The 115,343-nt window shown below is 60.0% G+C and carries 85 protein-coding genes and 1 other RNA gene (2 of these 86 only partly in view); 16 read left to right on the top strand and 70 right to left on the bottom strand.

The genetic code is table 11. The features are described from left to right. A protein-coding gene (locus AAA138_RS01170) for a glutamine synthetase III (RefSeq protein WP_349089246.1) crosses the window boundary here: on the bottom strand, positions 1–1,369 show its 5' portion. 719 nt of this gene lie to the left of the window's left edge; the window shows 1,369 of its 2,088 coding nt (coding positions 1–1,369); the start codon lies at positions 1,367–1,369; its stop codon lies off the left edge, out of view. A 425-nt stretch (positions 1,370–1,794) separates the two neighbouring features. Here AAA138_RS01170 and AAA138_RS01165 point away from each other — a divergent pair, with 425 nt between their 5' ends. The 6 genes from AAA138_RS01165 (at position 1,795) to AAA138_RS01140 (ending at position 9,179) form a co-directional block, all read left to right on the top strand. Then, positions 1,795–2,667, top strand: coding sequence for a methylenetetrahydrofolate reductase (locus AAA138_RS01165; RefSeq protein ID WP_349089245.1), 873 nt, complete (start codon positions 1,795–1,797; stop codon positions 2,665–2,667). Then, positions 2,667–3,455: a hypothetical protein gene (locus AAA138_RS01160; RefSeq protein WP_349089244.1), complete on the top strand. Its 789-nt coding sequence runs from the start codon at positions 2,667–2,669 to the stop codon at positions 3,453–3,455. Before AAA138_RS01165 ends, AAA138_RS01160 begins: the two co-directional genes overlap by 1 nt. Before the next feature lie 9 nt (positions 3,456–3,464). Next, the gene (locus tag AAA138_RS01155; RefSeq protein ID WP_349089243.1) at positions 3,465–6,020 is read left to right on the top strand and encodes a homocysteine S-methyltransferase family protein; all 2,556 of its coding nucleotides are present in this window, start codon (positions 3,465–3,467) and stop codon (positions 6,018–6,020) included. Positions 6,021–6,128: 108 nt separating this feature from the next. Then, entirely contained in the window at positions 6,129–7,493 is a 1,365-nt protein-coding gene (locus AAA138_RS01150) for a PFL family protein (RefSeq protein ID WP_035136908.1), read from the top strand. A gap of 256 nt (positions 7,494–7,749) precedes the next feature. Continuing rightward, a complete protein-coding gene (locus AAA138_RS01145) occupies positions 7,750–8,697 on the top strand; it encodes a methyltransferase domain-containing protein (RefSeq protein ID WP_349089242.1) in 948 nt (315 codons plus the stop codon). Positions 8,698–8,879: 182 nt separating this feature from the next. After that, positions 8,880–9,179 (top strand): YhbY family RNA-binding protein, encoded by a 300-nt coding sequence (locus AAA138_RS01140; protein WP_117583334.1) that lies wholly within the window; start codon positions 8,880–8,882, stop codon positions 9,177–9,179. Between the two features lie 68 nt (positions 9,180–9,247). Here the strand turns inward: AAA138_RS01140 and AAA138_RS01135 are convergent, their stop codons facing one another. The 8 genes from AAA138_RS01135 to ssrA form a co-directional block, all read right to left on the bottom strand. Next, complete coding sequence (locus AAA138_RS01135) at positions 9,248–12,247, bottom strand: BTAD domain-containing putative transcriptional regulator (protein ID WP_349089241.1); 3,000 nt, start codon at positions 12,245–12,247, stop codon at positions 9,248–9,250. 444 nt (positions 12,248–12,691) lie between these two features. Continuing rightward, positions 12,692–13,420: a glucosamine-6-phosphate deaminase gene (gene nagB / locus AAA138_RS01130; RefSeq protein ID WP_349089240.1), complete on the bottom strand. Its 729-nt coding sequence runs from the start codon at positions 13,418–13,420 to the stop codon at positions 12,692–12,694. Between the two features lie 271 nt (positions 13,421–13,691). Next, entirely contained in the window at positions 13,692–14,189 is a 498-nt protein-coding gene (locus tag AAA138_RS01125; protein WP_022094632.1) for a PTS glucose transporter subunit IIA, read from the bottom strand. A 71-nt stretch (positions 14,190–14,260) separates the two neighbouring features. Continuing rightward, positions 14,261–15,598 (bottom strand): phosphoglucosamine mutase, encoded by a 1,338-nt coding sequence (glmM, locus tag AAA138_RS01120; protein WP_006234694.1) that lies wholly within the window; start codon positions 15,596–15,598, stop codon positions 14,261–14,263. Between the two features lie 123 nt (positions 15,599–15,721). After that, positions 15,722–16,117 (bottom strand): 30S ribosomal protein S9, encoded by a 396-nt coding sequence (rpsI, locus tag AAA138_RS01115; RefSeq protein WP_022094634.1) that lies wholly within the window; start codon positions 16,115–16,117, stop codon positions 15,722–15,724. A gap of 2 nt (positions 16,118–16,119) precedes the next feature. Continuing rightward, a complete protein-coding gene (gene rplM / locus AAA138_RS01110; protein ID WP_022094635.1) occupies positions 16,120–16,563 on the bottom strand; it encodes a 50S ribosomal protein L13 in 444 nt (147 codons plus the stop codon). Between the two features lie 193 nt (positions 16,564–16,756). Then, positions 16,757–17,635 (bottom strand): patatin family protein, encoded by an 879-nt coding sequence (locus AAA138_RS01105; protein ID WP_148346525.1) that lies wholly within the window; start codon positions 17,633–17,635, stop codon positions 16,757–16,759. A 357-nt stretch (positions 17,636–17,992) separates the two neighbouring features. Continuing rightward, positions 17,993–18,356: a transfer-messenger RNA gene (ssrA, locus tag AAA138_RS01100) on the bottom strand. 237 nt (positions 18,357–18,593) lie between these two features. Between ssrA and AAA138_RS01095 the strand changes: the two genes are divergently transcribed. Further along, positions 18,594–19,028, top strand: coding sequence for a hypothetical protein (locus tag AAA138_RS01095; RefSeq protein ID WP_349089239.1), 435 nt, complete (start codon positions 18,594–18,596; stop codon positions 19,026–19,028). 58 nt (positions 19,029–19,086) lie between these two features. On the opposite strand, the gene AAA138_RS01090 is transcribed toward AAA138_RS01095, so the two are convergent. The 6 genes from AAA138_RS01090 to AAA138_RS01065 all read right to left on the bottom strand — a co-directional run bounded on the left by AAA138_RS01090 (position 19,087) and on the right by AAA138_RS01065 (position 26,203). Next, entirely contained in the window at positions 19,087–19,602 is a 516-nt protein-coding gene (locus AAA138_RS01090; protein ID WP_349089238.1) for a PIN domain-containing protein, read from the bottom strand. Then, positions 19,599–19,952, bottom strand: coding sequence for a hypothetical protein (locus AAA138_RS01085; protein ID WP_349089237.1), 354 nt, complete (start codon positions 19,950–19,952; stop codon positions 19,599–19,601). Before AAA138_RS01085 ends, AAA138_RS01090 begins: the two co-directional genes overlap by 4 nt. 139 nt (positions 19,953–20,091) lie before the next feature. Continuing rightward, a complete protein-coding gene (locus AAA138_RS01080; RefSeq protein ID WP_349089236.1) occupies positions 20,092–22,107 on the bottom strand; it encodes a heavy metal translocating P-type ATPase in 2,016 nt (671 codons plus the stop codon). Positions 22,108–22,185: 78 nt separating this feature from the next. Continuing rightward, on the bottom strand, positions 22,186–22,431 hold the full coding sequence (locus tag AAA138_RS01075) for a DUF6110 family protein (protein ID WP_055250999.1): 246 nt from the start codon (positions 22,429–22,431) through the stop codon (positions 22,186–22,188). Positions 22,432–22,618: 187 nt separating this feature from the next. Next, positions 22,619–24,376, bottom strand: a complete 1,758-nt coding sequence (locus AAA138_RS01070; protein ID WP_349089235.1) for an ABC transporter ATP-binding protein — start codon at positions 24,374–24,376, stop codon at positions 22,619–22,621. Next, entirely contained in the window at positions 24,377–26,203 is a 1,827-nt protein-coding gene (locus AAA138_RS01065; protein WP_349089234.1) for an ABC transporter ATP-binding protein, read from the bottom strand. It abuts the gene before it with no gap. 113 nt (positions 26,204–26,316) lie between these two features. Between AAA138_RS01065 and AAA138_RS01060 the strand changes: the two genes are divergently transcribed. Further along, on the top strand, positions 26,317–27,321 hold the full coding sequence (locus tag AAA138_RS01060) for a helix-turn-helix transcriptional regulator (protein ID WP_349089233.1): 1,005 nt from the start codon (positions 26,317–26,319) through the stop codon (positions 27,319–27,321). Positions 27,322–27,385: 64 nt separating this feature from the next. Here the strand turns inward: AAA138_RS01060 and AAA138_RS01055 are convergent, their stop codons facing one another. The 13 genes from AAA138_RS01055 to AAA138_RS00995 all read right to left on the bottom strand — a co-directional run bounded on the left by AAA138_RS01055 (position 27,386) and on the right by AAA138_RS00995 (position 48,175). Further along, positions 27,386–28,750, bottom strand: coding sequence for an ATP-binding protein (locus AAA138_RS01055; RefSeq protein WP_195233721.1), 1,365 nt, complete (start codon positions 28,748–28,750; stop codon positions 27,386–27,388). 351 nt (positions 28,751–29,101) lie between these two features. Continuing rightward, positions 29,102–30,778, bottom strand: a complete 1,677-nt coding sequence (gene gatB, locus AAA138_RS01050) for an Asp-tRNA(Asn)/Glu-tRNA(Gln) amidotransferase subunit GatB (protein ID WP_349089232.1) — start codon at positions 30,776–30,778, stop codon at positions 29,102–29,104. Beyond that, the gene (gene gatA, locus AAA138_RS01045; RefSeq protein WP_349089231.1) at positions 30,778–32,292 is read right to left on the bottom strand and encodes an Asp-tRNA(Asn)/Glu-tRNA(Gln) amidotransferase subunit GatA; all 1,515 of its coding nucleotides are present in this window, start codon (positions 32,290–32,292) and stop codon (positions 30,778–30,780) included. The genes gatB and gatA overlap by 1 nt, the downstream gene beginning before the upstream one ends. Next, entirely contained in the window at positions 32,292–32,603 is a 312-nt protein-coding gene (gatC, locus tag AAA138_RS01040) for an Asp-tRNA(Asn)/Glu-tRNA(Gln) amidotransferase subunit GatC (protein WP_117805972.1), read from the bottom strand. The genes gatA and gatC overlap by 1 nt, the downstream gene beginning before the upstream one ends. 325 nt (positions 32,604–32,928) lie before the next feature. Next, on the bottom strand, positions 32,929–33,846 hold the full coding sequence (locus AAA138_RS01035; protein WP_349089230.1) for a class C sortase: 918 nt from the start codon (positions 33,844–33,846) through the stop codon (positions 32,929–32,931). Positions 33,847–34,587: 741 nt separating this feature from the next. Next, on the bottom strand, positions 34,588–36,375 hold the full coding sequence (locus AAA138_RS01030) for an isopeptide-forming domain-containing fimbrial protein (protein WP_349089229.1): 1,788 nt from the start codon (positions 36,373–36,375) through the stop codon (positions 34,588–34,590). Positions 36,376–36,408: 33 nt separating this feature from the next. Next, complete coding sequence (locus AAA138_RS01025) at positions 36,409–38,079, bottom strand: isopeptide-forming domain-containing fimbrial protein (protein WP_349089228.1); 1,671 nt, start codon at positions 38,077–38,079, stop codon at positions 36,409–36,411. Further along, positions 38,072–41,437: an FctA domain-containing protein gene (locus tag AAA138_RS01020; RefSeq protein ID WP_349089227.1), complete on the bottom strand. Its 3,366-nt coding sequence runs from the start codon at positions 41,435–41,437 to the stop codon at positions 38,072–38,074. The genes AAA138_RS01025 and AAA138_RS01020 overlap by 8 nt, the downstream gene beginning before the upstream one ends. A 506-nt stretch (positions 41,438–41,943) precedes the next feature. Further along, positions 41,944–42,765 (bottom strand): HAD family hydrolase, encoded by an 822-nt coding sequence (locus AAA138_RS01015; protein WP_349089226.1) that lies wholly within the window; start codon positions 42,763–42,765, stop codon positions 41,944–41,946. Between the two features lie 225 nt (positions 42,766–42,990). Further along, positions 42,991–44,277 (bottom strand): MFS transporter, encoded by a 1,287-nt coding sequence (locus tag AAA138_RS01010; RefSeq protein WP_349089225.1) that lies wholly within the window; start codon positions 44,275–44,277, stop codon positions 42,991–42,993. Between the two features lie 265 nt (positions 44,278–44,542). Continuing rightward, positions 44,543–45,844 carry a cyclic pyranopterin monophosphate synthase MoaC gene (gene moaC, locus AAA138_RS01005; protein ID WP_349089224.1) on the bottom strand — a complete coding sequence of 434 codons (1,302 nt, stop codon included), beginning with the start codon at positions 45,842–45,844 and terminating at the stop codon, positions 44,543–44,545. Positions 45,845–45,848: 4 nt separating this feature from the next. Continuing rightward, complete coding sequence (gene moaA, locus AAA138_RS01000) at positions 45,849–46,892, bottom strand: GTP 3',8-cyclase MoaA (RefSeq protein ID WP_349089223.1); 1,044 nt, start codon at positions 46,890–46,892, stop codon at positions 45,849–45,851. A 245-nt stretch (positions 46,893–47,137) separates the two neighbouring features. Continuing rightward, positions 47,138–48,175: a hypothetical protein gene (locus tag AAA138_RS00995; RefSeq protein ID WP_349089222.1), complete on the bottom strand. Its 1,038-nt coding sequence runs from the start codon at positions 48,173–48,175 to the stop codon at positions 47,138–47,140. A 317-nt stretch (positions 48,176–48,492) separates the two neighbouring features. On the opposite strand from AAA138_RS00995, the gene AAA138_RS00990 reads away from it, so the two are divergent. Then, positions 48,493–49,839: an MATE family efflux transporter gene (locus tag AAA138_RS00990; protein ID WP_349089221.1), complete on the top strand. Its 1,347-nt coding sequence runs from the start codon at positions 48,493–48,495 to the stop codon at positions 49,837–49,839. A gap of 156 nt (positions 49,840–49,995) precedes the next feature. Here the strand turns inward: AAA138_RS00990 and ligA are convergent, their stop codons facing one another. From ligA to kdpA, 11 genes are all read right to left on the bottom strand, one after another. Next, positions 49,996–52,224 (bottom strand): NAD-dependent DNA ligase LigA, encoded by a 2,229-nt coding sequence (gene ligA, locus AAA138_RS00985; protein WP_349089220.1) that lies wholly within the window; start codon positions 52,222–52,224, stop codon positions 49,996–49,998. 249 nt (positions 52,225–52,473) lie between these two features. Continuing rightward, the gene (locus AAA138_RS00980) at positions 52,474–53,934 is read right to left on the bottom strand and encodes a trypsin-like peptidase domain-containing protein (protein ID WP_349089219.1); all 1,461 of its coding nucleotides are present in this window, start codon (positions 53,932–53,934) and stop codon (positions 52,474–52,476) included. 208 nt (positions 53,935–54,142) lie between these two features. Then, positions 54,143–54,805, bottom strand: a complete 663-nt coding sequence (locus tag AAA138_RS00975; RefSeq protein WP_006234733.1) for a response regulator transcription factor — start codon at positions 54,803–54,805, stop codon at positions 54,143–54,145. A gap of 50 nt (positions 54,806–54,855) precedes the next feature. Next, positions 54,856–56,193: a glutamine synthetase family protein gene (locus tag AAA138_RS00970; RefSeq protein WP_238022676.1), complete on the bottom strand. Its 1,338-nt coding sequence runs from the start codon at positions 56,191–56,193 to the stop codon at positions 54,856–54,858. A 155-nt stretch (positions 56,194–56,348) separates the two neighbouring features. Continuing rightward, positions 56,349–57,371: a LacI family DNA-binding transcriptional regulator gene (locus tag AAA138_RS00965; protein WP_329738569.1), complete on the bottom strand. Its 1,023-nt coding sequence runs from the start codon at positions 57,369–57,371 to the stop codon at positions 56,349–56,351. Between the two features lie 123 nt (positions 57,372–57,494). Beyond that, complete coding sequence (locus AAA138_RS00960) at positions 57,495–58,226, bottom strand: GntR family transcriptional regulator (RefSeq protein WP_349089218.1); 732 nt, start codon at positions 58,224–58,226, stop codon at positions 57,495–57,497. 487 nt (positions 58,227–58,713) lie between these two features. Next, a complete protein-coding gene (locus AAA138_RS00955) occupies positions 58,714–59,967 on the bottom strand; it encodes an ATP-binding protein (protein ID WP_118080882.1) in 1,254 nt (417 codons plus the stop codon). 383 nt (positions 59,968–60,350) lie between these two features. After that, positions 60,351–62,300, bottom strand: a complete 1,950-nt coding sequence (locus AAA138_RS00950; protein WP_349089217.1) for an NAD(P)/FAD-dependent oxidoreductase — start codon at positions 62,298–62,300, stop codon at positions 60,351–60,353. A 247-nt stretch (positions 62,301–62,547) separates the two neighbouring features. Next, complete coding sequence (kdpC, locus tag AAA138_RS00945) at positions 62,548–63,138, bottom strand: potassium-transporting ATPase subunit KdpC (protein WP_161145092.1); 591 nt, start codon at positions 63,136–63,138, stop codon at positions 62,548–62,550. 12 nt (positions 63,139–63,150) lie between these two features. Further along, complete coding sequence (kdpB, locus tag AAA138_RS00940; protein ID WP_349089216.1) at positions 63,151–65,205, bottom strand: potassium-transporting ATPase subunit KdpB; 2,055 nt, start codon at positions 65,203–65,205, stop codon at positions 63,151–63,153. 16 nt (positions 65,206–65,221) lie between these two features. Continuing rightward, on the bottom strand, positions 65,222–67,045 hold the full coding sequence (gene kdpA / locus AAA138_RS00935) for a potassium-transporting ATPase subunit KdpA (RefSeq protein ID WP_195246057.1): 1,824 nt from the start codon (positions 67,043–67,045) through the stop codon (positions 65,222–65,224). 334 nt (positions 67,046–67,379) lie between these two features. On the opposite strand from kdpA, the gene AAA138_RS00930 reads away from it, so the two are divergent. Both AAA138_RS00930 and AAA138_RS00925 read left to right on the top strand, forming a co-directional pair. Next, positions 67,380–70,115: a sensor histidine kinase KdpD gene (locus AAA138_RS00930; protein WP_349089215.1), complete on the top strand. Its 2,736-nt coding sequence runs from the start codon at positions 67,380–67,382 to the stop codon at positions 70,113–70,115. Beyond that, positions 70,108–70,812, top strand: a complete 705-nt coding sequence (locus AAA138_RS00925) for a response regulator transcription factor (RefSeq protein WP_117583373.1) — start codon at positions 70,108–70,110, stop codon at positions 70,810–70,812. Before AAA138_RS00930 ends, AAA138_RS00925 begins: the two co-directional genes overlap by 8 nt. A 66-nt stretch (positions 70,813–70,878) precedes the next feature. Here AAA138_RS00925 and AAA138_RS00920 read toward each other — a convergent pair whose 3' ends face one another. From AAA138_RS00920 to AAA138_RS00885, 8 genes are all read right to left on the bottom strand, one after another. Further along, on the bottom strand, positions 70,879–71,079 hold the full coding sequence (locus tag AAA138_RS00920) for a hypothetical protein (RefSeq protein ID WP_349089214.1): 201 nt from the start codon (positions 71,077–71,079) through the stop codon (positions 70,879–70,881). Positions 71,080–71,254: 175 nt separating this feature from the next. After that, complete coding sequence (locus AAA138_RS00915; protein ID WP_349089213.1) at positions 71,255–73,582, bottom strand: ferrous iron transporter B; 2,328 nt, start codon at positions 73,580–73,582, stop codon at positions 71,255–71,257. Positions 73,583–73,704: 122 nt separating this feature from the next. Further along, positions 73,705–73,926: a FeoA family protein gene (locus AAA138_RS00910; RefSeq protein ID WP_006234774.1), complete on the bottom strand. Its 222-nt coding sequence runs from the start codon at positions 73,924–73,926 to the stop codon at positions 73,705–73,707. Between the two features lie 39 nt (positions 73,927–73,965). After that, complete coding sequence (locus tag AAA138_RS00905) at positions 73,966–74,208, bottom strand: FeoA family protein (protein WP_230308372.1); 243 nt, start codon at positions 74,206–74,208, stop codon at positions 73,966–73,968. 188 nt (positions 74,209–74,396) lie between these two features. Beyond that, on the bottom strand, positions 74,397–74,645 hold the full coding sequence (locus AAA138_RS00900; RefSeq protein WP_158558725.1) for an HPr family phosphocarrier protein: 249 nt from the start codon (positions 74,643–74,645) through the stop codon (positions 74,397–74,399). Between the two features lie 421 nt (positions 74,646–75,066). After that, complete coding sequence (locus AAA138_RS00895; protein WP_238022490.1) at positions 75,067–76,530, bottom strand: amino acid permease; 1,464 nt, start codon at positions 76,528–76,530, stop codon at positions 75,067–75,069. 153 nt (positions 76,531–76,683) lie between these two features. After that, positions 76,684–77,139 carry a hypothetical protein gene (locus tag AAA138_RS00890; RefSeq protein WP_349089212.1) on the bottom strand — a complete coding sequence of 152 codons (456 nt, stop codon included), beginning with the start codon at positions 77,137–77,139 and terminating at the stop codon, positions 76,684–76,686. Positions 77,140–77,142: 3 nt separating this feature from the next. Next, a complete protein-coding gene (locus AAA138_RS00885) occupies positions 77,143–80,151 on the bottom strand; it encodes a glycoside hydrolase family 2 TIM barrel-domain containing protein (RefSeq protein ID WP_349089211.1) in 3,009 nt (1,002 codons plus the stop codon). Positions 80,152–80,527: 376 nt separating this feature from the next. Between AAA138_RS00885 and AAA138_RS00880 the strand changes: the two genes are divergently transcribed. Then, on the top strand, positions 80,528–81,544 hold the full coding sequence (locus AAA138_RS00880) for a LacI family DNA-binding transcriptional regulator (RefSeq protein ID WP_349089210.1): 1,017 nt from the start codon (positions 80,528–80,530) through the stop codon (positions 81,542–81,544). 241 nt (positions 81,545–81,785) lie between these two features. On the opposite strand, the gene aspS is transcribed toward AAA138_RS00880, so the two are convergent. Next, on the bottom strand, positions 81,786–83,573 hold the full coding sequence (gene aspS / locus AAA138_RS00875; RefSeq protein ID WP_349089209.1) for an aspartate--tRNA ligase: 1,788 nt from the start codon (positions 83,571–83,573) through the stop codon (positions 81,786–81,788). Between the two features lie 256 nt (positions 83,574–83,829). Here aspS and serB point away from each other — a divergent pair, with 256 nt between their 5' ends. The 4 genes from serB to AAA138_RS00855 all read left to right on the top strand — a co-directional run bounded on the left by serB (position 83,830) and on the right by AAA138_RS00855 (position 86,832). Beyond that, the gene (serB, locus tag AAA138_RS00870) at positions 83,830–84,465 is read left to right on the top strand and encodes a phosphoserine phosphatase SerB (protein WP_349089208.1); all 636 of its coding nucleotides are present in this window, start codon (positions 83,830–83,832) and stop codon (positions 84,463–84,465) included. Positions 84,466–84,579: 114 nt separating this feature from the next. Then, positions 84,580–85,362 (top strand): nickel pincer cofactor biosynthesis protein LarB, encoded by a 783-nt coding sequence (gene larB, locus AAA138_RS00865; protein ID WP_349089207.1) that lies wholly within the window; start codon positions 84,580–84,582, stop codon positions 85,360–85,362. 10 nt (positions 85,363–85,372) lie between these two features. Further along, positions 85,373–86,290, top strand: coding sequence for a LarC family nickel insertion protein (locus AAA138_RS00860; RefSeq protein ID WP_349089206.1), 918 nt, complete (start codon positions 85,373–85,375; stop codon positions 86,288–86,290). Positions 86,291–86,292: 2 nt separating this feature from the next. Further along, on the top strand, positions 86,293–86,832 hold the full coding sequence (locus AAA138_RS00855; RefSeq protein WP_349089205.1) for a TetR/AcrR family transcriptional regulator: 540 nt from the start codon (positions 86,293–86,295) through the stop codon (positions 86,830–86,832). A gap of 302 nt (positions 86,833–87,134) precedes the next feature. Here the strand turns inward: AAA138_RS00855 and larD are convergent, their stop codons facing one another. The 22 genes from larD to pstB all read right to left on the bottom strand — a co-directional run. Further along, a complete protein-coding gene (larD, locus tag AAA138_RS00850) occupies positions 87,135–87,866 on the bottom strand; it encodes a D/L-lactic acid transporter LarD (protein ID WP_349089204.1) in 732 nt (243 codons plus the stop codon). 49 nt (positions 87,867–87,915) lie between these two features. Then, positions 87,916–89,193 carry a nickel-dependent lactate racemase gene (gene larA / locus AAA138_RS00845; RefSeq protein ID WP_349089203.1) on the bottom strand — a complete coding sequence of 426 codons (1,278 nt, stop codon included), beginning with the start codon at positions 89,191–89,193 and terminating at the stop codon, positions 87,916–87,918. Between the two features lie 556 nt (positions 89,194–89,749). Then, complete coding sequence (locus AAA138_RS00840) at positions 89,750–90,130, bottom strand: hypothetical protein (RefSeq protein ID WP_346964890.1); 381 nt, start codon at positions 90,128–90,130, stop codon at positions 89,750–89,752. A 104-nt stretch (positions 90,131–90,234) separates the two neighbouring features. Further along, complete coding sequence (locus AAA138_RS00835; RefSeq protein WP_349089202.1) at positions 90,235–92,118, bottom strand: ABC transporter permease; 1,884 nt, start codon at positions 92,116–92,118, stop codon at positions 90,235–90,237. Beyond that, complete coding sequence (locus AAA138_RS00830) at positions 92,105–92,860, bottom strand: ABC transporter ATP-binding protein (protein ID WP_349089201.1); 756 nt, start codon at positions 92,858–92,860, stop codon at positions 92,105–92,107. Before AAA138_RS00830 ends, AAA138_RS00835 begins: the two co-directional genes overlap by 14 nt. Before the next feature lie 96 nt (positions 92,861–92,956). Beyond that, positions 92,957–93,985, bottom strand: coding sequence for a HAMP domain-containing sensor histidine kinase (locus AAA138_RS00825; RefSeq protein WP_349089200.1), 1,029 nt, complete (start codon positions 93,983–93,985; stop codon positions 92,957–92,959). Next, entirely contained in the window at positions 93,982–94,707 is a 726-nt protein-coding gene (locus AAA138_RS00820) for a response regulator transcription factor (protein WP_349089199.1), read from the bottom strand. Before AAA138_RS00820 ends, AAA138_RS00825 begins: the two co-directional genes overlap by 4 nt. Before the next feature lie 372 nt (positions 94,708–95,079). Further along, positions 95,080–97,812 (bottom strand): phosphoenolpyruvate carboxylase, encoded by a 2,733-nt coding sequence (locus AAA138_RS00815; protein WP_349089367.1) that lies wholly within the window; start codon positions 97,810–97,812, stop codon positions 95,080–95,082. Between the two features lie 339 nt (positions 97,813–98,151). After that, on the bottom strand, positions 98,152–99,465 hold the full coding sequence (gene hisS, locus AAA138_RS00810; protein ID WP_148332450.1) for a histidine--tRNA ligase: 1,314 nt from the start codon (positions 99,463–99,465) through the stop codon (positions 98,152–98,154). A gap of 304 nt (positions 99,466–99,769) precedes the next feature. Then, complete coding sequence (locus AAA138_RS00805) at positions 99,770–99,952, bottom strand: hypothetical protein (protein WP_349089198.1); 183 nt, start codon at positions 99,950–99,952, stop codon at positions 99,770–99,772. Between the two features lie 51 nt (positions 99,953–100,003). Continuing rightward, on the bottom strand, positions 100,004–101,299 hold the full coding sequence (locus AAA138_RS00800; RefSeq protein WP_349089197.1) for a M20 family metallopeptidase: 1,296 nt from the start codon (positions 101,297–101,299) through the stop codon (positions 100,004–100,006). A 116-nt stretch (positions 101,300–101,415) separates the two neighbouring features. Continuing rightward, the gene (locus AAA138_RS00795; protein WP_349089196.1) at positions 101,416–102,399 is read right to left on the bottom strand and encodes a DMT family transporter; all 984 of its coding nucleotides are present in this window, start codon (positions 102,397–102,399) and stop codon (positions 101,416–101,418) included. A gap of 333 nt (positions 102,400–102,732) precedes the next feature. Then, a complete protein-coding gene (locus AAA138_RS00790) occupies positions 102,733–104,922 on the bottom strand; it encodes a YhgE/Pip domain-containing protein (RefSeq protein ID WP_349089195.1) in 2,190 nt (729 codons plus the stop codon). After that, complete coding sequence (locus tag AAA138_RS00785; RefSeq protein ID WP_349089194.1) at positions 104,923–107,697, bottom strand: YhgE/Pip domain-containing protein; 2,775 nt, start codon at positions 107,695–107,697, stop codon at positions 104,923–104,925. Positions 107,698–108,084: 387 nt separating this feature from the next. Beyond that, a complete protein-coding gene (gene htpG / locus AAA138_RS00780) occupies positions 108,085–110,109 on the bottom strand; it encodes a molecular chaperone HtpG (protein WP_349089193.1) in 2,025 nt (674 codons plus the stop codon). A 200-nt stretch (positions 110,110–110,309) separates the two neighbouring features. After that, on the bottom strand, positions 110,310–110,810 hold the full coding sequence (locus AAA138_RS00775) for a GNAT family N-acetyltransferase (RefSeq protein WP_271759179.1): 501 nt from the start codon (positions 110,808–110,810) through the stop codon (positions 110,310–110,312). Positions 110,811–110,849: 39 nt separating this feature from the next. Continuing rightward, the gene (locus AAA138_RS00770; RefSeq protein ID WP_349089192.1) at positions 110,850–111,497 is read right to left on the bottom strand and encodes a CpsB/CapC family capsule biosynthesis tyrosine phosphatase; all 648 of its coding nucleotides are present in this window, start codon (positions 111,495–111,497) and stop codon (positions 110,850–110,852) included. 24 nt (positions 111,498–111,521) lie between these two features. After that, a complete protein-coding gene (locus AAA138_RS00765) occupies positions 111,522–112,277 on the bottom strand; it encodes a CpsD/CapB family tyrosine-protein kinase (RefSeq protein WP_349089191.1) in 756 nt (251 codons plus the stop codon). 3 nt (positions 112,278–112,280) lie between these two features. Further along, the gene (locus AAA138_RS00760; RefSeq protein ID WP_349089190.1) at positions 112,281–112,937 is read right to left on the bottom strand and encodes a Wzz/FepE/Etk N-terminal domain-containing protein; all 657 of its coding nucleotides are present in this window, start codon (positions 112,935–112,937) and stop codon (positions 112,281–112,283) included. Positions 112,938–113,113: 176 nt separating this feature from the next. Next, positions 113,114–114,538 (bottom strand): ATP-binding protein, encoded by a 1,425-nt coding sequence (locus tag AAA138_RS00755; RefSeq protein ID WP_349089189.1) that lies wholly within the window; start codon positions 114,536–114,538, stop codon positions 113,114–113,116. A gap of 12 nt (positions 114,539–114,550) precedes the next feature. Further along, the gene (locus AAA138_RS00750; RefSeq protein ID WP_349089188.1) at positions 114,551–115,270 is read right to left on the bottom strand and encodes a response regulator transcription factor; all 720 of its coding nucleotides are present in this window, start codon (positions 115,268–115,270) and stop codon (positions 114,551–114,553) included. Positions 115,271–115,334: 64 nt separating this feature from the next. Then, a protein-coding gene (gene pstB, locus AAA138_RS00745; protein ID WP_349089187.1) for a phosphate ABC transporter ATP-binding protein PstB crosses the window boundary here: on the bottom strand, positions 115,335–115,343 show its 3' portion. 867 nt of this gene lie beyond the right edge of the window; 9 of the gene's 876 nt are visible here — the last part of the coding sequence; the start codon falls outside the window, past its right edge — the gene reads right to left on this strand; it ends in the stop codon at positions 115,335–115,337.

Below are 115,343 nucleotides of genomic sequence, written 5' to 3'. Positions count from 1 at the left end.
CGGAGACGTTCTGCTCGGAGCCGCAGGCACGGAACTCGAACTTGTTGCCGGTGAAGGCGAACGGGGAGGTGCGGTTGCGGTCGGTGTTGTCCTGCATCAGCTTGGGCAGGGTATCGGCGCCCAGGTCGAGCACGCCGCGCGTGGCATGGACGGAAGCCTTGCCATCGATGATCTTCTCGACGACCTCGGTAAGCTGGTCGCCCAGGAAGATGGACATAATCGCCGGAGGAGCCTCGTTGGCGCCCAGACGATGGTCGTTGCCGGCCGAGGCAACGGAGGCACGCAGGAGCTCCTGATAGTTATCGACGGCCTCGATCACCGCGGTGAGGAAGACGATGAACTGCAGGTTGTCGAGCGGAGTGTCGCCCGGATCGAGCAGATTCTCGGACTCGGTGCCAAGCGACCAGTTGTTGTGCTTGCCCGAACCGTTGATGCCCTCGAAGGGCTTCTCGTGCAGCAGGCAGACCAAGTCGTGGCGGGAGGCGATGAGCTTCATCTTCTCCATCATGACCAGATTCTGGTCGATGGCCTCGTTGACCTCGCCATAGACAGGGGCGAGCTCATGCTGGCAAGGAGCGACCTCGTTGTGCTTGGTCTTGGCGGGAATGCCAAGCGCCCACAGCTCATTGTCCAGATCCTTCATATAGGACGAGACGGTAGGGCGGATAGCGCCAAAGTAGTGCTCCTCAAGCTCCTGGCCCTTGCAGGGGGCAGCACCAAAGAGGGTGCGGCCGGTGATGACCAGGTCCTTGCGCTTGCGGTAAGCGTCCTTCTTGATCAGGAAGTACTCCTGCTCGTCGCCCACGGAAGGAACGACCTTCTTGGGGGTCTTGCCAAACAGCGCCAAAACGCGCTTGGACTCACGCGAGAGCGCGGTCATGGAGCGCAGCAGCGGGGTCTTCTTGTCCAGAGCCTCGCCCGTGTAGGAACAGAAAGCCGTGGGGATGCACAGGACATCGTCCTTAATGAAGGCGGGGCTAGTGGGATCCCAAGCGGTGTAGCCACGGGCCTCGAAGGTGGCGCGCAGGCCGCCGTTGGGGAAGCTGGAGGCATCGGGCTCGCCCTGGATGAGGTTCTTGCCCGTAAACTTGGTAATAGCGGTGCCGTCGTGGTTGGGCTCCAGGAAGCTGTCGTGCTTCTCGGAAGTAATGCCCGAAAGCGGCTGGAACCAGTGTGCGTAGTGCGTCGCGCCCTTGGAGATGGCCCAGACCTTCATGGCGTGGGCAACGGCGTTGGCCACATCCAGGTCGAGCGGCTCACCGCCCTCGAGGGTTGCAGCAAGGCGCTTCCAAATGTCCTTGGGGAGGTAGTCCTTCATGACTTCCTCAGAGAACACCATGGTCCCGAAGCGGTCAGTAAGTTCGGCCATACGGAACTCCCTTCGTATCGGCACCGCGTGAGAAGCGGTGTTGATTACTAACGAACGAGTCATAGATTAGGCTCGTCGTGTTTCCGCAACATTACCGTTATGTTGCTGTCGCGAAACCAATCAATGAGGTTAACGCATCGCGGCGGCATTGCCACCCTCAACAGCCAATCAACTGTATAAATTGCAGACCTCTCCCCATAGTTTAAGGGTAGTCAATTTGGGATGGGCTCTATTAACTGGTATTTCGCATCAAATACCATTCAATATAGTCCGATCTTAGATTGACTACCCCGTTATAGGAAATGCCGATAGCGAAGCATTTTCGATTGGTATCCCCAAATAGCGAGTGAAACTCCACCGTAACACAGTGGTGCTGTAGAATCCTTACAACACATCACACTATTAAGTATCTAAAGGAGCACGATATGCGCGTCGACGAGGTTTTTAAGCAGGCAGCATCCCAGGGCACCGCGCCCGTTTCGTTTGAGATGTTCCCGCCCAAGGGCGAGCTTACCCTCGACACGGCTCGCGAGGTGGCAGGCAATCTGTGCAAGCTTTCGCCGAGCTTTGTCTCGGTCACCTGCTCGGCCGGCGGCTCGGGTAACGGTGCCACCACCGCCCCCATCGCGCATATGATTACGAGCGAATTCGATACACCCTCGGTGGCACACCTTACCTGTGTGGGCCGCTCGCGCGCCGATATCGCCGCCAAGATCGACGAGTATCGCTCGGCCGGCGTGGAAAACGTGCTGGCCCTGCGCGGCGACCTGCCCGCTGGCGCGACCGAGGACGACAAGCCCGCCTCGGACTACGCCTACGCCCGCGACCTCATCCCCGAGCTCGTCGACGCCGGCTTTTGCGTGGGCGCCGCAGCCTACCCCGAAGGCCACATTGCCTGCGAGGATCTCAACCTCTCGGTCGAGCACCTCAAGCAAAAGCAAGACGCCGGCGCGAGCTTCTTTGTGACACAGCTCTTTTTTGATAACGAGTGCTTCTATCGCTTCCGCGAGCTTGCCGACAAGGCCGGCATCACCGTGCCCATTACCGCGGGCATCATGCCGTTTATGGGCAAGTCGCAGATCAGCCGCATGGTCTTTATGTGCGGCGCGTCGCTGCCCTCCCCCGTCATCAAGATCCTCGCCAAGTACGAGAACGACCCCGAGAGCCTGCAGGCAGCCGGCGTGGATTATGCCGCCCACCAGCTTTGCGACCTCAAGGAGCATGGCGCCGACGGTCTGCACCTGTACACTATGAACCGTCCTGCAATCGCCGCGACCATTATGGAGCGCCTGGGGTAATGGAAATACCGCACGTCGATACAACCGTTGTTGAAGTGCCGGCCGACCTTGCGTCGCCGGCGCTTTACCGTATCGATGCTGCGCACCATCCCCGTGTCGACCGTGCCGAGATGCTGCGGTATCTGGGTTACGGCGGCCAGCAGATTGAGCCCGAGCTGTCGCAGCGTATTGAGCTTGTCGTTGAGCGCCTAGAGCTGGATATCGAGCCCCGTGGCGTGCGACGCGTGTTTGCCGTCGATGCCATGGGCGTCGACGAGCAGGGCGAGCCCTGCATCCGCTTGGTTGGCACCAATGTTGAGCTGCGGGGTCGTGATATCTATCGACATCTCAAAGACGCCCGCCTGGCGGCGCTCATGGCATGCACCCTCGGCATGGAAGCCGAGCGTCGCCTGCGCACCACGGGAGCCCAGCAGCCCCTAGAGGGAGCCGTGCTCGATGCCGCGTGCTCCGCCTATGTAGAAGCTGCTGTTGAGCAGATGGACCGACGGGTCAAGACGGACGCCGCTGCACACGGGCTCGCCGGCAACTGGCGCTTCAGTCCCGGCTATGGCGACTGCCCGCTCTCTGCCCAACGCTCGATCGTGGATGCACTCAACGCCACGCGCCTCATTGGACTTACCGTCACCCCCACCAGCCTGCTCATGCCCACTAAGAGCGTGACCGCGGTGATTGGTCTGTTCGACGGCGAAGTCCACGACGCCCAGAGCCGCCCCACCTGCAATATCTGCCGCATGCGCGAGCACTGCCGCTTCCGCGCCGCCCACACTACCTGCTATTCCAGCCATTAGGAGCCATCGATGTTTACTCCGCTTATCACTCATGATCTGGACGGCGCCGCGCTGGCGGCGCCCGTTGATGCCGCACGCCGCAATGGCGCTGCATACAAGACACGCACGATCGACGACCTGTACATTAAGGACGATCGCCTGCGCGCCGCTATCGAGGGCACGGGACACCTGCTGTTCGACGGCGGCATGGGCACCATGTTGCAGGCCGCCGGCATGAAGGCAGGCGCCCTGCCCGAGCTGCTCAACTTTGAGGAGCCCCAGGTCATCACCGATATTCAGCGTCAGTACGTCGAGGCTGGCTGTGACGTGATCACCGCCAACACCTTTGGCGCCAACGTCCACAAGCTCGACGGCGCCGCCACCGTGGCAGACGTCTTTGCCGCGGCAGTCACCTGCGCCCGCGCGGCCGGTGCCCACTACGTCGCCGGCGATATCGGTCCCATCGGCGCGCTGCTGCGCCCCCTGGGCACCCTCAGCTTTGACGAGGCCTACGACCTCTTTGCCGAGGAGGTGCGCGCCGGCGTCGCCGCGGGTGTGGACCTTTTTATTATCGAGACTATGACCGACCTGGCCGAGATCAAGGCGGCCGTCCTCGCCTGCCGCGAGAATTCCGACCTGCCCGTCTTTGCCACCATGACCTTTGAGGAAGACGGCCGCACCTTCTTGGGCACGAGCCCCGAGGTCGCCGCCATCACCCTCGACGCCATCGGCGCCGACGTCCTGGGCATCAACTGCAGCCAGGGCCCGGCCGAGCTCCGAGGGCTCGCCGCGCGCATGCTCACCGTCACCGACAAGCCCGTTATGGTGCAGGCCAATGCGGGACTGCCCCGCGTGGACGATGACGGCAATACCGTCTTTGATATCCAGGCACCCGAGTACGCCGAGGCCGTCGCCGGCATGATCGAGGACGGCGTGAGCGTCGTGGGCGGTTGCTGCGGCACCACGCCGGCGCACATGGCGGCCTTGCGCACGCTTATCGACAACCACACGCCCAGCCCGCGCCACCGCAAGCCCAGCATGTCGGTCACGAGCGCCCAGACGGTCGTGGACCTCCCCTGCGACGGCCACAAGATCGCCGTCATCGGCGAGCGCATCAACCCCACCGGCAAAAAGCGCCTGCAGCAGGCCCTGCGCGACGGCGACCTGGACTACGTCGTGAGTCAGGGCATCAGCCAGCAGGAGCAGGGCGCCGACATCCTGGACGTCAACGTGGGCCTGCCCGAGATCGACGAGGTCAAGGTCATCCAGCAGGCCACCGAGCAGCTCCAGGGCTCCACGCTGCTGCCGCTGCAGATCGACTCCACCGACCCCGCAGCCGTCGAGGCCGCCGTGCGCCGCTACGCCGGCAAGCCCATCATCAACTCGGTCAATGGCAAACAACAGATCATGGATGAGATCTTTCCGCTGGTGGCCCACTACGGCACCAACGTCGTCGGCCTTACGCTCGACGAGGGCGGCATCCCCGATACCGCCGAGGCCCGCTTCGCCATCGCCGAGCGCATCGTGGCCGAGGCCGCCCATTACGGCATCGGCCCGGACCGCATCCTCATCGACTGCCTGGTCATGACCGCCTCGACCAACCAGCGCCAGGCTGAGCAGATTCTACGTGCCATGTCTCTGTGCAAGGAGCGCCTGGGCGTCAAGTGCGCACTCGGCGTATCGAACATCAGCTTTGGCCTGCCCGCGCGGCCGCTGCTGGGCTCGGTCTTTTTGGCCGCCGCCTTTGGTGCAGGTCTGGATGCCCCCATCATGAACCCGGGTTCCAAGCGCTTTATGGATACCGTCTACAGCTATCGCGTCCTGAGCGTTGAGGACGAGGGCTCGACCGGATACATCGAGCGCTACGCCGGCTGGACCGACCCGTACAAGATCGCCGCCAACCCGGCGGCCGCTCAGTCAGCATCGAGCGATGCCGCGCCTGCCACAAGCACCACCGCAAGTGCCGATGACGACCCCATCCGCCACATGGTCGTCTCGGGCCGCAAGGGCGAAATCGCGGCCGAGACCGAGCGCCTGCTGGCAGATCACGACGCCATGGACCTCATCAACAACCACTTTATCCCCGCCCTCGACGAGGTCGGAGTCCTCTTTGACCAGGGCAAGTTCTTCTTGCCGCAGCTCATGGCCTCTGCCGAGGCCGCGCGCGTGGGCTTCGATACCATCAAGCGCCTGATGCCCGCCGGCGAGATTGCCGACAAGGGTAAGATCTGCGTGGCAACCGTCAAAGGCGATATCCACGACATCGGCAAGAACATCGTCAAGATGCTGCTCGACAACTACGGCTACACCGTCTTTGATCTGGGTCGCGACGTCGATCCGCAGGAGGTGCTCAAGACCGTACAGGAGCGCGACATTAAACTCGTCGGCCTCTCGGCGCTTATGACCACCACGGTCGTCGCCATGGAGGAGACCATCAAGCTGCTTCATGCCGAGGTGCCGGGCGTTAAGATCATCGTAGGCGGCGCTGTGCTCACCCCCGAATACGCCAAACAGATCGGCGCGGACTACTACGCCAAGGACGCCGCCGAAAGCGCTCGTATCGCCGAAGAGGTCTTTGGGCAGTAACACAACGGAAACAACCGTGCACCAAAACGTGCCGCATGCGCCACTTGGCACGTGTGGCACGTTAGAATAGATAAGAGTATGCTCGTTTTGGCAGATAGGAGCGCAAGGATGGCGATCACGCCCGCAGAAATCGCGGAAACCCGCGGCATGGTTGAGGAGCAGAACCTCGACATCAGGACCATCACCATGGGCGTTTCGCTCATGGGTTGCGGTGACGAGAACCTCGACCGCATGTGCACGAAGATCTACGACCACGTGACGCACACGGCTGAGCACCTGGTCGAGACAGCCGAGAACCTCGAGCGCGAGTACGGTATCCCCATCGTCAACAAGCGCGTCTCCGTCACCCCGGTGGCGCAGATCGCCGCGTGCTGCAAGGATGAGGACCTCACCCCCATCGCGCATGCCCTCGACCGCGCGGCCGAGACACTCGGCATCGATTACCTGGGCGGCTTCTCCGCACTCGTCCAGAAGGGCATCGGCGACGCCGATCGCCGCGTCATCCAGTCCATCCCGCAGGCGCTCGCTACCACCAGCCGCGTCTGCTCCAGCGTCAACGTCGCCAGCCTGCGCGCCGGCATCAACATGGACGCCGTGCTTATGGCCGCCCAGACCATCATCGACGCCGCTAAGCTCACGGCCGACCAGGACTCCGTCGGCGCTTCCAAGTTTGTCTGCTTTGCCAATATGGTTGAGGACTCCCCGTTTATGGCGGGCGCCGTCCACGGCGGTGGCGAGGCCGACGCCGTCATCAACGTAGGCGTTTCGGGCCCCGGCGTTATGGCCGCAGCCCTGGAGACGCTGCCCGATTCCGCATCGATGATGGAAGTCGCCGAAAAGATTAAGCAGACCGCCTTTAAGATCACCCGTGCCGGCGAGCTCATGAGCCGCGAGGCCGCCCATCGCCTGGGTGTCGAGAAGGGCATCGTCGACCTGTCGCTGGCCCCCACGCCTGCCATCGGCGACTCCGTTGCCCGCATCCTCGAGATCATCGGTGTTGGCACCTGCGGTGGCCCGGGCACGACCTGCGCACTCGCCATGCTCAACGATGCCGTCAAGAAGGGCGGCGTCATGGCCAGCTCCAGCGTGGGCGGCCTCTCGGGCGCCTTTATCCCCGTGTCCGAGGACGCCGGCATGATCGCCGCCGTCGAGGCCGGCGCGCTTTCGCTCGAGAAGCTCGAGGCCATGACTTGTGTGTGCTCCGTCGGCCTGGACATGATCGCCATCCCCGGTGACACCCCGGTCGAGACCATCGCCGGCATCATCGCCGACGAGATGGCTATCGGCGTCATCAACAACAAGACCACGGCCGTGCGCGTGATTCCCGCCATCGGCAAGGGCGTGGGCGACTGCGTCGAGTACGGCGGCCTGTTTGGCCGTGCACCCATCATGCCGGTGAACCCCAACGCCGGCACCGTGCTTGCCCACCGTGGTGGACGCTTCCCGGCACCGCTGAACTCGCTGAAGAACTAGCTGAGGGGGACTGGCGAGGAGCCCCGGGGAGGGCAAATATATAAGGTCGCCTGCTCGGACAGTCCTGACTCGCACGGAGAGCACATTAAGTGCTCTCCGGCTCGTGCGGAACTCGCGATCGACCTTATATATTTGCCCTCCCCGGGGCTCCCGCACAACGGGACCTCGGTTGAGTTCTATCCCGGTTGCAGTTGCTTCGCTCCTGCACTACATGGTCGATACGGCGGTTTGGCGTTGGATCGGTTCTTTCTGATATATGCTGGTTGCGGCTCTTCTTTTGGGAGGAGTCGCTTTTTTGTTGCTAGGAGGTTGGCCCGTGGTTGATGGGGATGCTCGCTCTGAGCTGCTTTCTGCTGATTGGAATGGCGAATGGATGCGCTTGCAGGCTGGTCGGCGGCGGGCTGATGATTCTTTTGAGTGGGATAAAAGGGCTCGGCATTTTCGGCCGCTTGAGACTGCTCCGTATGCCCGGGACTTTATGAAGCTGCTGGCGTTAAAGCCTGGTGAATCCGTGCTGGATATGGGGTGTGGGGCTGGGTCGATTGCTATTCCGCTTGCGCAAGACGGGCATCCTGTGATTGCTGCTGACTTTTCCCCTGCCATGTTGGGCACGCTTGATGCTGGCATTGAGTACTATGGGCTCGAGGATCGCATTACACCGCTTGAGCTTGCTTGGGATGATGACTGGGATTTGGTTGGACCGGTCGCGAAAGCGGTAGATGTTGCCTTTGCCAGTCGCTCTGTCACCACGACCAACCTAAAAGGCGCGCTTGCCAAGCTTGATCGAACGGCTCGTCGGCGTTGTGCTGTCACGATGGTCGCCAACTCCAGCCCGCGCTATGACCTGCACCTGATGAATGCCATCGGTGCCTCGGTTACCTGCAGTAATGGCTTTGTGTATGCCTTTAATATCCTCATTCAGATGGGTGCCCTGCCGCAGGTTACGTACTTTGAATCGCCTCGTCGCGATACCTTCGATAGCCTTGAGGCGGGAGTGGCAGACTTCTCCCGTATGCTCGAGCACGGTAACGAGGATAAGATCGACCGTCTGCGCGACTACGTCGCTCAGCATATGATTGAGAATCCCCATGCCGGCGAGCCAGGGTCCAAGGGCGTGCCGCAGGGGCGCTACATGCTCGACCACGTCCGCAAGGTCCGTTGGGCGTTTATTGCATGGGAGCCGGTCTCTTCGAGCTGTCCATAGACCGCTTTCGGCTGCCGTACACGTCCGCCTGTAACCCGCGCTGTTCTCCCGCTCGGCATCCGCATTCTTTTTGAACTGGGCAAACACGCCCCACACCACGCCGTTCCTGCGCTATCGTGGGACAGCTCACGTAGATTAAGGCCCCATCGCGGGGCGCCCCATAACATAGAAAGCGAGAACCCATGGCACTGACAGGAGCCCAGGTCAAGCAGCTTCGCAGCATGGCCCATCACCTCAACCCCGCCATCATCATCGGCAAGTCCGACATCAACGAGGGCACCGTCGAGCAGACGGTCGCCTACCTGGAGAAGCACGAGCTCGTTAAGTGCTCCGTACTCGACGGTTCCAGCCTTTCCGCCCGCGAGGCCGCCGAAGAGCTCGCCGACCGCTGCCATGCCGAGGTCGTCCAGGTTATCGGCCGCAAGTTCTCGCTGTATCGCGAGTCCTCGCGCAAGGACATCGAGAAGATTAAGCTCGTCTAAGAGCCAACGATCCGGCGAGCCAATATACATCAAACTTGCGAGCGTCCAAGCAATTCGGACGCTCTTTTTTATCGCTCGACGAGCACGCGGTTAAGCCTGCCCTCCACCAAGCGCTCGTACAGACGCCGCGTCTCGGGCTCGGGCACGCCATTGACCTGCTCCCTCAGGTGATGCATATGCCCACTGTACAGCTCAACGATATCGCGTCGTCGCCCCGCCGCACCGTAGACGCGCATAGCGCAACGCACCATGTCCTCGCGCGCCGTCTCTTGCCGCAACCCCGACTCCACCAGCCATACCGCCGACTGCAGGTCGTTTTCTTCTAGGGCGGCATTCGCGCCCCGAATTATGCAGTCGATATACTTCGATTCCATAATGCGCCGCATACGCAAAAAGTAGGTGGGATTACAGCCATTGGGAACATACAACGGGCCGGCGTAGAGCTGCTCGATCTTAAGGCACAGCTCGATCAGATGGGGTCCGCGCGCACCCGTGCGATTTCCCAAAACTTCGCGGCTTATCTGATCAAACAACCGCACGTCGGTCTTGACGTAATCGCCGTTAAGCCCAATGCACTCGTTTTGGATCAGCACACACGACTTGCCGTCCGGTGTCGGCCCCAAGGCCGAACGCAGGCGCGATATCGTCGAGTACAGATTGTTACGAGCGCTATTGAACTCGGCGTGGGGCCACAGCTCCATAGCCAGCGTCTCGCGGTCGACCAGTGCATCCATGCCCAGCGCAAGCCGCTCGGCAAGCGTCGCCGCTTTCTTGCGGCGCCACATCTTATCCGTGATGGGAAACCCGTCGCGCTCGGCGCGAAACGCCCCAAACATGCGGATCTCGATATGGCCAATCACATCGACACCCTCGGCATCGCCGGCCTGGAACAGACGCTCGCCTTCGCCCTCAAAGTCGTCACGCAGCGAATACCGCGACAGCTCGCGCACCGGGAGCTTCTTTCGAATTCTGGCAGCCGGCTCGCCCAGACAATGCATCGCAAGACGCGCAAACAGCCGATACGACGGATCCAAAATCCCCGGGCGGTTCATGGACATCCAAGCTGCAAGGTCGCTATCGCGGCCCGCGGAGGCCAAATGCAGCGCCACCATCCAAGCCTCGGCACCACCGACCTGCGTCCGACTCAAATCGAGCAGCTCTGCCTCTTCGCGCACCGATACCATCGATGTATTGCGTAAGTATGCCGCGCGCTCTAGCAGCAGTGCGTTGTCGCGTATGTATCCAATCGATTCCTCGGCAAGCCTGAGCACCTGCACCGCACGGAATTTGGCATTGACCGGACGCCCCTCAGCCAACGACTGCCAGCCTTCCAATATCAAGCCAAACAACTGGACTTGATTGTCACGCACGCGCACGGCAAAACGGTCGAGCTCATTGAATGCCTGCTCGTCGGTCACCGGCATGCCGGCAAACAGGCGCCGCGCCGATAATACCATGCGCACCCAGATGGCGAGTGCTCGGATTCCACGCGCTTCGAGTGCCTCGAGCGTCAGGGTCATCTCGTCATCACGCTCGTCAGTCCCTGCATACGACCCATCAAACAGCTCCGTCAACATGCGGTCCGCCCGCACAAACGTCCCCGCAATATCGAGCTCACAATCGTAGGCCTTATCTGTTTTGAGCCTCGCGAGGATCTCACCACCCTTCGCCCGCTCGGTCAGCCCATGCTTTATCTCAACATGTGCGGACAGCATGTCGAGTGCGGCACAAGACGCCTCACTTTCCAGCGCTGCATGGCCTGTCGGAAGCCCCAGACCACTATCTCCATAACAGGCGGCCGTAAACGCGTGCGCCACCTTCCACGACACGGGATCGAGCTCGCAAATCGCTTGCTCGCCCGCATGCTCGATAATTGAGGCCATATACCGCGCGAGCTTTGTATTGGAGACGCTCACCGCCGCCAGATAGATGCCGAGCGCCTCGTCAGGCGTCGGCTCCGATGCCCGGCCATCTGCCTCGGTCTTTCCCAGCGCCGCGCGGCAGATATCCCCTCCATGCCCCGTCAGGGCCAGATCGACCCCATACTGCCCGGCAAGCTCCAACACCGCGCTGCGGTCCAAAAACGCGTCGGCGAGGTCCATCGCGGTATCGCAGCGCCCCGCTTTAATCAAAATACGTGCTGCCCGCACAACAAGTTCGGGGCGAATTTCGGCGACCAGCTTGCGCAATCGCAGGCGTGCGTTGTCCTCGGTACCCAAGCAGGTAAAGCTCCGGTCTGCCGGATCAACGCCAAAAATGGGATAATCGCGGACAAGATAGGACTGATCAATTGCCGAAAGCCTAACACCGCAAGCCTCGAGTTCCGAAATATTGCCCTCGCCCATTAAGACCATCAAGCATGCCACACTAAACAGGGCGTTGTTCTCGAGCGACGCCAGATCAACAAGTGCCGCACCGTAGATATTGACGATCTCGTTTTCGAGCATCTGGGCAACGTCTCCCTGTCCGTATAGCCCCGACTGCATAGCCGAGACGAGCTCGGGCACGCCCTGCGTAAGTTGATAGAAGTCGAGCGATGTGCTAATCGAAAACGCCGATGCCCACGCCGAATACTCATAGGCATGTACCTTGAGCATCTGCGCGTTGACTTTAATCGAATCGCCCAGTCCATGAATCAGCTGGCGATTCGAAGGACGGCAGCTCATAAAGACCCCAACCCCCATAGCACGCAGGCTTCGGATTCGGTCGATCAGCTCCTCGGTCTCGCTCTGGCTGAGGTTAGGCACGTTATCGATTGCAATCAGGGAGTGCGGCTTGTCCTTAAGCTCTTCGGTAACGACCTCGAGCTGCATAAACACCTCGCGCCCAATGGCGCGGTCTGCCTCGATGATTCGCACGGGACCTCGCGTCGGATCGCTTTTAACCTCTTGGGCATACTGCAGCAACACCGAGGTTTTCCCAAAGCCATCAGGCGCGTAGAGGACTACGATGCCGGCCTTTCGGCCCTTGGCGATAAGTTCGTTCATCAAGCGATCGCGCCGCACCGTATAACTACTGCCCAGCGGCATAAGCTCGAGGTCGTCCGTATTGCCCAAATCGTTAACCATGCCCGCTCCTCAACTCGACCACATGGACACCGTAACGCTAGACCATATGTATCGCTAGATGAATAGAGCGATGCTACGGTTTAGGATGTTTGTTGGTACGCAAATGGCAAGTTTTTGTTCAGCGTGGTCCGATTGAAACTTATCCCCCAACCAATCAGTCTTTGCGCAGGTCAATGCGCTTGCCAGCTTGTCCCATCCTTTGGCAGTGTACCTCAAATGAGCGCTGTTCAATTGTGTTGCGCAACTCACCTAACGCCAGCTACCGTCTGCGACCTTTTCATAGCATTTATGCATAGTATCTGTTATGGAATGAATCATGCTGCACCAGACGCACCCGTCCAGTTCGCGGCCAGATTTTCGTCAAGCACACGGCGCACGCTCAGCAAAAAGGCCCCCGCAAAGCGGAGGCCTTCGGCAAAGCTATGTCGAGGTGATAGGCTTTCGCTACTTGCAGAGCGAAAGGGCGGCCTCGTCGGCAACGACAACGCAGTTGGTGTGCAGTTGCAGGATCGAGGCAGGGCACTCGGGGGTAACCGGACCATAGCACATGTCATGCACGGCCTGCGCCTTGGCCTCGCCGTTGGCGACGACCAGGATCATGCGGGCATACATGATGGTCTGGGTACCCATGGTGTAGGCCTGACGGGGCACGTCGTCGATGCTGTCGAACAGGCGGCTGTTGGCCTGAATGGTGCTCTCGGTGAGGTCGACACAGTGCGTACCCTTGGAGAAGTGGTCATCGGGCTCGTTGAAGCCAATGTGACCGTTGTTACCGATGCCGAGCAGCTGCAGATCAGGGTAACCGGCAGCGGCGACGATCTTGTCGTACTCAGAGCAGGCAGCGGCAGCGTCGGGATTGGAGCCATCGGGCACATGTGTGTTGTTCAGGTCGATGTTGATGTGATCGAAGAAGTTCTCACGCATGAAGTAGTGATAGCTCTGGGGATCGTCGTGCGAAAGGCCGCGATACTCGTCCAGGTTGTAGGTGCTGACCTCGGCAAAGTCGACGTCGCCCTTCTTGTACCAAGCAGCGAGCTGCTTGTAGGCACCGATCGGGGTGGAGCCGGTGGCAAGGCCCAGCACACAGTCGGGCTTGAGGATAACCTGCGCCGAGATAATATTGGCGGCCTTGCGGCTCATATCCTCGTAGTCTTTAGCTTTAATGATCTTCATTACGCGTCCTTTCTCGTACAAGAGAGGCAAGGCTCCCTTACAAGCACTTGCCCGCGGCCCGCGTCGGCCGCAACCAACGTGTGCGGCCACCAGGGCGAGGTCGCGTAATGTATGTGTCTCGTGTCTAGCCGCGTCGAGGCCCCTGCCCGTCCACGGTGACCCGAAGCTGTTTAGCCTCGGACGTTTCCCATCTTGCCACGGAGGGCGTCCTCTTTCAAGGGCGCCCTCCGTAAACGTGTTTGAATTGTAGGCTAATGGCCACGTGCACTTGTTAGCGCTCGCGAGCAACGATGAGCTGGTCCATCTCTTCGACATGCACGCCAACGGAGCCCTTGATGCTCGAGAACTCAACGGAGTTGCACACCAAGATGGGAACCGTCACATCGTAGCCCTCGGCAGCAATTGCCTCGCGATCGAACTCAATGAGTACATCGCCCTTATGGACGATGTCACCCACTTGCGCATGTACGGTAAAGTGCTTGCCCTCGAGCTGAACAGTGTCCAAACCAACGTGGATGAGCACGTCCAAGCCATCGACCGTGTTAAGCGCAACGGCGTGTCCCGTGGGAAAAATGGCCTCGACCTTGGCGTCAGCCGGTGCAATCACACGCGTTCCGGTGGGCTGAATCGCCACGCCCTGGCCCAAAAGGCCAGTGGCAAACGTCTGATCGTTTACCTCGGAAAGCGGAATGACGTCGCCCGAGATGGGAGCATCCAGCGTAAGGACTCGACCACGCATACCAAAAGACCTTAGGACTTTAGTGAACATGCTCCCCCTCGGACATACCAATCAATCAAAATAACCTTAACAGTTTACCACTTGGCAACGGTTTTTGACCATTAGGGAAGTTCGCGCTTGACAACCTCGACGATGTCGTCGACAACGCGCTGGGTCAGCTCGTGCGTCTCGGCCTCGGCCATCACGCGGACCAGCGGCTCGGTACCGCTCGGGCGCACCAGAATGCGGCCGCGGCCGTCAAGCTCCTTCTCGGCAGCAGCGACGGCATCCCAGATAGGCTGGCAATCGTCCAGACCAGCCTTGTTGTCGGAATGCACGTTGACGAGTACCTGCGGGTACTTCTTCATGATACCGGCAAGATCGGTGAGGGTGCGACCGGTGCGCTTGAGCACGGCCAGCAGCTGCAGAGCCGTCACCAGGCCGTCACCGGTGGTGTTGTGCTCCAGGAAGATGATGTGACCGGACTGTTCGCCGCCGATGACGGCGCCGTCCGCGAGCATGCGCTCCAGAACGTAGCGGTCGCCCACGGCGGTCTGGACCATCTCGAAGCCCTGCTCCTTCATAGCGATGGAGAAGCCCAGGTTGCACATGACGGTCGAAACGATCTCGGAGTTGGCGAGCTTGCCGCGAGCGGCGAGGTCAGAACCGCAGATAGCTAGGATGTAGTCACCGTCGATCTCATTGCCCTCGCTGTCCACGAACAGTACGCGGTCGGCGTCGCCGTCGTGGGCCAGGCCGATGTCGGCATGGGTGCGCAGCACGAGCTCGCGCAGGGGCTCAAGATGGGTGGAGCCGCACTCAACGTTGATGTCGGTGCCGCAGTAATCGGTGTTGATGGCATGGACCGTGGCACCCAGGCGCTGCAGCGCGGCGGGCGTAGTCTGGCAGGAAGCACCGTGACCGCAGTCGACGGCAACGACCAGGCCGTCGAGCCTCAGGCCATCAAGCGTATCGATGGCGTGGTCGACGTATGCCTTGCGAGCGTCCTTCATCTTGATGATGTGGCCCACGCCGGCACCGGTCGGCAGCGTGTCGGCAGCCATGGCTTCCTCGGACATGACCCAGGCGCTGATCTCTTCCTCGACAGCATCGGGAAGCTTCATGCCCTTGCGGCTAAAGAACTTGATGCCGTTGAACTCCGGCGGATTATGCGAAGCAGAGATGACGATGCCGCCGTCGAGTTCGTTCTGAACGGTGAGCAGTGCCACGGCAGGCGTGGGGATGACACCGCAGCAGTGCGGACGTCCGCCCTCGGCCATGATGCCGGCGGTCAGAGCGCTCTCGAGCATGGTGCCCGAAAGACGCGTGTCGCGGCCGATGCAGATGTCCGGACCAAGGAACTTGGTCGCCGCGCGACCCAGGCGAAACGCGAGGTCGCACGAGAGGTCGGCATTGGCGACGCCACGGACGCCGTCGGTACCGAAGATGTTCTGGGGCATAGGATCGCTCCTTCCCTAGCAGGCGATATGCAACCGCCCACCCTAGTCGAAAAAGAAAAGCGGGACCCGCCGAGGAATCGGCAGGCCCCGCTTGTACATTGTATCTCGAAAGGAGATAAAACCTTAGCGCTTGGAGAACTGGGGAGCGCGGCGGGCCTTCTTGAGGCCGTACTTCTTGCGCTCGACCACGCGAGCATCGCGCGTAAGGAAACCGGCCTTCTTGAGGTCAGCACGGTAGTCGCCAGCGTTCAGAAGAGCGCGAGCGATGCCCAGGCGCAGAGCGCCGGACTGACCGGAGATGCCGCCGCCATCGCACAGAGCGATAACGTCGAACTGACCGGCGGTGTCGGTCACCTTGAAGGGAGCAAGGGCGTTCTCAACGAGCTGATGACGGCCGAAATACTGCTCGGCGTCACGCTTGTTGATGGTCACCTTGCCGGTGCCGGGGACGAGACGGACGCGGGCGACGGCGTTCTTACGACGGCCGGTACCCTGGTAGACAACGGTGTTCTCAGCCATCTTTAAGCCTCCAGCTCAATCTTCGTGGGGTTCTGGGCAGCATGCGGATGCTCGGCGCCAGCGTAGACCTTAAGCTTGGTCATCTGGGCACGGCCGAGGGTGGTCTTGGGCAGCATACCGCGAACGGCGCGCTCGATGACCTTCTCCGGGTGCTTCTCCATAGCCTGGCGGAAGCTCTCAGCCTTGAGGCCGCCGTTGTAGCCGCTGTGGCGATAATAGGTCTTCGTGTCGGCCTTGTTACCGGTAAGCTGGACCTTATCGGCGTTGATGACGACAACGAAGTCGCCGCAGTCGCTGTTGGGCGTGAACTGGGGCTTGTTCTTACCGCGCAGGATCATTGCGATCTGGGTGGCAAGACGGCCCAGGACAGCACCATCGGCGTCGACGAGAACCCAGTTGCGCTGGACCTCGCCCTGCTTGGCGTAGTGAGTCGATTTCGAAATCACTTAGACTCCTCCATGTACAGTACGTGTTGTTACAGAGATTCACGGGGCTCTGCAAGTAACCCGTCCATATTACCCCGCTCGCCGTACGAGTCAACAGGTATTTTGGCTCCGACCAGAGTTTCTGCACATGTCATCCACGAGCCGTGATTTTCCAGCTCTTTAGCTGTTGTCATTTTTTGAGGGTTCGCCGTCGCTAGCGCTCAACGAACTCTTGGATTTCCGCGAGCAGGCGCTTTGCCTCCTGACGGCCCTGGATATACAGGTCCAAAAGCTTTGCCGAATCGTGCTCGACATGGCCGACCTCGACCGGCTTTTGCGGAGCAACGACCAGCGCACGGCCCTCGCGCTCATACTTCCACAGATGCATGCGCTGGATGTTATAACGGTCGTGGCGCGTCTCGATAGCCTCGAGCAGATAGGGGTAGTCGGCATAGCGGGCGCGCGCGGCCGGCAAAAACTCGTAGGGCTTTTTCTCGTACGAGCGGTCCTGCGTGACAATGACAACCGCGCGATCGAAGCCCGCCTCCTCGAGCACATGCTCGATGGGGACCGAATCGGCAACGCCACCGTCGACGTATTTGTGCCCGTCTATCTCGACCGGCGGCGTCACCAGCGGCAACGAAGTCGAGGCGCGCACGGCGTCGAGATCGAGCACAGCGCTTTTGACCGGCAGGTACGTGGCGGTTCCAAAGAGCATGTCCGTCGCGACGGCGTACATCTCGATGGGGCTCGCGTCGAACGTCTCGTTGTCAAAGGGATCCAGGCGGTCCTGGACATCGTTGAAGATAAAGTCGTAACCCACAATGGAGCCCGTGGACGCAAACGATGCGGCGCCCATGAAGCGGCTGTCGTTGCAGAAAGCCAGGTTGATGCGGTTGGCACGGCCGATCTGGTGCGACTTGTAGTTCACGCCGTTGAGGGCACCGGCCGATACACCGTAGACAGCCGGAATCTCGACGCCGGCCTCCATGAGAACGTCGAGCACGCCCGCAGTAAACTGCCCGCGAAAACTGCCGCCCTCCAGGACGAGCGCGACCTTGCCGGCGTTCTTTGCCTTATCTTCTGCAGTCATATTGACCTCCTGCGATTGCGTTTTGGCCTTCTTCTACCCAGTTTTGGGATGGAGGGCGCGCAGGTTTTGGAGCAGAGTTCGATCCTCCGCGGGTTTGGGATTCCGTTGATGCGGCGCATGACCGGCTGAGATTCGATAACATCGTATCTATATAGGGTTGAAGCTTTGCGCGGAGAATCCGCGTCTTTGCTTCGCAAATCCGCACCGGCTTCGGCCGCCTGACGGCGTCCTCGCCCGCTCGCTACAAACGCTTCGCGTTTGTTTAACGCTCGCGCCCTGCACAGAGTTCGATTCTCCGCGGTATCTATAAGTAATAAAAAAGCAGGTAGAGACACTTCTCTACCTGCCTGTAACTATTGGTGGAGGCGCGGAGAATCGAACTCCGGTCCACGAAAGCCCCCTGATTGGCATCTCCAAGCTCAGTCGCTGGTTTAGTCTCGGACGCTTTGCGCGCAGCGACACGCTCGCGGCGTCCTAACCGGTTCGGTCTTAGCCTGCGCCATACCGATTACGTGCGCAGGAGCATTCCCCTAAAATGACGTCGCGCCGGTGTCGGGGAAATCACCGGGTTGACGCGCCGCTATAAATTAAGCAGCGAGAGCCATAGGCTCAAAAGAAGAGTTGTTGTCAATTCAATTTGACGGTACCCCTGTTTAACGAGGCGAGGAGACCTCGGCTTGCTTCCTCTCTCAGAGCTATCGTGTCGAAACCAGTCGCCCCCGAATGTCGGGAAAGTCTGGATGGCATTGGGCACGAGTACCCAACGCCCGTCGACTTTTCAAGGAACATGCGGAGCAAGCTCCGCTTGTGGAGTGTTATCTTATCACGTTCTGAAAGCGGACAGCTGTTCTATGCACGAGCTGTGAAGACCCCAATGTGCGCCGCACTTCGCACTTTTGCTACCGATCGCGTCACGTATATTTTCGCCAAGCAAAATTGACCCGTCGAAAGGACCGTTATGGATACCAAGCAGCAACTCGTCAATGCCCTCGCAGGCCTGGGCTCAACCATTACCGAAGCTATGGATGTCATCGAAGGCTTTGTCCCCTGCGGACATCCCGCCCTCACGGTATCGAACGCACTCGTCGCGCTGGACGCTGACGATGATGCGGCTCTCGCCCAGCAGCTTGAGACCGTCGAGGGCTTTACCGACCACGTGAGTGAGAACCGCGGCGTGGCCGCCTACCACGGCATCGAGGTCGACCTCGCGGGTCCCAAAGCCGATTTGCTCGCAGCAATCCGCGAGGTAGGCGCCCTTATGCAGACCGCAGGCGTCAAGAACACCCAGGTCAACGAGTGGCTCTACCGCAGTCTGGCAGCACTCGGCAGCTCCGACGAAAAGGCAGCCGAGCAGCTCGCAGAAAGTCCCGCCATTAAGGCCGCGCTTTTGTAAATAGCAGACGCGGGCCCCTTGGCGCATCGTCGTCCAAGAAGCCCGCAAACAGTTCACATCAACCGATAGCCGCACCGCCGCGTTCGGCCAAAGCAAGAATCGGCATCATTTGACGAGGCGTCTTTGCTGCAAGATCGGCATGTTCGAGCAGCTTGCGATCGTTGGTCACCAAGTAATCGACCTGCGCGCGCTTGCACGCGGCGAGCACCAAGTTGTCCTCGTAATCGCGATGGAGCGCTAAGTATTTGTCGGCCAGCCAAAGGTCCGACGCATCCGCACCCACGGCCGTGGCGTTTTCGGTCATGTTCCGAACAAACGCCAACGCCGCATCGCCAATTGCACGGGCAGATGCCTCGTCGATCGCTCCCCCGCTGGCAAGAACGCTACGCTTCAGCTCATGTTGGACAACGTACAGCACGTCCTTGGCGATATGCACCGGAAAGAACAGCAATGCCCCCGTCTCCGCCGCCTGCCCAATAAACGCACGCGCGGCAAGCGACTCGGCATGGTCGACGCAAAACGAATCAACCCATACGTTGGCGTCCACCATGATCTTGAGAGGCGCCCCACTCACTGGATCATCCCCTTTTGGCGATAATGCTCATCCATGGCTTCGGAATAGATTGCGTCCCAGTCGCGATCGTCGGATACGGGCGACGTAGCGATGCCCAGGTCCGCGTAAAGCTGATCCGCCGCCGCCCATGATGCGGCGAACGGAGTATCGTGCGCGACGGTCTGTTGCCGGCCATCAACGGCAGACAGCACTTCCTCGCACTGCCCACCACCCTGTGCGACCTTGGCCACAACCTTTTTGATGAGCTCGGGCAGTGACCTGCCCGAAAGCTGCAGCGCTTCCTCGGCGTGCTCTTTAACCGAGCGATCTACGCGGACATTCACCTGCGCCATGCTGCCAACGGTAACCATCTCAACCTCGCCTTCAGTGTTTGCTAGCAGTGCTAGCACTAGCATATATCCGAGCTAACATCTCGTCAAACAAAAGAAGGCCTGCACCCTGGCGGCTGTGGTGCCGCCCGGGTGCAGGCCATAAACTCAAGCAAAAGCGTTAGCGTAGATATGCCTTTGCGTTGCCCAGGCTGTAGGCGATTGTTGAACCATTGTGCAGCAGTGACGACGTTTGCGGAGTGATCATGCCGGTAATACCCAATGCCAACAGCGCCGAGTTGGTGAGCATCACCTTGGAATATGAACTCGTCAGACGGTCGATAAGCCCCTGGCTCATGCGGCGCAGGCGCACGATCGCAGCGAGATCCGTGTCGGTCAGGATGATGTCGGCGACCTCCTTGGCGATGTCGCTTCCACCGCCCATCGCCAAGCCCACGTCTGCCAAACCGAGCGCCGGCGAATCGTTGACGCCGTCGCCTACCATGGCAACATGGCGCCCCTCGCGCTTAATCCGCTCCACATACGCGTACTTGTCCTCGGGCAGCAGCTCGGCCTTAAACTCGTCGACTCCCGCCTCGCGCGCAATGCGTGCGGCGGTGCGCTCGGAATCGCCCGTGAGCATGACCACGTGCTTAACGCCCAACGCGTGCAAGTCGGCGATGGCCTCGCGAACCCCGGGCTTAAGCGGGTCCTCGATACCGAGCACGCCCACAACGGTGCCGTCGACCGCCAGATACAGCGGCGACAGACCCTGCATCTGGGACTCAATGCGCTCCTTAATGTCGGACTCGAGTTGTGCGCCCTCATCCTCGAATACAAAGTGCGCGGAACCGATGATGGCGCGACGCTCCTCAATGGACGAGGCGATGCCGTGTGCCACGATGTACTCGACGGCAGCATGGCGCTCGCGGTGCTCGAGCCCGCGCTCGCGGGCGGCGTTGACCACGGCGCGTGCCACCGGATGCGGGAAATGCTCCTCCAAGCAAGCGGAAAGGCGCAGGACCTCGTCCTCGCTCCAGCCGTCGGTCGTGAGCACGCAAGCTAGACGCGGCTGGGCCTCGGTCAGCGTACCGGTCTTGTCAAAGACAATGGTATCGGCCTTGGCAAACGACTCAAAGTACTTCGCACCCTTGACCATGACGCCCATCTTGGCGGCATCGCTCATAGCGGTCATGACGGCGACGGAACCCGTGAGCTTGAGTGCGCACGAGTAGTCGACCATCAGCGCCGCTGAGGTCTTGATGAGGCTGCGGGTGGTAAGCGCAACTAGGCCCGCGAGCAGGAAGTTCCACGGGACGATCTTGTTGGCAAGGTCCTCCATATGCGACTGGCCCTCGGACTTGAGCGAGTCGGCCGTCTGCACGAGCGAGACGATTGAGCGGAGCTTGGTCTGAGCCGTATTGGCGCGCACGCGCACCAAGATGCTGCCGTCTTCCACGACGGTACCGGCGAACACGTCGTCGCCCGCGCTGCGCTCGACGGCCAGCGGCTCGCCGGTCAGGGTCGCCTGGTTGACCATGGCGCTTCCCTGCTCGACCACGCCGTCGATGCAAATGGACATGCCAGTACGCACGGCTACCAAGTCGCCGGGCTCAAGCTCGGTGGCGGCAACGCTCACCTCGGTGTCGCCGACGACCTTCTGCGCCTTGTCGGGCACATCGAGCAGCGAGTTGATGAGCTCGTTTTCGCTCATGGCGCGGGTGTAGTCCTCGAGCAGCTCGCCCACGTTGAGCAGGAACATCGTCTGGCCCGCGGTGTCAACATCACGCTTGACGAACGAGATGCCGATGGCCGAAGCGTCGAGCACGGGAACGGTCAGGCGCGGCTGCGCCAGCTCATGAAGGGCAGCGCGCAAAAATGCCATGTAACCGGCCACGACAAACACCGCACGCAGGGGCGTCGGTAAGAACCATCGGCGCGCATAGTGGGCGCCGATAAGTGTGGCAAGATCCATGACGAGCTTATGCTTGCGTGGCTCAAGCTGCATCACGTAACCCGTCTTTGCGTCGGCAATGGCCTGGGCATCGAGCGCACCCAAGGCGTCGAGCACGCCCGCACGACACTGCTCGTCATATTCGAGCGCCATCTGGCCAATACGGCCATAAACGCGCACCTTGTGCACACCGTCGATATCGCCGCTGAGCTTAAGAAGTGCGTCGAGATCGCTCTCTGGCACAGGACCCGCCAATTGAAGACGGGTCCTGCCGGGGATCTCGCTGATAATCGAGAATCTCATAGTTTGTGCCTGGGTGTGTTACTCGGCCGCCTCGTCAGCAGCGGCCTCGCTCTGGGTGATATAGGCCGCCTCGGCAACCATGTCGTCGACATTAGCCTTGGCCTGCTCGACCATGTCCTGGTAGCCGTTCTTGATGCGCATACCGCACGCGATACCCTGCACGCAGGCATTCTTGACCGGAGCGCTGGTAAGCAGCTTGATGCCGGCCGTGCCAAGCAGAAAACCGCCACCGACAAGCAGGGTATTGAACGTCGACTTCTTCATGTTGCTTCTCCCTTTTGCCGCATTGGACGCGGCACGGTGCCTCAGCACCCGAGTAAATTAGTTTGCTCGAGCGCACTTTTGGAAAATAGTTTAGTTTATCTAACTATCAAGTTCAACAAAGGTTAACTTTTTGGAAACTATGGGGGTGAACTCAATATGGCAAAGGGACAGTCCCTTTTTCACATTCCTACAGCTGCCAGTCCGCCGCCTCCTTTTGCAGCGCAACCATGCGGGCGAATTCTCCACCTGCCGCCTTGAGCTGCGCCGGAGTGCCCTGTTCGGCAACCACTCCATCCTTGAGCACAACGATTTTGTCGGCATTTTCCACCGTACGCATACGGTGGGCAATAACGATAACCGTCTTACCTGCAAGCAGACGGGAGAGCGCCTGTTGCACCACGGTCTCGTTCTCCACATCCAAGCTCGCCGTCGCCTCGTCCAACAGCACGATGGGCGCATCTTTGAGCAGCGCGCGGGCGATGGAGATGCGCTGGCGCTCGCCACCGGAGAGTTTGGAGCCGTTCTCGCCGATCATGGTGTCGTAGCCCTGCGGCATGCGGTTCACGAACTCGTCGCAGTTGGCGGCACGCGCAGCCGCAAGCACTTCCTCATCGGTGGCATCACGACGCCCGAGGCGGATGTTTCCCATCACCGTGTCGTCAAAGAGCAGTACGTCTTGGAACACAATGGCGTAGTCGCGCAGGAGTACCTCGGGATCCACGCTCGCAACATCCACGCCACCCACGGTAACCTTGCCCGCGGTGGCATCCCAAAAGCGCGCGGCCAGGCGGCTCACCGTAGACTTACCGGAACCCGAAGGACCGACCAATGCCGTAACTTCGCCTTCCTTGGCGGTAAAGCTCACATCGGTAAGAACTTTCTCGCCGGCGCGGCCGTCCTCGCCCGCACCATATCCAAATGCCACGTGATCGAACACCACATCGTGGCCCACGGGCTCAAATATCTCGCTGCCCCGCGCCACAGGCTCTTCCATGATGGAACGCATGCGCTTGGCAGACGACTCGGCGGCAAACAGCTCGGACATTAACATTAACGCCTGGTCAAAGGGCGCATAGATACGGCTCACCATAAGCAGGAAGGCAAACATCACCAAAAAGTCGACCTGCCCGGAGGCGACCATCGCGGCGCCCGTGACCAGCGTGGTGGCAATGCCCAGACGCAGGATAGCAAAGGCGGAGTTGACCAAAAGCCCGTTAGCGAGCTCGCCCTTGGTGGTCTCATGCTCCTCGGCATCGATCACGGCGTTGAGCCCCTCAAGATAATGGGCCTCCTGGTTGGTGGCGCGGATCTCGCGAACGCAGTCGAGCGTCTCTTGAATTGCCTCGGTAACCTTGACCTTCTCGGCACGCACGCGATCGAACACCGGAGTCATGGGGCCGCGTGTTAGATACAGCACGGCAAAGGCCACGGGAACGCTCCAAAACGCCGCGATCGCCAGCTGCCAGCAAAAGAACAGCGACGCCACGAACACAATGGCGCTTGCGATGATGGCGCCCCAAAGCTCTCCCAGCACGTGGCTGTAGGCGTGCTCCATGGCCTGGACGTCGCCCATGATGGTCTCGGTTAAATCGGCCAGATCACGACGGCCAAAAAACGACAGCGGCAGTTTGCGCAAGCGCTCGGCAATCTCCATACGCTGCTTGCCGCACTCCTCGTAAAAGATGCAGTAGGTGTAGTAATACTGCTGCCAGTTAGAGGCAAAGAGCAACACGAAAAAGACCAGGAGGCCACCCACGATCGGCAGGGCATCCGGCAGGTCAGCCCCGCTGGCGAGATGCTCGACAAAGCCGGCCATAACCAGGAATAAAAAGCCCATGCCGGCCATGGTAATGAGATTCGTGAGCGTGGTCCAGAAAATGCCGCGTTTTACGCCGGCGACGCCTTTATCGGATAGGAAATACTTCTTTTGGAATGAGGCGAACATTTAGGCCTCGCCTCCCTTCGTGACGGCGGCATCCGCGGTCGCTGCAGTGATTTTCCAGCTCGCGGCCTGTTCGTATTCGGCCCACATCTTGGCATACAGACCATTTTGGGACAGCAACTCGGCATGGGTACCCGACTCCTGCACGCTGCCCTGGTTGAGCACCACGATTTGGTCTGCGCCCACCACGGTTGAAAGCCGGTGCGCAATCATAATGACCGTGCGACCCGCCGCCAGCTTGCTAAAGGCGCGCTGGATGAGCGCCTCGTTCTCGGGATCGGCAAACGCCGTGGCCTCATCGAGCACCACGATAGGCGCGCCTTTAAGGATCGCGCGGGCGAGTGCCACGCGCTGAACCTCGCCACCCGAAAGATATGCTCCGCCGGCACCGAGCATGGTATTGATGCCCTGGGGGAGCTTGGCCACAATGTCGTCGCACTGAGCTGCGGAGAGGGCCGCACGCACTTCGTCGTCAGTGGCCGTAGGCTTGGAGGCGCGCACATTATCGGCAAGTGTTTGCCGGAACAGCTGGTTGGTCTGGAACACGAAGGCAACCTGGTCCATAAGCTCGTGCGGATCCATATCGCGAACGTCCACACCGCCTACGAGCACTCGACCCGAGGAGACATCCCAAAAACGCGGGATCAGGCTTGCGCAGGTTGACTTACCGCCACCCGAGGGACCCACCAGGGCGAGGGTGCTACCAGCGGGAACGCTGAAACTCACATGGCTAACGGCAGGTGCTTCGGCACCCTCGTAGGTAAAGCTCACGTCCTCAAATCGCACGTCGCCGCCGGCAGGGTGCTTGGGTTGGGCGGGCACGGAGAGTTGCTTGGAATCCATGACGCTTCGGATGCGAGCCAGCGAATCGGCACTCATCTGAGAGGCCTCACCCACAAACATGAGCTTGGTCATGGCCGTCGGCACCACGGCCGAAAATATCGCGTAAAACGTGAAGTTGGTCATAAAATGCGCGAAGTCCGTCTCGCCCGGCGCCAGCAGCAACGCCACGGGCAACAGGAATGCCACAAGACCATTGAGCGCAGTAAGGTTGAGTACCTGCGGACCTCGGCAGAACGTGCCCGCATAGTTTTGTGCCATGTCGGCGTATTCGGCGATCGCATCGTGGAAGGCCTTAAAGGAGTAGACCGTCTGCTGAAACACCTTGACCACGGGGATGCCGCGTACGTATTCGGTGCCGGTCTTGTTCATCTTGACCAGCGCTCCCATGTAGGCCTTCATAAACTCACCGCCCTTGCCGCCCATCATGGCGGCCATGGCGCCAAACGAAACGACGACCGAGATAAGGCATGCCGCCCCCAAACGCCAATCGAGCGCGAAAAGCAGCACGAGCAAGCCCGCGACCATGGCGGCGGCGCCTGCGATATCGGGCAGCATGTGTGCGAGCAAAGTCTCGGTGGAGGCGGCGCATCCGTCTACAATACGGCGCAGCTCACCGGTGGCGTGCGTGTCAAAGTAGCCAAGCGGCAGCTTAAGCAGGTGCTCGCTCGTAGTCTTGCGGATATTGGACGCACAGCGAAACGCAGACAGGTGCGTGCACATGAGCCCCACGAAATAAGCTACGATGCTTGCCAGCGCAAACCCCACGGCCCACCAACCGTACATCGCAATGTTAGTGGCTTCGCTCCAGTTGGGCGCCACGGCAATCAGATCGCGCGCGACAAGCCAAATGCACACGTACGGGCCAAAGCTCAGCAGCTGCGAGAGCGCCGAGAGCACCATGCCCAAATACGTTAGGAATTTGCGGTCACCGGCATACGCGAGCAACTCGCCGATGCCTCCACCTTCCCTTTTTGATTCCTTTGCCATGAGATTCCTTTCTACGGCTTGAGAGTTAACCGTAATGAACTTATCATTGATATGTTAGCCATGGCTCACAATCAAGCCAGGCGTGGACGTTTCTGCAAAGGAAAGGGACGCTTTTGCAAATACGGCGGGCAGCGACCGACATAACCGAGCTCTACGCACCGCAATTTGAGCAGTTTGGCCTGGAGCTTACCGGCAAGGGCGCCGTCTTTACCGGCGAGGTGGCAAACGACCGGGCGCACGGCCGCGCATGGATCATGCCCCTCTCCCCCACCTGCATCGTCATGGAGCATTTCATAACCCCGACGCGCAACATGCACCTAGCCGAATACACGCCCGAACCGTACGCATGCGTGAGCGAGGTCAGCGCGCCCACACTTACATGCATGCCCGAGGCTGGCATAACGCCCGCGAACCTCAAACCATTGCATGGACCGTGGCCAAACAATGCCGTTTGCAGCTTTATCCAAGATAGCTGTGGCGAGGAATTAAGCCCGCTGTTTGCAGGGGAGCTCTATCACTCGCGCTCGGTGCTCTTTTTGCCTGGATATTTTGACGAACTGGAGCACCGCTATCCCACCGAGTTCGCGGGAATCTTTGAGGCGTTTGCCGAACCATGGCACGAGGAAGCGACGTCTGCCATCTGTCACACGCTGCGCCGGATTAACGAGGACCGCGCCCGCACCGTAGGCGGACACGTCTATATGCAGGGCATCGTGGAAACCATGGTCGCGGAGCTCGCCTGTTCGCGCGCGGCCCACAGGCAGGCGTGGCAGGCGGCAGACACACGCGTCAGCATAACCATTGCCGAAGAAGCAACGGCAATGATTGAGCGCGCGCTCGACAAAGGCAGACGTGTGGGTATCAACGAGGTGGCCGAGAGGCTCTACACAAGCCGCTCCAAACTATGCGCCACCTTTAAGGCCCAAACTGGCGAGTCCCTGGGCGCCTACATTCGCAGACGCCGCATGGAGCGAGCACAGGATCTTTTGGCCGATAGCGCGCTCACGATAGCGCAGGTGGCAGAGCGTCTAGGCTACCCTCAGCAGGCCGCCTTCGCCCAAGCCTTCAAGCAACACACCGGCATGACACCCACGGCTTGGCGAAGCAAGCATCGCTAAGGCCCAAGCTCCCTGGCCGTAACGGAACGATTAATTAGCCGCCGCCCGTCAGCTCACCCAGGATCTAAACGTCAAGATGTGCACAATCAAGCGCCTTTTTGATAAGAGGGACAGATCGATCAGCCAAATACAACGGAATGTTGAGCACCCCGTCGTCGAGCTTTAGGTTCTTAAGTGAGTAGCGGACCCTCAATGGAGTCGTCTCCGCATGCTTGTCGGCATAGTACTTAAGGCTCTTGGAATGAACGACCTCTCCCGATTTGACCTCGACGGGAACGATTTCGTTTCCGACTTGAATCAAAAAATCGACTTCGTGCTTCGGCTTCTCGTTTGTCCAATAACGCGGAGCAGCATCTAACTGTGAAAGCAATGCCTGAAGCACATAGTTCTCGGCGAACGAACCTTTGAACTCCGAAAATAGCGCATCCGAGATGGCAAAAGCGGACGCATCCAGCCTTGCCATGCGGCGCAGCAAGCCGACATCAAGACAGTAGACCTTAAATGCCTTGAGGTCATCGTACGCAGAGAGCGGCACACCACCAGCAGCATTAAGGCGAACCGCCGTGATGAGCCCAGCATCGGCAAGCCATTCCAGAGCATCCTCGTATTCTCGAGCACGAGCCCCCTCGCGCACCGCACCCCAAACGAACTTTTTGTTCTCGCGCGCCAACTGAGCTGGAATCGAGTTCCATATTTGTGAAAGCTTGGCGAACTGCGCACGGCCACCATGCTTGGCAAAATCGCGCTCGTAGGAATCCAAGAGATCAGACAACACCTTATCGACCTGAACGATATCGCCCGTCTCCACCCACCGGCCAAGAGCCTCTGGCATGCCGCCGCATGCAAAATAACGACGAAGATGCTCGACGAGACGGACATGGAAGAAATCGGGCACTGTCTCGATCTGATCCAGGCCGCCAAGGTATTCGTCGTAGTTTGCAGCGCCCTCGGCTTTCAGAAACTCGGAAAAGCTCATGGGGCGCATCTCCATGAACTCGACCTTTCCCACCGGAAAAGCGCTGGTCTCACGGGACAAGCGAACGCCCAACAAAGACCCTGCGCATGCGACGTGATACTCGGGGGCCTCGTCACAGAAGTATTTAAGGGCGCCGACTGCAGAAGGACAATCCTGGATCTCATCAATAATAAGCAGCGTTTCGCCGGGCTCGATAGGCTGTCCAAGTGCCAGGGAAAGATTTGAGATGATCCGTCGAGGATCGCGCGTACCTTCGAAAAACTGAGCGTACTCGCTCTGTACCCCAGGTGACGGCTCCTCGAGCGTCAGATACACAAAATTGAGGTACGAGGTTCGGCCGAACTCCTTAAGCGCCCACGTCTTTCCAACCTGGCGCGCCCCCTTAAGGATAAGCGGCTTACGATATTCTGACGCTTTCCAAGCGTTAAGCTTGGCAATGATATCTCGCTGCATGACCGAACCTCCCGCAAAGAAACTTCCGTAAACGTGATATTTCCCACATTTTACCCTAGGTAAAACGTGACATTTATCACATTTACAGAAGTTTTAAGCTCATTTCGCCACACTTTCATCACATTCAAAAGGCGGAGGCGCATTTTGCGCCTCCGTCACCATCTTTCCCATCAGCCCACCTGACCCGAACGGCCGAGTCGTTGCCAGAACCCGGGAGCCCCGGCAGGGCGGGTGCTTGCTCAAAATGAGTTCCGCACGCAAAGAAGGCCACTTAATGTGGCCTTCGTCTTGCGCAGGACTGTTCGAAATTTTGAGGAAGCACCCGCCCTGCCGGGGTTCCCGGGTTCCCGCTTACGAGAGCGACGTTCTCAGCAACTCGTTGAAGAGCTTCGGGTTGCCCTTGCCGCGACTCGCCTTCATGCACTGGCCCACCAAAAAGCCGATGACCTTTTGGTTACCGTCACGATACTGCTGCGCCTGATCGGCACAGTTCGCCAGCACCTCGTCCACGATCGGCTGCAGTGCGCCGGCATCGCTCACCTGACGCATACCGCGCTCGTCGACGATCTTGTTGGGGTCATCGCCGGTCTGGGCCATGGCCTCAAAGACCTCGTGCGCCTGGTTGGAGCTGATAGCATCGGTCGCCAGCAACTTGGCAAGGGCTGCCACCTGAGCCGGCGCGATGCCGGACTCGGCCAGCGACACGCCCGCGCCCTTAAGGTAGGCGATCATCTCGTTCACCAGCAGGTTTGCGACCGTCTGGGTCTCCTTGCCGGCCATGCCGGCAGCGGCGGCCTCAAAGAACTCGGCAAACTCCGGGTCGCCGGCGATCTGCTCGGCATCGGCCGCCTTAATGCCAAAGTCGGCCTCAAAACGGGCACGCTTGGCATCGGGCAGCTCGGGGATCTCGCCACGGCAGCGGTCGATGAACTCGTCGTCCAGATCGAAGGGCGCCAGGTCGGGATCGGGGAACAGACGATAGTCGTCGGCCGTCTCCTTCACACGCATGACCACGGTGCGCTTGCGGCTGGGTTCCCAATGGCGGGTCTCCTGATAGATGATGCCGCCCTCCTCGAGCACCTCGGCCTGGCGGCAGATCTCGTAGGCAAGGCCATCATGCAGGCTCTTAAACGAGTTGAGGTTCTTGAGCTCGGTCTTGGTGCCCAGTTTGGTCTCGCCGCGGCGGCGCAGCGACACGTTGCCGTCGCAGCGCATGGAACCCTTCTCCATGGAGCAGTCGGAAATGCCCAGCGTCACAAAGATGCGACGGAGCTTCTCCATAAACAGGCGAGCCTCCTCGGGCGTACGCAAGTCGGGCTCGGTGACGAGCTCAATCAAAGGCGTGCCGCAGCGGTTGTAGTCGACGAGCGACTCGGCAGCGGCGGTAATGCGGCCCTCGGCACCGCCCACGTGCACCATCTTGGCTGCGTCCTCCTCCATATGGATGCGCACGATGCGGATGGGCACCGTGTAGGAACCGTCCTCGCGACGCTCGGGCATCTGCAGGTTGGACGCGTCATAGCTGGCCAGATGGCCGGCACGCTGGTTACCCTCGCGCATGGTCGACGTCATAGACGTGGACAGGCCCTCGGCGTTGGCCGAAGCGCTCGCCAGGCTCTGGGCCTCGGCCTCGCCAAACGCGCAGTCGGGGCGCTCGGCGGCACCGCGACCGGTCACGTCCAGATCCAGGTGACCGTACATGGCAAAGGCGACCGGACCCTGCGTGGTCTGGAAGTTCTTGGCCATATCGGGATAGAAGTAGTGCTTGCGGTAGAACATCGAGTGGCGCTGAATCTCACAGTTGGTAGCAAGACCGGCCTTGACGATGCTCTCGATGGCGCGCTTGTTGGGCACCGGCAGGGCGCCGGGCAGGCCCAGGCACACCGGGCACACGTTGGCGTTGGGCTCGTCATCGTGGCTGAGCTTGCAGTTGCAGAACATCTTGGTATCGAGTGCGGTGAGCTCGGTATGGATCTCTAGGCCGATCACGGCCTCCCAATCCTGCAGGACCTCGGAAAGCTCCTTCATTACAGCTCGCCTCCCTTCCCGGCAAAATCGGGCGCGACGGAAAGCACGGGCGCACCCGTAGCGGCATCGGCAAAGCCGCGCTCCAGGGCGCGGGCAAACGTGAGCAGCTGACGGTCCTTAAAGGCCGGACCAACCAGCTGGGCAGAAACGGGCAGCTGAGTATCCTCGCCCAGGCCCAGCGGCACCGAGATACCGCCGTTGCCGCAAATGTTGAGCGAGATGGTGTACAGGTCGGAGAGGTACATCTGCGTGGGGTCGCTAATCTCGCCAAACTTAAAGGCCGTGCGCGGCGAGGCCGGCATGAGGATGGTGTCCACCTTGGCATACGCGGCGTCGTAGTCCCGCGTGATGAGCGTGCGGGCCTTTTGCGCAGCGTAGTAGTACTTGTCGTACACGCCCGAGCTCAGCAGGTAGGCGCCGAGCATCTGACGGCGCTTGGCCTCGGCGCCAAAGCCATGGGCGCGCGAAAGCGAACTCTGGTCGGACAGGTTGGCGCAGCCCTCCTCCTGATAGCCGTAGCGAATGCCGTCGAAGCGGGCCAGGTTGGAGAACGCCTCGGCCGGGCCGATGACGTAGTAGGCGGCGATGGCGGCGTCCAGGTGCGGCAGGTCGACCTCGACCAGCTCGGCGCCCTGGTTCTGCAGCTCCTGGGCGGCGCGCTGAACAGCGGCCTTGACCTCGGGCGTCAGGCCCTCGGCCTCCATAAACGCGGGAATAATGCCCACACGCTTACCCTCGATGCTGTCGTTGAGATGCTCGGTAAAGTCGACGGCGCAATCCTGGCTGGTGCAGTCGTACGGATCGTGGCCCGCGCCGGTAAGCGCGTTCATGGCCAGCGCGACATCCTCGACCGTGCGGCCAAAGGGACCCACCTGGTCGAGCGACGAGCCAAAGGCAACCACGCCGTAACGGCTCACGGCGCCATACGTGGGCTTAAAGCCCACCACGCCGCACAGTGACGCCGGCTGGCGAATGGAGCCGCCGGTGTCCGAGCCCAGCGAGAGCGCGACTTCGCCCGCGGCGACGGCAGCAGCGGAGCCGCCCGAGGAGCCGCCGGGCACGCGCTCGGTATCCCAAGGGTTGTTGGTGCGGTGGAACGCCGAGCTCTCGGTGGAGCTGCCAAAGGCAAACTCGTCCATGTTGGCCTTGCCCATGGGCAGGCAGCCGGCATCGAGCATGCGCTGGACGCAGGTGGCGGTGTAGACGCTCTGGTAGTCCTCGAGCATGTGGGAAGCGCAGGTGGTGCGCGTGCCCACGAGGTTCATGTTGTCCTTAATGGCCAGCGGCACGCCCGCGAGCGGAGGCAGCGGCTTGCCTGCGGCACGGTCGGCATCCACGTGCGCAGCGACCTCGAGCGCAAGCTCGGGCGACACCTGCAGGAATGCCTGGACCCCGCCTTCGCGCGCTTCGATGGCGGCAAGGGAGGCCTGAGCCACCTCGGTAGCGCTAAAGTCGCCGGCGGCAACGCCCGCGGCGATCTGGGCGGCGGTAAGGGAATCGAAGCTCTGCGCCATTACTCGCTCTCCCCCTCTCCCAAAATGGACGGCACGCGGAAGTAGCGGTCGCGCGCGCTGCCGGCGTTTTCGAGCGCGACGTCGAGCGGCAGGTCGCGCTCGGGCTCGCGCAGGTCGTCGCCCATCACGTTGGACAGGCTTCCGATAGGATGGAACGTGGGCTCCACGTCGGGCAAGTCATATTGCAAGACGGGCTCGAGCATCTGGACGGCGTCGTTCAGGTAGGACGTCATCTGGGCGAGCTCGTCATCGGTCAGTGCGATCTTTGCGTACTCGGCGATGCCGCGCACGTCTTTCTCGCTGAGTGCCATAGGCGCTCCCTTCCGCATAGCAGTTAAACCGCTCTAGTATACAGGGCAACGCCGGCTTGGAGCAGGCGCTTTACCCAAATGCAGCGAAAACGTAACGAGGGCGGCGGTTGGCAGGGCGTGGTCCGGCGGTTCTGCAGCGAAACCGCACCGTCCGTAGCGAAAACCGTCCCGACCGCAACGAAGACCGTCGCGTCCACAACGAAGACCATCACAACATTCGACGCTTTTCGCCAAAATCGCGATTTTCATCGAATGTTGTGATGGTTTGGAAGTCCCGACCACCACAAAGGTACCTGTCCCCTTTGTGGTGGTTCTGGAGAATGTCTTATGCCGAGGCTTTGGCCTTGCGGCGCTTGCGGACCGCGTGGACCACGATGTCCAGCAGCAACAGCACAATGGCCACGACCACGATGAGCACGGCAAACTCGCGCTTGCCCCAGTGGCGGCCGGCCAGCGACTTTTGCTTGTCGACGTCCTTCTTGCTGTACTTAGTGCGCACGCAATGCACCAGCAGGCGATGGTCGTTCACGCCGTAGGGCGTGCAGGTGACGAGCGTCACCTTGTCGGCGCCGGGCTCGATGGTCAGCGACTCCATCTCCTCGGGCAGCACGACCTCAGAGTCCACCATCTTGTAGGCGAGCGTCTTATTCATGGTGTGCAGCAGCACCAGGTCGCCGGGCTCCAGCGAGTGGATGTCGTCGAACATGCTCAAGTTGCGCATGCCCGAGTGCGCGGTGAGCACGCAATGCGTCGAGGTGCCGCCCACCGGCAGGCTCGTGCCCTCCAGGTGGCCGACGCCCGCCATGAGGACTTCCTCGCTCGTGCCGTGGTAGATGGGCATGCTCACGTCGATGGAGGGGATCTCGACCCAGCTCATCATGGGGTCGCGGTCAAAGATGAGCTGCTGAGCGTAGGGCTCGATCTGGTCGGCGGGAAGCTCGGTGGCCTCGCCCGCCAGCTGCTCGTTAAAGGAGCGCGCCTGGAGCAGGATGCGCTCGCGCTCCTCGGCAGGCAGTGAGTCCACGGTGCTGGACACCGTGCTGATCTGGTTGAACACGCCCGAGGCTTCGAGCCGGTCCAAGATCCACGGCCAGGTCATAAGGCCCACGCCAATAAGGATGATGACGATGGTGATGAGCCGGTCGGCCCAGCGCGGCAGCCGCTTGCGACGGCGCTTGGGCTTTGGTTGAGGTTTGGGCTGAGGGCTTGAGCCGCCGTTGGCCGCGGCGTTATTGCTCTTCATATGTTTGGCGCCCTGCACCATCGCCGGTCACTCCTCTACAACTCAAGTTGTCTAAACAAATAATAGCCGATTTGCAAGCTTCCACGCCGAACAACGCAGCTAGACCGCTCCGTCCAGTCAAGGATAAGCCCGCATTTGCGTTTTCAAAATGTCCCGAATCGGCAGGGCGATTCGGGATACAATGTCCATAGAAAACGACGCACCCCGCGTAAGTGTACGAGAGCGCGGGCGGCCTAGTTTTCTGGTTTTGTTAAATGCCCGGGATCCGACCCCCGGGCATTCTTATTTGCGCTTGTTGCGGCGCAAATGCCTTCTACCGTCTGCACCGCGCGTGCGCCTACGGACCTTAAACCGAACCTCATACGAGTCAAGAAACGCGATGACGAACGTGCCCACCGCCGCGAGGGCGGCGAGCGCGTTAAGGAATTTCAGCATTTGGGGACCTCCGATCGAGTCGTCGGCCGCCCGCGCACGGAATGCGTCGCAAGGGTATTTTACTGCGAGCACTCGCACTTACAGCTGGTAAACGCAATATTTGCAAACATTTGTTCGCTAATCATACGCTCGATCATACGAGCGACGGCACCCCGGCTGCGCTGTTCAAAAAGAACGGGGCAGACTCCAGTGCGGAGTCTGCCCCGAAAAGAGAATGGCAAAGCAAGAACGTGGATGGATGAGAAAAGTATCCGCAAGTCTCATGGCCATCACATCCCACCTGCCAAAGGGATGGATGAGTGAGCGTTACTCCTGCTCGGACTCCTCAGCCTGCTTACGGCTGCGGATGAGGTGAGCCACGCCGATGCACAGCACCGCGCCACCAGCAATCCAAGTGAAGGTCACGCCGTTGAGACCGGTGAGCGGGAGGCCAACCCGCTTGGTATCGCCGACGGTGATGTTGAGGGTACCATCGTTATTTGTGGCAGTGTCAGTCTCGGCCTCGAGTTTGTTGTCGCCCTTCTCACCATTCGGCGTGCCGATGATAACCTGATTACTTGGGCCGTCTAGCTCATACTTATCCGCGTTCGAGCTTTCACCCGTTGTCCCGCTTTCATTAATCGTGAAATTGAATGCGACCTTATCGTAGTTTTCGGGAGCGTCAGTCTCCTCTACCTTATAGGTTCCCGCACCGAGGCCCGTGACGGTAATGGCGCCATCGACGCCAGTCGTGAACTTATGCTCATCTACTCCAAGAGCTCCATCGGACTGAACGTATTTCCCCACCAGGCTTGGATCCGCCGCCGCGCTCACCTTGATGGTAAATTTCGCACCCGGGAGCGCCTTCTCAGTGCCAAGGTCAACCTTATTCAGTTTAAGGCCATAGGTGTAGGTCTTGACCTCATCGGGCACCGTCGTGCCGGTGTCGGTGGTCATAGGGTTGTTTGAATACTTAAGTTTGACAGTGTTGGTGTTACCCACATTGTCTCCAACGGTAGCCTCGCTGTTAATCTTTGCCTTATAGGAAACGACGATGCAGGAGCCCGCAGCAACGCGTTTCACACTCTTAAGATTTTTGCAGGTCCAAGTCGTTGTCTTATTTCCAGTTGCTGGGTCTACAGATTCCGCACTTTGAATAAAGTCACTCGTCACATCAGTGCCACTCGTGTGGTTAATATCAGCCTGAGCGAGGCCTTTATTCGCATACAGAGTTGCCGTGAAACCAGGCTGCAGCGTCAGGCCCTTGGAGAGTTGGTCGGAGAACTGATAGAAGTACGTGCCGTACGTATCGTAGTTATCGGCGACAGTGCCATAGAGGTTGTACGTAACCTCCTGCCCAACATGAGAGTCGCTGACATCAAACTCTTTATTGCCCTTGGCATTCACTATTTTCTTATCGACAGTGGGCACGTCTTTCTTGGGGGTGACGGTCGTATTGCTCTGGCCGTCAATCACGGCATACACAGGTGACGAAAAAGTATCGATCGACTTATCGGTAACCGTCTTATCAACCGTGTCAGTGAGGAACAACCAGTAGCCGGCATCAAGGCCGGAAAGGGACGGAGACGGGTCGCCCGCGTTCGTCGTCTTCCAGCCGGACACGCCATCCAGGTTGTCGGCGATCAAGCTCAGGACGTTGTCGCTCGCGACCTTCGAGCCGGTTCCAGTACCCTCAGCGTTGGCGCTCAACCAATCGGCTGCATCCTGCGCGTTGTCGCTGGAATAAGTATTGTCCTTTTTCTTGATGGCATTAACGACAGCCGTCTGGATTTCAGTGCCAGTGCCAGCCCACTCGATGCCGCTCACTGACGTGGTCCCGTTGTCCTTTGTCACTTTCGCTTTGAAGATTTGGATACCCTTATAGGTCGTGGACGCTGCATAATCAGGATCATTGAACGTCACGGTCGTGTTGCCCTCAGCAAACGCCATGGTCACCGGGGCCATAACTCCGCCGAAGCTCAGCGCCGCCGTGAGGCCTGCCGTCACTGCCAGGCGTGCAATGTTCTTGCTCATGCTCATCTTCTTTTCCTCTGCTTTCTGCTTGAATTTCATTTGATCTAAAAACATCTGTCTGTTTCTAAGCATCTGCTTCATTACGTCTCGCCCCGCTCTCTGTGGGGCTGCCAGCTACTCTTTATGGCTGCCACCTCCCCGCTTGATCAGGAGCGCGGCCACGATCAGTGCAGCTCCGGCGACCGCTGCGGCGGCCACGGCGTACATTGCCATATCGCCAGTCAAGGGCATAAAGCCTCCGGTGGTAATGCTAGGGGGCGTGCCGTTGGGCGTATTAATGATCGACGCCTCCAGGCTGCCCGTCGACCCGTCCGCGCTGTCGGCGCGCAGGGGCGACTCGGCCGTGATGGTGAGCTTGGGCTTGGCGGCGGCCACCTGGTCGACGTCCAGACCCTCGGCCTTGACCGTCACGGAGCGTGTGCCCTCAAAGGCGGTGTAGCCCTTGGGCGCCTTGAGTTCGCGGACCTCCAGCTTGCCCGAGTCCACGCCCGAGACGGCCACGCTACCGTCCTCGCCCGTGGTGACGGTGGCCTTACCCTCTGCATCCCACGTGCCGTCAGCCGCTAGCGTGCGGCCGCGGTCGTCGGCGATGTTCAGGACCGCCCCGGGCAGCGGCTTGTCGCCGTCGCTACCGCGCTTGGTGAGCGCGAGATCCCAGGTGTAGGCGCACGCATCGTCGCTCGGCGTGTGGGTGAAGCCGGCGTCGCCGGACTGGTCGGCAAAGGGAGAGCGCGGGTAGCGCAAGTAGACCTCGTTGGGGTTGCCCTTCGCGATGCCGTGGTTGCATGCGCTGTTGAGCGGCGCATTGTACACGGCGACCACGCGGGCACCCGCGGTGAAGGCGTCGGCCCCGCCGAGCGCGGCGATCAAGTCGGCGGTGCGCACGGTGAAGGTCTTGCCGTCGGCCGCTACCTTGGTGGCGCACTGGGCCGTGATATCGGTCCAGCCCTTCGCGGGGTCGGTGCCGACGCGGCCGTCCTTGTCGGCCGAAACGGTGTCGAAGCCGCCGTCCGTGCCCGCCGCCACGTACACGCGCATGCTCGCGGCGACCTTGGAGGGGTCGAGCCCCGCGCTCATGGTGTCGACGAACTGCACCGTATAGGTGTCGTAGGCCGTGAGGCCCGCCGGGACCGTGGCCGAGAGGCGCCAGTACAGGTCGTCGGCGACCGTGGCGTCGGCGGCCTTCTGCCAGGCGGCGGTGCTGTCCTCCAGCACGTGCTTTTGGACCTTGGGCGTCGCCGCCTTGGACTTGACGGTGACGGCGCTGCCGCCGACCAGGGCCATGATCGGCGCGGTGCCGACCTCGCCCTGAGCGATGGCGTCGTCGTCGGCGACGATGAGCCAGTAGCCACAGGACAGCTTGGCCGCCGTGCCCGCGTTAAGGGCCACGGGCACGGCGTCAGAGCTCTGGAGGGAACGAGCGAGCTGTGCGCTCAGCGCGCTCGTAAGGTGGGAATCGGTGTTGAGCCACTCGGCAGCTTCCTGTGCGGTGGCCTGGGAATTGGGCATGCCGGCGCTGTGCAGCACAGGCAGCGCGGCGTCGCGCACGGCGTCGCTTGCCCAGGCGAGGTCGGTGGCGATCTTGGCGTCGCTGTCGCCGTCGACGACGTTGGCGCTAAAGATCTGGTAGGCGTCGTAGCTGCGCGCCACGGTGCCTCTCACCGTGATGGAACCGGCCGAGGTCGGCACGGCCTGCGCGGAAGCGGGGAACACAACCGCGCAGGTGCCGATCAGGAGGGCAAGCAGCGCAAACAAGATCGGGAAGGAGCAAACTTTCTTATTCACGACACTCGCCTCCCTTCGCATTCGCCTTGCGACGAATGTGCATCCAGGCTGCAGCGACGCAAAGCACCGCCGCGCCGGCAAGGTACGTCAGGGTGACGCCCGACATACCAGAAAGGGGCAAAGAGGTGGAGTAGGTGTTGATGAAGGTGGGGGTGGACTTGGGCTTGGTAGTATCGGATCCATCGTTGTAATCCACGGGAGTCTGCTTGCCTTCGTCGATGGCATTACCGTCAGCATCCTTGATCTGGGTGTAGGTCACCTTCGTGGCAGTGATCGTGCCATCTTTCTGATCCGTCATCGTGACGTCAAGCTTATAGACCGACTGATCGAACTTGTAATGCGAGAAAATTGAGCTCTCATTCTTCTCGCGCACATAGTACGTGAAGGTTTTGGAACCATTTTCAAGGTTCTCGAGCTCATATGTCTTCGGCTTGAAATCGACCGTTCTCACATTATCGTTTTCGTCAGTGGGATTCGCGAGATCAATTGTTGCCGTTTCTGGTTTTTTGAAGTTCGGGTCGTCCTCGTTCGCGAGTTCGAATGAGAACGCCTTCATCTCGCCGCCATCAACCTTCTTGGTCACCTGAGGTGCCCAAGAGCCCGAGGTCCGGAGCTCATTCGTAAACGCAGGGTTGGAGTCGTTGCCGATTGTTACGGTCGAAACGGCACTGTCAGCTGAATCCCCAGTCCAGTTACAGAAGCCAGGTTTATTGCACTCCCTGAAGTCATTGTCACCTCTCTTTTTGACGGAGACTTCGGAAGCACCCGTATCGAGCACATAGCGATTGATATTAATTCCCATAAGATTGATCTTAACTGGCGTATCGCTTACTTTTACGTGAATTTTATAGATGGTCTCATCAAATATAGTGCCATCTTCATCGATAGGAACCTCAACCAGGTAGAGGTCGTAATTACCCGGCTGATACGCGGCCGTATCAATGACAATCTCTCCCGTCTTTCCCTCGTTATTAACGGTAAACTCAGGCGTCGCCACGCATCCGCTTGCCTGGAGCGTGTCGTTCGCATCCCAATACGGCTCCTCACCTGAACCGTCGGCTTTGCCCAACAGCTTGAACCTGTAGCCGTGGCCCGCGAGTCTTTGAGCTTCGCCGTCCTTCATGAGAACCTTGTTAGCCTTGACTTTGATTGCGGGATACACGTCCAGGGAAGTATCCTTACCGACCTCACCGACGATGAGGTTGCCGTTGGTCATGATGCCGCCGCCATGGGTATAGGAGTAGTTACCACTGATGACAGTAGTCGCAGCATTGTTGGCAGCAATCTTGGCGTCGTCAGTCGGATTTGCCTTAAGACCAAACATGTACTTGGCCTCAGCACCGCCATTGGGGTCGATGGAAATTTCTTCGCCGTCACAGGTACCTTTCCAGCCAGCGGAACCATTGCCGAGCATCTTGCCAAGCACGGCCGCGACCGTTTGCTGGCTGTCGTTCTTTCGCACGAGGAAAAAATCCTCGTGACCCGCTTTTTTAAAGGTCTCGGTAATGTATTCGCTTTGGCTATCCTCGTTCTTGCCATTGCCACCAGCAGAGGAATGCTCACCGTGGTCGGTGTTGGCATAGATTGCCGAACCATTAGTATGCGTCACAATCGTTTGACCGGTAGGACAAGCACCGATGCCACCACCCCAACCACCAGCGTCATTTTTGGTTATGAGCGCCATGCGAAGGTTGAGCGTACCAGCTGTCTGGACAAAGACTCCACCGCCACCCCAGTCGCCACCGCGACCGGTAGTGCTGCCCGTCATGGTCTTGTTGTTGGTGATGTAAACCTTGTTGGACGCACTTGCCGCCTCAATAACGCCGGTGGTACCGCTAGAAATACGGAGACCACCGCCCTCGGCATTGTCGGACGTATTGCCCGCTATGAAGCCGCCAGACATGGTGAAATTTATTCCCTGGTTGTAAAAACCAGCATAGATTCCACCGCCGGCCTCATGGGAGTAATTGGCAGTAACGGAGCCCCCCGTCATGGTCAGCTTGCCACCGTTTGTGCATGCAATGCCACCACCGCCGAGGAGACCGTTGTTGTAAAGGTTGCTACTTGTGATGCGAGCGTCGGCTCGGTTGTTAGTTATGCAGGCAGAACCACTGATGGTTACGGTTGAGCCCTTGGTATAAACACCGCCACCATAGCCGCCGTTGCCGGTGTTATCGCCATTGTTGATTTCATTGGCATACGTAGCATTGCCCGAGATGACACCGCCAGAGAGATTCAGTGTGGCGTCCTCAGCATAAATACCGCCACCAGCAGCGGCCTTGTTCGCGGCAATCACGCCGCGGGTCATGTTGACCGTGACTTTCGCGCCCACTACGCACAGGCCGCCGCCCCAGCCGCCACGCTGATGATTAAGATTCGCGCCAGTTATAAAACCGCCATTGATATTCACATGTGTTTCATTGCCTTTCCCCTCGGCAAAGATGATATGACCGTCGCCGGTCAAATCCCTCGGTGTCGTGATCATGCCTCCGTTGAGGTTAAGCGTACCGCCGTCCTCAACCGAAATGACTTGTTTGACCGAACCACTGTCGGATGCAGCAACGATTGCGCCGAAACCGCTGACGGTATGCTGAGTCGTGGTTTCAGCGGTGCCAAGGCCATCTGGTTTAGGCGCGCTCGTTGTTTCATAATAGGTTAGGCTCTGAGGAGCATCATTGGTCCATGCCATATTTGCAAGCTGGCCGGGGTTGTTGGTGACAGACGAAGTCGCATCGTTCACATTGGCAGAAGAGTCTTCAATGGTAAGCGTGACGCCATTCTGGACCACGATGAACGACTCCACCGAACCCGGACCGTGATAGAGCATGTTGCCGTTAAGATCGATGGTGGTGTCTGCGGTGATGGTGATCTGGCTATCTGACCAGGATTTATCACTCAAACGATACTTGCCGCCACTATCGAATGCATGGGCAACATTACCTTTTACCTCCTTATAGCCTTCGGCACTGACGGGAGCGATAGCGTTTTCGTCGCTATTTTCATTATCGGAAGGCTGTGCGTCGGAAGGCTGCTCGGCACCCTTGACTTCCGAGCCATCAGCAGTCGAGTCTGCTGCGACGGTGTCCTCGCTCGCGTCATTCTCAGCCTCGTCACTATTCAGCTTTTCGGTATCCCCATTGTTGGTGTTTTCTACATCAGTAGACTCACTTGAGGAACCCCCCCCCATCACAGTTTCTTCGGTAGAAACCGTCTGGGCATCGTTGGCAATGGCCTGCGAGATTGGAGGCATGACGAGCGACAGTACCAGGCTCAACACGGAGGCTCCGCACAAAACGCCTGCCAGTACACGGCGCGTCGCTTTTTTACTCTGCTTAGATTTGTCTGAATTCGCTTTCATCGATGTCTCCTCCCCAAGAGACCGCGATCTTGCTCTTTCCCTATCAAACGTATCAGCGCAATCTGTAATTGCGCACGCTTAGTAATGCTATTTTAATGATTGTTTAAACATCTGAGCAACAAATATCGACAGTTTTGTAGCGAGTTCTCAATTCTCTTGATAATTGTTCAGATTTGCCTTCGTTTATTCGCTATCTGTTTCTTGTTTCTACTGGTAATTAAGTTAGTTATCAGTTTTTTAATAGCATTTTATTTATTTGCACAACATTTTGCTCAAGAGCAAACATCCTGTGAACGGTCGAAAATCGACCGTGAGCGGTAGGTCATTAACCGGGAGGAATAGACTACCAAATTGATGGGAATATCTTTAGCTCATCGGTGGTTAGAAGCGTAATGTTCAGACAACGTTATTTTGATTCTCGCGCAGATTTTAGGCATCAATTCGCCCAAATCGCCTGAGACCACCACAAAGGTACCTGTCCCCTTTGCGGTGGTTCTGCCCCGGCGCTACAGCAGATGTTCCTCGATAAAGATCGCGATGCCGTCTTTGTCGTTGCTCGTGGTTACAAAATCAGCGGCGGCGCGGGTGGCGTCGCTGCCGTTTGCCATGGCCACGCCCACGCCGGCGTCGGCCACCATGCAGGTGTCGTTATCGGCATCGCCAAACACGCAAATGTTCTCAAGCTCCATGCCGTTGAGCTCCGCCACGCGCACAAGGCCGCGCGTCTTGGACACGCGCGGATCCATGAATTCGTAGAGTCGCTGCGTGGTCTGCAGAGCAGCCGCTTTAACGGTGTCGTCAGCGAACGTCGACGCTCGCTCGATGATCTGCGGCATCGCCTCGGGCGCCATGGTAAACATCACCTTGGTCTGCGGCTCGCGCAAAAACTCGGCAAAGTCGACCACCTTGTAGGGCACGCCGTCGACACGCGACAGGTGCTCGACGCATGCATTGCTCTCGGGCACATAGAGCACGCCGTCCCGAGGGCAAACGGGCGTTGCCGGCAGGTCTGCCATGTGCTCGCAGATGTGCGCGATGGTCTCGCCTGGCAGCGGGTAGCTCAGCTCATTGATGTCATGCGCACGGTCGATGACTTCGGCGCCGCCGCAGCCCACCAGCACGTCTACCAGGCCTTCGATACCCCAGAGCCCAAACATGGCCTCGGTCGCCTGGGCGTCGCGCCCGGTGCACAGGCCAAAGAGCACGCCGCGCTCGCGCAGGGCGCGGATCGCCGCCACGGTGCGCGGGGACACCGTGTGCTGGCTCGTGAGCAGCGTACCGTCGATATCGCAGAGTACGGCTTTAATGTGGCTGAAGGTGGCGTCCATGGGGGCCTTTCTGGGTTGTGCGGCGGTGCTGAATGTGGTCGGAAATGGTGTACATGGTATACCAAGGCGCGCACGGGGCGCTTTGGTGCAAAACTACCACAAAGGTGCCTGGCCCCTTTGTGGTGGCCGGACTCGCAGGATGGCCTGGCCCGGGGCGCAAACCATCACAACATTCGACGCTTTTCCGCAAAATCGCGATTTTCATCGAATGTTGTGATGGTTTTTTTACTGCTTTGCGGCACGATCCAAGTGCCAGCGACCAAACAGCAGCAACGCCGCGGGAACCGCCGTCACGACCATGCCCGCCCCGATGAGCGTCTGCTGCACACCAAACGTCGCCGCCAGCCACGGGGCAATCGCCAGCGGGGCCACGCCGGCGAACATGTTGCCAAAACCCATGACCGAGTTCACGCGACCGAGCTGCTCGAGCGGGGCCGTCGTTTGCACGATCGTGTTGTGGAGCGGGTTGACGACGCCCCAGGCCACGCCCAGGGCAATCTGGCCAATGAGCGCCACGCCCACATACGTTGTTCCCACGTAGAGCAGGCTTCCCAGGCCCACGGACATAAGCGCCGCGAGCAGCGTTTTGAGACTGACAAAGCGCGGCGGCAAGCGGAGCGCGAGGACAGCGCCCAGCACCGCGCCCACACCGCTGGCCGACGAGAGCCAGCCCATCCACTCAACACCGACGTGCAGGACATCGCGGTAGAAGAACGACTCCAGCGGGTCAAAGGCACCGTAGCCAAAGTTTGAAAGGAAAATAATGCAGAACAGCAGGGCGAGGACGCTGTTGGTAAAGACCGTCTTGATACTGGTCACGAAAGTGACGCGGGTGGATTTATTGGAGTCGGAGCTTTGATTGGCAGTACTTGCCGTTGTGCTGCTATCTGCGGGAGCACTTTCGCGCGCGGCGACGCGACCTGTTTGCGGCCTAAAGCCCCAACCGGTGACGAGCGCCAGTACGGCAAAGATCATCATGAGCAAAAACACCGCACGTGACGATGCAGCCGCCGCGACAAAGCCGCCCAGCGTGGGGCCAACGACGATGCTCACGTTTGAGAGCATGGCGATGGCAGAGTTGATGTCTTTGAGCTCGACGGGATCGTCGGTGAGATAGGCCGGATAGGACGTGGCGATGGGCTGGGCGAATCCCATCACAAAGCCCAGGAGTACCGCGCCGGCAAGGACTGTGCTGGTCGCGCTGCCAAAGGCGAGGATTGCCGCGCCGGTTGCCAACGTGCCGACGATACTCGCCCGGAAATGCCGGCACGGACCCCAAGCGTCGAGCACTGCGCCGCCCGCAAAGGACCCCAGGATCACAAATACATTCATAAAGAGGACGGCCAGCGATGTCGCGACGACCGAAGCGCCGTCCGCATAGGTGAGCGTTCCGATGACGCCGATAAAGTAGCTGGTCTGGAAGCCGGTGTAGATGAGAAAGCGCATCGCCACCAGGTGCTTAGCCTGCGCGGACAGCGAAGGGTGAGGTTTTGAGAGAAGAGATACGAGCATGGAGACTCCTCGTTTCATACGAATACGGGCGGTGGACATTCGCCACCGTCTGTCAAATCAATCTATCCGCATGAAACATTAAGGACGCATCGAGCCCCTTCTCTCCGTTTTTCGCTCAGCGTGAACTACTTGGTAGATTGTAAGGCATGCCCCACACATCTACTAAAACAAAAACCACCATAAAGGTGCCTGGCCCCTTTGTGGTGGAAATGACGTTTGCCCAGATAAAACCTGCCAAAATAAACCTGTCCCTTTTTGGCAGGTTTTAGGACAAGTGGTCTTGGATGAGGTCGCAGATGGCTCGGGCGTCGTTGATGTTGATGGCTCGGGTCGCGAAGCCGGCGTCGAAGGCCTGACGCGCCAGGGCTTCGTTGCAGGCAAGGGCCAGCGTGTGGCCATCGACCAGGTCGAGCGAGCTCTTGCCGCGCAGACGGTCGACACCCGATCGCGCGACCACGATGTTGTCGAAGCCCTCGGTCTTGTAGCCCTCGATAATCACCACGTCGACATCGTTGTAGCGCGACAGCAGCTCGCGCGCGGGCATCTCGTCCTCCTCGCGCGTATCGGCATACTCCGCCCAGCGTGTGGCGCAGATAAGGCCCACGTGCTTGGATCCGGCCTGGTGATGGCGCCAGGTGTCCTTAGCGGGCACATCGATATCAAAGCCGTGGTGCCCGTGATGCTTGAGTGAGCCCACGCGCAGGCCGCGGCGGGTGAGCTCGGCGATAACCTTCTCGACGAGCGTGGTCTTGCCCGAGTTTTGGTAGCCGATAAACGCGATCGCGGGGACGGATGGTGTCGGAGCTACGGGCGCGGGGGCAGCAACAGGCCCGTTCGCGGGCGCGGCGCCGTCGGCAGCGGCGGCTTCGGCAGCAGCAACCTGGCGCTCTGCACGATCCCACACGCCCGATCGGCCGCCCTCCTTGTGCAGCAGGCGCACGTCGACAATCTCCATACCGCGATCGACGGCCTTGCACATGTCATAGATCGTTAGACACGCGGCACTCGCGCCGGTCAACGCCTCCATCTCGATACCCGTCTTGCCCGTCACGCCCGCCGTGACCAGTACGTGAAAGCCAACCTGCCCGTCCGCGCGCGCCGGCGCCCAGCCCTCGGGCACGTTCTCGACAGGCGTCCCCGCCGGAGCGATGGGCTTGATATCGCACTTACTCTTGGTAATGAGCAACGGATGGCACATGGGGATGATGTCACTCGTGCGCTTGATGGCCATAATGCCCGCCACGCGCGCGCAGGCAAGCACGTCGCCCTTCTTGGCGCGGTCCTGCAGCACCATGGCCTGCGTCTCGGGATGCATGAGGATAGTGCCCTCGGCGATAGCAATGCGATGGGTCTCGGCCTTGTCGGACACGTCGACCATGCGCACCTCGCCCTTGGCGTCCACGTGCGTCAGCTCGTCGCGACGGGCGTCGCGGGCGGGCTCGGTAGCAGCACTGGCAGACGGCTGCGCACCTGTAACGACATCGCTGGCCGCAGCCGTGACTTTGTGGGCAGACATCGCGGCCCTGCGAGCGGCCTTGGTGGCATCGGCGTACCTGCTCTTGGCCATATGATCATCCTCCGATTTGGGACATAAATCGTTGCGTGCCCTCAATTATCGCGTGTTCCTGCGGTTTGTGGGCCACGGCATCGCGCCAAATCGAAAGCACCTGCATATCATCACCACGGCGCAGCGCCTCGCGCACCGAATACTCGGCATCGCTGAACAGGCACGGACGCACGTTACCGTCGGCCGTCAGGCGCAGACGGTTGCAGCTCGCGCAAAAATGATTGGACATGGCGCTGATAAAGCCGACCGTTCCCGCCGCGCCCGGAAAGCGCCAATAGCGCGCGGGGCCCGCGCCGGCAGGAGCGTCGTTGATGTCGAGCGGTTCAAGCTCGCCCAGCCCCGTCGCGGCGACCCCGGCATTGATGCGCGCCCGCAGCTCGTCACTCGGCACGGTATCACTCGCGTCCCACAGCTCGGGATTGAGCGCGGGCGCGTGAGGGTCTACGGAACAATGCGAGCTCGTGTGTTCGTCGCCGATGGGCATGTATTCGATAAAGCGCAGGTGGATGGGGCGGTCAAGCGTAAGCCGCGCGAGGGCTGCCACATCCTGGTTGAGCCGGCGCACAACAACGCAGTTGACCTTAACGGGCTCAAAGCCCCAAGCCAGCGCCGCGTCGATGCCAGCCATGGTCTGTTCGAGCCGGCCCAGACGCGTGATCTTTCCAAACAGCGTAGGGTCGAGCGTGTCGAGCGAGATGTTGACGCGGTTAAGACCGGCGTCTTTGAGCTGCGGCGCCAGCTTGGGCAGCAGGGCGCCATTGGTGGTGAGCGAAATGTCCTCGATCTGCGGAATCGCGCGGATGTCGCGAATGAGCGGAATAATACGGCGGCTGACCAGCGGCTCACCACCCGTCAGGCGCACGCGGCGAATGCCCTCCCCCGCCACCAGGCGCACAAAGCGGGCGATTTCCTCGGCGCTGAGCAGCTCGTCGTGCGCACGGGGCGCCACGCCATCGGCTGGCATGCAGTAAATGCAGCGGAAATTGCACTTGTCGGTAACGGCAATGCGCAGGTAATTAATGTCGCGGCCAAAACCGTCATGTTGCACGTGCCCGCCCACGCAGCCCTCCCCTCACGCGGCGTTTTATTCTTCGGAAAACATAATACCCCACGAGAGAATCATGCCGACACCCGTACGACAGGACAGGTCGCTTCGAGCAAGACCGGCTTTCCAAGCCCATCCTCAGCACAAACCATCACAACATTCGATGCTTTTCCCGTTTTTGGCAAAAAACGTCGAATGTTGTGATGGTTTGCCTGCCCACGGCACCCCGCAGTAGGACCGAAGCGCCCCTAAAGGCCGCCGTCCCAGTGCCGAATCACGAATTCTCGCAGATCGTTCTGCCGTTTCTGGAACGCTTCGCTTCGGTCGCACTTGAGACCCATAGCGAGCGCGATGGCATTCATCGCCCGATGCAATTGCAGTTGATGGGCAAACTGAGTCCCGGTGAGGACGATCATCCTAAAGCCCAGCGCGCTCAGCACGGCCATACGCTCCGCATCCGACGCGCTGCGCTGTTTATCAAGATGGTCCGAGCCGTTGTACTCAATCCCCGTACCGCTCGCAGGCGCATATACGTCGATTTCGAAATACCCAGCCTTTGCGAGATACTTGAACTCGTTGGGAACATCGACCCGATGGTTGAGCTCGATCTTGGCGTATCCCAGCCCTCCCTGGGAACGTTTTGCTACGACCATGATTGCGGTGGCCGTCTCCATGGGCGACCGCGCGCCATCGTGCACGCGCTTGAGCACGGCGGCCGCGCGTATGGCCCCCTGACGAGATCGGTTCTCATTGCAATAAGCAATCAAATCGGCGACGGTATACCTCTGCCCCATCTCGATATAATCGCCTGTCGACAGATGATTCAAATGGTATCGGGCGCAGATTTCATACCCATATTCCAGCTGCTCGGGCTCACTCATCCACGAGCCCGCTTGGACAAAGCACATGGCCTCATCAACCACTAGAAGGCCCTCTGCCACCTCGATAAGATGGCCTGGAGGTACCGGCGCCCCAAACACGTGACACCTAAATCCAGCCGGCGTCGAGCGCTCAAAATCGAAGTTGACGAGCGCATCGATATGATCGAGCTCTTCTCGTGGAATACCAAGCGAAACCAGATAGTCGGTAACGATTCCAACTGCCGCTGAAGCCCTCAGTCCCTTGGCATCGAGCCCCAATTTGGGCAGGCACGCGGTCGGTTCCGCCTCGCTAGCAAGCGAGTCCTCATCGTATAGGCTGCTTGCTCGCGAGAGCGGCTCGGACGGGCGCGCCACGTTGTGGTACAGCCAGGCAGTCTTATGGGACAGGACGATCGGCAGGTCCATGAGCCCTCCAATGGAGTCGGATAACCAGCCTTATTCCCCTGCCCACGGGTCCGCACACCTTCGTGCGCAAGAAAGCGATTCCACCCGGTCGAGTGGCAGAAAAACCATCACAACATTCGATGCTTTTCCCGTTTTTGGCGAAAAACGTCGAATGTTGTGATGGTTTGAGGCGAGGTGAGGCGCACGGAGGGGCCAAAGCATCGTGCTTGGAGCGTGACTTTTTTCGCCCCACTGCCAACACAAACCTTGACTCTACAATCGTTGTAGGGTTTTCACTACACTGGTACGTAAACAGACCAAGCCAGAAAGCCCCGCCCATGGAACACGACCTCACACGCGGCAATGTCCTTAAGACCATCGCGGTCTTTGCCTTGCCCTATATGCTCTCGTACTTTTTGCAGATGCTCTACGGCATGGCCGACCTGTACATGATGGGGCAGTTTAGCGGTGCCGCCGGCATCACCGCCGTGGGCAATGGCGCGCAGACGCTCTACATCATTACCGTGACGCTCGTGGGCCTGGCCATGGGAACGACGGTCATCGTCGGCCACGCCGTGGGTTCGCGCCGGTTTGACCGCGCCGAGACCGCCATCGGCAACACCATCACGCTCTTTATGGGTATCTCGGTGGTGCTGGCCGTCATCTTGTTTGCACTATGCCCGCAGGTTGTGGCGCTCATTGGCACGCCGCCCGAGGCAGTCGAAGGCACCGCCGCCTACCTGCGCATCTGCTTTATCGGCATTCCCTTTATCGCCGCGTACAACATTCTTTCGGCCATCTTTCGCGGGCTGGGCGATTCGCGCTCGCCTATGTACGTGATTGGCGTGGCATGCATCATCAACATCGCGCTCGACTTTCTATTTATAGGCCACATGGGGCTCGGCCCCGTGGGCGCGGCACTCGGCACAGTAACCGCCCAGACGGCCAGCGTTGCCCTCGCGCTCGTGTGGCTCAAGAGCCGCCGCACGAACATCCACGTTAAGCGCAGCGACCTGCGCCCCCAGCCCGAAGTGCTCGGCAGCATCCTTAAGATCGGCGTGCCCGTGGCCGTACAGGACGGCTGCATCCAGGTAGCGTTTATGTTTATCACCGTCATCGCCAACCATCGCGGCCTGGTCGACGCCGCCGCCGTGGGCCTAGTCGAGAAGATGATCAGCTTTTTATTCATTGTGCCGAGCTCCATGGGCGCCACCGTCAGCGCACTCACGGCGCAAAACGCCGGCGCGGGCAAGGGCGACCGCGCACGTCAGGTGCTCAAAGACGCTATGACGATCTCGGTGGTGTATGGCTGCCTGATCACGGTGCTGATGTGGCTGGTGGCGCCGGCGTTTATCGGCTTTTTTGCCAAGGACGCCGCGGTAGTCGCAGCCGGTACCGGCTATATGCGCAGCTACATTTTCGACGCGATTTTTGCCGGCATCCACATTTGCTTTAGCGGCTTTTTCGCTGCATACGGCAAGAGCTACATCGGCTTTGCGCACAACGTGCTGGCCGTGGCGCTCATTCGCGTGCCGGGCGCGTGGCTATTGTCGAACGCCTATTCCGACACGTTGTTTCCCATGGGCATCGCTTCGCCGTGCGGGTCAATTCTATCAGCGGTTATTTGCGTGATGGCATTTACCGTGCTCAACCGGCGCGGGGCTTTTGACAGGTTGGTGGCGTAGCGGGGCAACGCGAAATCGCCCTGATCGACGACATCATTAGCGATGATCCGGCAACCTACGTGACGCAGATCACGGTGCCGTTTTCTCCAGCAAAGTAAAAACCGCCCGGAAGGCATCATGCTTCCCGGACGGTTCTTCAATTAGACTATCAATGCACTAAGCCTGGGGCACCTCACCAGTAGCCAAAATCTGCTCGAGTGCGTCCTCGTCCAGTACGGGTACGCCCAGCTGCTCGGCCTTGGTGAGCTTGGAGCCCGCTTTGGGGCCGGCGACCAGATAGCTCGTCTTCTTTGACACGCTGCCCGAAACCTTGGCACCGAGCACCTTGAGCGCCGCACCCGCCTCGTCGCGCGTGCGATTGACAAGCGTGCCAGTAAGCACGAAAGTCAGACCCGCGAGCGGCTGTGCGTCGGCGAGCTCGCCTGCCACGCCAGCGTCGGCTGCGGCTTGCGCGTGCGCAGCGCCCAAGTCGACCTCGAGCGACAGGCCCGCCTGACGCAGGCGCTCCAGCACGGCAAGGTTTTCGGGCACGGCCAGGAACTGCTTGACGCTCGCCGCAATCTTGGGACCGATGCCCTCGCACTCGGCGATGTCTTCTTCACTCGCCAAGATGAGCTTGTCAATCGATAGGAATCGCTCGGCGATGACCTCGCCCACACTCTTGCCCACATGGCGGATGCCCAGGGCAAACAGCACGCGACCGAGCGGCTGGCTCTTGGACTTGTTGAGCTCGGCGATGATTTTCTCGGCCGTCTTGAGGCCCACCGGAATGGGGTCGCCCTTCTTGACGCCCTTTTTGCTGTTGGAGCTGGCGTACACGCGCCCCGTGTCCAAGCCGGCGATGTCGTCGACCGTGAGCTGGTAGAAGTCCGCGACATCATGGATCAGCCCGGCGGCGATCATCTTGTCGACGATCTCATCGCCCAGGCCGTCGACGTCCATGCAGCCGCGGCTCACCCAGTGAAGCAGGCGCTCCTTGAGCTGCGCGGGGCAGTCGATGGAGACGCAGCGGTAGGCAACCTCACCGTCCTCGTGGACCACGGGGCTACCGCACACGGGGCAGACCTCGGGCATGTGCCAGTCAACCGAATCGGCCGGGCGCTTGTCGAGCACCGGGCCCACGACCTCGGGGATTACGTCGCCTGCCTTGTGCACGATGATGGTGTCACCCTCGCGCACGTTTTTGCGACGGATCTCGTCAATGTTGTGCAGCGTGGCGCGAGCTATGGTGGAGCCGGCGACCGTCACCGGGTCGAACTCGGCGACCGGCGTGAGCACACCGGTGCGGCCCACCTGGATGCGAATTTCGCGCAGAACGGTTTGCTTTTCCTCGGGCGGGAACTTAAAGGCGATGGCCCAGCGCGGTGCGCGGGCGGTAAAGCCCAAGTCGAGCTGCTGCTGGAAGCTGTCGACCTTTACGACCACGCCGTCGATATCGTAGTCCAGGTCGCCGCGATGCTCGAGCGCCTGGGCACAGAACTCGTGGACTTCGGCCGGCGTGGCGCAACGAGCCACGTTGGGGTTGACGCTAAAGCCGGCGCTACGCAGCCAGTCCAGAAACTCGCGCTGGCTGTGGACGTGCAACGGGTCGGTATCGGCAATGGCATAGATAAAGGTGGCCAGGTCACGGCGTGCCGTGACCTTGGGATCCTTTTGGCGCAGGCTGCCGGCGGCGGCGTTGCGCGGGTTGGCGAAGGGGTCGCGACCCTCGGCATCGGCCTCGTCGTTCAGACGAACAAAGCTGCCCTTGGGCATATAGACCTCACCGCGCACCTCAATGGTGCGCTCGCGGTCGGCGCCCATGTGGGCGAGCGCCGGCTCGGACAGGTGCATGGGCACATCCTTGATGGTACGGACGTTGAGCGACACGTCCTCGCCCGTGGTGCCATCGCCGCGCGTGGCCGCGCGCACGAAGGTGCCGCTTTGGTAGGTAAGCGCCACGCCCAGACCGTCAATCTTGAGCTCGCAGGTATAGGTGACGCTACCGGCACCGAGCGCATCCTCGGTACGCTGGAGCCACGCGTCGAGTTCGTCCAGATCCATGGCATCGTCCATGGAATACATGCGTGCCATGTGCGTGACCGGCGTAAACTGCTCGCTCACGTAGCCGCCCACGCGCTGGGTATAGCTGTCGGGCGTCACCAGGTCGGGGTAGGTCGCCTCGATCTCCTGCAGCTCAACGAGCATTTTGTCAAAGGCGGCATCCGTGATCTCGGGCGCATCGAGCATGTAGTAGCGATAGGCGTGGTAATCGAGCTCGTGGCGCAGCTCGGCCGCACGCGCTGCCGCCTGGGCACGGGCGTCGGCCGGTGCGGCGGCATCCGCGCTCGCGGGCGTTTCGGTATCGATGTCCACGCCTTCACCAAACAGGCTCGATTGCTCCATAGCGGCACTCCTTCGCTCGATTTCAAACGGATACTAGAGTACCACCGGTCGCAAAGGGGCCGAATAGCCCTTTCGAACCGCACCGAATCGGCAGCCGCCAGACCGGGGTGGATCGCGCGATCAAACCATGCTCTTATCAGCTTTAAATGATCCGTTTTCCTCCGTCCCCAACGGATCAATAAGAAAAGAGGGGCTGTCCCGCGCTTGGTGGGACAGCCCCTCTGGCATTGGTATGCGCGAAACGGCTCGCTAGAACCCCTGACCGTAGCCCTGACCCTGGCCCTGCTGGCCCAGCAGCTCCTCCAGATACTGGCGCAGCTGCTCGTCGGTAATACCGCCGTTGCCGGTGTCGGTCGCGCTGTCGTCCTGTTGCTGGTTCTGCAGCTCCTCATCAGAACCCAGCTCGACAGTGACTTTCTTCTCTTCCTTGCCGCGCATGAGCGTGATCTCGACCTTCTCGCCCACCTCGTGGCTGCGCAGCGCGATGATCAGGCCATCGGCGCTCGTAATCTCGTCGTCGCCCAGCTTGGTGATGACATCGCCCTCCTGAATGCCGGCCTTGGCGGCAGGACCGTCCTCGACGACGCTCGCCACGTACGCGCCGCTGTCGGTGCTCAGCTTGTTGGTACGGGCGTTGAGCGCATTGACGCTCGAAAGCGTGGCGCCCAAGTACGGATGCACCGGCGTCTTGCCGCCGATGATCTGGTCGGCAATGTTCTTGGCGTAGTTAACGGGAATAGCAAAGCCAACGCCCGAGCTGGAGCCCGAGTAGCTCTCGATGAGCGAATTGATACCCACGAGCTCGCCGTTGTCGTTAACGAGCGCGCCGCCGGAGTTACCCGGGTTGATAGCGGCATCGGTCTGGATCATGTTGGCATAGATGGTGTTGCCGCTGGTAGAGCTCATGGCGGTGGAGCGATAGAGCGCCGACACGATACCCGTGGAGACGGACTGCTCGTTGCCGAACGGCGAGCCGATCGCCATGACCCACTCGCCCACGTTGAGCTTGGAGGAATCGCCGATCTCGATCGGCGTGAGCTTGGAGGCGTCAGCATCCTTGAGCTTGATGACGGCCAGGTCGCTCGAAGCATCGTTGCCCACGAACTCGGCCTCGTAGGTGGTGCCGTCGTCCATGGTCACCACGTACTGGTCGTAACCATCGACCACGTGGTTGTTGGTGAGGATGTGGCCCTCGGTATCGAGCACCACGCCCGAACCGACGCTGCCCGAGTTGTCCGACTCGTCGGCAGACTGCGAAAGCGAGCCATTCTGGCCGCCGCTCGAAGTGGCGGTAATGGAAACCACGGAGGGCAGGGCCTTGGCAGAAACGGCCTCGGCCAGCGTGGTGTCCTCGGAATCAATCGTAATCTTTTGCGTCGATGAACCCGAAGCACCCGCCGTCACGGCATTCTTGCCGCCGCCAATGTTGAGCGTGCCGCTCATAATGAGCGCAATGACCAGCAGGGCGCCGCAGGCACAGCCGGCGAGTGCTGTAATAAAGATCGGCAGCTTTTTGGTCTTGGTCTTGACCACCGTGTGCTTGTTCACGACCCGCTGGCCACCCAGCGGCTGGCCGGTCTGCGTGTCGTAGGCCTGCACGTAGGGAATGTTGCTGTCGGCAGGCGTCGACTCCACCTGCACGCGCGGCTGCTGCTGGGTCTCGCCGGCGTTGCCCGCATCCTGGGGACGCTGGGAATCGTACTCGCTCATAGCTGCGATCCTTTCGTCAAATAACCAAAGGCCCGCCAAACATGTGGCGGGCCATCATTGTTCACGTTGAGTTGTACCCCAATATGCGGGCGTAAGTGTATGAGAACGCAATCTTTTAGGAAGGCTTAAGTTCTTCTGCAAACCCGAAAGGAACCCGCACATGCGGCAAAACCACCACAAAGGTGCCTGTCCCCTTTGTGGTGAAAATCTAGTCCTTAAACAGATAGCCCACGCCGCGGACGGTGGTGATGTGTGCCGCGATCTGCGGGCCCACCTTGGAGCGGATGCGTCGAATGTGCACGTCGACGGTGCGCGTGCCGCCGCAGTACTCAAAGCCCCACACGCGGTGCAGCAGCACCTCGCGGCTGTAGGCGCGGTTGGGATGCGTCGCCAAAAAGCTCAGCAGCGAGTACTCCATCAGCGTCAGGTCGATGGGCTCGTTATCGAGCGTCACCTGGTAGGTAGCCAGGTTGATCTCGAGGTTATCGATATTGAGCACATCGTCGGCGGTGACGGTCTCCTCCTCGCCCATCAGGCGCTGCGCGCGAGCCTTGAGCTCGTTGGGCGTCGCCGTGGGGCATACAAAGTCGGCATGCGCGTGATTGGGCAGGCGCAGGGTACCGAGCGCCTCGTCGTCGACGATCACCAGCATGGGAACGCCGCCGCGATCGTCGAGCCATTTGGCAATCTGATCGATGCGATCGCTGCGGATGCCATCGGAATCGAGGATCAGCAGGTCAAAGTCGTGCGCCGCAGTCGGCGAATCGGGGGTTGCCAGGCTCACCTCGACACCCAGGGTGGTCGTCAAGCTGCGGGCAAACTCGTGGAAGCGCGTCGTGCGCGCCATGAACAGGGCACTCTTTTCGGACATATCGGCCTCCAAAGAAATGAGCTCAATCGTACTGGAACAAGCCAGCGTGATTAGGAGTTCGCCAGGTAGTGCTTGATCTCCCACTCGGTGATCGTAGACTCAAACTTATGCCACTCGGCGCGCTTCTTTTTGAGGAAGAAGCTGTGGATGTGCTCGCCGAGGGCATCCTTCATAAACTGCGAGTCCTCAAACACGTCGAGTGCCTCTTTGAGCGAGCGCGGCAGCGGCGTGTAGCCGGCCTCGACCATCTGACGGTCGGTAAGCTTGAGCGTCTCGGCAGTTGCCTCGGGCGGGAGTTCCAGCTTGCGCTCGATACCGTCCAGACCGGCCGCTAACGTGACGGCGTTGACCAGGTACGGGTTGGCCATGGGGTCGGGGCTGCGCAGCTCGATGCGCGTGGACAGCTGCTTGCCGGGCTTGTAGACCGGGATGCGGACCATGCTCGCGCGGTTGCGCAGGCCCCACGTGGCGTACTGCGGCACGGAGTCGCCACCCGTGGTGATGCGCTTATACGAGTTGACCGTGGGGTTAGTGATAGCGCTGATCTCGCGCGCGTGCGCCAGGATGCCGGCCATGTAGTGCTTGGCGATATCGGAGAGGTGGTACTTCTCGTCGTCCTCGCCCCAAAAGACGTTGTTGCCGTCGTGGTCGAACAGCGACTGGCACAGGAACATAGCACTGCCATCCTCACCCGCCAACGGCTTGGGCATAAAGGAGGCGTGGCAACCGCTCTCGTAGGCCTGCTGCTTAATGATGAGCTTGGCCGTGGTGATGGCGTCGGACATGCTCAGGGCCTCGGCATGGCGCAGGCTCATACCGTGCTGCGAGCGACCGGCAGCGTGGAAGGTGTACTCCACGGGCACGGACATCTTCTCGAGCGTGAGGACCGTGTTGCGACGCAGGTCGCGAGCGGCATCGCTCACCGAAAGATCGAAGTAGCCCACGTTGTCGAGCGGCTCGGGGGTGTGCTCGTCGGGGAAGTAGTAATACTCCAGCTCGGCACCCACATTGAGCAGGTAGCCGGCCTTCTCGGCCTTGCGGAACATGCGGCGCAGGGCATCGCGCGGATCGCCGGCAAACGGCTTGCGATCGGGAGTGCACACGTCGCAGAACACGCGGGCGACGCCGTTGTGGCTCGGGCGCCACGGCAGGATCTGGAAGGTCGAAGCATCGGGGAACGCCAGCATGTCGGCTTCCTCGGGCGTGGCAAAGCCCTCGATAGCGGAGCCGTCAAAGCCAATACCCTCCTCAAAAGCGACCTCGAGGTCCTCGGGGCTAATGGCAAAGTTCTTGAGGCGGCCGAGAATGTCGACAAACCACAGACGCACAAAGCGGATATCACGCTGCTCTACGGAGCGGAGTACGTAATCGATGTTCTGCTGGTTCATGTCGCTCCCCTTTCTTTCGGGCGGGTTTCGACTGGTCTATATCGCAGATACTATCGCAGAAAAATGTTTCCGCAGGGTTAAAGCGTATCAAGCGCTCAAAAAACGTGTGCGAACAGGCGGGTGCCAAGCACGAACAGACCGACTCGGACGGGCGACTAGCGCAAGGTCGATGCGCGGTGTTCGATGTGGCCGGGGATCTCGATGCGCTTGGGGGCGAGCTTTGCGGCATCGCCTACCGTAGTGGTAACGACGTCGATGCGCTCGGACAGACGCTCGACTACGCGCTCGGCGATGGTAAGGGTATCCTGCGCGGCCGTGGTCACGCCGCCAAAGAGCACGTGGTTCCAGGGGTAATCGTCAAATGTCGCGATCTTGAGCCCAGCCGGCAACGAGGGCCCCAGCTGTGCTAGCGCCTCGGTCAGACGCAGGAAAACCAGGCCGTTAACGGCGATAAGGCCGAGCTTTTTGCCTGCATAGCCGCGGATGGTCTCATCCAAGCAGCCGACGCCCGTGGTACCGCCATCGGCCAAGGTGATAACCTCGCCGGCAAGGCCGCGGTGCGAAAGCTCGTCGACAAAGGCCTCGGCGCGCTCGCGATGGACGGGGCTGTCGTCGCTTGCCTCGATGAGCAGGCACAGGCGCTCGCTGCCAGCGGCAACCAAGGCGTCTACCAAGCCGGCGACCAGCTCGCGGTTGTTGGACGTCACCAAGTCGATGCCGCCGTCGGCAACATCGCGGTCGAGCAGTACAACGGGCAGTCGTCCCGCTGCCGCGGCGATCGCCTCGTCGTTGCCTCCGCAGGTATTGACGACCAGGCCGTCCACGCCGGCATCGATAAGTCTGGTGAGCGACTCTGCCTCCTTGGCGGGGTCGTTGCCGCTAATGGCCGTCATAAGCGAGCAGCCGCGCGCGGCGGCACTGGCGGAAAGCCCTTCGAGCATTGCGCTCGAGAACGGGTTGGCGATGTCGGCCAGAATCACGCCGATGAGGTTGGTGCGTGAGCTGCGTAGATTGCGTGCGGCGGCACGTGGGCGATAGCCAGTGCGCTCGATAACCGCCGCGATGCGAGCGCGGGTTTCCTCGGTCATCTGCCCGGGGCGGTTATTGAGATAGCGCGAGACCGTGGCCGGACTCACGCCCGCCTCGACGGCAATGTCCCTGATTCTCATCTGCGCCATAGCGCACCCCGTTTCCCAATGTCGGCAGTCTGAGCCATTTTAGGCATTTTTTAACATTCTCGGTTGCAAAACGCTGTAGGTGAGCGGCATCGTTTTTGCGCCTCGAGCAGATGCGATGATGGACTAGACTGACGAGTCTTTAGGCAGCTCAAAGTAGTCGGGATGCAAGGCGATAACCGGGCCCTGCTCCTCGGGCATCAGATGCAAGTGCGTCTCTGCCAGATAGCTCGCCGTGTCGGTATCGCCCCTCTTAATGGCCTCGAGAATCCGGCGATGCTGCCGGCGAATCGGCTCCCAATCCAGGTCCTGCGACACCATACGCAACCAGTTGTATCGCTCAAAATGCGTGTTGACGCTCTTCATCCAATCCCACAGCATGTGACGACCGGCAATCACGAAACACGTCTCATGAAACAGGTTGTCCAGATCGAAAAAGCGACGCGTTTCGCCATGGTCGAGTGACTCAGACTCGGCAAGAATCTGCTCGAGCCGATGCTTTTGCTCAGGCGAGGCGGCCGAACAGCATTTAATAAGCACGCTTCTCTCGAGTTTCTCGCGCAAGAAACAGGCGTTCTCGGCGCGCTCCATGCTGATTTTTGAGACATAGGTGCCGCTTTTGGGACGGGTTTCCACCAGCTCCTGCTCACGCAGGCGCACAAAGGACTCGCGAATGGGCGTGCGCCCGATTCCCGTCTCCTTTTCCAGACCAATCGCCGAAAGGCGCGTGCCGGGCTTGAGCTCGGCATAGATGATCTTGGAGCGCAATGCGTTGTATGCCTGGTCTTGCAGGCTCTGATAATGCTGGTGTTGTTCCATAAAGCCCTCGGATGAAGCCCACGGTTTGTCGAATTTCACCACGTAATACTATCGCATCGACACGCCCCAGCTCCCAATCAGTCTTTTTGGGTCGGGGCTCTTTTAGCTACCCTGGCCCGCAGATCGGCCCCCTTGCCACAAAAGTGGCCCATCTACTACATTAACACGGATAGCCTCGGCCATACCGAAAACCGTGAAAACAAAACCGCAGGTAGACAGCTTGTCGATTTTCGAAAAAGCCGACTATGGTTGACCTCTGCGGCTTAAACGTAGTAGATAGGCCCTTTTCGTGGCGCAGCACTACTGCACCCCAAATTGGCACCCCGAGCCTGTTATAAGTTGCTGTGAAATACGGACGGTTGATAATCAAGGCGCGCTATACGGCTTGCTATATCTCACTATACTTTGCTGTACGTCGCCATACTTTGCTATAACTTGACAATAATCGGCCCGTTACCATCCGGGACATAACGGACCCCAAGCCAACGCTGGCTTGGGGTCCGTCTTGTACCATGGCTCTTTTTGACTATGAGCGCTCGTATTTCGTGGCCCGCCCGGTTCCCTGCCTTACGATTGCATTCCGTTCAAGCAGAGATTCGAGTGCCGTCAACGTCCGCATGCGGCTCAGCCCCGTCTGTTTTTCAATCTCGCTTCGCGATATAATTCGACCGCCCGACAAGGCCTTGAGAACCTGGACCTCTTCCTCGGACCCTTCAAGGGCATCGGTAACGGGCAATGTGACGGCCACCATGCCGCCGCGAACATCAAAAATTGGTTGATTGATCGAATCGCGATAGGCACGTCTAATGCGCGCGATTCCCGTACCAAATTTCTCGATGTAATCCAGCTTTAAGAAGGCCTCTGCAACGATGGGGTTTCTGAGCACGGATATCTGCCCATACAGGTATTGTTCCGTCGTCAAACCGGCGGGCAGCGATCCGGGGGAGGTCACAACGACACGATCATCGTACAGGGCAATTTGAACGTTCGCTCGAACGTCCCACGTCCGATGCACCAAAGCATTTGCGACAGCTTCGCGAAACGCCTCGAGAGGAATTCGATCGGTTTGGACGCGCTCCATCCCTTCGATACGCTCATAACGGTAGTAGCGTGCAAACATAGCTACCGCCCTGTCCACCTGCTCAATTGCGGATACATTTGTCGCTGCCTCGCGATCCAAGATCACATCCTCGGTATCGCCAAAACGGACGCAGTCGATGCCCGGAAAATCATTCTTATCCGCTAAAATCGCCGCGGCATTGGTATAGCCATCCTTGCCGAGCAAGCGGAGCGTACGCAAGATATCCGACGTTAGCTCGGAAATGCCGAGGTGTTCAACACACTTATGCTCGAGCGTATGAAAGCTCAAGTCCTGGCGAGCCGACGTGAGCGCGTCGAACGTTACGTTGCTGCCTTCGAGCGTCAGCCTGCCATACTCAAACCGGTCGACCTCCACCGTTGCCGAATCGTTTCGTCTGTAGGCCTTTCCCTTGCTTCGATAGGGTTTGTCCTGCCCCTCATAAACCGTAAGGATTACGATCCCGTGTTTCTCATCGGGCTCAAGCGAATAACGGGGTGCGGGATCAAGACTGTCGTTAATCATGTTCTCGATGCGCAGGCATTCTGCAACCGGATCCGCAAGGCCGACAGCCACACCCTCGTCATCAACGCCAAACTCAATCTTGCCCGTCCCGTAGTTTGCATAGGCGCTCACCGTTTTAAGAAACGTCGGCGTAACGCTTTCCTTGTATTCGACTGTAGGGCTCTCTCTAACAACCATATGCACAACCCCCTCGTTTCGTACCATTCATAACCGTATTATAAGACGAAAACCGTTTGCGTACTGATTTATAGAAGACGCAAACGGTTTTCGTCTTGATTTGCGTACGGAATTAAGACGCATAATTTCGCTTTCGTATGGCTCAATACCGGACGCAGACTGTTTTCGTCTGTCAATACGTCTGCAATCCAAACGAAAAGAGCCCCGAGCTCGTATGAACTCGGGGCTCTTTGTGCCGCACATCTATGAGAGAAGAAATTCGATGCGTACGGACGCTACTCCATGAAGCCGCCCTGGGATGGCGGCAACCTCGTCAATGGGGTCAGGTTTACATGCACCAACTTGGTGCAAACCAACCTGTCCCCCACGCACCAAGGGGTTGACTAGAGCTCGCAGGCAATCTTGTAGCCGTCGCCGATGGCGTCGCGGATGTTGCCGCACTTCTGGGCATCGCCCAGTACATGGGCAGCAACGCCAGCAGCGGCAAGGTCGTCGGCCAGCTTGGTATTGGGACGATAGCCCATGGCAAGCACCAGCGTATCGGCACCGGTGATGGTGCGGACCTCGCCGTCCTTCTCGTAACTGATGGTGTCCTCGGTGATCTCGGTCACCTTGGCCTCGGTCAGCACGTGAACGCCCTTGGAGAGCATGCGCGTGATGAGCACCGCGCGACCGGCGCCGCCCTCGTTGGCGGCGAGCGTCTTGGTCATCTCGATAACGGTGACATCGCGATTGGCCGGCGAGAGGTCGTTGACCAGCGGGGCCAGGTAATCGGCCGTCTCGCAACCGACGGTGCCGCCGCCCACGATGACGATCTTCTTGCCCGGGAAAGCCTTGCCACCCAGCAGGTCGTCAGCTGTCATAACTTGCTTAAAGCCCTGCATGAAGGCCGGAGCGATGGGCTCGGCGCCATAAGCCAGGACAACCTCGTAACCTGCGTAGTCGCGCTGAATGTCCTCGGCCGAAAGCTCGGTGCCAAATACGCACTTCACGCCGGCCTCGGCCAGGCGACGGTACTGATACTTGATCACGCGGGTGAGCTCCTGCTTTGCCGGCGGAACGGCTGCGATGCGCATCTCGCCGCCCGGCTCGTCCTGCTTATCCACGAGCACCACGTTATGACCACGCTTGGCAGCAATGTAGGCTGCCTCCATGCCCGCAGGACCGGCGCCCACAACGAGCACGTTCTTGACCTCGTCGGCAGGCTCGTAGCCGGCCTCGTCGCGCTCAACATCGGGGTTGACGGTGCAGGAGATGCGCTTGCCAAACATAATGCCGTTCAGGCAGCGCAGGCAGCCAATGCAGGGGCGGATGTCGTCGGCGTTGCCGGCAGCGGCCTTGTTGCAGAACTCGGCATCGCACAGATTGGCGCGGCCCATCATGCAGATGTCGGCAGCGCCGTCCTCGATCAGCTCCTCGGCGATCCAGGCCTCGTTGATGCGGCCGACAGTAGCGACGGGGATGTTGACGTGCTTTTTGATCTCGCGCGAGCAAGCGGCGTGCGAGGCCTGCTGCGTGCCGGCGGCGGGAATCGCAGAGCCGCGCTTGATGGTGGTGCCGCCCGACACGTGAATCATGTCGACGCCAGCCTTCTCCAGGCGACGCGAGACGTAGATCATGTCGTTGAGGGTCAGGCCACCATCGGTGTACTCATCGCCCGAGATGCGGACGTCGATGATAAAGTCCTTACCGCAGCGCTCGCGAATCTCGGCGATGACCTCGAGCAAAAAGCGCATGCGGGCGTCGAGCGAGCCGCCGTACTCGTCGGTACGCTTGTTATAGAGCGGAGTCAAAAAGCCGCCGAGCATACCGTGGGCGTGTGCCGCATGGACCTCGACGCCATCGACGCCGGCCTTCTGCATACGCACGGCGGCGTCACCGAACTGATGCGTAAGTTCGTGAATCTCATCGACCGTGATGGGGCGCGGCGCCTCGCGGGCATAGGACGGGCCCACAAAGGACGGAGCAATCAGGCGCGGCGTGCCCGGAATGTTAAAGGCCATGTAGGCGGGGTGGAAGAGCTGTGGCATGATCTTGCAGCCATACTCGTGGACGGCCGCGGCGAGCTTTTCCCAGCCGGGGATAAACGCATCGTCGTAGCAGCACATGTCACCCGGCAGATAGGTATAGGTAGGCTCGACCGTCACGACCTCGGTGATGATGAGGCCCACGCCGCCCTTGGCACGGGCACGGTAATGATCGACCAAATCGTCGGTCACATAGCCATGATCGGCCAGGTTGGTGGACACCGGCGGCATAAAGACGCGGTTCTTGACCTCGGTCGTACCGACCTTGATCGGGCTAAAGAGCATCGGGTAGGCGGATGACTCCATACAGGCTTCCTTTCGTTTAAGCCGCTCGGCGGCACTTGCAGACACCCCTATCGTATCAGTACCCGCCGCATTCGCGCTCGCTCGCACTCCCCACCTTCAATCCCGACCCTCAAAAAAAGTTGCGGTGGAATACGGAGTAGATGAGGCTTTTAACAGCCAAAACAGTCCGTATTTCACCGCAACTGATGGGCGGGGTGGAATTGAGGGCTCAGATAGTCAGTCATGCCCTCATCCGCCACTCCCTCACCTACAGCGCGCCGTCCAGCATAAGGTTCACCTTGAGCACGTTGACCGTGGGCTCGCCGAACACGCCGAGGAAACGGCCCTTGGTGCACGCGGCGATGATGTCGCGCACCTCGTCCTCACTTTTGCCCGTGGCCTTGGCAAGGCGCGGGACCTGGTACTCGGCGGCATCCGGAGAGATCTCCGGGTCGAGGCCGGACCCCGAACACGTCACCAGGTCGACGGGTACGGCGTCCATATCGGCATCGGGGTTGGCGGCGCGAATCTTCTCGACGCGCGCGTCCACAAGCTGCCGGTACTCCTCACTCGCCGGGGACAGGTTGGACGGGGCACCGTACGCCATGAGCTCGCCGTCTTCGCCTTCGACAATTGACATGTTCTGGATGCGGCCCCACATGTGGTCCTCATCCTCGAAGTTCTGGCCGATCAGCTCGGAGCCCACGATCTTGTCGTCGACCTTGATGAGCGAACCGTTCGCCTGATACGGGAACGCAACCTGGGCGATGCCGGTCACGACGAGCGTATAGCCCAGGCCGCAGACAACGGTAAACAGCGCGAACACGCCCAGTGCGCGCGATGCAACACCTTTGAACATACAAACCTCCACTTACATAATGCCGCAGAACGCGAGCAGCATGTCGATGAGCTTGATGAATACGAACGGGGCAACGATGCCGCCCAGACCCCACACGAGCAGGTTGTGGATCAGCAGCTGTCCGGACGGCACCTCGCGGTACTTAACGCCCTTCAGCGCGGCCGGGATCAGCGCGACGATAACGAGCGCGTTATAGATGATGGCCGAAAGAACCGCGGACAGCGGGCTTGCCAGACCGAGGATGTTGAGCGCGCCAAGGCCCGGGTAGATCGGCGAGAACAGGGCCGGGATGATAGCGAAGTACTTCGCCATGTCGTTGGCGACCGAGAAGGTCGTGAGCGAACCGCGGGTCATGAGCAGCTGCTTGCCGATACGCACGACCTCGATGAGCTTGGTGGGGCTGGAGTCGAGGTCGACCATATTGCCGGCCTCCTTGGCAGCCTGGGTGCCCGTGTTCATGGCCACGGCGACATCCGCCTGCGCCAGCGCCGGCGCGTCGTTGGTGCCGTCGCCGGTCATGGCGACCAGGTGGCCCTCACGCTGGAACTCGCGGATCCTCTCGAGCTTGCCCTCAGGGGTGGCCTCGGCCAGGAAGTCGTCAACGCCGGCCTCGGCGGCGATTGCCGCGGCGGTGAGCGGGTTGTCGCCCGTCACCATGATGGTCTTGATGCCCATCTTGCGCAGGTCGGCGAACTTCTCCTTAACGCCGGACTTGATGATGTCCTTGAGGTACACAACGCCCAGCACGCGGCAGTTCTTGGTCACGACCAGCGGGGTGCCGCCGGCCTTGGCGATGCGCTCGACGGCCTCGTCGCACTCCTGGGAGAACACGCCGCCGGCTGCCTCCACATAGGTGCGCACGGAATCGGCAGCGCCCTTGCGGATCTCATTGCCCTCGTAGTTCACACCGGACATGCGGGTCGCCGCGGTGAAGGGGATGAACTCCATACCCTTATCCTCGAGTGTGCGGCCGCGCAGACCGAACTGCTCCTTGGCGAGCACGACGATGGAACGGCCTTCGGGGGTCTCGTCGGCCAGCGAGGAAAGCTGGGCGGCATCGGCCAGCTCCGCGGAATCGATGCCGTCGACCGGGATGAACTCGGCGGCTTGGCGGTTACCCAGGGTGATGGTGCCGGTCTTGTCGAGCATGAGGATGTCGACGTCGCCGGCGGCCTCGATGGCGCGGCCGGACATGGCCAGCACGTTGGCCTCGTTCAGACGGCTCATGCCGGCGATGCCGATGGCGGAAAGAAGGGCGCCGATGGTAGTAGGAGCCAGGCACACGAGCAGCGCCACGAGCGTGGTCACGGCCGTGGGGTTGTCCATGTCGTTAAGACCGACCGAGAAGCAGGAGTAACAATACAGGGCCAGCGTGACCAGGATAAAGACGATGGAGAGGGCCACCAGGAAGATCTCCAGAGCGATCTCGTTAGGGGTCTTCTTGCGCGCGGCACCCTCGACCATCGCGATCATCTTGTCCAGGAAGCTCTGGCCGGGCTCACTGGAGATCTTGACGATGATCCAGTCGGACAGCACCGTGGTACCGCCGGTAACGGCAGAGCGGTCGCCGCCGGCCTCGCGGACCACGGGGGCGGACTCGCCGGTGATGGCGGACTCGTCAACGGAAGCAGCGCCCTCGATGACGTCGCCGTCGCCGGGAATCTGCTCGCCGGCGCGTACGATCACCAGGTCGCCGCGCGTGAGCTCGGTGCCGGGAACGACGGTGAAGTGCTCCTTGTCCTCAACGGACTCGATGCGATGGGCCTCGACATCCTTCTTGGCCGCACGCAGGGAATCGGCCTGGGCCTTACCGCGGCCCTCGGCAAGCGCCTCGGCGAAGTTCGAGAACAGGTCGGTAAGCCACAGGATGACCGCGATGGCGACCACATAGTAGGTGGGCACACCCGCGTCCTGCACACCGAAAATGGAAGCGACGGCCAGGACGGAGGTCATGACGGCGGAAAGCCACACCAGGAACATGACCGGGTTTTGAATCTGGACGCGAGGATCCAGCTTGGCAAACGAGTCGCGGACCGCGCGGCCCATCATGTCTTTTTGCATAGTCATAAATCTGCGCCCTCCTTTACGCAATCATCTGGAAGAACTCGGCAACGGGGCCAAGCGCCAGGGCCGGGAAGAAGCTCAGGGCACCGATCAGCAGAACGATGAACACGAGCAGGAATACGAACATGCCGTTGGTGGTAGACAGGGTACCGGCGCTCTCGGCGACCTTGCCCTTCTTGGCCAGCGAGCCGGCGATAGCCAGCGTACCGATGATGGGCATGAAGCGGGCGAACAGCATCTCGAGGCCGAGCATGACGTTGATCCAGGGAATGTTGCAGTTCATGCCTGCAAACGCCGAGCCGTTGTTGCCGCCGCATGAGGTGAAGGCATACAGCGCCTCGGAGAAGCCGTGCGCGCCACCATTGTTGAGCTGGTCGGCAAGACCGGGCACCATGCAGGCGATGGCCGAGCACACCAGAATGGCAAACGGAGTTGCCAAGCACAGGACAACTGCCCAGCGCATCTCGCCCGGCTCGATCTTCTTGCCCAGGAACTCAGGCGTGCGTCCGACCATGAGGCCGGCGATGAACACTGTGAGGATGGCGAAGCCGATCATGCCGTACAGGCCGCAGCCCACGCCGCCGAAGACGACCTCGCCCAGAGCAATCTGGAGCATCTGGACAAAACCGCCCAGCGGGGTGTAGGAGTCGTGCATGGAGTTAACCGAGCCGTTGGAAGCAGCCGTCGTGAAAGCGGACCAGGTAGAAGAGGAGGCGATACCGAAACGGCTCTCCTTGCCCTCCATGTTGCCGCCGGCCTGGCCGTCGGTCATCTCGATATTGACCGCTCCGCCATCGGCCAGCTGCGGGGTGCCCGCATGCTCGTTGACGGCGATGATGCCGGTGAAGATCACCAGCAGGATGAACATGGCGGCAAAGATGGCCTTGCCCTGCTTGGTGTTCTTGACGCCGATACCGAAGGCGAAGCAACAGGCGGCCGGGATCAGCAGCAGGCTGGTCATCTCGATGATGTTGGTGAAGGCACTGGGGTTCTCATACGGATGGGCGGAGTTCACGCCGAAGAAGCCGCCGCCGTTGGTGCCGGACTGCTTGATGGCGACCTGAGGAGCCGCGGGACCCTGGGGCAGGAACTGCTCGGTGACCACGCGCGCGCCCTCGACAACCTTGCCGTCGACCTTGACCGTGTCGCCCTCAATCTGGGCGCCGTCGATGACGCTCCAGCCGCCGTCTGCATTAGGCTGAACAGCGACGGGTTCTACGAGCTCAGCCTTCTGAGCCGGCTGGAAGTTGGAGATGACGCCACCGGCAGCCAGGCAGATGCCGAACACGAGGTTCAGCGGGATGAGCACATACAGGACGGTGCGGGTGAGGTCGACCCAGAAGGAACCCAGACCCTGCTCCTTGACCTGACGGAAGCCGCGGATCAGCGCGAACATGACCGCGATACCGGTGCCAGCGGAAACGAAGTTCTGCACAGTGAGACCCATGAACTGCACAAGGTAGGACAGGGTGGTCTCACCGGAGTAGGACTGCCAGTTGGTGTTGGTTATGAAGGAAGCAGCCGTATTGAACGACAGGTCCCATGACACACCCGGCAGGTGCTGGGGATTGCCTGGCAAGAAGGACTGAAGCGCCTGGAGTGCCACAAGAGTCACGAGGCCGATCCCCGAAAAGACCAGCACGCTCGCCAGATAGCGCCTACACCCCATCTGTTCTGCCGCGTCGATGCGAAGCAGACGATAGACGCCACGCTCCACAGGAGCAATCACAGGCGACAGGAACGTATGCTCACCATCCATGATATGGGCCATGAACCGACCGAGCGGAACGGCCAGGACGACGAGTACGGCAAAGTACAAGATGTACTGAATCGCAGCGTCCATAGTTTACGAATCACTCCTCATCAGAATGTAGATGTAATAGATAAGAAGTCCAATGCAGACGACTCCGATGATGGGAATGAGGATGTCCATTTACCGCCCCTTTCACACGCGGTCCGATGTCTCGGACGCCTGCCCTCGCAAGCGTCTGGGGACAGTAAACGCTTCTAGGGATTAAAGAGGCGTGAGGGCCGGGGCTCACGTCCTTAAGATGCCGTAAAGATGCAGGTAGAAAGCACTATTGCAGCTGCAGTGCGCCTATACTCGACCTCGCGAGCATACAGTGGTGTCTTCACCGCGTATGCACGCATGGACAACGCTTCAGAAAGGCTACGCTATGCAGCGCGACGCATCGGACACTCGCGTCAATCCAGACCTCATCCTCAAGGCAATTGAGAAAGACGAGGTCGCCGATGACACTCGAACCAGCCGGGGACACCTCAAGATTTTCTTTGGCTACGCTGCTGGCACAGGCAAAACCTATGCGATGCTTCAAGCCGCCCACGCCGCCAAGCGGCGAGGTGTCGACGTCGTCGCGGGATACATCGAGCCGCACGAACGTCCGGCAACTGCCCATCTTGCACAAGGGCTTGAGAACGTGCCCTGTAAACTCATCGAGCACAACGGCATTGCGCTCAGCGAGTTCGATCTAGATGCGGCTATCGAACGCGCCCCTCAGCTCATCCTTGTCGACGAGCTCGCCCATACAAATGCGCCGGGGTCTCGCCACGACAAACGCTATCAAGACGTCGAGGAACTTCTACATGCGGGCATCGACGTCTATACGACCGTGAACGTTCAGCATATCGAGAGCCTAAACGACATGGTTGCATCCATCACCGGCGTTGTCGTGAGCGAACGAATCCCCGACCGTATCTTCGATGATGCCGACCAGGTCGAGCTCGTCGACATAGAGCCCGAAGACCTACTTGAGCGCCTTCGTGCCGGCCTCGTCTACCGTCCCGCACAAGCCGACCGAGCGCAACAGCATTTTTTTACCGTCGAGAACCTCACCGCACTCCGAGAAATCGCGCTGCGCCGCTGCGCCGATCGCACCGGTCACCTCACAGACGCCGCACGCGTGCTGGGAAACCGTGACTACTACACCAGGGAGCGTATCTTAGTCTGTGTCTCCCCGGCGCCGACCAATCCCCGCATCGTCCGTGCCGCCGCACGCATGGCGAAAGCGTTTCGCAGCGAGCTCGTCGCCCTGTTCGTAGAGAGCCCGCGCACGCAAGCCATGAGCGATGATGAGCGCGCCAAGCTTGCAGCCAATATCGCCCTAGCCGAGCAGCTCGGAGCACATATGGAAACCGTCTATGGCGACGACATCGCGTTTCAGATCTCCGAGTTCGCACGCCTGTCGGGTATTTCGAAGATCGTCATGGGGCGCACGGGCGAGCGCAGCAGCGTCCGTCAGGCCCTCTTCGGCCGCAAATCTCTCGTAGAACAGCTCATAACATTCGCCCCGAACCTCGACATTTACATCATTCCAGAACAGTCGACTCCGCCCTCCCGACCCAAAGGACGCCGCCATGCGCTCGCCCTGCAGCCGCCCAGCAGCCGAAACGTGCTTCGCACGCTGGCCCTCTCTCTTGCCGCCACGGCGATCGGCACGGCTTTCCGCCATCTGGGATTTGCCGATTCCAGCATCATATCCCTCTATATCTTCACGGCCCTGCTGACCGCCGTCACCACGACGGGGCGTATCTGCACGATCGTATCGAGCGTGCTCTCTGTAGTGCTTTACAACTTCTGCTTCGTCACGCCTCTGTTTTCGCTCGCCAGCTACGACCGAAGCTATCTGGTCACGTTCGGCATCATGTTCGCCACCGCTATGGTCGCCGGCGAGTTAACTGCGCGCATCGCCGACAACGCCCGTACATCCGCCGAGAACGCATTCAAAACGCGCGTACTCCTCGAAACGAACCAGCTCTTGCAGCAAGCCCATAGCGCGGAGGAGTGCGCCCGCGTCGCCATGAACCAACTCGTCAAACTGCTAAAACTCGACGTGGTCTTCTACCCCGCCGAACACGGCACGCTCGGCAAGGCGCTCTATGAGTCCGCTGGCACCGAAAACCGATCCGCGTCGCTGCTCACCGACTACGAGCGCGCCGTTGCAACCTGGACCTACGCCAACAACAAGCGCGCGGGCGCAAGCACGCGGACCCTGCCTGAGGCGCACTGTCTCTACCTCGCGGTTCGCACCGGCGACAAGGTATTCGGTGTCATCGGCATCGCCCTGGAGGGGCGCGAGATCGAAGCCTTCGAGCATTCGATCGTCCTATCTATCGTGGGTGAATGCGCCTTGGCGCTCGAAAGCGACCGGGCGGCGCAAGAGCGCGAAGAGGCTGCGGTCTTGGCGAAAAACGAGCAGCTGCGCGCCAACCTTTTGCGCTCCATCGGCCACGATTTGAGGACACCCCTCACGGCTATATCCGGATCTGCGGCAATCCTTCGGAAGAGCGACGAGAAGCTCAGCCTCGAACAACGCTGCGATCTTGCCGATGCCATCTACGACGACTCCCTCTGGCTTATCGATACCGTGGAGAACCTCCTCGCCATCACACGCGTCGAGGACGGCACCATTCGCCTCAACTTAACATCCGAGCTTATCGACGAGGTCATCGAGGCCGCCCTCAGCCATGTCGCCCAAGCATCGCATGGACGCGCCGTCACCATCGAGCACACTGACGACATCCTGCTGGTACGCATCGACGTCCATCTCATCATGCAGGTGCTTACGAATCTCATCATGAACGCCTTCAAATACACGCCCGAGGACTCGACTGTCACCATCAGCGCACGTCGCGAGGGTGCGTTCGTCGTGGTGGACGTCGCAGACGATGGGCCGGGTGTGGCAGACTGCGACAAGCCTCATATCTTTGAGCGCTTCTTCACCTCAAGCGATACGCGGCCCGTGGATTCACGCCGAAGCATCGGCCTTGGGCTGTCGCTCTGCCGCTCCATCGTGGAGGCGCATGGCGGCGTCATCGAAGTTCGCGACAACCACCCCCATGGGGCCGTCTTCCGTTTTACCCTGCCCGCCGAGGAGATCGAGATTCATGAATAATGCCGCTAAGCCACGCATCCTCCTGGTCGAAGATGACCTGACCGTTCAAAACCTCGTTTCGACCGCGCTTGACCTCCACGGCTATGTCGTCAGCAAGGTATGCAACGGCCAGGCCGCCATCATGGATGCGGTGTCGCACGGCCCCAGCCTCATCATGCTCGACCTCGGCCTTCCCGACATTGACGGTATCGAGGTCATCACGAAGATCCGAAGCTGGTCGGCAGTCCCCATTATCGTCATTTCGGCGCGCACCGAAGATTCCGACAAGATTGCAGCACTTGACGCAGGGGCAGACGACTACCTCACCAAGCCCTTTTCTGTGGATGAGTTGCTCGCGCGCGTCCGTGCGAATTTGAGGCGCTCCTCGATGGCGTCGAGCGAGTCGACAGAAGCGAGCACGTTTGACAACGGTCCGCTGCATATCGACTACGCCGCGGGATACGCGACGAAAGACGGACGCGAGCTCTCGCTCACCCCAACCGAGTACAAATTGCTCGTCCTTCTGGCGAAAAACGTCGACAAGGTGCTCACCCACACCTTCATCACCCGCGAGATATGGGGCACGAGCTGGGACAGCGATCTGGCGAGCCTGCGCGTGTTCATGCGCACCCTGCGCAAGAAGATCGAGGCAGACCCCTCTCACCCCAAGATGATTCAGACGCACATGGGCGTCGGGTACCGCATGCAGCGTCTCTAGCCCACCCCACAAAAGTGAAAAACGCCCCGCGAACGGATGCTCGCGAGGCGCTTAGATGTCTGGGCCTTACTTGATACCGCGGCCCAAGTCTTCGGCGATTTTGTCGACGCCTTTCAGCGCGGCGCACGTCTTTTTGTTGGAGCAATGCCCCGTGCAAACGCCACCCTGAGCGCAGTCGGCGCAGGTGCCCTTGTGGTAGATGCGCACGCATACCGCGACAAACGCAACGCCGATAACAGCCAGTACAACAATATCGATAGGTGCCATAGCAAGCCTCCTCTAGTTAACCACCACTTACTTTACCCCATTCTCCACCTACCAAAAAGGGACAGGTTTATTTTGGTCGGTTTTATCTGCGGAAACGCCACATCTCCCCCACCAAAAAGCCCGAGTGTCGCTGGGACACCCGGGCTCGTGAAAAGGGGCTAATCCTTATTCGGACTTAAGCGGAAACTGCGGCGGAAGCAGTGTTGGTCTCGTCCTCGTCGGTCCATGCATGTTTGGGCATGGGGCGGAAGATCTGGAAGAGCATCGCAACCAGCAGCACAATGGCCACAATCGTCCAGATACCAAATTGTCCAAGAACAAGCAAGTTGTAGAACTGGTTGATGAACAGGCCGATCACCCAAGCGAAGGCGCACTCGTAACCGATGGCGATCGCAGTCCACTTGCCGGAATCCATCTGGTTGCGGATGGTGCCAATGGCGGCAAAGCACGGAGCGCACAGCAGGTTGAAGGCGCCGAAGGCAACGCAAGCGCCCATGGTGGGGAACATGCCGGCAAACGCGGTCCACAGGCTCGGGTCGGTCTCGCCCGCGTCGGCGACGGACAGCAGCGAGCCGGCGGTGGCGACGACGTTCTCCTTGGCGACGAGGCCAGAGACAGTCAGCGCGGTGGCCTGCCAGGTGCTAAAGCCGAGCGGGGCGAAGATCCAAGCGACCAGGTTGCCCAGCATGGCAAGCACGGAGTAGTCCATAAACTCCTCGGGGATGCCGTCCATCGCAGGCAGGAAGCCAAAGGAACCGTTATAGCTACCAAAGTTGGAGAGGAACCAAACGACGACGGTGGACGCAAAGATGACCGTGCCGGCCTTCTTGATAAAGGCCCAGCAGCGCTCCCACACGTGCAGCGCCCAGGAACGGATCGCCGGGAAGTGGTAGGCAGGAAGCTCCATGACAAACGGGGTCGGACGGCCGGCGAAGAGCTTGGTCTTCTTGAGCATGAGGCCCGAGGCGATGACGGCAAAGACGCCCAGGAAGTAGAAAAGCGGGCTGATCCATGCGGCCGTGGTGGAAGAATCGCCAATGATGGAGCCCATGAGCAGGGCGATGATCGGCAGCTTGGCGCCGCAGGGGATGAACGTGGTGGTCATGACCGTCATGCGGCGGTCCTTCTCGTTCTCGATGGTCTTGGTGGCCATGACGCCGGGGACGCCGCAGCCTGAGGACACGAGCATGGGGATGAACGACTTACCGGACAGGCCAAAGCGGCGGAACACGCGGTCCATGATAAAGGCGACGCGGGCCATGTAGCCGCAGTCCTCCAGGAAGGACAGCATCACGAACAGCAGGAACATCTGCGGCACAAAGCCGAAGATGGCGCCCAGGCCGCCAACGATACCGTCGCAGACCAGCGAATCGACCAGGCCACCGTCCTCGGTGCCACCCGCCACGAGGGCGTCGTGCACCATGGTGGTGATACCCGGGACATAGGGGCCGTACTGTGCCGGGTCGACCGAGTCGGCGTCGTCACCCGCGGCCTCGACAGCCTCATCGTAAGCATCGCGGCCCTGACCGAGCACATACCAACCGTCGGTGCCAAAGAGCTGATCGTTGGTGAAGTCGGTCACCGTTCCGCCCAGGGTGGAAACGGCGATGTAGTACACGCAGAACATGATGACCACAAAGATCGGCAGGCCCAGGATACGGTTGGTAACCACACGGTCGATCTTCTCGGAGGTGCTCATCTTGGCCGGGGCCTTGGTCAGGCACTCGTCGATGATGTGTGCGATCACGCCGTAGCGCTCACCGGTGATGATGGACTCGGCGTCATCGTCGCAGTCCTGCTCGCACTGGGCGACCAGCTGCTCCACGCGAGCGGCCTTCTCCTTGGTGAGGTTGATGAGCTTGCAGGCGTCCGCGTCGCGCTCAAACAGTTTGACGGTGTAGTAGCGACGCTTGTTGGCGGGAACGCTCGCCGGAAGGTTGTTCTCGATGTGCGTCAGAACGTCCTCGATGGAGGAGTCGAACTTGTGCTCCGGCACCTGGCCCTTGGAGGCAGCGGACTTTTTGACCTGCTCGAACAGCTCCGTGATGCCCTTGTTCTTAAGGGCCGAGATCATCATGACCGGGCAGCCGAGCTTCTTGGAGAGCTTGTCCGTGTCGATCTTGTCGCCGTTCTTCTCGACCAAGTCGGCCATGTTGAGGGCGACGACCACGGGCAGGCCGGTCTCGATGACCTGAAGCGCCAGGTACAGGTTGCGCTCGAGGTTGGTGGCGTCGACAACCTGGACGACCACATCGGGCTCGCCGCTCATGAGGTAATCGCGCGAGCACTGCTCCTCGGGGCTGTAGGGGGAAAGCGAGTAGATGCCGGGGAGGTCCGTGATGGTAACGTTCTTGTCGCTTAGGAGCTTGGCTTCCTTTTTCTCAACCGTGACGCCGGGCCAGTTGCCAACGTAGCCGTTGGCGCCGGTGATCAGGTTGAAAAGCGTGGTCTTGCCGCAGTTGGGGTTACCCGCCAGCGCGACATGGATCTGAGAATCCGCCATTCAATCCTTCTTCCTTGTGTGCCTGCGCTGCTTTCTCCGCGCAGGCTGGATAATGTGCTTCAAAGTTGCTGCATTAAGTTAGAAATACCTAACTTTATCTGCAGAAATATACGCCGCGAGCCCTACTGGACCTCGACGACAGCCGCCTCCTCCTTGCGGATGGAAAGCTCGTAGCCGCGCACGTTGATCTCGACCGGATCACCGAGCGGTGCAACCTTCACGACCTTGAACGAAGTGCCCTTGATGAGCCCCAGGTCCATAAGGTGGCGGCGAAGCGCACCCTCACCGTGAAGCTTGACGATGGTGGAGCTCTCGCCCACCTTAACGTCACCCAACGTCTTCATCCTCTTGTCCCCCTTTCGGTTTTTATGAAATGCTGCAGACTAACCGACGGTCATGATGTGCATGGCAACCTTGGAATCGATGCCAAAGCGTGCGCCCAGCACCGTGACGATGATATTGGCGCCACTCGAGCTCACCACGTGGATTTCGTTGCCCTCGACAAAGCCGAGGTCCTTGAGGTGGTGTTTCATGTCCTCATTGCCCTTTACACGAGACACGCGCACGGTTTCGCCCGCTTTTACCATCGAAAGCGGTATGGCCGGCATCTGCGGTCCGCAAGACATGAGTTGCTCCTAACGTCAGTTCGTCCTCAACATCGACGTGATAAAAGTTAACCACGTCTATGTTCGCTTTAGTAAACTAGCACGTGGTTAACTTTTTGGAAAGGGTCTCTATTCAGTTTTCGAAAAAGTTTCCTATACGAAACAAAAAGGCGCGGCAAAGAGCTGTCCTTTGCCGCGTCCCGTCATGCTTAAAGCGAGAGGTTTCTAATCGACGTGACGCACGAGGCCTCATCCACGCCCGAAACGCGGAACACGATGTCCTCGCCACATTCGCCACAGAGTGCCATGAGCCCTATAACGTCGCGGCCATCGACATGACGATTGCCAATCGAAACCGACACGTCGCTACGATGCTTGGCGATAATGTCATAGAGCAGCGCAACCGGGCGGGCATGCAATCCCAACGGATCTTTAATCGTCTTTGTAAACTCGACCATGTCCCCTCCCACGACATCGCACATTCGGCCGGCAAAACCCAGCCACGTGGTAGATATTGTAGCGTTAGATGCTTGTCGAGAGCCCCTCTGAACACCTCGTGGTCAAAAAGTGGCAAATATGAGTACTGTCACCAATTTAGTAGCAGCAAAATCGAGAGCAAATTGCCTACTTTGAGCGATTCGAAGAGGTTGAAAGCCGTCAAACGCCCTTCAAAGGGGGTTAGATAAATTGATTTTGAGCCCATTTTGCTCAGAATAGGCCGAAAAATATGACACCTCTTTTGCAGCAGTACTCATATTTGGCATTTTTTGCCCACAGGGTCCAAAACCATGCCCCAAAACACAAAAGGAGGGGCCTCGTAAGGCCCCTCCCTAGGAAAGGGGATCGATTTATTCCACAGCCGCAGATTAATCCTAGCCGCTACTCCATCATGTCGAGGACGGAGGGGCGCAGCTCGCTCTCGGCAGCCTCGGGATCGGTCTCGCGCAGGCGGTTGATGTAGCGGTTGTACCACATCACGGCAAGGCCCAAGAAGACAACCACGCCGCCAACGTTGTAGACCAGCGTCAGCCACAGCGGCTGATCAAGCGGAATGGTGCCGCAGATAAGCACGAAGCAGAAGACCACGAGCAGGAAGGCGGCAACGACCAGGCCAAAGCTGCGCGAGCCCATGCGGAAGCCACGGGGAGCAGCATCGAAGTTCTTGCGCAGCATAAAGTAGGCAAGCAGGATCAGCAGCGGCGGGAGCAGAGCGGTGGCAGCCGTCATGTTGGTGACGATCATGAGCAGGTCGTCGAGGTTGCCGGAGCCCAGGGCCGGGATGATCAGGATGGGAACGACGATGGCGAACTGCAGCCAGGCAGCGCGGGCAGGAATGCCGTGCTCGTTGAGCTCGACGATCTTGCTACCAAAAACGCCCTTGGGGATCTCGGTGAAGAAAACCTTGATGGGAGCAGAGGTCCACATCATGAGGGAGCCCAGCGTGGCGGCGAGAAGGATCAAGCCGATGGCGCGCGTAGACACTTCCATGGGAATGCCAAAGTGGGCAAAGACAGCGCCGAATACGTCGAAGATACCGGTGGAGATGGCAACGCCGCCCTCGGGGATGAACAGGTTAACCAGCAGCGAAGCGCCTGCATACAGAAGGCCGATGGTCAGGCCGGCGATAACGACGGTGCGCACGAAGGCCTTGACGCCACCCTTAAGGTCGTTAAGGAACACGCCGACAGACTCAGCGCCGCCAACGCCCTGGATGATCCAGGCAAGCGTACCGAAGAAGCCCCACGCAGTTGCGAAGTTGCTCATGTCGGGAGCCATGTTAGCGGGAGTAGGAGCCGTAGCGAACTCAACGCCGCCAAAGGCAGCAGCCAGGGACAGCAGGATGAACACGGCGGTCAGGCCGAGAGCCGCGGTCGAACCGAAGGAGGAAATGGAGCCGATCCACTTAGCGCCCTTGGTCGAAACCCACGTGGCGATAGCAAAGACGACGATCTCGATAATGGTGATCCACAGCTGCGAAAGCTCGGCGTTGGCACCAAAGAACACGTAGCTCGCGTAGATGATGACGTTGGGCAGGACGGACGCAAAGAAGAACAGGTTAACGAACCAGTAGCTAAATGCCGTCAGGAACGCCCAGCGACCACCCATCGAGGTCTTAACCCATGCGTACACGCCAGACTCGGAGTCCTTGTTGAGGCCGACGAACTCGGCGGTAACCAGGGTATAGGGGACAAAGTACAAAAGCGTGGCAAAGAAGAACGACGGCGCGGCTGCCAAGCCAATGGCCGCGTTGTTGTTGATGATGTTCTTGATACCGAACACGGCGGCGACCGTCATGCCCAGCAGAGCGAACGAACCAATCGTTCCTCGTTTTTCAGAGCTCATAAGCCCTCCCAATCATCTATTAAATGTCATCTAAACCCGTCCGAGCTGCAAGTGCAAACACGGACGGTGCACCTGCTAAGGGGAATGGGGAAAAGGGAGTCAACAAAGCCATCCCCCTTAACGGCGCGAAGCAAACGTCCAGGCGGACGAATACTACTTGTTGGGGAAGGAATATCCTTCAACCGTCACGTGCAGTACCACGACGCGGGGATCCGCGGCATCAGCCACGACACGGTAGGCCTCGTCGATCTCGACGACGGCAACGCCGCCGGCAGGAATCGTCACGGTCTCCCCCGCTCCCTCAAAGCGCTCACGATCGTCGATATCGCTGTAGGCGCGCGTACAGGTAAGATCGGCCTTGGAAGCCACCTCAACGGTCAGATTGCCGTCGAGCGGGGCGAGCACGGCATGGTAGCGACGGTGACCGACCAGATCGGCAGTAGCCGCCTCGTGGGCGTTCACCCACCAATACACCAGCGAGTCGCCGATAGAGTACGCCACATCGTGCTGCAGTTCAGAAACGCCGTCGAGTGCCTGACCGGTACGCATCCACTTCTTGACGGACTTCATCTGGGCGTCGAAATCGGCACGCGAGTTAAAGATATGCATGACTTATGCCTCCTTAATGGGTGTCAGCGCCTGAGCCAGATCGGCAGACGTCAGCGGTCGCAGGGACACCTCAAAGCTGAAGCTCTCAAAACGGGTGCGATAGGAATCGAGCACCTCGGAACCCCAAGAGTTCGAGCCAAGGCCGAGCAGTTGGTCGTTGATGTTGACCGTGACCGTATCGCCCTTGACAAGGTCGTAGACGTGCTTGGCGTTATCGATGGCCTCGCAGCTATAGGGCCATGCCGAGAACGAGAACGGGTTGGAGGCAGCGTCAGCCGGACGAGTCACCAGTACGCCGTCACCGTGGCTAGAGCGCAGGGCAACCCAGCGGGTACCCTCGCGGTTGGCGCAGTCCTGAGGCATAACGTAGGGCGTGAACATATCGTCGACCGTGGTGCGGTAATGACCGACCGGGTTGGCGCGCAGCGAGTCCGGATAGTTCTCGCCCGGGCCGTGGCCATACCACTCGACGGCGCGATCGCAACCGGGGACCTCGAAGGAGATACCGATGCGCGGGATGATGTCCGAATAGTCACCGTAGGGCTCGCCGGAAACCTTGAGGTCGACGCGACCGCTCGGAAGCACGGTGTAGACGAGCTCGACGCGCATGCCGAACGCGCGGACGGGAGGAGCGATACGCTGGCTCACGGTAACGACGACCACATTGCCGTCCTGCTTCCAAGAAACCTTGCGGGTAGACGTCTGCATCACATCGATGAAGTTGTCCTTCCACAGGGAGTCATACTCCTGAGCGTGGTTGTCGACGAGCGGATGCCAAAAACCAACCTGGGGACCGGAGGCCATGACGTCGCGGCCGGATGCCTTCCACTCGCTCACGGTACCGTTTACCTTGCTGAAGGTCAGCTTGCCGTTGAGGGAGTGAATGCGGATCTCCTGCTCGGTCTCCTCGACCGTAAGCTCAGGATGAGTGGGAGCCGCGATGGCTGGCGCCGGATGGTTTGCGATGGCAAACTGGCTTGCGCCCAGTTGGAACATCGGCTCGCACCAGACGTGAGCGGCCATGGTGTAAGCGCGCACGGTCAGCAGGGTCTCCCCCACTGCGGCCTCGCGAATCACCAGTGGCAGCTGGACGGACTCGCCGGGGGCAACCGCACCGGGCATGAGCGTCTTGCGGCAGACCACGTCGCCGTCCACCAGGGTCTCGGCCGACAGGCAGACATCCTCGAGGGTGGTAAACCAACGCTTGTTAGTGACAGTCAGCTCGCCTGCCTCGGCGTCATAAGCCATGCGAACCGGGCAGATGACCTGACCATACTCAGTGAGGCCCGGGCTCGGCTGCTGCCAAGGGAACACCATGCCATCGATGCAGAAGTTGCTGTTGTTGGGATAATCGCCGTTGTCGCCACCATACATATCGTAGGCAACGCCGTCCTCGGTCACAGCAGCCAAACCGTGGTCGCACCATTCCCAGATAAACTGGCCTTGGATGCAATCCCAGCGATCGAAGACCTCCTGGTACTCGGACAGGCCTCCGGGGCCGTTGCCCATGGAGTGACCGTACTCGCAGTTGATGCGCGGCTTGGGGAATGGATGCTCACCAAAGTCGTTCATCTGCGACACACGGGAGTACATGGTGGAGATAACGTCGACGGTATCGGCGTTGCGATCCTCCTCGTAGTGGACCGGACGACCGTCGAGCTCGTGAGCCTTGGCGTACATCGCGCGGATGTTGCAGCCATAGCCGCTCTCGTTGCCCATCGACCACATAATGATGCAGGCGTGGTTGCGCTCCTGCATCACCAGGCGCTCAATGCGGTCGACGTAGGCCGGCTCCCATGCCGGGTCGTCGGTCACCAGGGCGATATTGCCGATATTCTCGAAGCCGTGGCTCTCCATATCGGTCTCGGCGACCAGCATGATGCCATACTCATCACACAGCTCGTAAAAGCGCGGGTCGTTGGCGTAATGGGACGTGCGCACCGCGTTGATGTTGTGTTGCTTCATGAGCTCCAGGTCGCGGCGCATGCGATCGAGGCCCACGGCGCGGCCCTTGTGATCGTCGTGATCGTGGCGGTTGACGCCATGCATCTTAAAGTAAGTGCCGTTGAGGTAGATATGATTGCCCTCGACCGTCACCTCGGCAAGACCCTGGCGATGCGGGACGTACTCGCTGACCTGATCACCGTCGTAGACCTCAAACGTAAGGTCATAGAGGAAGGGGTCCTCGGGATTCCAGAAGTGGGCATCGGTCACGCTGCACTCGGCATGGCCGTCGACGCACTCGCCCGTAGCCACCACGTTCTCGCCATCGCTGAGCGTAAACACGACGCGGGAAGCGCCCTCGGCCACCGTATCGAGCGTAATCAGAGCGGCATCGCCCTCGCGGTGCGTGCGGAACCTAAAGTCGACCAGGTGTGCGGCGGGACGCTGCATAAGGTACACATCGCGGAAGATGCCCGATGCCCACCACATGTCTTGGTCCTCGATATAGCTACCATCGCTGTACTGCAGAACCTTGACCGCAAACAGGTTGTCGCCCTCGACGAGCGCGTCGGTCACGTCGAACTCGGCAGACAGGCGCGAACCCTTGGTCATGCCGATAAACTGACCGTTGACGTACAGCTCGCCATAGCTCTCGATGCCGTCAAAGCGAATGATCTCGCGAGCGCCGGCAGGAACGGCGGGAAGGTTGACGATGCGCTGGTACACGCCCGTGGGATCGTCAGAGGGAACGAACGGCTGATCCACCGGGAACGGAAAACCCTCGTCGGTGTAGGCAAGGTTGCCATAGCCGTCCACCTGCCACAGGTGCGGAACCTCCACGTGATCCCACTCGGGCTTGTACGTGGAAAGCTCCTCATTAGAGACGGCAGCGGGGCCCTCAAAGAGGCGGAACTGCCACGAGCCGGACAGCTGGACAAACCCGCGCGACAGCTCGCGGCTGTACGTTGCAGCGAGATCGGCGGTCTCGTAACCCATAAAGTACGCATGGGGTGCCAGGCGGTTCCTGTGGGTGAGCGCTTGGTTTTCCCAATCGTTAATGGCGTCCATGGTGATGCTCCTTCGTCATCGTAGTGATTCTTGTGCAACCGGTTGTCCATATCTTACGGGCGATGCAAAAAACTGTGCAACCGGTTGTCCGCTGAACGGTCGATTTGGTCGGGTTAACGGTGCAACCGGTTGTACAACCGCGACACTTATGTCACCCTGAGTATCGAAACTCAGCGCAAGACATCGTTCTCAAGCTCGTAGGCAACCGCCACGCCCGCTGATATCTCACCCATACGAGACGTATTCGATTGCGGCTTGGTTGCAAAACGACACCGGTCACCGGATATCATGAACGCTGTTCAGGCGCACTATAGTAAGCTGTATCCGCACCAGCCCGTATCAGCGACAACATCGACCGCATTTTCCAGGAGACGCCATGACCCAACCAGTTCGCACCGCACCTACGCTTGCCGAGGTTGCCGCAGCTGCCGGCGTGTCGCGCTCCACGGCATCGCGCGCTCTCAACGATTCGCCCCGCATTAGCGAGGAAACCAAAAAGCGCGTCCGCGCGGCGGCCAAGGAAGTCAATTTTGTCCCCAACGCTCGTGGCCGAGCGCTCGCTGTCGGGCGCACGGAAATCATCGCCGTGCTCGTGACCGAGCCCCTGAGTGAACTCTTCAGCGACCCCACCTATAGCGAGTTTTTGAGCGGCATTACCGAGGAACTGTCGGAGTCGTCCTATCTGCCCGTTATCTTGCAGGCGTCTTCTACGCATGAGCGCAACCGCGCACGCGAGCACTTTGAGCGCCGCTCGTTCGACGCCGTGATCGACGTCTCCCCCTACAAGGGCAGCGAGCTGCTCGAGGTGCTGCGCGAGCTGGGCGTACCCACCGTGTTGTGCGGCCAGCTCGAGGGCCACCCCTATCGCGATGTGTTCTCGACAGTCTACTCTGACGACGAAGAGGGCGGACACTTTGCGGCACTCGCCATGAAGGAACGCGGGCGCAAAGATATCGTCGCCGTGTTGGGACCGCAAGACAACCCCGCCGTTGTCGACCGCCTGCGCGGCTACCGCGCCGTCTTGGGCGAAGACCTCCCAGACGCAAACGTTATCTATACCGGCTGGAACAACGGAGACGGCTATCAGGCCATGCACCAGATCCTCGCGCGCGAGATTGCTTTCGATGGCGTGCTCTGCGGATCGGACCGTATCGCGGCTGGCGTCATCACCGCACTCAACGAGGCAGGCCTATCCGTTCCGGCGGACATTTCTGTCGTCGGCTTCGACGATCACGAGATTGCGACGCGCTGCGTCCCCGCGCTCACGACCGTCCGCCAGCCCCTGCGCGAAGAAGGCCACATGGCCGCCAACATTGCGCTCGACATGATCAAGGGTGCCGAGCCCACCACCTCCGTGATGCACATGCAGCTGATCCAGAGAGACTCGCTATAAGAAATTGGGGCAGGCTTTCCGCCAGACAGTTGTTACGGAAAGCCTGCCCCGTTTTGAGTGCTCATTCTGGGGCACAGTTTCCGTTAGACAGCTCAACCGGAAACTGTGCCCCATTATTTTGCCGAATTCTGGGTCGCACTTTCCGCGACGCCCGGTCATCCCATGCCTTCACAATCTCGGCGTATAAAAAACGAGGGAAGGCACACGTCCTTCCCTCGTTGAAGCAATATGAGCCGCTCGCCTACATCAGGCGCAGGCTGACGTCCTTGAGCTGGGCGCCGCTAACGGCACTCGGGGCGCCCGACATGAGGTCGGAGCCGCTGGCCGTCTTGGGGAACGCCATGACGTCGCGGATGGAGTCGGAGCCGGTGAGCAGCATGCACACGCGGTCCAGGCCCAGAGCGAAACCGCCCATCGGGGGCGCACCAAACTTGAGGGCCTCCATGAGGAAGCCGAACTGCGACTCGGCGCGCTCCTCGGTAAAGCCCAGGAGCTTGAGCATGGACATCTGCGTCTCGGCGTTGTGGATACGCATACCACCGCCGCCGGCCTCAAAGCCGTCCATGACAAAGTCGTAGGTGCACGAACCGGCTGCCAGCGGATCGGCCTCGATCTTGGCGATGTCGGTCTCGGTCGGCAGGGTAAAGGGCTGGTGCTCGGCAGCATAGGCCTTGCGATCCTCGTCCCAATGGAACAGCGGGAAGTTGACGACCCACAGGAAGTCGTGACCCTCGCGCTTGATCTCGAGCGCATTGGCCATATGCGAACGCATGCCGCCCAGAATCTCGTCGGAGAGCAGGCGCGGGCCGGCAGCGAACATCACAAGGTCGCCGGGCTCGACGTCCATGCGCTCGCGCAGAGCCGCCATCTCCTCGTCCGAGAAGAACTTGACGATGGGGCTGTTGATGGAGCCGTCCTCGCGGAAGGCGATCCATGCCAGGCCCTTGGCGCCAAACGTGGAAGCCACGCCGGCGAGCTTATCGATCTTGGCACGTGCCCAGGCGCCGGCGCCCTTGGCGTTGATGGCCTTGACGACAGAGCCCTCCTCGTTCGCAGCGGTCGCGAAGACCTTGAACTTGGAGTTGGCAAAGATGTCGGTCAGGTCGACCAGGTGCATGCCGTAGCGGGTATCGGGCTTGTCGGAGCCATAGGTGTCCATGGCCTCCCAGTAGTTCATGCGACGCAGCGGCGTGGGCATCTCGACACCCATGCGACCGAAGGCATCGGCAAGAACCTCTTCGAGCGCGCTCATGACATCGTTCTGGTCCACGAAGGACATCTCGATATCGACCTGGGTGAACTCGGGCTGACGGTCGGCGCGCAGATCCTCGTCGCGGAAGCACTTGGCAACCTGGTAGTAGCGCTCGACGCCTCCGACCATAAGCAGCTGCTTCAGGAGCTGCGGGGACTGCGGCAGGGCGTAGAAGTTGCCCGGCTGGATGCGGCTGGGGACGATGAAGTCGCGGGCGCCCTCGGGAGTGGACTTGAACAGGGAGGGCGTCTCGACCTCCATGAACTCACGGTTGTGCAGCGCCTCGCGAATGGCAAAGGTAAAGTCGGAGCGCAGCTTGAGGTTGGCCATCATCTCGGGACGACGGAGGTCCAGATAGCGATAACGCAGACGGGTGTCCTCGCTGGTCTCGATGCCGTCCTCGATCTGGAACGGCGGGGTGACGGACGTGTTGAGTACCTCGGCGTGGTCGGTCAGGACCTCGATCTCGCCGGTCGCGAGCTTGGTGTTGGTGGTCTCCTCGCCACGAGCGCGCACGACGCCGTGGATCTTGATGGGCCACTCGGGACGCATGGTCTCGGCGATCTTAAAGGCATCGCCGTCGGAGTGCTCGGGGTCGAAGGTGAGCTGCGTAATGCCCTCGCGGTCGCGAAGGTCGCAGAAGATAAGGCCGCCGTGGTCGCGGCGACGGCTCACCCAACCGGTGAGGGTGACCTCTTCGCCCACGTTCTCGAAGCGAAGCTCGCCGCAGGTACGGGTGTGCATGGAATGCTCATCGATGGGACGGGTCTGGCTCATACCAGTGATCCTCCTTTATGGATCTGTGCCGCCCCGTGTCGTTCCGGGCGGCGTCGTACAGATTTGCCCAGCCTGCGTAAACCGCGCAGCCGGACATGGCGTTCTATCTTATCGCACCCACGTCGATGTACCGCGAAAAAGTAACTCTTGCCCAAAGACTTGACGGAGACGAAACAATTGACGCGGCCTGGCCGTCGCCCAGGCGCGCCGCGTGCGACAATGTGCCCCAATACAACTGCACTCGGAAAGGCCCGCCATGACTGCACGCCTCATCGTTATGGATATCGACTCCACGCTCATCAACCAGGAAGTCATCGACCTGTTGGGCGAGGAAGCCGGCGTGGGAGAGCAAGTTGCACAGATCACCGAACGCGCCATGCGCGGCGAGCTCGACTTTAAGCAGGCGCTCGAGGAGCGCGTGGGGCTGCTCGCCGGCCTGGACGAGAGCGTGTTCGAGCGCACCTTTGAGCGTGTGACATTTACCCCCGGCGCACTGGAGCTTGTGCGCTCGGCGCACAGCAAGGGCTGGAAGGTCGGCGTGGTAAGCGGCGGCTTTCACGAGGTCGCTGACAAGATCGTGGCTGCCGCGGGTATCGACTTTTGCCTGGCCAATCGTCTGGAGGTCGTGGACGGCAAGCTCACCGGTAAGCTGGCTGCCGACATTGTGACCAAGGAGTCCAAGCTCATCCAGCTGCTGGACTGGGCAGTTGAGTGCGGCGTCGATATGGCACACACGGTCGCTATTGGCGACGGGGCAAACGACATCCCCATGATCCAGGCCGCGGGCACTGGCATCGCGTTTTGCGCCAAGCCCAAGACGCGCGAGGCAGCCCCGTTTACCATCGACGAGCGCAACCTGATGCTCGCCATGGACATCATCCTGCGCGACTAGCCGATCTGTCTAACAATTGAATCAGTCCGTCCTATAGTTTCCGAACAATTTTGTCTTTGTGTTCGGAAACATACCCTTTGAGTGCTAGACTTTGCGCCGTCGAAGGGAACATATATGGATAAGCGAGATCTTGAGCAGCTGCTGAGCGATGTTGCCGGCGGATCAGTCACCCCTGCCGATGCCCTTACGCGCATCCAGACGGCTCCGACCGCCGATTTGGGCTTTGCGCAGCTCGATCTTTCGCGCGGAGTGCGCCAGGGAGCCGGCGAGGTTGTCTACGGTGCCGGTAAAACCGCCGAGCAAATTGCCGCCATTATCAAAGCATTACTCGATGCAGACCAGGAGCGCATCCTGGTCACGCGCTTGGATGCCGAAAAAGCCGCGCGCACCGCTGAGCTTCTTGGCAACGACATCGACCTGGGATATGCCCCGGACGCCCAGCTCGCCCTGGTTGGTGGCAAGCCCTCCCCCACCGGCAACGGACGCGTTGTCGTCGCCTGCGCCGGCACGAGCGACCTGCCCGTCGCCGAAGAGGCGGCACTGACGGCCGAGTTCTACGGCAACGAGGTCGACCGCCTCTACGACGTAGGTGTCGCCGGCCTGCACCGCCTGCTCGCTCATGCTGAGGAACTTGCCCAGGCGCAGGTGATCATTGCCGTCGCCGGCATGGAGGGCGCGTTGGCGAGCGTTATCGGCGGCCTGGTGAGCTGTCCGGTCATCGCCGTCCCCACCAGCGTTGGCTATGGCGCAAGCTTTGGCGGCGTAGCCGCGCTGCTCGCCATGCTCAACTCCTGCGCCAGCGGCGTTTCGGTTGTCAACATCGATAACGGCTTTGGTGCCGCCTACCAGGCAAGTCTTATCAATCATCTGAGCGCCGGCACGCCCTGCGCCCGTTAAGGAGCATTCCATGTCCAACCATCAGCACACGCTTATCATCGACGGCACCTCGGGCATCAGCGGCGACATGACCGTCGCGGCCCTGCTCGACCTGGGCGCCAGCAAGGAGCATCTGCGCAAGCAGCTCGCCACGCTTCCGGTCGGCGGCTTTGAGATTGCCGTTACACGCGTAAACAAGCATGGCATCGACGCCTGCGACTTTGACGTTCAACTGGCAGAGGAGCTCGAGAACCATGACCACGACATGGCCTGGCTCTACGGCAACGAAGCGGGCACCGAGCACACACATGAGCATGAGCACCACCATCATGACCATGGCGAACACGAACACGAGCACTGCCACGAGCATGACCATGAGGCCCACGCCCATGAGCACGAGGATCACCATCACGCCCACCACCATCATCACCGCTCGCTAGCCGATGTCACCGAAATTATCGAGAATTCGCAGCTAAGCGATAGCGCCAAGCGTCGCGCTCTCGCCATCTTTACCGCGCTCGCTGCCGCCGAGGCCAAGGCACACGGCAAAACGCCCGAGACCGTCATGTTCCACGAGGTAGGCGCCATCGATTCCATCGTCGACGTCTGCTCGGTCGCCATCTGCCTCGATGACCTGGGCGTCGAGGATATTGTCGTCGAGTCTCTCTCCGAGGGTCACGGCACCATCCACTGTGCCCACGGCCTTATGCCCATCCCGGTGCCCGCCGTCGTCAACCTATGCCAAGCAGGCAATATCGCCCTCACGCCCGCACCGGTCGCCGGCGAGCTCGTGACGCCCACGGGCGCCGCTATCGTCGCCGCACTGCGCACGTCCGAGCACCTGCCCTCACGCTACCGCATCGAAGCCGTCGGCTACGGCGCCGGTAAGCGCCCTTACGAGGGCTGCTCCGGCACGCTCCGTTGCCTGCTTGTTCACGTAGATGCATAGCCATGGATGCCCGCAAAATCAAAAGCCGCGCCGCCATCGTCGCAGCATTCTCCGAGCTCCTTCGCGAGGAGGACTACGGCAAGATCACCGTCGGCGACATCATCGCGCGCGCTCACGTAGGCCGCGCGACATTCTACGGCCTCTTTAAGAGCAAAGACGACCTACTGTCCGAGCTCGTGAGCGACATCTGCACCCACGCCCTCGACGACGATGGCACACCGCTCGACGACCCACTCGTGCAGGTCGAGCATATCCTCAACAATCTCTGGGAGTGTCGCCAGGGCGTTCGAGCGCTGGTAGCCGGCGCCGGCTCACGCGTCTTCGCCGACTGCCTCCGCAAGACCATCATGTCGCGCGCAGCCGAAACCGTCCCTACCGACCCAAACGGCCCCGCCGCCACCATGGACCGAAGCTTCCTACTACACCACATAGCCTCAAGCTTCGTAGGAATGGTCCAATGGTGGGCCTGGCACAACTTCCAAGCCCCAAAAGAGGACGTAGCCAAAGACTACCTCTCAGCCATAAAACCCCTCTTCAACTAAGTAAGGACCTCATCCCAAAGCATCGCCCCAACCCAGGCCGCCACGCATCCCAAAGCGTCACTCGCACTTCAACGCCCCTACCAGCAACAAGCCCCTCCCATCCAAATTCAGATATATATGTCGGGTTGCTTGTTCCAACGCGACTAAGATCCCGCAGCTGTCCGCATGGGGTAACTTCCCAGCGCATTCCGCAGGACGAAAGAACCCCCGCCGCACGAAGTGCGCAGCGGGGGTTCTTTCATGTCCGAGGACGCGCTGGGAAGTTACCCCATGCGGACAGCGGACAACTATGTAGCCTTGGACTAGAACATGCCCAAGAAACCGTGCACAAACAGTGCAGCCAGAGCGGCACCAACAAACGGAGCGATGCCAGGAACGAGCAGGCCGTACTTCCAGTTGTTGTCGGCCTTGTTCTTAATCGGCAGCACCTGATAGGCCATGCGAGGACCAAGGTCACGAGCCTGGTTCATGGCGAAGCCAGTGATGCCGCCCATGCCCATACCAACGGCCCAAACGATCAGACCGACGCAGATAGCGAGCATCAAAACGTTCTCGCCGGCACGGTTAGCGGCAGCAAGGATGGCGCTGATGAACACGAAGGTGCAGATAGCCTCGCAGAAGAAGTTACGGGCATAGTTCGTACCCTCGGTGGTGGGGTTGGTCGAGAAGATATTGCGCTGGGCAATGGGGTCGATGACACCATCGGAAGCCTTGAACTCATCAGCATACATCAACCACGCGATCACGGCACCCGCAAAGCCGCCGAGCATATCGGCAACCATGAAGGGGATGCAGCTGCTCCACGGCACCAGGCCGACGATGCACTGGGCAAGCACCATGGCGGGGTTCATGCACACGGCGCCGCCAAAGATAAACAGGGCGACCGAGATGCCGAAAGACCAAGTGGTGATGGCAAACATATGACCAGAGCCCTGATACTTGGTGCCCTTGAGCACGGTGTCGCAGTGTACGCCCACGCCAAAGATGATCATGAGGGCCGTTGCGCCGAATTCGCAGAGGAGTTTGGTAAGCATAAAACCTTATCTTTCTTGTCGGTTATAAACGATTCGTTTAGGCCGCGTACTAGTGCTGCGCGACGACAACGCCCAGGCCATCGGGAATGACGGCAACCTTGGCATCGGCACCCTTCATCTCAAAGGCGAGCTTGAGCGCCTCCTCGAGGGTGTTGACCGGCGTCATGTGCATATCCTTGATCATCTGGTGATCGCACAGGTCGGTGACCATGATCACGGGGTGATGCGCCAGGATGCGGGCAAAGATCTGACTCGTCCACTGGTCGGGCAGGGTCTCGTCCTTAGGACGGTCGATGCAGGCGCGCTCAAACTCTGCCGGATCGTTGTCGGCGATGTTGTGATAGTAGCCCTCGCCACCGTGACCGTCGGCGCAACCGGCGACATCGATGATCACGCCGCCCTCGGGAAGCGTGGCCTCGGCAGCGCACATGCCCTTCACGGCCTGGTAGATGTTCTGGTCGAGCGGGTAGCCGCCGTTGGTGGTGATGGCAATCTCGCACTCGACGGGCTCAACGCCGGCAAGGCTCTTCACGAACTCGCAGCCGGCCTCGTGCGCCTTGTGTATGTCGCCGGCAAAGGAGCCGATGACCTCGTGCTTGCCGTTGAGCACCACGTTAAGCACAAAGGCAAGGTGAGCCATCTCGGCAGCGGCAAACATATCCTCGTTCACGTGGTTGTGGCACAGGTTGCCGGCACGCGAATGGGAATCGTTCACAAACTGACCGTTGTGGTTGTACATGATGGTCTTGTAGCTGGCAATGCCGGGCAGCACGGACTTGCGGCTGCCAGAGAAACCGGCAAAGAAGTGCGGCTCAATAAAGCCCTCGGCAAGCAGCAGATCGCAATCGGCAGCAATCTTGTTGATGATGCACTCGCCGCCAGAAGGCAGGGTGCCGATCTTTTTCATCATGCTGTCGTCAGTCGCGACGTGCATAACGATTTCCTCGTTGGCAACGATCTCCTCGCCGTACTTGTTGACGAGCTCCTCGTGCGTCGACGGACGATGCATACCCGTAGCAACCAGAATGCGAACGCGTGCCTCAGGCGCAGCAGAATGAATGTGATGCAGCAGAATAGGCATCGTCACACGCGAGGGAACGGGGCGCGTATGGTCGGAGCTAATGATGACGATATCCTTCTTGCCAGCACAAAGCTCCTCGAGCGAAGGTGAGCCATAAGGGTTGGCAAGCGACTCCTCTACCAGCTCTTCCTGCGATTTTGTAGTCTTAAACTCGTTTTGATGACCTTCCATCACACCCGCGAAGTTCTTATCCTCGAGCTCTAGATGCAACGTCTTATGGTCAAACGGTAGTTCACATTCAAACAATGACGAGCGCCCTCTTCCTTTCAACTGACACACTAGATAAACCGTTGGAAGGATACGCCGCTCACCGAAAAACACCACCGTCCACCGAGTCGTTAACACAACGTTCATATTTGACCCACAACAAAACGGCCGCCACCCCAAAGGGAACTGGAGTCGCTCATAAAGCCGAGTGCGCGCACGCGCGCACGTTCGAAGCCAGGGGGCGGGCGACGCTAGGGATATTCGAGTACATCGAGTGCCTCTACAGCAGGGCCCGCATGGCTCGCCGGGCCGTAGTCCTCCGCCATCCTCCTGCAGGTTTCGGCCAGGTCGCTCGCCTGCTCTTTCGTGAGGAAGCAGGCGAGGACGGTACTTGCTCAGATCAGGAAATCTTCTTTGTTTTCAATCAGAGAGTTCACAGATTGCAAAGGGGATGCCGTGTGCAGGCATCCCCTTCTCCTAGCAAAGCGATATTCGTATACCGAATCGCATATACCGGTAATTGTCATATTAGCTCCCCGCTCTGATTGCCTCGATTCACTTGTGAGCGCAATCGTTTCGTCGGAGCAGATCCATCTCAGCCAAATTTCACGCTGACATGCAGGATTTGATTTGACCGCAGGGAGTATTCCAGAGAGTAGGAGTGCATCTCATTTTCCTCAGGCGCGTTTTTCTTGAGTGCGGAAACGGAAATGATACGCCCCGCGGATCTCGAGTCCTCTTTCGCATCCCCCAAGGGAACATAGTCTCCTTCCGAGGTCTTCTCCCCTACAGAATAACTATAGTCATTTGCATCAAAAGAAATGCCATACTCTTCGGAAATGATTTGGTTAGCCGTCGCAACCGTCTGTTTCTCCCTTTCCGAAGGAATCGATTTTGCGATAGCGCAACCAACCAAAAGGCAAGAACCTGCTAAAGCGAATGCAGCCAATGTAAACATGAGCGTCCTGAATTTCATCGTTTATTCCAATCTGCCGGTTCCTTATCAACTGATCGATTTGGATGGAAGGAACAGCCAGAAACCGGCAGGCGTCCCTTCTTCAGAAAGCTACCAAAGACGGTCTAACGCGCCTTCGCTCCGAATGCGGCATTCGCAACGGACGACGCGTAGGAGGTCGTCGCGAGAGCGCAGCAGACGAAGCCCGCGACCAGCGCGACCAAAGTAAATCCGATACCGGGGGCGATGATCTCGACATCGGCGGAGAGGGCGACCGCCGCGATGCCCACCCAGAGGTACGCGAGCGCGACCGCGAGGGGCACGGCGAGAATCCGAAGCGATGCCGACCGGCACACCTTCTCCAGTCCCCTCCTCGATAGCCCGAGCTTCACGACGGGTCTCATGCGCACGCCCTCCTCGAACGCCCTCGCGTTCAGGCGCGAGTAGGCGAGGCTGGCGGATGCGAGCAGGAACGACACGCTCAGCATGCTCCCCAGGTACAGCATGAGGCTGAACTGCACGCGGTCCGCCTCGTAGTAGCCCCTCGCGAGAACCAGAGAAACCGCGCCTTCCCTGGCGTAGTCCACGATGTCAGCGATTGCCGCAGTCAACTCGGAATCGGACTCCCATCCCTCGTAGGTGTATGCATGCACCTGCGTCTCATCACCGCCGAATCCCGCCGCTTCGTAGTCAGCGTCGTCGAGTACGGTGACCGAAGACGCGTACCCGTCGAGCAGGACGAGCCCCTCCCCGCGCATCACGTCAAGGTCCCCCAGGGCGTTCTCGACCGACGCCGGAACCCCGCTCGGATCGAAGCTCTTCGAACCAGGAAGGAGAAGCGCCTCGCCGGAATCCAAGGAGATTTGATTGCGACCCGCGACGGCGGCGGACTCGTTGTAGGATCTCTCGCTCATGACTGCGTTTCTCGCGTCGTCCGCCCAGGAGAATCCGAAGACGGACCCCACGAGTCCCGGCTTTTTCGCAAGGGCGGACTCGAGCATCTCCACATGGTCAGAGACGGGCACGTCGTCGCCCCTCGCGATATAGCTGACGGGATACGGGACTATCTCCTTCGTCTTCTCGAGCGCCCCGTCGGACAGGGTGAAAAGCCCGACGAGCGCGAAGAACGAGAGGGAGCAGAGCACGGCGGTGACGGTCATCGACTGAAGGTTCCCTTTCAGGGACTCCTGAAACGCGGCGGCCTTCAGCATGGACAGCCCCTCGTAATGCGCTCCTGTCGATCTGCGCCTCGAGAGCCCCACCGCGAAACAAAGATAGAACGCGAGGAACGTTCCCGACGCAAGAAGGCCCACGCCGCCCAGAACGAGGGCGAAGCTCCATACGATGCTCGCATCGCCTTGGCCCATGGCCAGCCCCGCAACAAGAAGCATCGCGCATGCGACAGCCGTAAGAACGGCCGCCTTCACAGAGGGCTTCCCCTCCGCAATGCGATCGGCGTCGAGCAACTCCCCCACGCTCTTCCTGGACAGTCCCCTCGCCCCAAGGAGGCCGGAGAGGAAGAATACAGCGAGAAACGCCGCAACGGTCGCAATAGCGGGCGCTACAGGCAGATAGAAACCAAACGCGACGACGCCCATGGCCCTGCCCGCGGCCATCAGGAACAGCTTGAGGAACGCGGTTCCCAGGACAATGCCCGCGACAATCGCGGACAGCCCGATGATCACGTTCTCCGCGAGCACGATCCTCCTCAACTGCTTCTTCGAGGCGCCCGACATCGCCATCAAGCCGAACTGCCTGCTCCTAGCCCGCAGGAAGCACGACTCCGAATGCGCAATAAAGGCGAGCGAGAACGCCGCGACGAGTGCACCCGACGACGCAGAGATGATCCCGATCGTGCTCTCTGCGTCCGCCCTGCCCATCTCGGGATGCAGGGCGAGGCACACGAACAGGAAGAAAGCCGTGACCGCGAAAACGGAATTGGCGAAATGAAGCGCGTAGTCCCTCCAAGACCTCAGAACATTGTTCCTGGCGATGTCAAGCAATGTCATGCTCAACACCTCCGAGCTGGTTCATCGCGTCGATGATCCGCTGATGGAACTCCTTCTGCGAAGCGCCGCGGTTGATCTCGAGGTAGATGCGGCCGTCCTGAAGCACCAGGACCCTGCTGCAGTAGCTCGCGACCAGCGGCTCGTGCGTGACCATGAGCAACGTCGCCCCTGCCCTGTTCATGTCCGACAGAAGGTGCATGACCTGCCCCGTCGACGCGGAGTCGAGACTTCCCGTTGGCTCGTCGGCAAGCAAAAGCGACGGGTTTGCCGCCACCGCGCGGGCGATTGCGACGCGCTGCGCCTGGCCACCCGATATCTCGTGGGTCCTCTTGCCGAGAATGGATGCGATGCCTAGGTCGCGCGCGAGCTCCTGTGCGCGAGCGCGCGATTTTTCCGCCGGCCACCCGTCGAGCGCGAAGGGGAGGATGATGTTCTCCTCGACCGTGAGCGTATGGACCAGGTTGAAATCCTGGAACACGAAACCCATCTTCCGGCGTCTGAATTCCGCGAGTTTCTCATCTCCCAATCCGTGAGGATCGACCCCGTCGACCCGCACCGTGCCGCGCGACGGCTGGTCAACGGTCGAAACCACGTTGAGCAGCGTGCTTTTTCCGCTGCCCGAAGGGCCCATTATCCCCACGAACTCGCCTTTGGCGACATTGAGGCTTACATCCTCCAGCGCGGTGTAAGGCGAAGCGCCCTCGTACGTCTTCCAAAGGGAGGAAACCTCCAGCACGTTCACCTGCGACTCCTTTCATTCAAAGAACTACGAACCGCATGCTACCCCGAGGCGAAAGGGCTTTGAATCGATGAACGTGTCGCGAACATGTCAGTTCTGTCACCTTTGTGGCGCATTCGCCGCAGGAAGCAGCAATCGAGCCGCAGTGCCGCCCCCATCGCGCTGGGAAAGCGAGAGCTCCGCCCCCATGGCGTCAGCCGCCTTCTTAGCCAGAAACAAACCGATTCCCGTCGAGGCTTCCCCTCTTCTGCCATTCGCCCCCGTGAAGAACGGCCGGAACACCCGTCCCACGTCCTCCGGGGATATGCCGCATCCTTCATCCTCGATGGACACTTCGATGCTTTCTCCGTCACAGGAACTCGCGATGGAGACGAACACGTGGGACGAACGCGGGCTGTATTTCGCCGCATTGGTAAGAAATTGGTCGAGGATGATTGAGATGAGCTTCTCGTCCCCATAGGCGAGAGCATCTCCATCGACGCTCAGCGAGGGAAATACCTCCCGTTCGATGAAAAGATCGCGAACACCGTTGACGGCGTTCCGGGCGAGGCGCGCGACGTCGACCTTCCCTATCCTCAGATCGGTCTCGGGGGAATCGACGCGTACCACCTGAATCAAGGAGTCGAGGCTGCGGTCGAGCTCCCTCGCCGCGCTGCCGAGGCGCTCCATATCGGCATCGGCGCCCCTGGATTCCGAAATAAGGCGAATCACGGCGATCGGTGTCTTGGCGTGGTGCACCCACGATAAGACGAGCGCATCGCGCTCGGATCGCTCATCCGCAAGGCGATGAGCCTCCCTTGAGCACGCTTCCTCCGTTCTCGAGGCCGCCATCCTGGCCCATCGCTCCACAGGGATCGAGCCTCCGAGCCTCCTCCATTCGATCGGGTTGGACTCCCTGATGGCCCTTTCGGCTTCGGAATAGAAACCCCAGGATCTCGCGAGGTGCACGGCGAACAGAACGAAAAGGAGAAAGAGGGAAAGGAAGAGGAAATAAGGCCAATCGACTGCCAGGGACCCTCCGTCCAAAAGCAGCATGCAGGCAAGAGGGGCCAAGGAGGCCGCCATCACGACGAATGCCGTCCATGCTGAATCGCGCAGGAAAAGGGACACGATCCGCAACGCCCTCATTTCTCCTCCTCGGGCATCTCAAGCACGTAGCCAACGCCCCTGACGGCCCTGACTTCAGCGTGGGACCCAACCTGGGCGAGTCGCTTCCGTATCCTCCCTATAACGACGTTCAGCGTGTTGTCCTCCACGAAGCACTCGTCGTCCCATACCTCCCTAAGCAGGCGGGCGCGGCTGACGACGCAGCCGCCGTCGCCGGCCAGAAGCCTGAGGGCCATCAGCTCTGTCTTGGTGAGCTCGGCTTCCCTGCCTTCACAGGCAATCGTCATCTTGCGATCGGAAAGACGCACGTCCCCGTAGGAAAGGAGATCCTCCTCACCGCCCGACAGCTCCCCGTACGCACGGCGGAGCTGGGCTTCTATCTTCGCTTTGAGGATATCGAGCGAAAACGGCTTGCAGACAAAGTCGTCGGCGCCCCGCATAAGGGCCAGAATTTGATCCGCCTCGCCCGACTGCGCGGAGATGAACAGGATGGGGCATCGGCTTTCTCTTCTGATGAGGTCGCACCAGTGATATCCGCTGTTTCCAGGGAGGCCTATGTCGAGCAGGACCGCATGCGGCGCGAAAGAGCGGAAGAGGTCCATCACGTCAGCTCGCCCGTCGGAAACCGCCGTCGCGTACCCGAAACGTTCGAAATGCTCGGATACGATAGAGGCTAGGTTCTCATCATCCTCGACAACGAGTATTCTTTTGTGTTTGCAAGTGAAGCCCGATTCTTTATTCATCTTGCTCCCCATAATCCTTACAGTTCGCACAAAGACATTATGAACCATTTCTCTGATAGCAATGAGTCGGCGGTTTTATTGGAGAAGATACGTTCCGGGACTGTTGGCAATTAAAAGGAGCATGCTCGCGGTGCCCCGCCTGTCCGAGGAGTGGGCGCTCGAGAAGAGACGGCGCGAGAAAGAGAACAGGGAAAGGCTGCGGCGGGAGGAGAGGCTCAAGAGGAGGGTCCGCCATCAGTTTACTTTTAGGCACACTCCGCAGGACGCAAGAAGCCCTCGCCGCACGAAGTGCGCAGCGAGGGCTTCTTGCATGTCCGAGGACGTGCCTAAAAGTAAACTGATGGCGGACCCGGACGATTACAGGGCTATCGATTACCCCGTGTTCTGCAGTCCTGCCGAGACGCCGGTCACAGTCGAAAGAATCAGGCTCATGTACTCGGCCTTCTTCTCCTCGGCCATCTCGTCCTGGTTCATACGCACCTCGCGAAGGGCGCGGACCTGGGCGATGGACAGGGCGTCGACGTAGGGGTTACGCACGCGAACGGCGCAGCCGAGCACGCGACGACGCTGCAGCGGCCATTCATCACCGACGATGGCAAGGACCCACTTACGCGTGAGCTGCATCTCGGTAAAGACCTTCTCGGACAGATCCTGGCGATCGCCCAGGTGCAGATACATCTTGGCGATGCGCTGATCGGTCTTGGCGATCGACATCTCAATATTGTCGATAAAGGTGCGGAAGAACGGCCACTCTTGGTAGGCAGCCTTGAGCTGGTCAAGATCGCCAAGCTGCTCGCAGGCGGTGCCCAGGCCGTACCAAGCGGCCAGGTTAATGCGCGCCTGGCTCCAGCTGAAGATCCACGGAATGGTACGCAGGTCGTCGAGTGACTTCGCACCCAGACCGCGCTTGGCCGGACGCGAGCCGATCGGCAGCAGACCGACCTCGGTCAGCGGCGTCACGGTCGAGAACCACGGTGTAAAGTCCTCGGTGTTCAGCAGGTCCAGATAGCGCTCGTGGCTTGCGGTGTTGAGCTTCTCGGCCATATCCCAGAACTTCTGCGTGGTCTCGGTGTTGGTCTTCTCGACACTCGGGGCCGACTGCAAAAGCGTTGCGGCAGCAACGGACTCAACATGGCGCTGAGCCAGCGTGCGGTTGCCGTAACGGGCAAAGATGACCTCGCCCTGCTCGGTGAGCTTAAAGAAGCAGTTGACCGAACCCTTGGGCTGCGCCAGCACGGCCTTGTTGGCCGGGCCGCCACCACGGCCCACGGCACCGCCGCGACCGTGCATGAGCACCAGGTCGATATCGTTCTTCTCGGCCCACTTGGCGATGCGCTCCTGCGCGGAGTGCAGCGCGAGCATGGCCGTGGTAGGACCGGCGTCCTTGGAGGAGTCGGAATAGCCCAGCATGACCTCCATGCGGCGGTTGGTCTGGGCAAGGCGCTTTTGCACCACGGGCAGCGTAAGCATCTGGTCGAGCACGTCGACGCAGCCCTCGAGGTCCTCGAGCTGCTCGAACAGCGGGATCACGTCGAGCTCGGGGACATCCTCCTCGTGTGCAAAGGACAGGTGGGCAAGCTCAAAGACGTCGGCCACATGCTGGGCACTCTTGGTAAACGAGATGATGTAGCGGTGCGCCATCTTCTTGCCGTAGCGCTTTTGGATGGAGCCGATAGCGCGGAAGGTATCGATGACCTCGCGCGTCATGGGCTGCAGGTCGCCATGGATACCGTTCTCGTGGATATCCTTGAGGGCGCGGGCGTGCACCACGGAGTGCTGACGGAACTCCATCTCGACCATATGGAAGCCGAAGGACTCGACCTGCCAGATGATGGTTTGGACCGGACCGTAGGCGGCACGGACGGCACCGCAGGCAGCAAGCGAACGCTGGACGACGCGCAGGTCATCCAGGAACTCGTCGGCGCTGTGGTACATGGTGTCGGTGATGCGGCGCACGGTGGCGTTCAGGCGGTCGGCCATGACGAGCATGACGGCGCGATGCGGCTCGTGCTCGGAGATCAGTTCGGCGCGGGCCGTGTAACGAGGGCTCATCTCGACCTGATGGTTCCACAGGTTAATGAGCTCGGCAGAAGGCTTGCTGTAGGTGGCCTCGAGCGTGAGGTTGTGGCCGATGCGGCGGCACTTGTCCTCGAGCTTGAGCACCATGTGAGTGAAGTACTTGGCGGCGACTTCGCGGCTCACCTTGGCGGTGACGTTGGGGTTGCCGTCGCGGTCGGAGCCGATCCAGCTGCCGGGATGGAAGAACGCCGGGCACAGCGGCGGCACGGTACCGGCCTTGTCGCCCAGCACCCAGTCGTCAAAACGACGGTAGATGACGGGGATAACGTCGAACAGCGTGTTATCGAAGATGTCGATGATGGTATCGGCTTCCTCGACCGGCGTGGGCTTCTTGAGCGCGATGGGGCTCGTACGCACCAGGGCGTCGATCTCCTGCAGCATATGGCGCTCGTTCTCCACCAGGTCGGAGCCGCCCAAACGCGGACGCTCCTCCAGCAGGTTGGAGATACGGCGAATCTTGCCCTCGACGGCCTTACGACGGGCCTCGGTGGGATGTGCGGTAAAGACAGGGTGGAACTCGAGCTTGCCGAGCAGCTCATTGGCACCCTCGACGCCCATCTCGTTTACCAACTGGTGATAGGCGACGGTGAGTTCGTTGGCGGGATCGACCTCGGTATCGGTCGACGCACCGGCCTCGCGCTCGCGCAGCTGCGCCACACGGTAGTTCTCCTCCGACAGGTTTGCCAAGTGGAAGAAGCTCGTAAAGGCGCGAACGATGACCTGCTGCTTATCAAGCGGCAGGCTGTCAATCAAATCGACGACTTCGCGAAACGCCACGGCGGTGGGCTCGTCGGCAGTGGGCACGCCCTGTTCGTCAACGGACTCGTCGGCAGCGCGGCTACCGGGGTTGCCAGCATTGACCACAATCTCGGCTGTCAAAATCTTGTCGAACAGGTCCGCGATCTCGGGATCATACTCGCTAAGCACACGACGTTCCAGGCGCAGGAACAGCGCCAGATTATCGCGCAGCTCCTCGGGGATCTCGATCTCGGCGAGACGCTCCCTGGACTCGGCATTCGAGCCGATTCGGTTAACGAGGCGGTTGACCACGGCAGCGACGCGCGCCGCGGCTTCGGGTACAGACTGGTTGCTTAGGTTCTCAGCCACGTTTCCTCCCATTCCTCCTTCTATGCACGTAACATGCGGTATTCATTATAGGCGCTTGAGAAATACTTTCGACACTGATTGCGCTTTACCACACAAAAGTATTTTCTGCATTGCAAGGGTTTTTGCCCCAAATGGTCGTATTTCTCGGTGGGCGGCATATGCAAGCGAGGGCATTCCGCATAAATGCGAAACACCCCCGTAACAATAGCTCGTCGCGAGCGGGACATGTTAGCGGGTCCGCAGCTCAAAAATCATGCGCTACAGACGCTCGCGAACCGCCTCGACGACGTTGGCCAGATCGACGAGAACCTCGTCATGGCTCTGCATGTCGCGCACCTTGACCTTGCCGGCGGCAAGCTCGTCGCCGCCCAGGACCAGGATGAGCTTGGCGCCTACCTTATCGGCCTGCTTAAACTGGGCCTTGAGCGAACGGCCCTGATAGTCGGCCTCGGTCACAATCCCTGCGGCGCGAAGCTGCTGCGTAATGGTAAAGACGTTCTGACGCAGCTCCTTGCCGGCATTGGCGACGTAGACGCACGGGACCTCCTCGGCACCCAGGTCGCTGCCAAAGGCCTGCAGGGCCAGCAGGGCGCGCTCAAAACCGACGGCGAAGCCGACGCCTGCCGTGGGCTTGCCGCCCTCGAGCTCGACGAGGCCATCGTAGCGGCCGCCGCCGCCGATGGAGCCGACGCCAGCGCCAGGGGCCTCGACCTCAAAGACAGTACGGGTGTAGTAGTCCAGGCCGCGCACCAAGGTGGGATCCTCGACATACTCGATACCCGCCGCATCCAAATAGCGCTTGACCTGCTCGTAGTGCTCACGGCACTCGTCGCACAGGTTGTCGCCCATCAGCGGGGCGTCGGCCATAATCTCGCGGCAGTGGTCGTTCTTGCAGTCGAAGGCGCGCAGCGGGTTGAGCTCGGCGCGCTCGCGGCACTCATCGCACATCTCGTCGGCGTGATCGAGGATAAACTGCTTGACCTGCTCGCGGTAAGCCGGACGGCACTGCGCATCGCCCATCGAGTTAATAAGCAGGCGAAGCTTGGAAAGGTCGAAGCCCAGGCGCTTGTAGAACTCCATGAGCATGATGATGCACTCGGCGTCTGCCGCCGGATCGGGAGCGCCGAGCCACTCGATGCCCACCTGGTGGAACTGGCGCAGACGACCCTTCTGGGGACGCTCGCCACGGAACATGGCCTCGGCATAATAGGCCTTAAACGGCGTGGAGCCCTGGGGCACCAGGTTGTTCTCCACGACGGCGCGCACCACGCCGGCCGTGCCCTCGGGACGAAGGGCCAGGCGCTGCTTGGGCTTAAGCTTAGTGTCGGTGCCTTCGGTAAAGACGCGCTCCAGGTTGGCACCGCTAAACACGCGGAACATCTCCTTGCGCACGACGTCGGTCGACTGGCCGATACCGTGGACAAACACGTCCACCTGCTCGATCGCGGGCGTCTCGATGGGCTTAAAACCAAACGGCTCGAACACGCCGGCCGCAATCTGCTGCATCTTTTGCCAGGCGCGCATCTCGGCGCCGATAAGGTCGCGGGTTCCCTCCGCCTTCTGTGCCTGCATGGGCAAACACCTTTCTTTTGTATCGCGTCATAGGTAGTGGACATTATACGGCACAAAAACAAAACGCGGCGGCGCGTCTGACCGAACGAGGGTATGGGGACTCGTTCGGCCAGATGCGCCGCCGCTGTTTGTGATTCGTTTTCCTTCGCCTCTTTCGAATCACGTGATCTGTTGGGGACGGAGGAAAACGGATCATTTCGTAGGCCCGTGGCCGCCTTGGAAACCGAATGATGGTACGAGCATCCATTCGGCTTCCAGGGCGGCCACGGACAGAACGGGGCGAACAGAAAAGAGCGACGGGCGTCTACTCCCCCGCCACGCTCGTGCGCAGCTTGGCGGCGATGGGCTCGGATGCCAGCAGGAACACGAGCATGACCACGGAGCGCGCCAGGCACACAATCCAGGTGCTCGCAAAGGAGCCCGTGGCATCGAACAGCACGCCCGAGACGATGGCGCCGGTAGTGCCCAAGATTGCCTTGAAAGACAAGGACATAGGCCTTATGGCCATGCCCGCAGGCTTGAAAGGCAAGGTTGGGTGCTACCGGTGGTCAGCGATATAGCCCAAAGCGACCGCCGTGTAAGCCGCGGCGCCAAGGGGAAGCTCGGCATCGCTAAAGCGTGCCTTGGGATGGTGCTGAGCAAAATGCTTGTCCGTATCAGTCGCGGCAGCGCCCACGGTAAAGTACGCACTCGGGATCTCGCTCGAGATCAACGCGAAGTCCTCGCTCGCCATGGCGTGGAACAGTGGCAAGAAGGCGGACTTGGGCAGCACCGCGCCCACGTAGCCAAGCGACGCCTGCGTCATATCGTCATCGAGTACGAGCGGGGGAACATCCGAGAGCGTCTCGATAGTCGCCGGCGTACGATAGGTCGTGGCAACACCTTTGACGACCTCCGCGATGCGGGTCTTGAGGTGCTCCATGAGCTCGACGTCGAAGCCGCGCAGCGTTCCCTCGAGCACACAAGTGTCGGGGATGACATTTGCGGCCTGACCGCCGGCGAACTTACCGACAGTCAGTGCGACCTCCTTGGCCGCCGGCACCTCGCGGGAGATGAGCTCCTGAAGCGCCAGATGCACATGGACGCCGGCCGTGATGGGGTCGATGCAGATCTCGGGGCTCGAGCCATGGCCACCCTTGCCCTGAAGCGTGATGCGAAAACCGTACACGCCCGAGAGCGCCGGGCTGCCGTAGAGCACCAGGCCAAGCGGCGACTGGCTATTGACATGCATGGCAAAGGCGGCCTGGGGACGCGGGTTCTGCAGCAGACCATCGGCGATGGCGGCGCGGGCACCCTCAAAGGTTTCCTCGCCCGGCTGGAACAGCAACTTAACCGTGGCATTGGCGTCGACAAGCTCTGCCTCGCGCGCCTTGAGCATACGGGCTGCACCAAGCAGCGCCGTCGCGTGCATATCGTGTCCGCATGCGTGCATGCAGCCGTTCGTAGAGGCGAAAGGCTCGCCTGACTCTTCGGCAACGGGCAGGGCATCCATGTCGCCACGCAGCATAACGACCGTACCGGCCTGTTCGTCCGTGCAGACGCCATTGCCTTGGGCCGCGGCGGCACCGGCGCCGACAAGGCCCACAACGCAGGAACCATCGACGAGCGTGGCAAATGGGATATCCATCTCGGTCAGGCGCGCTTGAATATACGCAGAGGTCTGCGGGAGGCTATTGCCCAGCTCGGGCATCTGGTGTAAATCGTGTCGCCACGCAGCGAGCTCGTCTGCAAAAGCCTGAGCTTCTGCAACAAGACCGTCACCGATAGCGGCCTGCGCCGCCGCGGTGGCCTTGGGCGCTGATTGCGGTTGAAGATCGGACAGTGCTGGTGCCATAGATGCCCCCCAGTAACGTTTTTGCAGCAAGCACTTTGATAGCGTAAAGTGCAAGGTATTACTTTAAGGGTGACGCATAAAAAATGCCGCCCCGGGAGGGCGGCGCAACAAGTTGTTTACAATTGCGGGCGTGGCTTTTTGCGCAAAAAATCGAAGTGAGTCTCGCTCAAGATAATCGACAGGAAGATAAGCACGAAGCCGGCGAGCAGACGCGAGGTGAGCGCCTCCCCCATCAGCAGCACCGAAAACAACACCCCCGAAGGGGACTCCATCGAAAGGAGCAGCGAGCCCGTCGAAGCCGGGACATGCGCCAGGCCGACGTTTTGGATGAGCAGAGCCACGCATGTGCAGCCCACCGAGAGAAACGCCATCGCAGTGATAAAGCTCGGCGTCCACACGGACAGAGGCGCTTGGGTCTCGAATAGCAGCGACGTTGCCAGGCTCAGCACGCCGTTGCCCACAAACATCCAAAACGTGATGACGTTGATGTCCATTTTGCGACCGTACTTGGCGGTCACCGCCATCTGGATGGCGAAAAAGACCGCACCCGCCAGCGTAATGACGTCACCGATGTTGAATTCAACGCTATCGAGCGCCACCAAACCAATGCCCGCCAAGCACAGCAGTGCCGCGCCCAGGTTATAGCGGGTGAGTTTTTCGCCGCTCAGAAAATAGCTCGCGAACGGCACAAGGATGCAGTACGTGCCCGTCAAAAAAGCATTCTTGCCCGCCGTAGTATGTGCCAGACCGACCGTCTGCAACGCATAGGCCGCCCACATGAGCACGCCCATACTCAGGCCAACGATCAGGTTGCGAGCGTTGAAATGTGCAATGATGCGCTTGTGGAAGACGGCAAACATGACCAACGCTGCGGGCAGAAAGCGTACATAGAGCAGCGCGAACACCGGAATGGTGCCGAGTGCGTCCTTCATAGTGGTAAAGGAGTAGCCCCAGATGACCGCCACCGAAAGGAGCAGAACCTTCCAGAACAGCGGAGAGCGTGCGCCGGCGCCCCGGGGAATACCGCCCGCGCCCAGGTCTTCACGGGCTACAGGGCTATCGGGCAAGTTTTCGATTTCGTTGGCAGCGTATTGGGCCATGGAACATCCTCGCACTCAATCTGGGCGTGGTGTCCGCACGCATATGGCTGCGTGCCGCCTCATGGTCAAATAAAAACGGAGCGCACCGGACCCCCGGCACGCCCCGCTACTGTAACAACAACCAAGCAACCCACGCAATCCAGCCCACTAAAGTACCGACTTGAATAACCTCGATGTTCCGTCAACGTCAGCGAAAACGGCCCCAAGCGAGCAAGGTGACGTGAAATGAAAGGGCGCTGACCTTCTGGTCGCGCCCTTGAAATTGAACGTCAGATTGCCGCTTGGGGCCGTTTGCAGCGTCGAGTCGTTACGCGGTTTGGTAAAACCGCGTAACTAGATTAATTTGGTTGACTCCAGCTTTTCGATGATCCAGTCGTTGGCTTTGATAACCGGGCGGCGGAAGACGACGCCCAGGGCCAGCGACGGAATCAGGTAGCTCGCCAAGATACCCAGCTCAATCCAGTACTCCATATGGTAGGCACCGGCCATGGCGGCGTGCATGGCGTTGATGCCGTGGGTAAACGGCAGGAACGGATAGATCGCCTGGAACACGGGACCGGTCATCTCGATGGGGAACGTACCGCCCGAACCGCCGACCTGCATGACCAGCAGCACGACGGCGAGGGCCTTGCCGATATCTCCAAACGAAACCGTGAGCGTGTAGACGATATTGGAGAACACGAGGCTCGCGACCCAGCCGGCAAGCACAAACTGCAGGGGGTTGTCGCACTGGATGCCAAAGAACAGAATGTCGCCCGCGCACACGAGCGTTGCCTGCAGCAAGGCCAGACCGCCAAAGAACAGATAACGGCCCAGGTAGATCTCGTGCAGGCGCACGGGGATGAGTTCGTTGATGAGCTCATCGTCAACCGAGACCTTCATCATGGCCGCCAGAACAATCGAGCCCACCCACAGCGACAAAATCGTGTAGAACGGCGCCATGGCCGAGCCGTAGTTGCGGATCGGATAGACCGGCTTGCGATCGAGCGCAACGGGGCCGGAAAGCGACACGGCGAGGCCATCGGGGTCGTTGCCGATCATCGTCTTGATCGTGGCCAGATCGTCCGACATAAGGGCACCGTCGAGCTCGTCCTTGAACGCGCTAATCTTGTCCGATGCCTCACCCAGCTGATCGGAAGCCTTGTTGACGAGCCTTGCAGCCTTGGAGAGACCCTTCGCGAGCGAACCAGAGGCGTCGGTCAGACCGCTCACGGCGCTATCTAGGTCACCCGAGATACCGTTCAGGGAATCCAGAACGCCCGAAATGGTCTTCTTGAGCTCCTTGGCCTTAACCGAGAACGTAGAATCGTAGTCGGACTTGGCACCCGAGATACCCGCCTTGGCATCGGCGATGGCCTGGTCGACCTCGGCACGCGAGCTGTTGACCTCGGCCATGCTGTTCGTGAGCGACGTCGCGATGTTCGTCAGCTCATTGGCATTGTTGCGGTACTCCGCCGCGGTTTTGTCAAGCTCAGCAGCCGCGTCCTCAAGCCCTGCCTTGAGCTTATCGTTACTCACCTGGCCAGCAAGACTACGGAGCTCATTCGCCGTGGCATCAATCTCGTCGGCACGGTTCTTGAGTGACGCTGCGCCATCGTTGAGCTGACGCACCGTAAGATTGACATGCAGGTTTGCAGCGTCGAATGCCTTTGCGAGCTCGGTAGAAACGTTATCGAACGAACCTGCGCTCCCATCAATAGCGGCATCGATTGCATCGCTGGCGGACTTGAGCGCTTGCTCGGAATCGGCAATACCGCTCTCGGCATGCTGCATGAGCTGCTTCACCGACTCCTCGGTCGATCCGGACTGTTTGAGCATGCCGCCCGCCGATGTCAGTGAATCGGACGTAGAACTCAAAATGCCCGCAAGCGACGTTGCACTGGCCTGAACGTCCTGCAGGTCCTGGACCGAATCGCCCAGCGTCGAGGACAGATTGGCGATAAAGTTGCTCACCTGGTCGGTGCTCATATAGTCGAGCAGGCTGGACACGGTCTTAAGGCCGATGGTCGTGATGGTCTTGGTAAAGGTCTCGTTGACCTGACTCTGGACGGCGCTCGAACCCTTTTCAGTCACGATCTGCGCGATGGCGTTGGCCTTCTGATTCTCATAGAACTCGATATCGGCGTGCTTCACCTCGGTCGAGAAAAGCGTCATCATGTCGGCGCTAAGCGTTTTAGGGATAACGACGGCAGCGTAGTACGCGCCCGACTTAACGCCCTCAATCGCCTTATCGCGGTCGTTGAGGACGACCCAGTCGAAGTTCTCGTTGCCGCGCAGGGTGGAGGTTACGTTTTCGCCCACGTTGACCTCGACGGGAATCAGATCGCTCTCGTAGCCCTCGTCGGTGTTGACCACGGCGATCTTGAGATTGCCGGTGTTGCCATACGGATCCCAGCTTCCGGCGATGTTAAACCACGCGTACAGGCACGGCACGATAATGAGACCCATCACGACAATCAAGCCAATCACGGAGCGAGACACGTTTTGGACATCGCGCTTAAACAGGTGCAGGATGTTTTTCATTTATGCCTCACCTCCTTTGGAGTGCTTGCCAAGCGGGGTGGTGTCCCCGTCGTTTCCGTTTACGTTGTCAACGCCGTCGGCATCATGAGCTTTACGATGCGCACCGGTATGCGGCAGACGGCTCGTGGGCTGTTCGCTGTCCTTGGTGCCCCGCTCGCTGGCGTTGAGACCAAACATGCGACGGGCAGCAGGAATGGCGGCCGTGTGCTCGCGCATCTCGCGACGCAGGTCCTCATCCGAAAGCGCCGAGATACGCATCTGGGTATTGAGGCTCGCACGGATGTACTCGATGTTGATGAGCCAGCCACAGATGGCGATGACCGAAATGATCCAGATAACAAGCAGGATGATCTTGCCGTTATTGTCGATATCGAGCACCGTCGAAAGTACAAAGAGCAGGACCTGGACGCCTACCACGGCGGCAAAACCGCCCTTGATGTAGTACGGGTAGCGATGCTCAAACGCCACGGCATGATCGAGCAGCTCGCGACGGTACGAATCCGAATCGAGCATGACGCGCATGGCCGTGCGCAGCGAATAGCGCTGGCGCGGCAGGTCGTTGGACTCGCAGATCATGAGGCCCGTCGTGGAAAGCTGCTTATCAAAGAGCAGATTGAGGTTGAGCAGCAACGGGCGCAGCTGCAGACCGATAAAGAGCGCCACGATCAGGAACACGCCCAGGATGCACAGGTTGAACAGGTAGTTGAACGAATACATGCCACCGACGGTCTCGCGCAGCAGGTTGATGCCATAGGTGAAGGGCAGCAGCGGATGCAGCCATTGGAAGAAGCCGGGCATCATCTCGATGGGATACATGCCCGACGAACCGGGGATCTGCACAATGACGAGGATGACGCCGATTGCCTTGCCGATATGCTTAAAGGTGGTGGACAGCGCATAGATGATGTTGACGTAAGTGAACGAAATAGCGATGCCGCCCAGCACAAAGAGCAGCGGATTGACGCACTGAACGCCAATGACCAGGTCGCCCACCGTAACGATAATGGCCTGGAACGCACCCAGGATCACCATCAGCAGCCAGCGGCCAAAGTAGCCCTGACGCGCCGTAAAGCTACCGATGCCCTCGCGGTCGACCTCGAGCTTGTAGATAGCGATGAGCACATAGCCGCCTACCCACAGCGCCAGATTGGTGTAGAAGGGCGCGATGCCCGAGCCAAAGCTCTTGACCGGATAGATTGACTTGGACGTCAGCTCAACCGGAGATGCCATGAAATCTGCCACGTCATTGACGTCGACGTCCATGAGGTCGGCTAACTCGCCCATAGACTCAGAGGTCTGCAGCGCCGCAATGTCATTAGCGGCGGTCGCGAGCTTGTCCTGAACCTTGGCAAGGGAGGCATCGGTTTGGGACAGCGTGGTCTTTGCCTGCTTGAGCGTGGCGTCGAGCTGCGCCAGCGTGCCGCGCGCGCTCGCTATCGTGGGGGTCATACCCGATACAATGCCGGTCAAATCGCCCGAAACGGCGGCAAAGGAGTCAAGCGCGCTCGAAGCCTTCGGCAGCGCGTTCTGCCCCAGATCGGTCTGAGCCTGACCGAGGTTAGCCGTACCGGTCCGAATTGCCGCGTTGAGTTCGTTACTCGCGTTCGAGATTGCCTTAGCGTCGTTTGCCATGGCCCTCGACTGTGCAGAAAGGCCATCCTTAATGCTCTGCAGCTTCTGGTTTTGCTCGCGAAGCGAATTGATGGTCGATGCGATGAGCGCGTCGGCGTCCTCCGATCCCGTCGACGTATCGTTAGCGAGAATCTGCAGGCGCTCGATGACAGCGCTGTTGTGGTCAATCGTCGCCTGAAGGGATTCGAGCGAGTTGTCGATTCGAATGGTCGTGGACGTAACCGTACCGGCGAGTTTGCCAATCGCAGCGTTCGCAGAAGCCGATGTCTTACTCAGCACGATACTGCCCTCCGAAAGCGCCTTGGAGAGCGAGGTGATGGACTTGCCAGCCGTGGTGCGAGCTTCGCCCAGCAGATCATTACCCTGAGCGATTGCCTGCGTTAGCGAAGGCGCCTGTCCCTGCAGGCCCGCCAACGCAGCATCGGCCGAAGCAATCGAGCTGCTTGTCTTGTCGATGGCGGTGTTCATGTCGCCGATGGAATCACGTACTTCGCCCAGGGTATCAGACGCCTCGGACACCGAGCCCGCCAGCGAATCCTGGGTCTGGGTTGCCTTGTCTTTAAGGTCGATGCCAGCATCTTTGGCAATGCCCGCGACGGTCTCGCCCACCGTGGAGACAAACTCCGAGTTGATCTGCTCCTCGATGGTGTTGGCACCGGTATCGGTGACCTTGGGCGCAATGGCGCTCTTTTTCTCGTTGACGTAATAGGTGAGCTTCGGCTGATGGTAATTGCCGTCGAGCATCGAGACGAGATTGTCGGAGAAGTTCTTGGGAATCACGATGGCAGCATAGTATTCGCCACTTTCGACGCCCTCTTTGGCATCTGCCGCCGAGTCGACGAAGGTCCAGCCAAGCTGGTCGTTCTCCTTGAGCTGGTCGACCACCTTATCGCCTGCGTTGAGCTCTCCCACTAGGTCGTTCTGGGTGCCCTGATCGTTGTTGGCGATGGCGATTTTAATGCCCTGGGTATTTCCGTACGGATCCCAGTTTGCAACGATGTTGTACCAGGCATACAGCGAGGGAATGACGCACACGCCCAGGGTGACCACCAGGGCGACGGGATTCATAAGCAGTCGCTTAATGTCGCGCTTAAATATCGCAAAGGAGACCTTTGCGTTGGATAGTTTGCTGCCGAGACTCACGCTTGGACCATCCATCCTGTCGTTGAATCGAATCGTACTATCGACAACCATTGTACGTAGACGCTTTAGTGCCTCGCGGCACAATGGTGCTGAGTTTTGCGGGTAGCAATATACTACGAAGATGATTTAACGTACAGTTGTACAGTATCTTAAATTTCAGCAGGTCACAAAACCACAACCCCGACAAATAATTGATCCCTTGGGGACGGAGGAAAACGGATCACCGAGGGGGTCGGCCTGATCCGGTGATCCGCTTTCCTCCGTCCCCAAGGGATCATTCAAAAGGAAACGAGAGTGGAAAATCTCCCACTTCAAGCCCGCGCTCGAGCCAAAAGTGGGAAATTATCCACTCTCGTTCTAATCTAGTTACGGTGCCGTATCCCCGAACTACATCAAGTTACAAACAGCTGCCGCGAAGGCTACGGGGTCCTCGGGGAGGATGCCCTCGACGAGCAGGGCCTGGTCGTAGAGCAGGCCGGAGTACTGCTTAATCTTGTCGGCGTCGCCCGCCTTCTGGGCAGCGACGAGCTTGGCGAAGACCGGGTGCTTGGCGTTGAGCTCGAGTACGCGCTGGCTCTTGGGCATACCGTCGGGCGTACCCTCGGGACCCTTCTGGAGCACCTTCTCCATCTCGAGCGAAAGCGGGCCCTCGGTGGTAATGCAGGCGGGGGCATCGGTCAGGCGCGCGGAGACGGCAACCTTCTCGACCTTGTCGCCGAGCGCCTCCTTCATGGCGTTAAAGAGGTCCTCGTTCTCCTTAGTGGCGTCCTCGGCCTCCTTCTTCTCGTCATCGGTCGCCAAGTCAAGATCGCCGGTCGCGACGTTCTTGAGCTCCAGGTGACGATCTTCGACCTCAGGCTCGGCACCATCGGCAACTGCCTTCTCGGCAGCCTCGCGAGCAGTGTCATCCTCGTAGACCTTGGGCATATCGGCAGCCACGTACTCACGCATGGCCTGGAAGGTGAACTCATCCACGTCCTGCGTCAACAGCAGTACATCGTAGCCGCGGTCGAGCACGCCCTTCACGACGGGCATCTTGGCCAGACGCTCGCGCGAATCGCCGGCGGCATAGTAGATTGCCTTCTGGCCCTCGGGCATGCCCTTGGCATACTCGGCAAGGGTGATCATCTTCTGCTCCTTGGCAGACCAGAACAGCAGCAGGTCGGCGAGCTCGTCGGCCTTCATGCCATAGCTCGAGTAGATGCCGTACTTAAGACCGCGACCAAAGTTCTCAAAGAACTTCTCGTATGCCTCGCGGTCGTTGTCGCGCATGTCCTCGAGATCGGCGGTGATCTTCTTCTCGACACGCTTGGCAATGGCCTTGAGCTGACGATTCTGCTGCAGCGTCTCACGCGAAATATTGAGCGTCACGTCGGCAGAGTCCACGACACCGCGCACAAAGTTGTAGTAGTCGGGCAGCAGGTCGTCGCACTTCTCCATAATCAGCACGTTGGAGCTGTAGAGCGCCAGGCCCTTCTCGTAGTCCTTGCTGTACAGATCGAACGGAGCGCGACCCGGCACAAACAGCAGCGCATCGTACTCAAGCGTACCCTCGGCATGGAAGCTGATAGTGCGTGCGGGATCGTCAAAGTCGTGGAACGTGGACTTATAGAACTCGTTGTAATCCTTCTGCTCAACGTCGGAGCTGCGCTTTTTCCAGATCGGCGTCATGGAGTTGATGGTCTCGAGCTCCTGATAGTCCTCGTACTCGGGCTTATAGTCGTCGCCGGCGTCCTCGGGCTTGGGCTTCTGGCGACTCTTGCTCACCATCATCTGGATCGGGTAGCGCACATAGTTGCTGTACTGCTGAATCAGGCTCTTGAGGCCCCACTCGGTCAGGAAGCGATCGTAGGTCTCGGCCTCGCCATCGGCATCGAGCTTCTCGTTCTCGCGCAGCGTCAGGATGACATCGGTACCGTGCTCAGCACGCTCGCCATCCTCGATGGTGTAGCCCTCAAGGCCGTCGGACTCCCAAACGTGGGCGGTATCCTCGCCATAAGCGCGGCTGACGACCTTCACGTGGCTGGCGACCATAAAGGCGGAGTAGAAACCCACGCCAAACTGACCGATGATGTCGACATCGGAACCCTGCTGCTCGGCGTTCTCGGTCTTAAACTCCTCGGAGCCGGAATGGGCGATGGTGCCCAGGTTGCGCTCGAGCTCCTCGGCGGTCATGCCGATACCGTTATCCGAAATAGTGATGCTGCGGGCGTCCTTATCAAAGGAGACACGGATGGCCAGGTCGCCCTGGTCGAGTTTGACACTCGGATCCTGAAGGCTCTTAAAGTTGAGCTTGTCGACGGCATCGCTCGCGTTGGAGATAAGCTCGCGCAGGAAGATTTCCTTATTGGTGTAGATGGAGTTGATCATGAGGTCGAGCAGTTTTTTGCTCTCGGTCTTAAATTGACGCATGTGCAGTCCTTTCGCGCTACCCCTGCCCGCAAAAACGGCCCGGTTGCCCGAGCCGCATCGCAGACCTGCTATGTTCAGACTTAGATTTTATAACCTATTAGCGCGCATATATACATACGGAATCGAAAAACTGTATGTTGGAACACCCGTGCGTCGATTGCCGAGGAGTGTCCCCAACTGCCGGCAGAAAAGGAATGTCCCTATCTGTCGCCCATGCGCTTGGCCATCCAGGCATGAGGCTGGCCTTCGTCTTCGTAGTCCACCGGTGCAATCTGCGTGTAGCCGGCCTTGGTGTAGAGCGGCAGCACGTACTCCTGTGCATGCAACTTTATGAGCTTGGCGCCGGCATCGCGCGCAGCAGCTTCGCTGGCTTCGACAATCTTGCTTGCCAGACCGCGACGGCGCATGGCGGACAGCACGGCGACGCGACCCATAATATAGGTCTCCCCCGCTGCGATGCCTTCGTCCATATCGCACGCCGGCGAAACCGGAGCCTCTGCATCTGCCGCGCGCTCCAGTTCCTCGGGAAACACGCGCGAGCAGCCGGTGAGCTCGCCGTCCACGTACAGCGTCACATGGATGCAAGTCTGCGCCTCATCGATAGCGTCGAATTCGCTCTCGTAGCCTTGCTCGTCCATAAAAACGGCGCGGCGCACCAGCGCCGCGTCATCAAAGCAACCCGTCTTAAGTTGGATATCCATAGCAGCCCCTTCATTCGATGCGAACGTTGGGGGAAAATTTTAGCGGAAATGAGCTCCCACGCTAAACTTCGCGCGTGCTTTTGCCAGGCAATCGTAGTGGCCCACGTTGTGGGCATCGCTCGCGATATAGCTGTACAGGTCCTGCTTAAACAGGCGCTGCGCCGGCTTCTTTTCGCGACCGAATCGTCCACCTGCGATAAAGTCCGCCGAAGCCTGCAGTTTGCAGCCCAGGTCGACCAGGTGTTCAGCCACGCTCACATCCTTTTGAATCGCACGATAGCGTTCGGGATGGGCAATAATCACCTGGTAACCGCGACACTGCAAGTCGTAGATCGTGTTCTCGTATTCCTCAAAGTCATACGAATCGGCACGCGTCGAGAGCTCAAGCAAAAACTCGTTTGAGCCATCGAAATGCAGGCGATCGGCCCATTCGATGCCCAAATCCATGAGCTTGGCATGATTGACCTCAAAGCCCATCTGCAAATGCATATCGCCCGCATGCGCGCAAAGCAGTCGATAGGCCTCCCACATTTTTTCGAAGTCGAAATACGGGTCCCGGCAGTGTGGCGTACACACCATGTGCGTAACGCCGACGGCGCGGGCCGCCTCGAGCATCGCCAAGCTTTGCTCGAGGTTCGCCGCGCCGTCGTCAACACCGGGCAGGATATGGCAGTGGATGTCTCTCATATCGCCCTCTTATCTGCGTCGTTGCTATTTCTTAAAACGCTTCGCCTTCGCAGGGGTCCCCGTTGCAGCGGCACCGCCAACAGCAGGGTTAACTCCGGCAACAGCGTTGTTCTGGCCCTTGTCCTCGCCATAGTAAGAGTAGTAGTAGTCATGGCTCGAGGTCTCACAGCAGTTCATGACCGTGCCAATTACGTTAACCTCGGCCTTGTTAAGCTGGTCGAAGGCGGCAAGGATCTCGTTGCGCTTGGCGAAGTCCTCACGGACAACGTAGATGGTGCCGTCGGTAATCGCGGCGACCTCGGCGGCATCGACAAAGGTGCCCACGGGCGGCGTATCGAAAATGACGTACTGGTACTTCTCCTCCAGCGCGGCAACCAGCTTGGCAAAGCGGCGCGAGGCGATAATGTCAGCCGGGTTGGGAATGCGCGGCTCGGCATCGAGGAAGAAGAAGTTGGGCTGACCGGTTTCGACGACAGCCTCGTCAATCGACATTTGGTCGGAAAGGACGGCGTACAGGCCACCGGAATGACGGAGGCCCAGCAGGTTGGCAAGCGTACGGTGACGCATGTCGCACTCGACGAGAAGGACACTCTTGCCGCTGGTCGCAATGGCCTGAGCCAGATTGACCGCAATGGTGGACTTGCCCTCGTTAGGGATGGAGGACGTCACGGTAATGGACTTGATCGGCGTATCGACACTCGCAAAGCGAATGTTTGCCAGCAGCGTCTTGGCTGCGTTGCTAAAGGCGAGGGTATCGCTGGTTTTCTTTTTACGGGCCATGAATTACTTACCGCCCTTCACAACGGGGAAACGGCCGATAACGGGCACACCGAGCAGCTCGACGGCATCGTCAACGGAGCGGACGCGGGTATTGAGCATGTCGAGCAGCACGACAATTGCAACGGCGACGAACAGGCCGGCCAGAGCGGCGACCGCGATGTAGAGCTTGCGATTGGGGCCGCTGGGCTGGTTGGGAATCTTTGCCTTATCGATCACGTTGACGGCCTGGGCGGCGTCAACGTCCTGAGCCACGGTAGACACCGAGTTGGCAATGGCGTTGGCGACAGCGGCGGCACCGTCGGGGCTGTCGCCGGTCACGGACAGCGAAATGACACGAGTCGTGGTCTCGCTCGTAACGCTCACCTTGTAATCATCCAAGTTGGAAAGACCCAGTTCCTTAGCAGCACCGCTCTTGACGCTGTCGCTATCGAGCAGCGTCGCGATATCGTTGGAGAGCATCTGGCTCGCCGACAGGTCGTTGTAGTAGCTCGTCTGGCTGCCATCGGTCTTGGCGAGAATGTACATGCTCGTCGTGGCGGTGTAGGTGTTGTCCATCATAGTGAAGGAGACGACGCCCATGGCGATCGCGCAGACCACCGGGAGGGCGATGACCAGCTTAAGGTGCTTTTTAAGCAGCTGGAACAGTTCGAGAAGGGTCATGCAGCTTGCCTTTCATTTCCCTAGTTCATATCGACAAAACTGCTCGTATAATATCGCATCTTTTTGCCAAGTCCGAACTCTATACATAAGATACAGCGCTGACACCATTGTTGCGCAACATTAACGCCGCACCGGCAGCCCCGATGCGGCGTGAAATTCACATGTTTGCAGTACCGCTACACGAACTGCTCGTCCTGTTGCGCGGGAAACGTCACCGTGATGGTGGTCCCCACCCCCAACTCGCTTGACAGATCGAGCGAGGCGTGATGATACAGGGCGGCATGCTTGACGATGGCCAGACCCAGACCCGTTCCACCGCGCGCTTTAGAACGACTCTTGTCAACGCGATAGAAACGCTCGAACACCTTACCCTGCTCCTCGGGCGCAATGCCAATACCCGTATCGGCAACCGACAGATACGGGCGCCCGTCGTCGTTGGTTCCACACCGCAACGTCACCGTACCGCCGGGCCGGTTGTAGCGAATGGCATTGCTCGCCAGGTTGTAGATGAGCTCATCGATCAGGCGCGATACGCCTTCGACGACCACAGACTTGGTCTCATGTCCTATCGCCACATTTGCCTGGCGGGCGACCTGCTCAAGACGCTGCTCGACCGCGTAGATAGCACGCGAAAGCTCAATGGGCTCCGTGGAGCCAATAGGCACCGCCTCGCCATCGCTCGCACGCTCGGACTCATCCAAGTTCGAAAGCGTGAGGATATCGTTGACGAGCGCCGCCAAACGGCCCGCCTCACGGTAGATGCGGCCGCCAAAGGTGCGCAGATCGTCCTCACCCTCGACCATGCCGTTCGCAATGAGCTCGGCATAGCCTGAGATTGCCGTAAGCGGGGTCTTGAGCTCATGGGTGATATTGGCCGTGAACTCGCGGCGCATGCGGTCGTTGTCCGCCAGCACCGCCATCTGGCGCTTGAGCTCCTGGCGTTGCGACTCAATGCGCTCGAGCATGGGAACCATCTCGGCATAAGCATGCTCGTAGCTGCGGCGAGGATGGTCCAGATCGACCTCCTGCAACGGCTCAATGATGGCGCGGGACTCACGACGCGCCAAGAAAAACGAGAGCACCGCACCTGCCGCCGCAATGAGCAGCATCGGCGCCACGAGAGACATCAGAATCGCTGCAACGCCAGGTTGGGCTTGCGCCAAGCGAACAACCTGGCCGTTGTTAAGTCGGACGGCTCGGTACAGCATAATCTCGTCGAGCGTGGAGCTTGCGCGCTCCGCAGAACCCGAGCCGCTCTCGAAAGCCTTGGCGACCTCGGGACGATCGCCGTGATTGGGCAACATAGAAGGCGACGCCTCGTTGTCGTAGGCAACCGACCCATCTTTGTTGATCAGCGTGATGCGCAAGTCCTCGCGATCGAAGCTGCGCAGAAAGGAAATGGGCTCCCGTTGCTCATTGAGGGCAGCGGCAATAAGCTCGGTTTCCTGCGAAAGGTTGGCGCTCGTGGCATCTGCCAGGGTATTTTGCACAAAGAACGCGCCCAGCACCGTAAACGCCACGATAACCGCCATAGCGCAGAGAAAAATCGTCGCGAACACGCGATGCGACAGGGTACGTTTTCCCTGGGGGGCTAAGACCACGAGCTACTCCTCCTATGCGCTAGCCGCGCTGTCGGCTCCTTCGGCATCGTCATCGGCCGTAGGCTCGGCCAGACGATAGCCCACGCCGCGCACGGTCTCTATGGCGCTCGCACGCTCGCCGAGCTTTTGGCGGAGCGTCTGCACATGCACGTCGACGGTGCGCGAGCCGCCGTCGAAGTCCCAGCCCCATACGCTCTGCAGCAGCGACTCGCGGGTAAAGACCACGCCAGGTTTGCGCATGAGGTACTCGAGCAGGTCGAATTCGCGCAGCGTGAGCTTGAGCGGTTCACCGGCAACAGTCACTTCGCGGTGGCTGGGCGAAAGTACGATATCGCCCACGCTGAGCACATCGCTCGCCTGCTTGACCATGCCGCCGCGGCGCAGCAGCGCACGGCAACGGCTAGCGAGTTCCATAAGCGAGAACGGCTTGGTCAGGTAATCGTCGGCACCGCCATCGAGCGCCATGACCTTGTCGAGCTCGGTGTCCTTGGCGGTGAGCATCATAATGGGCACCGTCGCCGTCAAGCGATCGGCACGCAGACGACGCATAATCGCCAAGCCGTCGGTATCGGGCAGCATGATGTCGAGCAGCACGGCATCGGGCACCCGTCGCGCCACGGCGGCCTTAAACTCACCATCGCACGAAAAGCCCTCGGCCTCGATTCCCTGCTTGCGCAGCGCGTAGACCGTCAAATCCCTAATGTTGTCATCGTCCTCGACGTAATAGATCATGTTGAACCCCTTTGCGGCCGGCATGACCGCATCTTAACCCTAAAGGCGCCTGTACTAGATGGTATCAGCCAAA

The organism is Collinsella sp. CLA-JM-H32B, assembly GCF_040098065.1.
Taxonomy (GTDB): Bacteria; Actinomycetota; Coriobacteriia; order Coriobacteriales; family Coriobacteriaceae; genus Collinsella.
Note: the sequence above shows the minus strand (reverse complement) of the source record. Positions and strands in the feature narration are given on the sequence as shown.

Excerpts from the sequence above, each read along its gene's own strand:
- larD (WP_349089204.1), bottom strand. The coding sequence starts at position 87,866 with ATGCTTACCAAACTCCTCTGCGAATTCGGCGCAACGGCCCTCATGATC.
- gatB (WP_349089232.1), bottom strand. The coding sequence starts at position 30,778 with ATGAAGGAGCTTTCCGAGGTCCTGCAGGATTGGGAGGCCGTGATCGGC.
- AAA138_RS00885 (WP_349089211.1), bottom strand. The coding sequence starts at position 80,151 with ATGGACGCCATTAACGATTGGGAAAACCAAGCGCTCACCCACAGGAAC.
- kdpC (WP_161145092.1), bottom strand. The coding sequence starts at position 63,138 with ATGTTCAAAGGTGTTGCATCGCGCGCACTGGGCGTGTTCGCGCTGTTT.
- AAA138_RS00895 (WP_238022490.1), bottom strand. The coding sequence starts at position 76,530 with ATGAGCTCTGAAAAACGAGGAACGATTGGTTCGTTCGCTCTGCTGGGC.
- AAA138_RS01140 (WP_117583334.1), top strand. The coding sequence starts at position 8,880 with ATGGCACTGACAGGAGCCCAGGTCAAGCAGCTTCGCAGCATGGCCCAT.
- ligA (WP_349089220.1), bottom strand. The coding sequence starts at position 52,224 with ATGGAGCAATCGAGCCTGTTTGGTGAAGGCGTGGACATCGATACCGAA.
- AAA138_RS00990 (WP_349089221.1), top strand. The coding sequence starts at position 48,493 with ATGGAACACGACCTCACACGCGGCAATGTCCTTAAGACCATCGCGGTC.
- kdpA (WP_195246057.1), bottom strand. The coding sequence starts at position 67,045 with ATGGACGCTGCGATTCAGTACATCTTGTACTTTGCCGTACTCGTCGTC.
- AAA138_RS01135 (WP_349089241.1), bottom strand. The coding sequence starts at position 12,247 with ATGGTTAACGATTTGGGCAATACGGACGACCTCGAGCTTATGCCGCTG.
- AAA138_RS01105 (WP_148346525.1), bottom strand. The coding sequence starts at position 17,635 with ATGACTGCAGAAGATAAGGCAAAGAACGCCGGCAAGGTCGCGCTCGTC.
- nagB (WP_349089240.1), bottom strand. The coding sequence starts at position 13,420 with ATGAAGATCATTAAAGCTAAAGACTACGAGGATATGAGCCGCAAGGCC.
- AAA138_RS01035 (WP_349089230.1), bottom strand. The coding sequence starts at position 33,846 with ATGAAGAGCAATAACGCCGCGGCCAACGGCGGCTCAAGCCCTCAGCCC.
- AAA138_RS01085 (WP_349089237.1), bottom strand. The coding sequence starts at position 19,952 with ATGGTTACCGTTGGCAGCATGGCGCAGGTGAATGTCCGCGTAGATCGC.
- AAA138_RS00905 (WP_230308372.1), bottom strand. The coding sequence starts at position 74,208 with ATGTCTTGCGGACCGCAGATGCCGGCCATACCGCTTTCGATGGTAAAA.
- larB (WP_349089207.1), top strand. The coding sequence starts at position 84,580 with ATGGATAAGCGAGATCTTGAGCAGCTGCTGAGCGATGTTGCCGGCGGA.
- AAA138_RS00790 (WP_349089195.1), bottom strand. The coding sequence starts at position 104,922 with ATGAAAAACATCCTGCACCTGTTTAAGCGCGATGTCCAAAACGTGTCT.
- AAA138_RS00995 (WP_349089222.1), bottom strand. The coding sequence starts at position 48,175 with ATGGACCTGCCGATCGTCCTGTCCCATAAGACTGCCTGGCTGTACCAC.
- AAA138_RS00800 (WP_349089197.1), bottom strand. The coding sequence starts at position 101,299 with ATGGCACCAGCACTGTCCGATCTTCAACCGCAATCAGCGCCCAAGGCC.
- AAA138_RS01065 (WP_349089234.1), bottom strand. The coding sequence starts at position 26,203 with ATGGCAAAGGAATCAAAAAGGGAAGGTGGAGGCATCGGCGAGTTGCTC.
- AAA138_RS00795 (WP_349089196.1), bottom strand. The coding sequence starts at position 102,399 with ATGGCCCAATACGCTGCCAACGAAATCGAAAACTTGCCCGATAGCCCT.
- AAA138_RS00970 (WP_238022676.1), bottom strand. The coding sequence starts at position 56,193 with ATGAACCAGCAGAACATCGATTACGTACTCCGCTCCGTAGAGCAGCGT.
- AAA138_RS00930 (WP_349089215.1), top strand. The coding sequence starts at position 67,380 with ATGCAGCGCGACGCATCGGACACTCGCGTCAATCCAGACCTCATCCTC.
- AAA138_RS01160 (WP_349089244.1), top strand. The coding sequence starts at position 2,667 with ATGGAAATACCGCACGTCGATACAACCGTTGTTGAAGTGCCGGCCGAC.
- glmM (WP_006234694.1), bottom strand. The coding sequence starts at position 15,598 with ATGCCCCAGAACATCTTCGGTACCGACGGCGTCCGTGGCGTCGCCAAT.
- gatA (WP_349089231.1), bottom strand. The coding sequence starts at position 32,292 with ATGGCGCAGAGCTTCGATTCCCTTACCGCCGCCCAGATCGCCGCGGGC.
- AAA138_RS00925 (WP_117583373.1), top strand. The coding sequence starts at position 70,108 with ATGAATAATGCCGCTAAGCCACGCATCCTCCTGGTCGAAGATGACCTG.
- hisS (WP_148332450.1), bottom strand. The coding sequence starts at position 99,465 with ATGCAGGCACAGAAGGCGGAGGGAACCCGCGACCTTATCGGCGCCGAG.
- AAA138_RS00920 (WP_349089214.1), bottom strand. The coding sequence starts at position 71,079 with ATGGCACCTATCGATATTGTTGTACTGGCTGTTATCGGCGTTGCGTTT.
- AAA138_RS00750 (WP_349089188.1), bottom strand. The coding sequence starts at position 115,270 with ATGATCTATTACGTCGAGGACGATGACAACATTAGGGATTTGACGGTC.
- AAA138_RS01095 (WP_349089239.1), top strand. The coding sequence starts at position 18,594 with ATGGATACCAAGCAGCAACTCGTCAATGCCCTCGCAGGCCTGGGCTCA.
- AAA138_RS01150 (WP_035136908.1), top strand. The coding sequence starts at position 6,129 with ATGGCGATCACGCCCGCAGAAATCGCGGAAACCCGCGGCATGGTTGAG.
- AAA138_RS01125 (WP_022094632.1), bottom strand. The coding sequence starts at position 14,189 with ATGTTCACTAAAGTCCTAAGGTCTTTTGGTATGCGTGGTCGAGTCCTT.
- AAA138_RS00775 (WP_271759179.1), bottom strand. The coding sequence starts at position 110,810 with ATGGATATCCAACTTAAGACGGGTTGCTTTGATGACGCGGCGCTGGTG.
- AAA138_RS01010 (WP_349089225.1), bottom strand. The coding sequence starts at position 44,277 with ATGCTCGTATCTCTTCTCTCAAAACCTCACCCTTCGCTGTCCGCGCAG.
- htpG (WP_349089193.1), bottom strand. The coding sequence starts at position 110,109 with ATGCGTCAATTTAAGACCGAGAGCAAAAAACTGCTCGACCTCATGATC.
- moaC (WP_349089224.1), bottom strand. The coding sequence starts at position 45,844 with ATGGCCAAGAGCAGGTACGCCGATGCCACCAAGGCCGCTCGCAGGGCC.
- AAA138_RS00890 (WP_349089212.1), bottom strand. The coding sequence starts at position 77,139 with ATGCATATCTTTAACTCGCGTGCCGATTTCGACGCCCAGATGAAGTCC.
- AAA138_RS00770 (WP_349089192.1), bottom strand. The coding sequence starts at position 111,497 with ATGAGAGACATCCACTGCCATATCCTGCCCGGTGTTGACGACGGCGCG.
- serB (WP_349089208.1), top strand. The coding sequence starts at position 83,830 with ATGACTGCACGCCTCATCGTTATGGATATCGACTCCACGCTCATCAAC.
- AAA138_RS01075 (WP_055250999.1), bottom strand. The coding sequence starts at position 22,431 with ATGAAGAAGTCGACGTTCAATACCCTGCTTGTCGGTGGCGGTTTTCTG.
- AAA138_RS01165 (WP_349089245.1), top strand. The coding sequence starts at position 1,795 with ATGCGCGTCGACGAGGTTTTTAAGCAGGCAGCATCCCAGGGCACCGCG.
- AAA138_RS00955 (WP_118080882.1), bottom strand. The coding sequence starts at position 59,967 with ATGGTTGTTAGAGAGAGCCCTACAGTCGAATACAAGGAAAGCGTTACG.
- AAA138_RS00835 (WP_349089202.1), bottom strand. The coding sequence starts at position 92,118 with ATGACATTGCTTGACATCGCCAGGAACAATGTTCTGAGGTCTTGGAGG.
- AAA138_RS00880 (WP_349089210.1), top strand. The coding sequence starts at position 80,528 with ATGACCCAACCAGTTCGCACCGCACCTACGCTTGCCGAGGTTGCCGCA.
- AAA138_RS00760 (WP_349089190.1), bottom strand. The coding sequence starts at position 112,937 with ATGACCCTTCTCGAACTGTTCCAGCTGCTTAAAAAGCACCTTAAGCTG.
- AAA138_RS01055 (WP_195233721.1), bottom strand. The coding sequence starts at position 28,750 with ATGCAGCGAGATATCATTGCCAAGCTTAACGCTTGGAAAGCGTCAGAA.
- AAA138_RS01030 (WP_349089229.1), bottom strand. The coding sequence starts at position 36,375 with ATGAAGCAGATGCTTAGAAACAGACAGATGTTTTTAGATCAAATGAAA.
- kdpB (WP_349089216.1), bottom strand. The coding sequence starts at position 65,205 with ATGACTATGCAAAAAGACATGATGGGCCGCGCGGTCCGCGACTCGTTT.
- AAA138_RS00860 (WP_349089206.1), top strand. The coding sequence starts at position 85,373 with ATGTCCAACCATCAGCACACGCTTATCATCGACGGCACCTCGGGCATC.
- AAA138_RS00910 (WP_006234774.1), bottom strand. The coding sequence starts at position 73,926 with ATGAAGACGTTGGGTGACGTTAAGGTGGGCGAGAGCTCCACCATCGTC.
- AAA138_RS00980 (WP_349089219.1), bottom strand. The coding sequence starts at position 53,934 with ATGAGCGAGTACGATTCCCAGCGTCCCCAGGATGCGGGCAACGCCGGC.
- AAA138_RS00825 (WP_349089200.1), bottom strand. The coding sequence starts at position 93,985 with ATGAGGGCGTTGCGGATCGTGTCCCTTTTCCTGCGCGATTCAGCATGG.
- rpsI (WP_022094634.1), bottom strand. The coding sequence starts at position 16,117 with ATGGCTGAGAACACCGTTGTCTACCAGGGTACCGGCCGTCGTAAGAAC.
- AAA138_RS00840 (WP_346964890.1), bottom strand. The coding sequence starts at position 90,130 with ATGAAATTCAGGACGCTCATGTTTACATTGGCTGCATTCGCTTTAGCA.
- AAA138_RS00820 (WP_349089199.1), bottom strand. The coding sequence starts at position 94,707 with ATGAATAAAGAATCGGGCTTCACTTGCAAACACAAAAGAATACTCGTT.
- AAA138_RS00965 (WP_329738569.1), bottom strand. The coding sequence starts at position 57,371 with ATGGCGCAGATGAGAATCAGGGACATTGCCGTCGAGGCGGGCGTGAGT.
- AAA138_RS00915 (WP_349089213.1), bottom strand. The coding sequence starts at position 73,582 with ATGGCGGATTCTCAGATCCATGTCGCGCTGGCGGGTAACCCCAACTGC.
- AAA138_RS01155 (WP_349089243.1), top strand. The coding sequence starts at position 3,465 with ATGTTTACTCCGCTTATCACTCATGATCTGGACGGCGCCGCGCTGGCG.
- gatC (WP_117805972.1), bottom strand. The coding sequence starts at position 32,603 with ATGGCACTCAGCGAGAAAGACGTGCGCGGCATCGCCGAGTACGCAAAG.
- aspS (WP_349089209.1), bottom strand. The coding sequence starts at position 83,573 with ATGAGCCAGACCCGTCCCATCGATGAGCATTCCATGCACACCCGTACC.
- AAA138_RS00900 (WP_158558725.1), bottom strand. The coding sequence starts at position 74,645 with ATGGTCGAGTTTACAAAGACGATTAAAGATCCGTTGGGATTGCATGCC.
- AAA138_RS01145 (WP_349089242.1), top strand. The coding sequence starts at position 7,750 with ATGCTGGTTGCGGCTCTTCTTTTGGGAGGAGTCGCTTTTTTGTTGCTA.
- AAA138_RS01020 (WP_349089227.1), bottom strand. The coding sequence starts at position 41,437 with ATGAAAGCGAATTCAGACAAATCTAAGCAGAGTAAAAAAGCGACGCGC.
- AAA138_RS00765 (WP_349089191.1), bottom strand. The coding sequence starts at position 112,277 with ATGGCCCGTAAAAAGAAAACCAGCGATACCCTCGCCTTTAGCAACGCA.
- AAA138_RS00975 (WP_006234733.1), bottom strand. The coding sequence starts at position 54,805 with ATGTCCGAAAAGAGTGCCCTGTTCATGGCGCGCACGACGCGCTTCCAC.
- AAA138_RS00950 (WP_349089217.1), bottom strand. The coding sequence starts at position 62,300 with ATGGAGTCATCCGCCTACCCGATGCTCTTTAGCCCGATCAAGGTCGGT.
- AAA138_RS01070 (WP_349089235.1), bottom strand. The coding sequence starts at position 24,376 with ATGTTCGCCTCATTCCAAAAGAAGTATTTCCTATCCGATAAAGGCGTC.
- AAA138_RS01015 (WP_349089226.1), bottom strand. The coding sequence starts at position 42,765 with ATGGACGCCACCTTCAGCCACATTAAAGCCGTACTCTGCGATATCGAC.
- AAA138_RS00855 (WP_349089205.1), top strand. The coding sequence starts at position 86,293 with ATGGATGCCCGCAAAATCAAAAGCCGCGCCGCCATCGTCGCAGCATTC.